Origin of the sequence: Mesorhizobium sp. M4B.F.Ca.ET.203.01.1.1, from assembly GCF_004791025.1 — a bacterium.
Taxonomy (GTDB): domain Bacteria; phylum Pseudomonadota; class Alphaproteobacteria; order Rhizobiales; family Rhizobiaceae; genus Mesorhizobium; species Mesorhizobium abyssinicae.
Map to the genome: position 1 here is coordinate 113,788 of NZ_SRUO01000010.1, position 111,710 is coordinate 225,497.

General features: G+C 64.3%; 113 protein-coding genes and 3 tRNA genes. 62 read left to right on the forward strand and 54 right to left on the reverse strand.

All coding sequences use genetic code 11. From position 1 onward, the window contains the following. Positions 1–154 precede the first annotated feature (154 nt). Positions 155–1,126 (forward strand): glycosyl transferase family 90, encoded by a 972-nt coding sequence (locus EN846_RS21340; protein WP_127393079.1) that lies wholly within the window; start codon positions 155–157, stop codon positions 1,124–1,126. 12 nt (positions 1,127–1,138) lie between these two features. Here the strand turns inward: EN846_RS21340 and EN846_RS21345 are convergent, their stop codons facing one another. Then, entirely contained in the window at positions 1,139–2,182 is a 1,044-nt protein-coding gene (locus tag EN846_RS21345) for an aldo/keto reductase (RefSeq protein ID WP_128346473.1), read from the reverse strand. 200 nt (positions 2,183–2,382) lie between these two features. Here EN846_RS21345 and ppk2 point away from each other — a divergent pair, with 200 nt between their 5' ends. Continuing rightward, positions 2,383–3,303, forward strand: coding sequence for a polyphosphate kinase 2 (gene ppk2 / locus EN846_RS21350; RefSeq protein WP_127284229.1), 921 nt, complete (start codon positions 2,383–2,385; stop codon positions 3,301–3,303). A gap of 217 nt (positions 3,304–3,520) precedes the next feature. Here ppk2 and EN846_RS21355 read toward each other — a convergent pair whose 3' ends face one another. The 3 genes from EN846_RS21355 to EN846_RS21365 form a co-directional block, all read right to left on the reverse strand. Beyond that, positions 3,521–4,168: a dihydrofolate reductase family protein gene (locus EN846_RS21355; RefSeq protein WP_127393788.1), complete on the reverse strand. Its 648-nt coding sequence runs from the start codon at positions 4,166–4,168 to the stop codon at positions 3,521–3,523. Positions 4,169–4,364: 196 nt separating this feature from the next. After that, positions 4,365–5,396 (reverse strand): porphobilinogen synthase, encoded by a 1,032-nt coding sequence (hemB, locus tag EN846_RS21360; protein WP_127393787.1) that lies wholly within the window; start codon positions 5,394–5,396, stop codon positions 4,365–4,367. A gap of 75 nt (positions 5,397–5,471) precedes the next feature. Next, on the reverse strand, positions 5,472–6,293 hold the full coding sequence (locus tag EN846_RS21365) for a DUF2066 domain-containing protein (protein WP_128346474.1): 822 nt from the start codon (positions 6,291–6,293) through the stop codon (positions 5,472–5,474). A gap of 192 nt (positions 6,294–6,485) precedes the next feature. Here EN846_RS21365 and EN846_RS21370 point away from each other — a divergent pair, with 192 nt between their 5' ends. The 19 genes from EN846_RS21370 (at position 6,486) to EN846_RS21465 (ending at position 24,005) form a co-directional block, all read left to right on the forward strand. After that, entirely contained in the window at positions 6,486–7,529 is a 1,044-nt protein-coding gene (locus EN846_RS21370; RefSeq protein WP_128346475.1) for an enoyl-CoA hydratase/isomerase family protein, read from the forward strand. After that, on the forward strand, positions 7,526–7,948 hold the full coding sequence (locus EN846_RS21375; protein ID WP_127285745.1) for a DUF6163 family protein: 423 nt from the start codon (positions 7,526–7,528) through the stop codon (positions 7,946–7,948). The genes EN846_RS21370 and EN846_RS21375 overlap by 4 nt, the downstream gene beginning before the upstream one ends. A 217-nt stretch (positions 7,949–8,165) precedes the next feature. After that, positions 8,166–8,681, forward strand: coding sequence for a winged helix DNA-binding protein (locus tag EN846_RS21380; protein WP_126054949.1), 516 nt, complete (start codon positions 8,166–8,168; stop codon positions 8,679–8,681). 202 nt (positions 8,682–8,883) lie between these two features. Next, a complete protein-coding gene (locus tag EN846_RS21385; RefSeq protein WP_245493405.1) occupies positions 8,884–9,273 on the forward strand; it encodes a hypothetical protein in 390 nt (129 codons plus the stop codon). A 321-nt stretch (positions 9,274–9,594) separates the two neighbouring features. Further along, positions 9,595–10,848: a murein L,D-transpeptidase gene (locus EN846_RS21390; protein ID WP_127309873.1), complete on the forward strand. Its 1,254-nt coding sequence runs from the start codon at positions 9,595–9,597 to the stop codon at positions 10,846–10,848. A gap of 135 nt (positions 10,849–10,983) precedes the next feature. Further along, complete coding sequence (locus tag EN846_RS21395; protein ID WP_127394106.1) at positions 10,984–12,624, forward strand: Na+/H+ antiporter; 1,641 nt, start codon at positions 10,984–10,986, stop codon at positions 12,622–12,624. Positions 12,625–12,797: 173 nt separating this feature from the next. After that, positions 12,798–14,111 carry a serine hydroxymethyltransferase gene (gene glyA / locus EN846_RS21400; RefSeq protein WP_127285742.1) on the forward strand — a complete coding sequence of 438 codons (1,314 nt, stop codon included), beginning with the start codon at positions 12,798–12,800 and terminating at the stop codon, positions 14,109–14,111. 83 nt (positions 14,112–14,194) lie between these two features. Further along, entirely contained in the window at positions 14,195–14,821 is a 627-nt protein-coding gene (locus EN846_RS21405) for a hypothetical protein (protein WP_245509036.1), read from the forward strand. Positions 14,822–14,842: 21 nt separating this feature from the next. Continuing rightward, positions 14,843–15,172: a GlpM family protein gene (locus EN846_RS21410; protein WP_127285741.1), complete on the forward strand. Its 330-nt coding sequence runs from the start codon at positions 14,843–14,845 to the stop codon at positions 15,170–15,172. A gap of 86 nt (positions 15,173–15,258) precedes the next feature. Further along, a complete protein-coding gene (gene nrdR, locus EN846_RS21415) occupies positions 15,259–15,738 on the forward strand; it encodes a transcriptional regulator NrdR (RefSeq protein ID WP_010915593.1) in 480 nt (159 codons plus the stop codon). Between the two features lie 2 nt (positions 15,739–15,740). Then, positions 15,741–16,868: a bifunctional diaminohydroxyphosphoribosylaminopyrimidine deaminase/5-amino-6-(5-phosphoribosylamino)uracil reductase RibD gene (gene ribD / locus EN846_RS21420; RefSeq protein WP_127392531.1), complete on the forward strand. Its 1,128-nt coding sequence runs from the start codon at positions 15,741–15,743 to the stop codon at positions 16,866–16,868. Between the two features lie 49 nt (positions 16,869–16,917). Beyond that, complete coding sequence (locus EN846_RS21425; protein ID WP_127287175.1) at positions 16,918–17,535, forward strand: riboflavin synthase; 618 nt, start codon at positions 16,918–16,920, stop codon at positions 17,533–17,535. Between the two features lie 95 nt (positions 17,536–17,630). Next, entirely contained in the window at positions 17,631–18,125 is a 495-nt protein-coding gene (gene ribH, locus EN846_RS21430) for a 6,7-dimethyl-8-ribityllumazine synthase (protein WP_127287176.1), read from the forward strand. After that, entirely contained in the window at positions 18,122–18,622 is a 501-nt protein-coding gene (gene nusB / locus EN846_RS21435) for a transcription antitermination factor NusB (RefSeq protein WP_127287177.1), read from the forward strand. Before ribH ends, nusB begins: the two co-directional genes overlap by 4 nt. Then, positions 18,619–19,839: an MFS transporter gene (locus EN846_RS21440; RefSeq protein WP_127392532.1), complete on the forward strand. Its 1,221-nt coding sequence runs from the start codon at positions 18,619–18,621 to the stop codon at positions 19,837–19,839. Before nusB ends, EN846_RS21440 begins: the two co-directional genes overlap by 4 nt. A 156-nt stretch (positions 19,840–19,995) precedes the next feature. Then, the gene (locus tag EN846_RS21445; protein ID WP_127284702.1) at positions 19,996–20,907 is read left to right on the forward strand and encodes an ABC transporter substrate-binding protein; all 912 of its coding nucleotides are present in this window, start codon (positions 19,996–19,998) and stop codon (positions 20,905–20,907) included. 250 nt (positions 20,908–21,157) lie between these two features. Then, complete coding sequence (locus EN846_RS21455) at positions 21,158–22,324, forward strand: ABC transporter permease (protein WP_127284703.1); 1,167 nt, start codon at positions 21,158–21,160, stop codon at positions 22,322–22,324. Continuing rightward, the gene (locus EN846_RS21460; RefSeq protein WP_127284704.1) at positions 22,321–23,259 is read left to right on the forward strand and encodes an ABC transporter ATP-binding protein; all 939 of its coding nucleotides are present in this window, start codon (positions 22,321–22,323) and stop codon (positions 23,257–23,259) included. Before EN846_RS21455 ends, EN846_RS21460 begins: the two co-directional genes overlap by 4 nt. Next, positions 23,256–24,005 carry an ABC transporter permease gene (locus EN846_RS21465; RefSeq protein ID WP_128346954.1) on the forward strand — a complete coding sequence of 250 codons (750 nt, stop codon included), beginning with the start codon at positions 23,256–23,258 and terminating at the stop codon, positions 24,003–24,005. Before EN846_RS21460 ends, EN846_RS21465 begins: the two co-directional genes overlap by 4 nt. A 92-nt stretch (positions 24,006–24,097) precedes the next feature. Here EN846_RS21465 and EN846_RS21470 read toward each other — a convergent pair whose 3' ends face one another. After that, complete coding sequence (locus EN846_RS21470; RefSeq protein ID WP_127393491.1) at positions 24,098–24,328, reverse strand: hypothetical protein; 231 nt, start codon at positions 24,326–24,328, stop codon at positions 24,098–24,100. Here EN846_RS21470 and EN846_RS21475 point away from each other — a divergent pair. Next, on the forward strand, positions 24,318–26,459 hold the full coding sequence (locus EN846_RS21475) for a sodium-translocating pyrophosphatase (protein WP_127393490.1): 2,142 nt from the start codon (positions 24,318–24,320) through the stop codon (positions 26,457–26,459). The two genes, EN846_RS21470 and EN846_RS21475, sit on opposite strands and share 11 nt — an antisense overlap. Positions 26,460–26,520: 61 nt before the next feature. Here the strand turns inward: EN846_RS21475 and EN846_RS35230 are convergent, their stop codons facing one another. The 5 genes from EN846_RS35230 to EN846_RS21495 form a co-directional block, all read right to left on the reverse strand. Beyond that, entirely contained in the window at positions 26,521–26,991 is a 471-nt protein-coding gene (locus EN846_RS35230) for a hypothetical protein (protein WP_127393489.1), read from the reverse strand. Further along, positions 26,970–27,743, reverse strand: coding sequence for a DUF4132 domain-containing protein (locus EN846_RS21480; RefSeq protein ID WP_127393488.1), 774 nt, complete (start codon positions 27,741–27,743; stop codon positions 26,970–26,972). Before EN846_RS21480 ends, EN846_RS35230 begins: the two co-directional genes overlap by 22 nt. Next, positions 27,713–29,887 (reverse strand): hypothetical protein, encoded by a 2,175-nt coding sequence (locus EN846_RS21485; protein WP_135898975.1) that lies wholly within the window; start codon positions 29,885–29,887, stop codon positions 27,713–27,715. Before EN846_RS21485 ends, EN846_RS21480 begins: the two co-directional genes overlap by 31 nt. 4 nt (positions 29,888–29,891) lie before the next feature. Continuing rightward, positions 29,892–30,263 (reverse strand): hypothetical protein, encoded by a 372-nt coding sequence (locus tag EN846_RS21490; RefSeq protein WP_127311827.1) that lies wholly within the window; start codon positions 30,261–30,263, stop codon positions 29,892–29,894. Positions 30,264–30,556: 293 nt separating this feature from the next. After that, positions 30,557–31,075, reverse strand: coding sequence for an outer membrane protein assembly factor BamE (locus EN846_RS21495; protein ID WP_127284710.1), 519 nt, complete (start codon positions 31,073–31,075; stop codon positions 30,557–30,559). A 114-nt stretch (positions 31,076–31,189) separates the two neighbouring features. Here EN846_RS21495 and EN846_RS21500 point away from each other — a divergent pair, with 114 nt between their 5' ends. The 7 genes from EN846_RS21500 (at position 31,190) to EN846_RS21530 (ending at position 35,948) form a co-directional block, all read left to right on the forward strand. Further along, complete coding sequence (locus EN846_RS21500) at positions 31,190–31,726, forward strand: ubiquinol-cytochrome C chaperone family protein (protein WP_127311828.1); 537 nt, start codon at positions 31,190–31,192, stop codon at positions 31,724–31,726. A gap of 10 nt (positions 31,727–31,736) precedes the next feature. Then, positions 31,737–32,285, forward strand: coding sequence for a DUF177 domain-containing protein (locus EN846_RS21505; RefSeq protein WP_127392055.1), 549 nt, complete (start codon positions 31,737–31,739; stop codon positions 32,283–32,285). Positions 32,286–32,413: 128 nt separating this feature from the next. Beyond that, on the forward strand, positions 32,414–33,484 hold the full coding sequence (plsX, locus tag EN846_RS21510) for a phosphate acyltransferase PlsX (RefSeq protein WP_127284713.1): 1,071 nt from the start codon (positions 32,414–32,416) through the stop codon (positions 33,482–33,484). Positions 33,485–33,493: 9 nt separating this feature from the next. Further along, complete coding sequence (locus EN846_RS21515; RefSeq protein ID WP_127392053.1) at positions 33,494–34,465, forward strand: beta-ketoacyl-ACP synthase III; 972 nt, start codon at positions 33,494–33,496, stop codon at positions 34,463–34,465. A gap of 102 nt (positions 34,466–34,567) precedes the next feature. Beyond that, entirely contained in the window at positions 34,568–34,891 is a 324-nt protein-coding gene (locus tag EN846_RS21520; RefSeq protein WP_006201891.1) for an integration host factor subunit alpha, read from the forward strand. Positions 34,892–35,022: 131 nt separating this feature from the next. Continuing rightward, the gene (locus EN846_RS21525; protein WP_126054931.1) at positions 35,023–35,565 is read left to right on the forward strand and encodes a MerR family transcriptional regulator; all 543 of its coding nucleotides are present in this window, start codon (positions 35,023–35,025) and stop codon (positions 35,563–35,565) included. Positions 35,566–35,651: 86 nt separating this feature from the next. Next, a complete protein-coding gene (locus EN846_RS21530) occupies positions 35,652–35,948 on the forward strand; it encodes a hypothetical protein (protein ID WP_127311113.1) in 297 nt (98 codons plus the stop codon). A 72-nt stretch (positions 35,949–36,020) separates the two neighbouring features. Here EN846_RS21530 and EN846_RS21535 read toward each other — a convergent pair whose 3' ends face one another. From EN846_RS21535 to EN846_RS21545, 3 genes are all read right to left on the reverse strand, one after another. Further along, a complete protein-coding gene (locus tag EN846_RS21535) occupies positions 36,021–36,296 on the reverse strand; it encodes a hypothetical protein (protein ID WP_127282154.1) in 276 nt (91 codons plus the stop codon). 172 nt (positions 36,297–36,468) lie between these two features. After that, complete coding sequence (locus EN846_RS21540) at positions 36,469–37,473, reverse strand: ATP-grasp fold amidoligase family protein (RefSeq protein ID WP_127392052.1); 1,005 nt, start codon at positions 37,471–37,473, stop codon at positions 36,469–36,471. 154 nt (positions 37,474–37,627) lie between these two features. After that, positions 37,628–37,831, reverse strand: coding sequence for a hypothetical protein (locus tag EN846_RS21545; RefSeq protein ID WP_127282152.1), 204 nt, complete (start codon positions 37,829–37,831; stop codon positions 37,628–37,630). A 367-nt stretch (positions 37,832–38,198) separates the two neighbouring features. Here EN846_RS21545 and EN846_RS21550 point away from each other — a divergent pair, with 367 nt between their 5' ends. Together EN846_RS21550 and EN846_RS21555 are read left to right on the forward strand one after the other, a co-directional pair. After that, positions 38,199–38,462 carry a helix-turn-helix transcriptional regulator gene (locus tag EN846_RS21550; protein ID WP_127282151.1) on the forward strand — a complete coding sequence of 88 codons (264 nt, stop codon included), beginning with the start codon at positions 38,199–38,201 and terminating at the stop codon, positions 38,460–38,462. A gap of 217 nt (positions 38,463–38,679) precedes the next feature. Beyond that, positions 38,680–39,081, forward strand: coding sequence for a hypothetical protein (locus EN846_RS21555; RefSeq protein WP_127392051.1), 402 nt, complete (start codon positions 38,680–38,682; stop codon positions 39,079–39,081). A 90-nt stretch (positions 39,082–39,171) separates the two neighbouring features. Here the strand turns inward: EN846_RS21555 and EN846_RS21560 are convergent. Then, a tRNA-Pro gene (locus EN846_RS21560) sits at positions 39,172–39,248 on the reverse strand. Between the two features lie 219 nt (positions 39,249–39,467). Between EN846_RS21560 and EN846_RS21565 the strand changes: the two genes are divergently transcribed. Next, positions 39,468–42,797 carry an AAA family ATPase gene (locus EN846_RS21565; RefSeq protein ID WP_127392050.1) on the forward strand — a complete coding sequence of 1,110 codons (3,330 nt, stop codon included), beginning with the start codon at positions 39,468–39,470 and terminating at the stop codon, positions 42,795–42,797. Positions 42,798–42,904: 107 nt separating this feature from the next. Here the strand turns inward: EN846_RS21565 and EN846_RS21570 are convergent, their stop codons facing one another. The 4 genes from EN846_RS21570 to EN846_RS21585 all read right to left on the reverse strand — a co-directional run bounded on the left by EN846_RS21570 (position 42,905) and on the right by EN846_RS21585 (position 47,583). Next, positions 42,905–44,104 (reverse strand): O-antigen ligase family protein, encoded by a 1,200-nt coding sequence (locus tag EN846_RS21570; protein WP_127392056.1) that lies wholly within the window; start codon positions 44,102–44,104, stop codon positions 42,905–42,907. 89 nt (positions 44,105–44,193) lie between these two features. Next, positions 44,194–45,729, reverse strand: a complete 1,536-nt coding sequence (locus EN846_RS21575; RefSeq protein ID WP_127282148.1) for an undecaprenyl-phosphate glucose phosphotransferase — start codon at positions 45,727–45,729, stop codon at positions 44,194–44,196. 151 nt (positions 45,730–45,880) lie between these two features. Continuing rightward, a complete protein-coding gene (locus EN846_RS21580) occupies positions 45,881–47,011 on the reverse strand; it encodes a glycosyltransferase family 4 protein (protein ID WP_127282147.1) in 1,131 nt (376 codons plus the stop codon). 8 nt (positions 47,012–47,019) lie between these two features. Next, positions 47,020–47,583 (reverse strand): polysaccharide biosynthesis/export family protein, encoded by a 564-nt coding sequence (locus tag EN846_RS21585; RefSeq protein ID WP_127282146.1) that lies wholly within the window; start codon positions 47,581–47,583, stop codon positions 47,020–47,022. A 262-nt stretch (positions 47,584–47,845) separates the two neighbouring features. Between EN846_RS21585 and EN846_RS21590 the strand changes: the two genes are divergently transcribed. Next, the gene (locus EN846_RS21590; RefSeq protein ID WP_128346371.1) at positions 47,846–50,020 is read left to right on the forward strand and encodes an exopolysaccharide transport family protein; all 2,175 of its coding nucleotides are present in this window, start codon (positions 47,846–47,848) and stop codon (positions 50,018–50,020) included. 63 nt (positions 50,021–50,083) lie between these two features. On the opposite strand, the gene EN846_RS21595 is transcribed toward EN846_RS21590, so the two are convergent. Continuing rightward, positions 50,084–51,310 carry a GNAT family N-acetyltransferase gene (locus tag EN846_RS21595; protein ID WP_127282144.1) on the reverse strand — a complete coding sequence of 409 codons (1,227 nt, stop codon included), beginning with the start codon at positions 51,308–51,310 and terminating at the stop codon, positions 50,084–50,086. A gap of 91 nt (positions 51,311–51,401) precedes the next feature. Here EN846_RS21595 and EN846_RS21600 point away from each other — a divergent pair, with 91 nt between their 5' ends. After that, positions 51,402–52,460 carry a polysaccharide deacetylase family protein gene (locus EN846_RS21600; RefSeq protein ID WP_127392201.1) on the forward strand — a complete coding sequence of 353 codons (1,059 nt, stop codon included), beginning with the start codon at positions 51,402–51,404 and terminating at the stop codon, positions 52,458–52,460. A gap of 166 nt (positions 52,461–52,626) precedes the next feature. Here EN846_RS21600 and EN846_RS21605 read toward each other — a convergent pair whose 3' ends face one another. The 7 genes from EN846_RS21605 to EN846_RS21635 form a co-directional block, all read right to left on the reverse strand. Then, on the reverse strand, positions 52,627–53,025 hold the full coding sequence (locus EN846_RS21605) for a DUF1801 domain-containing protein (protein WP_127392202.1): 399 nt from the start codon (positions 53,023–53,025) through the stop codon (positions 52,627–52,629). Positions 53,026–53,078: 53 nt separating this feature from the next. After that, positions 53,079–53,525 (reverse strand): DUF1801 domain-containing protein, encoded by a 447-nt coding sequence (locus tag EN846_RS21610; RefSeq protein ID WP_127392203.1) that lies wholly within the window; start codon positions 53,523–53,525, stop codon positions 53,079–53,081. A gap of 6 nt (positions 53,526–53,531) precedes the next feature. Continuing rightward, positions 53,532–53,753, reverse strand: a complete 222-nt coding sequence (locus tag EN846_RS21615; protein ID WP_127392204.1) for a hypothetical protein — start codon at positions 53,751–53,753, stop codon at positions 53,532–53,534. 37 nt (positions 53,754–53,790) lie between these two features. Next, positions 53,791–54,183, reverse strand: coding sequence for a VOC family protein (locus EN846_RS21620; protein WP_127392205.1), 393 nt, complete (start codon positions 54,181–54,183; stop codon positions 53,791–53,793). Positions 54,184–54,258: 75 nt separating this feature from the next. Then, positions 54,259–54,669, reverse strand: a complete 411-nt coding sequence (locus EN846_RS21625) for an SRPBCC domain-containing protein (RefSeq protein WP_127392206.1) — start codon at positions 54,667–54,669, stop codon at positions 54,259–54,261. Next, positions 54,666–54,989 (reverse strand): metalloregulator ArsR/SmtB family transcription factor, encoded by a 324-nt coding sequence (locus tag EN846_RS21630; RefSeq protein ID WP_127392207.1) that lies wholly within the window; start codon positions 54,987–54,989, stop codon positions 54,666–54,668. The genes EN846_RS21625 and EN846_RS21630 overlap by 4 nt, the downstream gene beginning before the upstream one ends. Before the next feature lie 268 nt (positions 54,990–55,257). Next, a complete protein-coding gene (locus tag EN846_RS21635) occupies positions 55,258–55,473 on the reverse strand; it encodes a DUF2842 domain-containing protein (RefSeq protein WP_126054916.1) in 216 nt (71 codons plus the stop codon). A 152-nt stretch (positions 55,474–55,625) separates the two neighbouring features. Here EN846_RS21635 and EN846_RS21640 point away from each other — a divergent pair, with 152 nt between their 5' ends. Further along, positions 55,626–56,798: a COX15/CtaA family protein gene (locus EN846_RS21640; protein ID WP_245509026.1), complete on the forward strand. Its 1,173-nt coding sequence runs from the start codon at positions 55,626–55,628 to the stop codon at positions 56,796–56,798. 80 nt (positions 56,799–56,878) lie between these two features. Here EN846_RS21640 and argC read toward each other — a convergent pair whose 3' ends face one another. Together argC and speB are read right to left on the reverse strand one after the other, a co-directional pair. Beyond that, positions 56,879–57,811 (reverse strand): N-acetyl-gamma-glutamyl-phosphate reductase, encoded by a 933-nt coding sequence (gene argC, locus EN846_RS21650; RefSeq protein ID WP_127392208.1) that lies wholly within the window; start codon positions 57,809–57,811, stop codon positions 56,879–56,881. A gap of 29 nt (positions 57,812–57,840) precedes the next feature. Further along, entirely contained in the window at positions 57,841–58,842 is a 1,002-nt protein-coding gene (gene speB, locus EN846_RS21655) for an agmatinase (RefSeq protein ID WP_127282135.1), read from the reverse strand. A gap of 124 nt (positions 58,843–58,966) precedes the next feature. On the opposite strand from speB, the gene EN846_RS21660 reads away from it, so the two are divergent. Beyond that, positions 58,967–60,184: an acyltransferase gene (locus tag EN846_RS21660; RefSeq protein ID WP_127392209.1), complete on the forward strand. Its 1,218-nt coding sequence runs from the start codon at positions 58,967–58,969 to the stop codon at positions 60,182–60,184. Between the two features lie 95 nt (positions 60,185–60,279). Next, positions 60,280–61,338, forward strand: coding sequence for a glycerophosphodiester phosphodiesterase family protein (locus tag EN846_RS21665; RefSeq protein WP_127392210.1), 1,059 nt, complete (start codon positions 60,280–60,282; stop codon positions 61,336–61,338). 51 nt (positions 61,339–61,389) lie between these two features. Here the strand turns inward: EN846_RS21665 and EN846_RS21670 are convergent, their stop codons facing one another. Then, positions 61,390–62,259, reverse strand: coding sequence for an aldo/keto reductase family oxidoreductase (locus tag EN846_RS21670; RefSeq protein WP_128346609.1), 870 nt, complete (start codon positions 62,257–62,259; stop codon positions 61,390–61,392). A gap of 94 nt (positions 62,260–62,353) precedes the next feature. Here EN846_RS21670 and EN846_RS21675 point away from each other — a divergent pair, with 94 nt between their 5' ends. Then, on the forward strand, positions 62,354–63,265 hold the full coding sequence (locus tag EN846_RS21675; RefSeq protein WP_127311851.1) for a LysR family transcriptional regulator: 912 nt from the start codon (positions 62,354–62,356) through the stop codon (positions 63,263–63,265). A gap of 62 nt (positions 63,266–63,327) precedes the next feature. Here the strand turns inward: EN846_RS21675 and rpsI are convergent, their stop codons facing one another. The 3 genes from rpsI to EN846_RS21690 form a co-directional block, all read right to left on the reverse strand. Beyond that, positions 63,328–63,804 (reverse strand): 30S ribosomal protein S9, encoded by a 477-nt coding sequence (gene rpsI / locus EN846_RS21680; protein WP_126054908.1) that lies wholly within the window; start codon positions 63,802–63,804, stop codon positions 63,328–63,330. Next, entirely contained in the window at positions 63,804–64,268 is a 465-nt protein-coding gene (gene rplM / locus EN846_RS21685; protein WP_126054907.1) for a 50S ribosomal protein L13, read from the reverse strand. The genes rpsI and rplM overlap by 1 nt, the downstream gene beginning before the upstream one ends. A gap of 227 nt (positions 64,269–64,495) precedes the next feature. Further along, on the reverse strand, positions 64,496–64,960 hold the full coding sequence (locus EN846_RS21690; protein ID WP_127312045.1) for a PaaI family thioesterase: 465 nt from the start codon (positions 64,958–64,960) through the stop codon (positions 64,496–64,498). Between the two features lie 185 nt (positions 64,961–65,145). On the opposite strand from EN846_RS21690, the gene EN846_RS21695 reads away from it, so the two are divergent. From EN846_RS21695 to EN846_RS21720, 6 genes are all read left to right on the forward strand, one after another. Beyond that, complete coding sequence (locus tag EN846_RS21695) at positions 65,146–65,967, forward strand: enoyl-CoA hydratase (RefSeq protein ID WP_127393936.1); 822 nt, start codon at positions 65,146–65,148, stop codon at positions 65,965–65,967. Positions 65,968–65,992: 25 nt separating this feature from the next. After that, the gene (locus tag EN846_RS21700) at positions 65,993–66,415 is read left to right on the forward strand and encodes a VOC family protein (RefSeq protein ID WP_127393937.1); all 423 of its coding nucleotides are present in this window, start codon (positions 65,993–65,995) and stop codon (positions 66,413–66,415) included. Between the two features lie 8 nt (positions 66,416–66,423). Further along, positions 66,424–67,206: an AAA family ATPase gene (locus EN846_RS21705; protein WP_127393938.1), complete on the forward strand. Its 783-nt coding sequence runs from the start codon at positions 66,424–66,426 to the stop codon at positions 67,204–67,206. Continuing rightward, on the forward strand, positions 67,203–67,724 hold the full coding sequence (locus EN846_RS21710) for a CoA-binding protein (protein WP_127282126.1): 522 nt from the start codon (positions 67,203–67,205) through the stop codon (positions 67,722–67,724). Before EN846_RS21705 ends, EN846_RS21710 begins: the two co-directional genes overlap by 4 nt. A gap of 160 nt (positions 67,725–67,884) precedes the next feature. Continuing rightward, on the forward strand, positions 67,885–69,165 hold the full coding sequence (locus EN846_RS21715) for an O-acetylhomoserine aminocarboxypropyltransferase (protein WP_126054901.1): 1,281 nt from the start codon (positions 67,885–67,887) through the stop codon (positions 69,163–69,165). After that, positions 69,165–69,515, forward strand: coding sequence for a cupin domain-containing protein (locus tag EN846_RS21720; RefSeq protein WP_127310820.1), 351 nt, complete (start codon positions 69,165–69,167; stop codon positions 69,513–69,515). Before EN846_RS21715 ends, EN846_RS21720 begins: the two co-directional genes overlap by 1 nt. Positions 69,516–69,968: 453 nt before the next feature. Here the strand turns inward: EN846_RS21720 and EN846_RS21725 are convergent, their stop codons facing one another. Together EN846_RS21725 and EN846_RS21730 are read right to left on the reverse strand one after the other, a co-directional pair. After that, positions 69,969–70,676, reverse strand: a complete 708-nt coding sequence (locus tag EN846_RS21725) for a transporter substrate-binding domain-containing protein (RefSeq protein ID WP_127310821.1) — start codon at positions 70,674–70,676, stop codon at positions 69,969–69,971. A gap of 25 nt (positions 70,677–70,701) precedes the next feature. Next, complete coding sequence (locus EN846_RS21730) at positions 70,702–71,955, reverse strand: cytochrome P450 (RefSeq protein WP_128346890.1); 1,254 nt, start codon at positions 71,953–71,955, stop codon at positions 70,702–70,704. A 104-nt stretch (positions 71,956–72,059) separates the two neighbouring features. Here EN846_RS21730 and EN846_RS21735 point away from each other — a divergent pair, with 104 nt between their 5' ends. After that, positions 72,060–73,163, forward strand: coding sequence for an FAD-dependent oxidoreductase (locus tag EN846_RS21735; protein WP_135859289.1), 1,104 nt, complete (start codon positions 72,060–72,062; stop codon positions 73,161–73,163). On the opposite strand, the gene EN846_RS21740 is transcribed toward EN846_RS21735, so the two are convergent. After that, on the reverse strand, positions 73,160–73,753 hold the full coding sequence (locus tag EN846_RS21740) for a hypothetical protein (RefSeq protein WP_127393425.1): 594 nt from the start codon (positions 73,751–73,753) through the stop codon (positions 73,160–73,162). The genes EN846_RS21735 and EN846_RS21740 overlap by 4 nt on opposite strands. Before the next feature lie 336 nt (positions 73,754–74,089). Between EN846_RS21740 and EN846_RS21745 the strand changes: the two genes are divergently transcribed. From EN846_RS21745 to EN846_RS21760, 4 genes are all read left to right on the forward strand, one after another. Next, a complete protein-coding gene (locus tag EN846_RS21745) occupies positions 74,090–74,719 on the forward strand; it encodes an ATP-dependent Clp protease proteolytic subunit (protein WP_127282119.1) in 630 nt (209 codons plus the stop codon). A gap of 292 nt (positions 74,720–75,011) precedes the next feature. Continuing rightward, entirely contained in the window at positions 75,012–76,286 is a 1,275-nt protein-coding gene (gene clpX, locus EN846_RS21750; protein ID WP_127393424.1) for an ATP-dependent Clp protease ATP-binding subunit ClpX, read from the forward strand. 275 nt (positions 76,287–76,561) lie between these two features. Then, a complete protein-coding gene (gene lon / locus EN846_RS21755) occupies positions 76,562–78,973 on the forward strand; it encodes an endopeptidase La (protein ID WP_127282117.1) in 2,412 nt (803 codons plus the stop codon). Between the two features lie 196 nt (positions 78,974–79,169). After that, on the forward strand, positions 79,170–79,442 hold the full coding sequence (locus EN846_RS21760) for an HU family DNA-binding protein (RefSeq protein ID WP_006201846.1): 273 nt from the start codon (positions 79,170–79,172) through the stop codon (positions 79,440–79,442). Positions 79,443–79,513: 71 nt separating this feature from the next. Here EN846_RS21760 and EN846_RS21765 read toward each other — a convergent pair whose 3' ends face one another. Further along, on the reverse strand, positions 79,514–80,536 hold the full coding sequence (locus tag EN846_RS21765) for an aldo/keto reductase (protein WP_127394175.1): 1,023 nt from the start codon (positions 80,534–80,536) through the stop codon (positions 79,514–79,516). Positions 80,537–80,724: 188 nt separating this feature from the next. On the opposite strand from EN846_RS21765, the gene EN846_RS21770 reads away from it, so the two are divergent. The 3 genes from EN846_RS21770 (at position 80,725) to EN846_RS21780 (ending at position 82,636) form a co-directional block, all read left to right on the forward strand. Beyond that, positions 80,725–81,291, forward strand: coding sequence for an SIS domain-containing protein (locus tag EN846_RS21770; RefSeq protein ID WP_128346714.1), 567 nt, complete (start codon positions 80,725–80,727; stop codon positions 81,289–81,291). Between the two features lie 5 nt (positions 81,292–81,296). Beyond that, positions 81,297–82,040: a creatininase family protein gene (locus EN846_RS21775; protein ID WP_127393709.1), complete on the forward strand. Its 744-nt coding sequence runs from the start codon at positions 81,297–81,299 to the stop codon at positions 82,038–82,040. A 104-nt stretch (positions 82,041–82,144) separates the two neighbouring features. Next, positions 82,145–82,636: a hypothetical protein gene (locus tag EN846_RS21780; RefSeq protein ID WP_135913954.1), complete on the forward strand. Its 492-nt coding sequence runs from the start codon at positions 82,145–82,147 to the stop codon at positions 82,634–82,636. 4 nt (positions 82,637–82,640) lie between these two features. Here the strand turns inward: EN846_RS21780 and EN846_RS21785 are convergent, their stop codons facing one another. The 3 genes from EN846_RS21785 to EN846_RS21795 form a co-directional block, all read right to left on the reverse strand. Continuing rightward, positions 82,641–83,558, reverse strand: coding sequence for a carbohydrate ABC transporter permease (locus tag EN846_RS21785; protein ID WP_126054889.1), 918 nt, complete (start codon positions 83,556–83,558; stop codon positions 82,641–82,643). A gap of 12 nt (positions 83,559–83,570) precedes the next feature. Then, positions 83,571–84,692: a sugar ABC transporter permease gene (locus EN846_RS21790; protein WP_127282113.1), complete on the reverse strand. Its 1,122-nt coding sequence runs from the start codon at positions 84,690–84,692 to the stop codon at positions 83,571–83,573. 95 nt (positions 84,693–84,787) lie between these two features. Beyond that, entirely contained in the window at positions 84,788–86,452 is a 1,665-nt protein-coding gene (locus EN846_RS21795) for a sugar ABC transporter substrate-binding protein (RefSeq protein ID WP_127282112.1), read from the reverse strand. A gap of 277 nt (positions 86,453–86,729) precedes the next feature. On the opposite strand from EN846_RS21795, the gene ugpC reads away from it, so the two are divergent. From ugpC to EN846_RS21815, 4 genes are all read left to right on the forward strand, one after another. Further along, on the forward strand, positions 86,730–87,788 hold the full coding sequence (ugpC, locus tag EN846_RS21800; RefSeq protein ID WP_127394092.1) for a sn-glycerol-3-phosphate ABC transporter ATP-binding protein UgpC: 1,059 nt from the start codon (positions 86,730–86,732) through the stop codon (positions 87,786–87,788). Between the two features lie 29 nt (positions 87,789–87,817). Next, positions 87,818–88,270: an RbsD/FucU family protein gene (locus EN846_RS21805; protein WP_126054886.1), complete on the forward strand. Its 453-nt coding sequence runs from the start codon at positions 87,818–87,820 to the stop codon at positions 88,268–88,270. Between the two features lie 4 nt (positions 88,271–88,274). Next, the gene (gene rbsK, locus EN846_RS21810) at positions 88,275–89,204 is read left to right on the forward strand and encodes a ribokinase (protein ID WP_127394091.1); all 930 of its coding nucleotides are present in this window, start codon (positions 88,275–88,277) and stop codon (positions 89,202–89,204) included. A 673-nt stretch (positions 89,205–89,877) separates the two neighbouring features. Further along, complete coding sequence (locus EN846_RS21815; RefSeq protein WP_127393502.1) at positions 89,878–90,105, forward strand: hypothetical protein; 228 nt, start codon at positions 89,878–89,880, stop codon at positions 90,103–90,105. A 95-nt stretch (positions 90,106–90,200) separates the two neighbouring features. Here the strand turns inward: EN846_RS21815 and EN846_RS21820 are convergent. Beyond that, a tRNA-Asp gene (locus EN846_RS21820) sits at positions 90,201–90,277 on the reverse strand. 219 nt (positions 90,278–90,496) lie between these two features. Between EN846_RS21820 and EN846_RS21825 the strand changes: the two genes are divergently transcribed. Continuing rightward, positions 90,497–90,572, forward strand: a tRNA-Val gene (locus EN846_RS21825). A gap of 64 nt (positions 90,573–90,636) precedes the next feature. Here the strand turns inward: EN846_RS21825 and EN846_RS21830 are convergent. From EN846_RS21830 to EN846_RS21880, 11 genes are all read right to left on the reverse strand, one after another. After that, entirely contained in the window at positions 90,637–91,407 is a 771-nt protein-coding gene (locus EN846_RS21830; RefSeq protein ID WP_127393501.1) for an SDR family oxidoreductase, read from the reverse strand. Then, a complete protein-coding gene (locus tag EN846_RS21835; protein ID WP_126054882.1) occupies positions 91,404–92,399 on the reverse strand; it encodes an ABC transporter permease in 996 nt (331 codons plus the stop codon). Before EN846_RS21835 ends, EN846_RS21830 begins: the two co-directional genes overlap by 4 nt. Positions 92,400–92,512: 113 nt before the next feature. Next, positions 92,513–93,553: a sugar ABC transporter substrate-binding protein gene (locus tag EN846_RS21840; protein WP_128346711.1), complete on the reverse strand. Its 1,041-nt coding sequence runs from the start codon at positions 93,551–93,553 to the stop codon at positions 92,513–92,515. A 39-nt stretch (positions 93,554–93,592) separates the two neighbouring features. Then, the gene (locus tag EN846_RS21845; protein WP_128346712.1) at positions 93,593–94,357 is read right to left on the reverse strand and encodes an ATP-binding cassette domain-containing protein; all 765 of its coding nucleotides are present in this window, start codon (positions 94,355–94,357) and stop codon (positions 93,593–93,595) included. Continuing rightward, on the reverse strand, positions 94,354–95,517 hold the full coding sequence (locus EN846_RS21850) for an ROK family transcriptional regulator (protein WP_128346713.1): 1,164 nt from the start codon (positions 95,515–95,517) through the stop codon (positions 94,354–94,356). Before EN846_RS21850 ends, EN846_RS21845 begins: the two co-directional genes overlap by 4 nt. Positions 95,518–95,670: 153 nt before the next feature. After that, positions 95,671–96,426, reverse strand: a complete 756-nt coding sequence (locus tag EN846_RS21855; RefSeq protein ID WP_127393844.1) for an ABC transporter permease — start codon at positions 96,424–96,426, stop codon at positions 95,671–95,673. Next, a complete protein-coding gene (locus tag EN846_RS21860) occupies positions 96,423–97,196 on the reverse strand; it encodes an ABC transporter ATP-binding protein (protein WP_127393843.1) in 774 nt (257 codons plus the stop codon). Before EN846_RS21860 ends, EN846_RS21855 begins: the two co-directional genes overlap by 4 nt. Beyond that, the gene (locus EN846_RS21865; protein WP_127393845.1) at positions 97,196–98,224 is read right to left on the reverse strand and encodes an ABC transporter substrate-binding protein; all 1,029 of its coding nucleotides are present in this window, start codon (positions 98,222–98,224) and stop codon (positions 97,196–97,198) included. Before EN846_RS21865 ends, EN846_RS21860 begins: the two co-directional genes overlap by 1 nt. Positions 98,225–98,305: 81 nt before the next feature. Continuing rightward, complete coding sequence (locus tag EN846_RS21870) at positions 98,306–98,743, reverse strand: VOC family protein (RefSeq protein WP_127393842.1); 438 nt, start codon at positions 98,741–98,743, stop codon at positions 98,306–98,308. Between the two features lies 1 nt (position 98,744). After that, positions 98,745–99,488, reverse strand: coding sequence for a FadR/GntR family transcriptional regulator (locus EN846_RS21875; protein ID WP_128276240.1), 744 nt, complete (start codon positions 99,486–99,488; stop codon positions 98,745–98,747). Then, positions 99,485–100,921, reverse strand: coding sequence for an FAD-binding oxidoreductase (locus EN846_RS21880; RefSeq protein WP_210213999.1), 1,437 nt, complete (start codon positions 100,919–100,921; stop codon positions 99,485–99,487). The genes EN846_RS21875 and EN846_RS21880 overlap by 4 nt, the downstream gene beginning before the upstream one ends. A gap of 211 nt (positions 100,922–101,132) precedes the next feature. On the opposite strand from EN846_RS21880, the gene EN846_RS21885 reads away from it, so the two are divergent. From EN846_RS21885 to EN846_RS21895, 3 genes are all read left to right on the forward strand, one after another. Then, positions 101,133–102,311: a M24 family metallopeptidase gene (locus tag EN846_RS21885; RefSeq protein WP_127392448.1), complete on the forward strand. Its 1,179-nt coding sequence runs from the start codon at positions 101,133–101,135 to the stop codon at positions 102,309–102,311. Continuing rightward, positions 102,298–103,527, forward strand: a complete 1,230-nt coding sequence (locus EN846_RS21890) for a M20 family metallopeptidase (protein WP_127392449.1) — start codon at positions 102,298–102,300, stop codon at positions 103,525–103,527. The genes EN846_RS21885 and EN846_RS21890 overlap by 14 nt, the downstream gene beginning before the upstream one ends. Positions 103,528–103,625: 98 nt before the next feature. After that, positions 103,626–104,093 (forward strand): SMI1/KNR4 family protein, encoded by a 468-nt coding sequence (locus EN846_RS21895; protein ID WP_281015750.1) that lies wholly within the window; start codon positions 103,626–103,628, stop codon positions 104,091–104,093. Between the two features lie 95 nt (positions 104,094–104,188). Here EN846_RS21895 and EN846_RS21900 read toward each other — a convergent pair whose 3' ends face one another. Both EN846_RS21900 and EN846_RS21905 read right to left on the reverse strand, forming a co-directional pair. Beyond that, the gene (locus EN846_RS21900; RefSeq protein WP_127392451.1) at positions 104,189–105,466 is read right to left on the reverse strand and encodes a M23 family metallopeptidase; all 1,278 of its coding nucleotides are present in this window, start codon (positions 105,464–105,466) and stop codon (positions 104,189–104,191) included. Positions 105,467–105,607: 141 nt separating this feature from the next. After that, positions 105,608–106,075, reverse strand: coding sequence for a peroxiredoxin (locus EN846_RS21905; RefSeq protein WP_127284397.1), 468 nt, complete (start codon positions 106,073–106,075; stop codon positions 105,608–105,610). Between the two features lie 96 nt (positions 106,076–106,171). Between EN846_RS21905 and EN846_RS21910 the strand changes: the two genes are divergently transcribed. After that, positions 106,172–109,546 carry a DUF3971 domain-containing protein gene (locus tag EN846_RS21910; protein ID WP_127392452.1) on the forward strand — a complete coding sequence of 1,125 codons (3,375 nt, stop codon included), beginning with the start codon at positions 106,172–106,174 and terminating at the stop codon, positions 109,544–109,546. A 9-nt stretch (positions 109,547–109,555) separates the two neighbouring features. Here EN846_RS21910 and tyrS read toward each other — a convergent pair whose 3' ends face one another. Next, entirely contained in the window at positions 109,556–110,809 is a 1,254-nt protein-coding gene (gene tyrS, locus EN846_RS21915; protein WP_127392453.1) for a tyrosine--tRNA ligase, read from the reverse strand. Between the two features lie 396 nt (positions 110,810–111,205). On the opposite strand from tyrS, the gene EN846_RS21920 reads away from it, so the two are divergent. Next, the coding region (locus EN846_RS21920; RefSeq protein ID WP_135898978.1) for a transposase at positions 111,206–111,710 on the forward strand (505 nt) is incomplete at its 3' end.

Sequence of the window (111,710 nt, forward strand, 5' to 3'; positions counted from 1 at the left end):
TCCTGCCTAGGAGCATTGGAGCGCAAACACAACGGCTGAAGCAAGAATAGGCGGACAATGATCCCGCCCTCGGTTCGGGGCTTGCAAGACAGGCGGCACAATGGTGTAGGAGAAATCTGCGCGCCAGCGCCAGGCTGATTGAAACGACGGACCGATGGCCACGCCTCTCCGAACCGCCGCCAAGGTGTTTTACTACGCGCGCAACTTCGCGCGCGACCTCGCTCCGCAGGCGCTGTTCCGTCGCCGGCTGGCGGGATGGCTGGAGCAGACACGGCGGTCGGACGGCTCGGTCCGCGAGCGGGTGAACTACTACAACAGGCTGGAGCGGCCCTTCGCGCCGAGCCCGGCCGCGGTGCCGGTCAGTCGCATGCCGTTTTCTCCGAGCATGTATTATTACGACCTCAAGGAATTTGCCCGCTATTTCGATCCGGCGCTGCTCATCGATCTCGAATTCGGTGATGTCATCGACGTCCCAAAGATGCCGGCGATCGTCAAGGACCGGCCGATCACGGACGGCAACGGCAATGCCGTGCTGATGAAGCTGGACAAGTTCCGCCACTTCCAGCTGCCGGCCGACCGGCAGCCCTTCGCCGACAAGCGTCCGCTCGTGGTCTGGCGCGGCGATCTCAACAACCCGATCCGCACGCGGTTCCTCGATGCCGTGCGCGACTTGCCGATCTGCGATGTCGGGACGCCGAAGAAGGAGGCCAAGGCCGAATACCAAAAACCCTATCTCACCATCGATGAGCAGCGGCGCTACCGCTACATCGTCTCGCTCGAAGGCAACGATGTCGCGACCAACCTCAAATGGATCATGAGCTCGAACTCGCTCTGCCTGATGCCGCCGCCGACCTACGAGACCTGGTTCGCCGAAAGCGAGGTCAGGGCCGATGTCCACTATGTGCCGCTGGCCCCCGACTTCTCCGATCTCGCCGACCGGGTGGCCTATTTCGAAAAGCACCCGGCCGAGGCCGAACGCATCGTCGCCGCCGCCAATGCCTATTGCCAGAAGTTCCGCAACGAGCGGGACGAGCAGGCGATCTCGCTGCTCGTCCTCTACAAATATTTCGTGCTCAGCGGCCAGGTCAAACCGGATCCCGAGGTCTGGCGTTTCATAACCGGCTGACCCTTCCGGCGATCAGACGTCGCTGCGGTCGAGCACCAGGTCGGCAGGCCCGAAGCGGCCCTTGGCCGTCAGCTGCTGGTGCCAATAGGGGTAGAGAACCGGCGGCCGGCTGACGGCGTCGAGCCGCGCCCGCTCATCGAAGGACAGCGTCAGGCTGGCGGCGGCGATGTTGTCCTTGAGCTGCGCCTCGCTGCGGGCGCCGATCACCAGCGACGACACCGCCGGCCGGCCGAGCAGCCAGGCGAGCGCCACCTGCGCGCCGGACACGCCCCTGGCCTTGCCGATGTCGACCAGCACGTCGACGATCCGCCACAGCCGGTCCTCGTCGCGGATCGGCGGTTCCGACCAGCCGCCGATCTGGCGGGCGGCCGGACTGTTGCGGTCGTATTTGCCGCTGAGCAGCCCGCCGGCGAGCGGGCTCCACACCAGCACGCCGAGCCCCTGGTCGACCGAGATCGGCAGCAGTTCGTATTCTGCCTCGCGCGCCTCCAGCGTGTAGTGGATCTGCTGGGTGACGAAGCGCGGCTGGTGGCTGCTGTCGCTGATGGCGAGTGCCTTCATCACCTGCCAGCCGGAATAGTTGGAGCACCCGACGTAGCGGATCTTGCCCTGGCTCACCAGCGTGTCGAGCGCGGCGACCGTTTCCTCGAGCGGCGTCACGCCATCCCATTCGTGCAGGAAGTAGATGTCGATGACGTCGGTCTTCAGCCGCTTCAGGCTCTTCTCGCACTCGCGGATCAGGTGGTGGCGCGACAGGCCCTCGTCATTGGGACCCTTGCCGATGCGCATGCGCGCCTTGGAGGCGATCAGCACATCGTCCTCGCGCTTGCCGCCGAGCGCCTCGCCGATGATCTCTTCCGAAATCCCGTTCGAATAGACGTTGGCGGTGTCGATGAGGTTGATGCCGGCATCGATGCAGAGGTCGATCATCCGGCTTGCTTCCTTGAGGTCGGTCCTGCCGACCGCCGCGAAGGCGCCGGCGCCGCCGAATGTCATGGTGCCGAGCGTCAATGTCGAAACCTTCAGCCCGGAACGGCCGAGTGTACGGTATTCCATTTGAGATCCTCGCAATCGCGTTGAGAGAGGCGCCACGAATGGGCAGCCCGAATAGGACAGCCTATTTGTAGGACAAGTTGCTCGGCTTGTCGCCCCATCGCGGCGACCGGTCGATCACATCTGGAGCAGCGGCATTGCAATAAAACCGTCATTGCCGGCCTTTATTGAAGTCGGCTCAGGATGGCGAACGGAGAAGCACGATGAGCGAACTGAAACCGAATTCCGGAGCCAGGGACTGGCTGGAAGCCGAACTCGCCGACACGCTCGACGAGGACTACGAGCTCGAGATATCGGAGCCGGCGCTGTCGCTCGAGATCGCCAAGATCTACAAGGAGTCGCATCCGCCCTCGATCGAACGCATGCAATATTTCCGAGACTTGCTGCGGCTCCAGTCCGAACTGATCAAGCTGCAGTCCTGGGTGGCCTATCACAAGAAGAAGGTCGTGGTGGTCTTCGAGGGCCGCGACTCCGCCGGCAAGGGCGGCGTCATCAAGCGCATCACGCAGCGGCTCAATCCGCGCATCTGCCGTGTCGTGGCGCTGCCGGCGCCGACCGAGCGCGAGAAATCGCAATGGTATTTCCAGCGCTACGTGCCGCATCTGCCGGCCGGCGGCGAGATCGTGCTGTTCGACCGCTCCTGGTACAACCGCTCCGGCGTCGAGCGGGTGATGGGCTTCGCCGGGCCGGACCAGGTCGAGGAGTTCTTCCACGACGTGCCGGAATTCGAGCGCATGCTGGTGCGCTCCGGCATCACCCTGGTCAAATACTGGTTCTCGATAACCGACGAGGAGCAGCAGATGCGCTTCCTGATGCGCATCCACGATCCGATGAAGCAGTGGAAGCTGTCGCCGATGGACCTGCAGTCGCGCGTGCGCTGGGAGCAGTATACCAAGGCCAAGGAAGAGACCTTCGCCCGCACCAACATTCCCGAGGCGCCATGGTTCATCGTCGAAGGCAACGACAAGAAGCGCGCCCGGCTGAACTGCATCGACCATCTCCTGCAGCAGTTTCCCTATGAGGAGGTGCCGCATGAGGAGATCACGCTACCGGAGCGCGTCTTCAACCCCGAATACGAGCGCCAGGTGCTGCCGCGCGAGCTTTACGTGCCGGAGAAGTATTAGCGTCTTCTCCTTCTCCCCGTTCACGGGGAGAAGGTGCCCGAAGGGCGGATGAGGGGCGGCGCCGACGTCAGCGATTGGGCCCTATTTCGCGGTCATTGGTCGTTTGTCGCTGATCTCCAACCGGCAGCGCTGCCCCTCATTGCCCTGCCGGGCATTTCTCCCCGTATGGTGACGGGGAGAAAGGGCTGTCTCACCGGCTTTCGCCAAACCGCCAAAGTCACGCCCGCTCAATCACCACATGCGTGGCGAGGGGCGTCGCCACCTGCTCGGTGCACTGGTAGCCAAGGCCCGGCATGTCCAGGCCGGCGAAAAGATGCTCCCCCTTGCCGAGCAGCACCGGCGATACCGCCAGGTGCATCTCGTCGATGAGCCGCTCCTGCAGATACTGCCGGACGGTCGAAACGCCGCCGCCGACGCGCACATCCTTGCCGCCAGCCGCCTCCCTGGCCTGTTCCAGCGCCGAATGGATGCCGTCGGTGACGAAATGGAACGTCGTCCCACCTTCCATCTCGATCGGCGCGCGTTTGTGGTGCGTGAGCACGAAAGTCGGCACGTGATAGGGCGGGTTGTCACCCCACCAGCCTTTCCAGCTGTCGTCCGGCCAGTCGCCGCGGATCGGTCCGAACATGTTGCGGCCCAGGATCCAGGCGCCGACATTCTCGAAGCTGCGCGCCGCGAACACGTCGTCCGTGTCGGTGGTGCCGCCGTCCTGGCCCATCACAACCTTGCGAAAAAAGCGGGTGCCGATCATCCATTTGTGGAGGTTCTCGCCGCCGATACCGAGTGGGTTGGCGAGATCCTGGTCAGGGCCGGCCCCGAAGCCGTCGAGCGACAGGGTGAAAGCGTTGACTCGCAGTTTCGACATGACTGCCTCCTCATAACCAGTTGTAATTTGCAAGCGGTTGTTATGTAGCAGACTGATTGCGAATTGCAAGCGGAGTTTTCGGGCGGCCAAAGACGAGCGCGACGCATCGCGCGCCGTTGGGCCGGCAGGCGGAATTGTTCCGTAAGATCGAGCCAATCGCCAGCGGCCGTCCCCCGCAAGCCGATGTTCGGGAAGGCTATCCCTTCAGCATCGCCGCCACTTCCGGCGCGAAATAGGTCAGGATGCCGTCGCAGCCGGCGCGTTTCAGCGCGAGCAGTGATTCCAGCATCGCCTTCTCGCCGTCGATCCAGCCATTGGCGGCGGCCGCCTTGATCATCGAATATTCGCCCGACACCTGGTAGGCAAAGGTCGGCATCTGCAGCTCGTCCTTCAGCCGTCGGATGATGTCGAGATAGGGCAGGCCGGGCTTGACCATCAGCATGTCGGCGCCTTCGGCGAGGTCCTGCTCGGCCTCGCGCAGCGCTTCGTCCGAATTGGCGTGGTCGAGATAGTAGGTCTTCTTGTCGCCTTTGAGCAGGCCGGCCGTGCCCACCGCCTCGCGATACGGGCCGTAGAAGGCGGAGGCGAACTTCGTGGCGTAGGACATGATCGCCACGTCCTGGAAACCATTGGCGTCGAGCGCGTCGCGAATGGCGCCGATGCGGCCGTCCATCATGTCCGACGGCGCGATGATGTCGGCGCCGGCCGCTGCCTGGATGACGGCCGCCGCCGCCACTTGTTCCACGGTCTCGTCATTGACGATGATGCCGTCGCGCAGGATGCCGTCATGGCCATGGCTGGTGAACGGATCGAGCGCGGCGTCGGTGATGATGCCGATCTCCGGCACCGCATGCTTGATGGCGCGGGTGGTGCGGTTGATGATGTTTTCCGGATCGAGGATGTGCGAGCCGGTCTGGTCGCGCAGCGAAAGCTCGACATTGGGAAAAGTGGCTATCGCCGGAATGCCGAGCTTTGCCGCGCGCTCGGCTTCCTTGACGGCGAGATCGAGCGACAGGCGGAACACGCCGGGCATGGCGGCGATCGGCTCGCGCACTTGCTTGCCGTCGACGACGAAGATAGGCCAGATCAGGTCGTCGACCGAAAGCCGGTTTTCCTGCACCAGGCGTCGCGACCAGTCGGCCTTGCGCATGCGCCTCAGCCGCCGGCTGCCGGTGATCTCGTCGACGCTGCGGGCGCCGGCAGGCTTTGCGGGGGTGAATCTGTTCATCGCCAAAACTCTCGTTTGGCCGGGTTTTAACACGGGCACTCACCGCAGACCAATGCGACACGATTGTGCCAGCCCTCAGGGTTGCCCGTTGCCCGACAGGACCTGTGCCGCGCCCCGGATAGCGACACGGAACGCCTCGTCGAAGCTGACGCCGCGCACTTGCCAGCGGTAGGTCTTGCCGTCTTCACCAAGCCGCCAGTCGGCGATCCAGCCCAGGTCCTTGTCGCTCCACACGATGCTGCCGGCGAGCGCGTGATCGGCTCCCGCCTTTTTCGCGAGTTGATCGAGCCCCGCAATGTCGGCTGCGCGCAGCGCCTTCTCGTCCATGCCGGAAACCAGCTCTGCCGGCGGGAAAGTGACGCGCATCAGCATCGGCGCCGTCGCATTGACGAAAGATTCGCGCATCGCCTCGCCGCGCCCGTCGTCGGCCGTCAGCACGAAATGCCGTTCGCCCTGCTCGGCGCTGAGGAGGATGGCGAGGCGCGGCCGCTCGCCGAGCCAAGGCTTGCTGCCGAGCTGCGCCAGCACCTTGTCCAGCACGGCGGGCTTGTAGAGGCAGGTGAGGTCGTGTGGCCGGTCATGCGTGCCTTGCTCGTCATGCACCGGAATCCCCTCCAGCCGGTCGCGGTAGCGGAAGCTGTCGACGAAATCGCCCGCCTTGTCGCGCAGCGCCGCCATCTCCGGCTTTGCCGGCAGGCGCTGATCGCCGGAAACCCTGACCAGCACCCGGTCCAGGCAATCCTTGAAACCGATCTGTCGGTTCACCTCGCCGGTGCCGGTGACGATGGTCTGCGACTGATAGAGGTCGTCGATCGTTGCGGCCATGGCGCCACGCGGCGCCGGCACGGCGGCGAGCAGGCCGATGATTGCAATGCCGAGACGCCAAAGTCCGGACATGGCTCCCCCGAAGTCCGTCAGGCAGCTTGTCGATCCTGCCGTTGCTCCCCGCTTCTCCGCGAGGACTGCCGCTTCGTAGCACCGGCCGCAGGCGGCCGCCAATACGAAGGCGATCTCCTCCTGCCATTGACGGACATGTGCGCCAGCCTTTAGCACTTCAGTCCCGCATGCGCGGGGGAGGATTCTCTTACGATGGATTTTGGCGGAGGCGACGAAATTCGCTTCGAGCGGTTGGGCAGGGCCGGGGTCGTCACGCTGACGCGGCCGCAGGCGCTCAACGCTCTCACCCACGTCATGGTCAAGGCGCTCGGCAAGGCGCTCGACGCCTGGGAGCGGGACGACGGCGTCGATGTGGTGGTCGTCAAGGCCGAGGGCAGGGCATTCTGCGCCGGCGGCGACATCCTGCACGTCTACGAGGCCGGCCGCGCCGGGCAGCCGCCGGTCGAGTTCTTCGCCGACGAATACCGCCTCAACGCCCGCATCAAGCGATTCAAGAAACCCTACGTTGCGCTGATCAACGGCATCGTCATGGGTGGCGGCGTCGGCATCTCCTTCCACGGCTCGCAGCGCGTGCTGACCGAAAATGCCCAGTTCGCCATGCCGGAGGTCGGCATCGGTTTCTTCCCCGATGTCGGCGGCAGCCATCTGCTGCCGGATCTCGGTGGCAGCTTCGGCATGTACCTGGCGCTGACCGGCAACCGCATCCGCCACGGGGACGCGCTCTGGTCGGGACTGGCCACCCACACCATCAAGGCCGAGGACCAGGCCGCCTTCCTCGACCGGCTCTGCGCCACCGGCGATCCGGAATCGGTGCTGCGCGGGTTTTTCATCCCGGCCAGGCGCGAGACCGACCGGCCGGTGCTGGAAGCGATCGCGCGCCATTTCGCCCAACCCTCTTTGTCCGATGTCATCGCCAGCCTCGATCGGGCCGCGCCCTCCGACGAGTTCGCCGCAAAGACCCTGGCGACGATCAGGACGCGCTCGCCGACCAGCCTGCATGTCGCCTGGCGCCAGATCAGCGCCGGGCTGACGCTGTCGATGGACGAGTGCATGAAGATGGAGTTCCGCATCCTCAACCGCATGCTGGCCGGCCACGACTTCTACGAAGGCATCCGCGCCGCCATCATCGACAAGGGCTCGACGCCGCGCTGGCGTCCGGCAGGCCTGGACGACGTCGGCGTCGCCGATGTCGACGCCTATTTCGCGCCGCTCGGCGAGCGGGAGCTCGACCTGTGAGCGAGGTGACCTCCAGGCGCGTCGTGCTGCAGCCCTCGACCACCGAAATCATTTTCGCCTGGTTCCAGCGCGTCATCGCCGGCTACTGCCTGCTGTTCGGCATCCTCTACTGGATCCGGCTGATCGGCTTCTATCCCGGTCCGCTCTGGCGCTTCGACCTGATGCCGGTGCACTGGCAGGTGGCCGCGGTGACGCTCGCCGTCTTCTTTCCCTTCGCCGCCGCTGGCCTGTGGATGCTGGCCTCCTGGGGGCCGGTGATCTGGTTCATCTGCGCCGCGACCGAGATTGTGATGTATGTCGGCTTTCCCGATCTGTTCGGCCACCGCCCGCTGATCATCGCCTCGCATGCCGCGGTGGCGCTGCTCTACATCGCCTTCCGGGTGGTGATCTGGCTGCAGAAGCGCCAGGCCCAGCGCTAGCCCGGAAGCGCGGGCAATTTGCTCCGGAAACGGTGCCTAAATCTTTAGGTTAATTATCCTTGCTGGGGTGACCGTTCGTTAAGCCTCTTTCGAAACCTCTTACCGGTAAGCTCTTGTTAGCCTTGGCGTTTAAGTCGAATTTTATGAGTATTCGATAGTGTCGCGATCAAGGTGAAAGACAAAAAAATCACCGGGCGACAAACGAGAGGCAAAGACAATGATCAATTCGCGTCCGGCGGCGAAGACCGCCACCGTATCCGACGACCGCCGCGAGGCGATCCGTTCGCTTTACATGGAATCGCTGCAGCTGGTGGAGCGCCTGCACCGCCGTCTGCTTGACGTGATCAAGGACGAGTTCGACCGCAACGGCCGTTCCGACATCAACGCTATCCAGGCGCTGCTGCTCTTCAACATCGGCAATTCGGAGCTGACCGCCGGCGAACTGCGCTCGCGTGGCTACTATCTCGGCTCGAATGTCTCCTACAATCTGAAGAAGCTGGTCGACCTCGGCTTCATCAACCACCAGCGCTCGCGCATCGACCGGCGTTCGGTCCGCGTCTCGCTGACGCCGAAGGGCAACGAGGTGGCCGAAGTGGTCGCCGGTCTCTATGAGCGTCATGTCGGCTCGATCGAGCAGGTCGGCGGCATCAACACCGACGAGTTCAAGCAGATGAACCGCGCCCTCCAGCGGCTGGACCGCTTCTGGAACGACACCATCGCCTACCGGATGTAAGCCGCATCCGCGCCGAGGGACCGCGCCGCGGAAGCGCGGGCAGGGGAAACAGTCGGGGACCGGTGTCGAAAGGCGCCGGTCCCTTTTCCTTTTCCCGATGCAAAGGGATATTTCGGAAGCGCCGCGCCCATCGGCAGGGCGTCTACGCTGTTTGCTTTCGCTGCGGCACTGCCTAATGTCGCTTGCTGGCGAGGGAGCGAACATGAACCTGAAAAACCGTTCAAGGATCGCCGCGGTGCTTCTGTTGATTTCGACCGCGGCCTCCGCCGAGGAGTGGTGGAAGGATTCTTTCGCCGCCGAAGGCAGCGCCCCGTGCGACAACAACGATACGATCGTGACATTCACCGACAAGGCGGTCGAGATGTGGGAGGTCGGCTGCTCGCTGGAGAAGGTGCAGAAGATCGGCGGCCTCGACGCGATCATTCTGGACATGACCTGTTCGGACGGTGAGACCACGGAAAAGAGACGCGAGCTGCTGCTCAAGCTGGAGGACAACAAGGTCATGCGTTATCCCCGGCAAGAGGTGTTGCAGCGATGTTCGGAGCTGAAGGCGCAGCCAGGTCCGGATCCGAAGGATAAGACTCCGAACTGAGGTCGGCACGCGACGGCGCAGACCGAGGACGAAGGATGCCTGGATTGTTCAGCGGTGCCGAAAAGCACCGTTCCTTTCTTTTCGTCGCGTCGCCTGGCGCAAATCGCGCGCCAAGGCCAAATTGCCGCCATAATCCCGGTGAAAGCGAGAATACGGGTGATGCTGCGGCCACAGGCCTGCCTTCACCCTGAAGTTGCGTCGCGCCGCGTGTTTCACGCCGAAGCGATGCGGTCATGGTTGGCTAATTGTTAAGATTGCCAATCCTAGAGTGCGGGCGAGATCGCCCGTTGATCAGATGCTTAGAGAATGTCTGGAACGTCCATGAGAACCAGCCGCCGTTTCTTCCTTTCCGGAGCTTCCGCGCTTGCCGCAGCCATGGTTGCCAACAGCGCCAGCGCGCAGGACGTGATCGGGGATATCCTGAAATCATCGGCCCGCGGCAATTGGGACGACCAATTCGACGCCCGCGCCAGCGAGGGCGGCAAGGTGGCCTCGACGCTGCCGATCTTCAGCCTGCAGACCGTCGCCTTCACCGAGCAGGCGGTGGCGCAGTACCAGACCATCGCCGGCCAGGGCGGCTGGGAGCAGGTGCCCGCGACCAAGAAGCTGCAGCTCGGCGTCGATGACCCCGATGTGGTGCCGCTGCGCAAGCGGCTGATGATCTCGGGCGATCTGTCGCAGAGCGCCGGCATCTCCAACTCGTTCGATTCCTACGTCGACGCCGCCGTCAAGCGTTTCCAGCTTCGCCACGGCCTGCCGGCCGACGGCGCCATGGGCAAATACACCTACACGGCGATGAATGTTTCGGCGCAGATCCGGCTTGGCCAGTTGCAGACCAATCTGCAGCGTCTGCGCGAAAAGGCTGGCACGCTCGGCAACCGTTACGTGCTGGTCGACATTCCGGCGGCCCAGATCGAGGCAGTCGAGAACGACCGCGTCGTGCTGCGCCACACCGCGATCGTCGGCAAGATCGACCGCCAGACCCCGATCGTGAATTCCAAGATCAACGAGATCATCGTCAATCCCTACTGGAATGCCCCGGTCTCGATCGTGCGCAAGGATATCATTCCGCTGATGCGCAAGGATCCCAACTACCTCAAGGACAGCCACATCCGCCTGTTCGCGCCGGATGGCAGCGAGGTCGACCCAATGACGGTCGACTGGTCGACGGATGACGCCGAGAAGTACCGCTTCCGCCAGGATCCGGGCGCCGGCAACGCCATGGCCTCGGTCAAGATCAACTTCCCCAGCCCGGATGGCGTCTACATGCACGACACGCCGCAGCAGAGCCTGTTCGGCAAGCTGATGCGCTTCGACTCCTCGGGCTGCGTGCGCGTCCAGAACGTGCGTGACCTCGTCACCTGGATCCTGCGCGACACGCCCGGTTGGGACCGCCAGCATTTCGAGGCGACGATCAAGACCGGCGAAAACACCCCGGTTCAGGTGACCAACCCGGTGCCGGTCCACTTCCTCTATCTTTCGGCATGGTCGACGGGCCCCGGCGTCGTGCAATTCCGCGACGACATCTACGGCCTTGACGGCAACGAAGAGCTGCAGATCACGTCTTCGCTCTAAGCGACTGGAATCTTTATTGAAAAGGCCGCCGATAGGCGGCCTTTTTGCTTTCCGCCTTCCGTCAGCTAGCCTTCGTCACGACTGGACGGCGCGACCTGCTTTGCGCATGGTCGGGCAATATTCGGAATCGCCGCCATGCATGTCGCCGTCTTCATCCTGGTCATGCTCGTGTTCGTCGCGCTTTCGGGCGCCCTGGTCCGGCTCGTGCGCGTTCCGTTGCCGGTGCTACAGATCGCCATAGGCGCGGCCCTTGCCTGGCCGGCGCGCGGCCTGCATGTCGAGATTGACCCGGAGCTGTTCCTCCTGGTGTTCATCCCGCCGCTCCTGTTCGGCGATGCCGTCGCCGCGCCCAAGCGCGAGCTTCTGGCGCTGCGCGGGCCGATCCTCGACCTCGCCATCGGGCTGGTCTTCTTCACCATCGTCGGCTTCGGCTATGCCTTGCACTGGCTGGTGCCGAGCATCCCGCTGGTCGTCGCCTTCGCGCTCGCCGCCGTGCTGTCGCCGACCGATGCGGTCGCCGTGTCCTCGATCGTCGACAGGAACGTGGTTCCGGCGCGGCTGATGCACATACTGGAGGGCGAGTCGCTGCTCAACGACGCGTCCGGCCTCGTCATGTTCCGCTTCGCCGTCGCGGCGGCGCTGACCGGCAGCTTCTCTTTGGCCGCTGCGTCGCTGACGTTCCTCTATGCGGTCGCCGCCGGCATCCTGGCCGGCGTGGTGGCGCTGATCGTCGCCGCCAAGACGCTGCAGTTGCTCAACCGCATCGGTGGCGTGCCGTCCGAGGCGCAGGTACTGGTGATGATCCTGATGCCCTTCATCGCCTATCTCATCGCCGAGCACGTCGAGGCCTCGGGCATCCTGGCAGCGGTCACCGCCGGCCTGCTCACCGGCGGCTCCGGCATCTTCCGCTATCTCGGCGTCTCGGCGCGCATGCAGACCATGTCGCTGTGGACGACGCTGTCCTTCATCTTCAACGGCGCGCTGTTCATCCTGCTTGGCCTGCAGCTTCCCGACATCATCCGCAACGTGCCGCCGGCACTTTCCAGCCGGCATTGGTTGATCGAGCCCGCGGCGACGGTGCTGATCCTGACGGTCTGCCTGATCGGCCTGCGCTTCCTGTGGATCTGGGTCGGTGACATCGCGCAGCGCGTGGGGGCGCGGTTCGGCAAGCACAAGGCCGAGCCGTTCGGGATGCGCGTTCGGCTCGCCGGTTCGGTCGCCGGCGTGCGCGGCGCCATCACGCTGGCCGGCATCCTGTCGCTGCCGCTCACCATGGCCGACGGCTCGCCCTTTCCGTCACGCGACGTCGTCATCTTCCTCGCCGCCGGCGTGATCATCTGTTCGCTGACGATCGCCAGCCTGGCCCTGCCGAAGATCGCGCGCGGGCTGGTCGAGCCCGGCGAGGACCCGGGCGCCGCCGAGGAACGGCGGGCGCGCGTCGGCGCCGCCAACGCGGCGATCGCCAGGATCGAGAGCATCGCCAATGAAGGGGGTGAGGGCGAGGCCGCCGAGGCGAGGCTCGCGGTCGCCGACAGCATCGTCGCCGGCTACCGCCGCCGCATAGCCGCCTCCGACGAGGCCGACGAGGCGCGCGCCGAGGCCCGCGAGGCGGGGCGCCTGGAACTGGAACTCAGGCACGCCGGCATCGAGGCCGAGCGGGGCGCCGTGCGCGCCATGTTCCGCAGCCGCGAGATCAACGACCATACGATGCGGGCGCTGCTTGCCGAGATCACGCTCACCGAAGCCCTGCTGAAAAGCCGGCGGGAGCGGAAATAGACCTCGCGCCGCTGGCGTTGACGCAAACCGGCCAGCAAATTTCGCGGCGCAAACGTGGCGAGGCGAAGACAACTGTGTTAATGGCGCGGCAATGCATGTCGCCCAAGAGTGCGCAGCGGTTTTGGGGCAACGATATGCATGAACAAATTGCCCCGAACCGGAGGATTTCAGGCATGGCAACAGCAGCGGCAGCGTCGAACAAATTCGAATCCTTCTTCGAGACCACGCTGGCCGACGCCGATCCGGAGATTTTCGGCGCCATCCGCAACGAGCTCGGCCGCCAGCGCCATGAGATTGAGCTGATCGCTTCCGAAAACATCGTCTCGCGCGCTGTCCTGGAAGCGCAGGGCTCGATCATGACCAACAAATATGCCGAGGGCTATCCAGGCAAGCGCTACTATGGCGGCTGCCAGTTCGTCGACGTGGCCGAGGAACTGGCCATCGAACGCGCGAAAAAGCTGTTCGGCTGCAACTTCGCCAACGTCCAGCCGAATTCCGGCAGCCAGATGAACCAGGCCGTATTCCTGGCGCTGCTGCAGCCCGGCGACACCTTCATGGGCCTCGACCTCAATTCCGGCGGCCATCTCACCCACGGCTCGCCGGTCAACATGAGCGGCAAGTGGTTCAAGGTCGTCTCCTACGGCGTGCGCAAGGACGACCATCTGCTCGACATGGACGCGATCGAGAAGACCGCGCATGAGACCAAGCCGAAGCTGATCCTGGCCGGCGGCACCGCCTATTCCCGCATCTGGGACTGGAAGCGTTTCCGCGAGATCGCCGATGCGGTGGGCGCCTATCTGATGGTCGACATGGCCCACATCGCCGGCCTCGTCGCCGGCGGCGTGCATCCGTCGCCGTTGCCGCACGCCCATGTCGTGACGACGACCACGCACAAGTCGCTGCGCGGCCCGCGTGGCGGCCTGATCCTTTGCAACGACGAAGACATCGCCAAGAAGATGAATTCGGCCGTCTTCCCGGGCCTGCAGGGCGGTCCGCTGATGCACGTCATCGCCGCCAAGGCGGTGGCGCTGGGCGAGGCGCTGAAGCCGAGCTTCAAGCTCTATGCCGAGAGCGTCGCCGCCAACGCCAAGGCGCTGGCATCGAGCCTGAAGGAGACGGGCCTCGACATCGTCTCCGGCGGCACCGATAACCACCTGATGCTGGTCGATCTGCGCCCCAAGAACGCCACCGGCAAGCGCGCCGAGGCGGCACTCGGCCGCGCCAACATCACCTGCAACAAGAACGGCATCCCCTTCGATCCGGAAAAGCCCTTCGTCACCTCGGGTGTGCGCCTCGGCACGCCGGCCGGCACGACGCGCGGCTTCGGCCAGGCCGAGTTCCGCGAGATCGGCAAGCTGATCGCCGAGGTGCTGGACGGGTTGAAGGTGGCGAACTCCGACGAGGGCAACGCGGCCGTCGAGGCGGCGGTGAAGGCCAAGGTCGTGGCGCTCACCGATCGCTTCCCGCTCTATCCCTATCTCGGTTGACCTGAAGCCTCGCGTCATTCTTATTGGCCACGACGGGAAGCGCCGCTCCGGATGGAGCGGCGATCCGGACAGGAGCCTTGTTGATGATGCGATTTCCATGTCTCGGCGCTCTCGCGGCGCTTCTGGCGGCCTCGCCGTTGACCGGCGCCGCCCAGGCGCAGACCACGACGACGGCGCCCAAGGCAGGGACGGCGCCGGCCGCATCGCCTGCGCCTGCGTCGCCCCCGCCTGCATCTCCCAAGACCGAGACCTTCGGCAGGTGGTCCACCATTATCGATGAAGTCAACACCGGTGAGGATGTGCGCAGAACCTGCGCCGCCTCGACGGCGTTCCTCGACCAGAACGGCACCGGCGGCACGCTGACGCTTGCCATCTCGAACGGCGACGCATTGCCGCCCGACGGCTATCCGAGCCTCGTCATCGCGCTGCGGAACAAGGATCTGCCGGCCGGCGAGAGCATTCCCGCAGTGTTTGGCGACGACAAGGGCAAGGTCAAGGCGACCGTCAGCGCCGATATCGGCGACCAGTGGATGCTGGACAACAAGAAGGACGTCGCGCTTGCCCTGCTGCGGGCCATGCGGCGCGCGGCCGCGATCGATGTCGTCTTCGCCAACAAGCCGGTTGCCAGCATATCGATGGACGGCTTCACCAAGGCCTACCGCAGCCTTGGCGCGTCCTGCGGCTTCCCGACCACCGACGTCGCGCCCTGACAGGCAGCAAGGAGCCGCGCCATGGACATTCTCTGGAAAGGTGTCGTCGGCGGCCTCGTCACGGCGCTGATCGTCTGGGCCTCGAAGCGCGGCAACGTCCTGCCCGGCATCCTGCCGCTGGCGCCGACCTTCGCGGTCATCGCGCTGCTCGCGGTCGGCGCCAAGGGCAACCCGACCGGCTTTCGCGAGGCCTGTCTCGCCGGCTTCAGGACGATCCCCGCCTATCTCGCCTTCCTCGGCGCCTGTTGGCTGTTCATCGAGAGGGTAGACTATCGGCTTGCCGTTCTCGGCGGTATCGCGGTCTGGCTGGCGGCGGCGCTGGCAATCTTCCTCGCGCCTCGCTATCTCTGAGGCACGGAAGGCCGTCCGTGCTTTGCCATCGCGGCAAAAACCTCTAAGCCTTCCGCTCACCAAGAATCGCCAACCGAAGGCTCTCCATGCGCTGTCCCTACTGCCAGTCCGAAGATACGCAGGTGAAGGATTCGCGCCCTGCCGAGGATGGCGCGGCGATCCGCAGGCGGCGCGTATGCCCCGATTGCGGCGGCCGTTTCACCACCTTCGAGCGCGTCCAGCTCCGCGACCTCGTCGTGGTCAAGAAATCCGGCCGCAAGGTGCCGTTCGACCGCGACAAGCTCTTGCGCTCGGTCGAGATCGCGGTGCGCAAGCGCAATGTCGATCCCGAGCGCATCGACCGCGCGGTCACCGGCATCGTGCGCCAGCTTGAAAGCTCCGGCGAGACCGAAGTGGCCTCGGGCGAGGTCGGCCGGCTGGTCATGGAGGCGCTGAAGTCGCTCGACGACGTCGCCTATGTCCGCTTCGCCTCGGTCTATCGCAATTTCCGCGAGGCCAAGGATTTCCATGAGCTGCTCGGCGAGCTGAAGGGCGACGAAGACAAGAGCGAAGAGGACGCAGGTTGAGCATGGCAGGGCCGCGACCAAGCCCGGCCGGGCAGGAAGCTCTCGATCGCCGTTTCATGGCGGCGGCGCTGCGGCTGTCGCGAAAAAACGCCGGACGCACCTCGACCAACCCGTCCGTCGGCACGATCATCGTCCGCGACGATGGCGCCGGGCCGATGATCGTCGGCACCGGCGTCACCGCGGTCGGTGGCCGGCCGCATGCCGAGACCGAAGCGCTGACCGAGGCGGGCGAACTCGCGCGCGGCGCCACCGCCTATGTGACGCTGGAGCCATGCGCCCACCACGGCCGCACGCCGCCTTGCGCCAACGCGCTGGTCAATGCCGGCATTGCGCGTGTCGTCGGCGCGGCCAGCGACCCCGATCCGCGCGTTTCCGGCCAAGGCTACGCCATCCTGCGTTCCGCGGGCATCGAGGTTGTCGAAAGAGTGCTCGCCGACGAGGCTTTGGAGCAGATGGCCGGTTACATGATTCGATCACTCAGGAAACGGCCGGAAATTATTCTGAAACTTGCGCTTTCCAGCGACGGAAAGATCGGCGTCGAGGGCGAGGGGCAGGTCGCGATCACCGGCGATATCGCGCGCCGCGAAGTCTATCTGATGCGCGCCGAAGCCGACGGCATCCTGATCGGCATCGGCACCGCGCTTGAGGACGATCCGGCGCTGACCGTACGGCTGCCCGGCCTGGAGAACCGCTCGCCGGCGCGCATCGTGCTCGACCGCCAGATCCGACTGCCGGACACCTCCAAGCTGGTCTCCGGCGTCGACCGCGTGCCGCTCTACCTCGCCGCCTGCCTCGAGGCCGATCCGCAGCGGCGGGCCACGCTTGAGCGCGCGGGCGTGCACTTCATCGGAACGGAAACGTATGGAGGTGAGGTGGCCTTGCCTGAGCTGCTCGAGGATCTGGCGGCGCTCGGCATGGCGAGCGTCCTGGTCGAGGGGGGCGCCAGGGTGGCCAAGGCTTTCCTCGACGAAGACCTGGTCGATCGCATCGTGCTGTTCGGCGGGCCGGACGCGATCGGCGAAGAAGGCATTGCATCGCCCATCGACGCCGACCATATCCCGGCAGGTTTCCGCAAGTTGCGCGAGATGCGCTTCGGCGAGGACAGCTACGCCGAGTGGGTAAGACCATGACCCAAGAAATGGGAACCGGTTTGGTCAACCTGAAAGACAGAGACATCTGATGTTCACGGGAATTGTTACCGATGTCGGCACCGTCGCTGCCGTGACGCCGCTCAGGGAAGGGGTCGGACTGCGCATCGACACCGCCTATGACCCGGAAGGCATCGCCATCGGCGCCTCGATCTCCTGCGCCGGCGTCTGCCTGACGGTGACGGCGTTGCCGGAAGGCGGCTCCAACGCCCGCTGGTTCGAGGTCGAGGCCTGGGAAGAGGCGCTCAGGCTGACCACAGCGATGGGCTGGAAGTCCGGCACTAGGATCAATCTGGAACGGGCGCTGAAGATCGGCGACGAGCTCGGCGGCCACATCGTGTCCGGTCATGTCGACGGCACGGCCGAGATTGTCGAGCGCAAGGACGAGGGCGACGCCGTGCGCTTCACGCTCGAAGCGCCGCGCGAGCTCGCGAAATTCATCGCGCCAAAGGGCTCGGTCGCGCTCGACGGCACTTCGCTCACCGTCAACAAGGTCGAGGGCACCCGCTTCGACGTGCTGCTGATCCACCATTCGCTGACCGTCACCACCTGGGGCGAACGCCAGGTCGGCGACCGCGTGAACCTCGAGATCGACACCATGGCTCGCTACGCCGCGCGCCTGGCGGAGGCGGCGAAAGAAGGGCTTTGAGCCACCCCGGCAAATTAGACCGGGCCTGAGCATCGGACAAAGCTTGCGAATGCTGCCGCTTCGGCCTAAGTCACCGGCGACCCCCGGAGACATCTATGGCTGGCATATCCCAACACGGCAAAGCGTTCATCCGTCCGAAGGACAAGGCGCACCTTCTCATCGTCGAGGCGCGCTTCCATGACGACCTTGCCGACGCGCTGCTCGAAGGCGCAACGAGTGCGCTGGACGAGGCAGGCGCGACCTATGACGTCGTCACCGTCCCCGGCTCGCTGGAAATCCCGGCAGTGATCACCTTCGCGCTCGACGGCGCCGCCGAAGGCGGCACCGCCTATGACGGTTTCGTGGCGCTGGGCACCATCGTGCGCGGCGACACCTACCATTTCGACATCGTCGCCAATGAATCGAGCCGCGCGCTGATGGACCTCTCCGTGCAGGAAGCGGTCTGCATCGGCAATGGCATCCTGACCACCGAGAACGACGCCCAGGCCTGGACGCGCGCCAGACGTTCGGAAGGCGACAAGGGCGGCTTTGCCGCGCGCGCGGCTCTGACCATGATCGCCCTCAAACAGCAGCTGGGAGCGCGATCGTGAGCGAGCCCGCGTCGCCCGGCCAGCCCACGGCCCGCCACGCCAACAAGCGCGGCGCCGCCCGGCTCGCCGCCGTGCAGGCGCTCTACCAGATGGACGTTGCCGGCAGTGGCGTGATCGAGATCACGGCCGAGTACGAAGCGTTCCGGCTCGGCAAGGAAGTCGACGGCGCGCTCTATCGCGAGGCCGATGCGCAATGGTTCCGCGCCATCCTCACCGGTGTCGTCGAGAACCAGAAGACCATCGATCCGGTCATCCGCCAGGCGCTGACCGACGACTGGCCGCTGTCGCGGCTGGATTCGACGCTGCGCGCCATCCTGCGCGCCGGCGTCTACGAGCTGATGAAGCGCGACGACGTTCCGGTGGCGGTGATCGTCTCGGAATATGTCGACATCGCCAAGGCCTTCTACGAGGAAGACGAACCGAAGCTCACCAACGCCGTGCTCGACCGCGTGTCGCGCCGGGTGCGCGGCGAAGGCCGCGGCAAGGACGCTTCGTGACGGCCGCGGCCGTCGTTGCCGAGGCCGGTAAGGAAGCGCGCCGCACGGCGCTGCTGCTTGCCGCCGCGCAGGCGATCATCGGCTCGGCCGCACCCATCGCCATCTCGCTTGGCGCGCTTGCGGGACAATACCTGCTTGGGCCCGACAAATCGCTGGCGACGGCGCCGGTCACCGGCTTCAACATCGGCGTGGCGCTGGGCGCGCTGCCGGCCGCCGCCATCATCCGCCAGCTCGGCCAGCGCGGCGGCTTCATGACCGGCACCGTCGTCACCGCGCTCGGCGGGCTTGTCGCGACGCTGGCGCTGTTCAACCCGAGTTTCTGGCTGTTCGCCTTCGGCCTGCTGGTGATCGGGGTGGGCGGCGCTTTCGTCCAGCAGTTCCGCTTCGCTGCCGCCGACAACGCGCCGCCCGAATTCAAGGCGCGCGCCATCTCTTTCGTGCTGGCGGGCGGCATCGTCACCGCCATTCTCGGGCCGCAGATCGTCATCTTCACACGCGAATCCTTCGCACCGGTGATGTTCGCCGGCTCGTTCGCCTCCATCCTGGTACTGTCGGCCGTCGGCGCGGTCATCCTGTCGTTTCTGCGCATCGCGCCCAAGGCGGTCGGCGGCGCCGCGGTCGAGGACAGCGACGCCAGGCCGCTATCCGAGATCGTCACCCAGCCGCGTTTCGTCGCGGCGCTGTTCTGCGTCGTCGGCAGCTATGCGCTGATGAGCTTCGTCATGACCGGCGCGCCGCTCGCCATGGTCGGCTGCGGCCTGTCGACGGATGATGCCACGCTTGGCATTTCCTGGCATGTGATGGCGATGTTCGGGCCGAGTTTCTTCACCGGCTCGCTGATCCACCGCTTCGGCGCCGAGCGCATCGTCGCCGCCGGCCTCGTGTTGCTGATCGGCTGCGCCGCGGTCGCTTTGTCAGGCCTGGCGCTGTGGCAGTTCTGGACGGCGCTGATCCTGCTCGGCCTCGGCTGGAATTTCGGCTTCATCGGCGCAACCTCGATGGTCGCCGCCAGCTACCGCCCGTCGGAAAAGAGCAAGGTGCAGGGCTTCCATGATTTCGTCCTGTTCGGCTCCGTCGCCTTCGCCTCGCTGATGTCCGGCGCGGTCTACAACGCCTGGGGCTGGGCGATGCTCAACTGGCTGGTGTTCCCGGTCTGCGCGCTCTGCTTCGTTGCGCTCGGAGCGTTGAAGGTGACGAGCTTGCGCGCAGCCAACTGACACCACCCTGTCCTGTACCGGCGCTGCCACGTTGGGCCAGCCCGTATAAAATTATTGCGTGTATCCCTGTTGTTATGAAACCGTGTGCCCCGACGGGGCGTTGAAGCCATGCTCATATGCGGCAACCGAATCCGGTTCACAGCAAGGGATTTCACCATGTTTTCAATCAAGCTTCTGGCTGGCGCCGCGCTTGCGCTCGGCATCACCGCTGCCTCGGCAAACGCTCAGGTCGTCGTGTCGTCGAAGATCGACACCGAGGGTGGCGTGCTCGGCAACATCATCCAGCTCGTGCTGAACGCCAACAACATCAAGACCACCGACCGTATCCAGCTCGGCGGCACGCCGGTGGTGCGCAAGGCGATCACCGCCGGCGAGATCGACATCTATCCGGAATATACCGGCAATGCCGCTTTCTTCTTCGAGAAGGCCGACGATCCGGTCTGGAAGGATGCCGCCAAGGCCTATGAGGCGGCCAAGAAGCTCGACTACGACGCCAACAAGATCGTCTGGCTGTCGCCATCGCCGGCCAACAACACCTGGGCGATCGCGCTGCGCAAGGAGGTCGCCGACGAGAACAAGCTGGCGACGCTCACCGACTTCGGCAAGTACGTGGCGGGCGGCGGCAAGGTCGTGCTTGCGGCCTCGGCCGAATTCGTCAATTCGGCGGCCGCCTTGCCGGCCTTCCAGACCACCTACGGCTTTGCGCTGAAGCCCGACCAGTTGATCACGCTCTCCGGCGGCGACACCGCGGCGACCATCGCGGCTGCCGCGAACCAGACCAACGGCGCCAATGCCGCCATGGTCTACGGCACCGACGGCGGCATCGCGCCTTCCGGCCTCGTCGTCCTCGACGACGACAAGGGTGTGCAGCCGGTCTACCAGCCGGCGCCGATCATCCGCGAGGCGGTGCTGAAGGAGCATCCCGAGATCGAGACGCTGCTGAAGCCGGTGTTCGCCAAGCTCGACCTCGTCACGCTGCAGGAACTCAACGGCCGCGTGCAGGTCGGCGGCGAGCCGGTCAAGGGCGTCGCCGAGGACTTTCTGAAGAAGAACGGGTTTTTGAAGTAGTCGCGATCGCGTCGAGGAAACGTACGCCGGTGCGAGGCGCCCCCCTCTGTCCTGCCGGACATCTCCCCCACAAGGGGGGAGATTGGCAGCTTCATCGCCGTCGCTTCTCTTGCCACGCTGGGGATTGGCGAAAGCCCGCGCGACATCTGATCTCCCCCCAAGTGGGGGAGATGTCCGGTAGCACAGAGGGGGCCGCGAAGGAACGAGGCCTTCCTATTTCTGCCTCTCCGAATTGCTGCGCGAGCAGCCGATGACCCTCCGTTTCGACAAGCTCGGCGTGGTCATCGCCGCGATCGCGGCCTATGCGGCGTTGCTTGCCCCCTTCGCCACCTTCCGTGCCAACCGCATCGTGCCCGGCCAGGCGCGCTCCATTCTGGAAGCGCTGCCGTCTGCCACCGGGCCGCTGCTGCTGGCGATCGTCATCGCCGGCGCGCTGATCGCGCTGCTGAAGACGCCGCTGCTGCTCCGGCTTGCCGCCGGCGTCGTGGCGCTTGCAGCGCTTGCCATCCTCATCGGCACGGCCGGCAGTTTCCTCACCCCGGCAGGCAACACCTTTGCCCGCGTCTCGCCGGCCTCCGGCTTCTGGCTGCTGATCTTTGCCTTCACGCTGCTGCTCGCCGATGTACTGACCAGGCTCGATCTGTCGCCCTGGGCGCGCGTCGGTGTGCTCATCGCCGCCGCGCTGGCGATCGGCCTGCTTCTGGTGTCGAGGCAATGGGATAGCCTGTCGATCCTCAAGGAATACGCCAACCGCGCCGACAGTTTCTGGGCCGAAGGCGCCAAGCACATCACGCTGGCGCTGGGCTCGCTGGCGGCGGCGGTGGTGGTCGGCCTGCCGCTCGGCATCCTGTGCCACCGCGTCGAGAGGCTGCGGGCCGGCGTGCTCAACGTGCTCAATATCATCCAGACCATTCCCTCGATCGCGCTGTTCGGCCTGCTGATCGCGCCGCTCGGCTGGGTCGCGACCCATGTGCCCGGCGCCGGCGCTTTGGGCATCCGCGGCATCGGCACCGCGCCAGCCTTCGTCGCGCTGTTCCTCTATTCGCTGCTGCCGGTGGTGGCCAACACCGTGGTCGGCCTCGCCGGCGTGCCGCGCGCCGCCAACGACGCCGCCCGCGGCATGGGCATGACCGACCGCCAGCGGCTGTTCGACGTCGAATTCCCACTCGCCTTCCCGGTGATCCTGACCGGCATCCGCATCGTTCTGGTGCAGAACATCGGCCTTGCCACCATCGCCGCGCTGATCGGCGGCGGCGGCTTTGGCGTGTTCGTCTTCCAGGGCGTCGGTCAGACCGCGATGGATCTGGTGCTGCTCGGCGCGGTGCCGACCGTGGCGCTGGCCTTCGCCGCCGCCATCATCCTCGACGCCATCATCGAAATGACCTCCATCAGACGACATGAGGCAAGCCCGGCATGATCGAGATCGAAGGTATCACCAAGCGCTATGGCGAAACCACAGTGGTCGACGATGTGTCGATGGCGATCGAGCCGCGCACTGTTTGCGTCATCGTCGGCACGTCCGGCTCCGGCAAGACGACATTGCTCAGGATGATCAACCGGCTGGTCGAGCCGACCGCGGGCGTCATCAAGCTCGACGGCGCCGACAACCGCTCGCTGCCGGGTTACGAGCTGCGCCGCAGCATCGGCTACGCCATCCAGGGCCATGGCCTGTTTCCGCATCGCACGGTGGCGCAAAACATCGCCACGGTGCCGCTGCTGCTCGGCTGGGACAGGGACCGCATCAAGCGCCGTGTCGACGAGCTGATGACGCTCTACCAGCTCGATCCGCAGGCCTATGGGCCGCGTTACCCGCACGAGCTCTCCGGCGGCCAGCAGCAGCGCGTCGGCGTTGCGCGCGCGCTGGCCGCCGAGCCGAACGTGCTTTTGATGGACGAGCCGTTCGGCGCGCTTGACCCGATCATCCGCAACAAGGCGCAGGAGGACCTGCTGGCCATCCAGAAGCGCTTCGGCACCACCATCATCCTCGTCACCCACGACATGGAGGAAGCCGTGCATCTGGGCGACAAGATCGCCGTCATGGATGCCGGCAAGCTGGTGCAATACGCAAAACCCGCCGAGATCCTGGCGAAGCCGGCCAGCGCCTTCGTCGAGACGCTTGTCGGCGCCAGCGAGAAACCGTTCCGGCTGCTGTCGCTTGGCCGCGTCGGCGATGCCGTCGAGAAGGGGACCGCCGAGGGCGAAGCGATCCCGGCCGAGGCCAGCCAGCGCGATGCGCTGGCCGAGCTGCTTTGGTCGGGTCGCCCGGCGCTGCCGGTGAAGGATGGCGACGGCAAGCCGCTTGGCCGGGTCACCGTCGATGGGCTGGTCAGGCGCGCCGCGAGGCCTGCATGAAAGCTTGGCTGCCATCGCTGCTCCGGCTTCTCCTGGTGGTGCTGCTTGTCGCCTTCGTCACCAACCCAGCCTTGTTCGAGCCGCTGCTCAAGCCGCTGACCGAGAACGGCGCGCCGGCGATCTACAACCAGGGCAGCTTGCTGACGCTGACGCTGCTGCATCTGAGGACCGTGCTGATCGCCACGGTCGCCGCAACCATCGTTGCGGTCGCGCTTGCCATTCTGGTCACCAGGCCGGCCGGAGCGGAGTTCCTGCCGCTGTCGCGCAGCCTGGTCAACATCGGCCAGACCTTTCCGCCTGTCGCCGTGCTGGCACTTGCCGTGCCGGCCGTCGGCTTCGGCGAGAAGCCGACGCTGATTGCGCTCTTCCTCTATGGCCTGCTGCCGATCTTCGAGAACGCGCTGACGGCTCTCACCACCCTGCCGGGCAATGTCATGGAAGCGGCGCGCGGCGCCGGCATGACCGCCTGGCAGAGGCTGGTCAAGGTCGAGCTGCCGCTCAGCGCGCCGGTCATCCTCGGCGGCATCCGGCTTTCGGTGGTCATCAGCCTTGCCACCGCCACCATTGGTTCAACGGTTGCGGCCAAGACGCTTGGCGAGGTGATCATCGCCGGCCTGCTGTCGAACAATCTCGCCTTCGTGCTGCAGGGCGGCCTGATCGTCGCTGCACTTGCCGTGCTGATCTATGACGGCCTGTCGGCCATCGAGCGCTACACGGCGCGTCGGATGGGGCAGGGGGCGGTTTAGCGACAAATGTCGGGACCGATCGGGGCGGGACCGACACTGAAAGACCTGTCGAGAGGCGACGCCGGATCCGTGCGGCGACTGATTACCCAGCGTCATTTCAATCGATCTAAAAGGACGGTCACGCCGGCAGGTTTGCGATCACCTTCGCCTTTTGGGCGAAAGCCGGGCAAAAACCGAACAATATCTTGACGTTCCCAGCCCTGTTTCGCATACAGCCCAGCCAAGGGGTGGATTCCGCCTGGCGGCGTGCATCCCCGTTCCAACGGCCCAGGGAGGGGTTCTTTTGGGCCATCAATCGAGGAAAATTCGGCAATGACCATCATTTACGCCGTCATCGCCTGCGGCCTGCTTTCAGTCCTTTACGCTATTTGGGCGACCCGTTCGGTCCTTGCGTCCGATCAGGGCAATCAGCGCATGCAGGAAATCTCCGCAGCCATCCGCGAGGGCGCCCAGGCCTACCTGGCGCGCCAATACACCACCATCGCCGTCGTCGGCATCGTCGTGCTCCTGCTTGCCTGGTGGCTGCTGTCGATCACCTCGGCCATCGGCTTCCTGATCGGCGCCGTGCTCTCGGGCGCCGCCGGCTTCATCGGCATGCACGTTTCCGTGCGCGCCAATGTGCGCACCGCGCAGGCCGCCTCCAACAGCCTTGCCGCCGGCCTCGACATCGCCTTCAAGTCGGGCGCCATTACCGGCATGCTGGTGGCGGGTCTGGCACTGCTCGGCGTCTCGATCTACTACTTCATCCTGACCGGACCGATGGGCCTCCAGCCGAATGACCGCATCGTCATCGACGCGCTGGTCTCGCTCGGCTTCGGCGCCTCGCTGATCTCGATCTTCGCCCGTCTCGGCGGCGGCATCTTCACCAAGGGCGCCGACGTCGGCGGCGATCTCGTCGGCAAGGTCGAAGCCGGCATTCCCGAGGACGATCCGCGCAACCCCGCCACCATCGCCGACAATGTCGGCGACAATGTCGGCGACTGCGCCGGCATGGCGGCCGACCTGTTCGAGACCTACGCCGTCACCGTCGTCGCCACCATGGTTCTCGCTGCTATCTTCTTCGGCGGCACTGCCATTTTGGCCGACACCATGCTCTATCCGCTGGCCATCTGCGGCGCCTGCATCCTGACCTCCATCGTCGGCACCTTCTTCGTCAAGCTCGGCTCCAACGGTTCGATCATGGGCGCGCTTTACAAGGGCCTGATCGTCACCGGCCTGCTGTCGATCGTCGGCCTTGGCGCCGCCACGTCGCTCACCATCGGCTGGGGTGATATCGGCACCGTCGCCGGCATCGCCATCACCGGCAAAAACCTGTTCATCTGCGGCTTGATCGGCCTACTGGTGACCGGCCTGATCGTGGTGATCACCGAGTACTACACCGGCACCAACAAGCGCCCGGTCAACTCCATCGCCCAGGCGTCGGTGACCGGCCACGGCACCAACGTCATCCAGGGCCTTGCTGTCTCGCTGGAATCGACGGCGCTGCCGGCGATCGTCATCGTCGGCGGCATCATCGCCACCTACCAGCTCGGCGGCCTGTTCGGCACGGCGATCGCGGTCACCACCATGCTCGGCCTTGCCGGCATGATCGTCGCGCTCGACGCCTTCGGCCCGGTCACCGACAATGCCGGCGGCATCGCCGAAATGGCCGGCCTGCCCAAGGAAGTGCGCCACTCGACCGACGCGCTCGACGCGGTCGGCAACACCACCAAGGCGGTGACCAAGGGCTATGCCATCGGCTCGGCCGGTCTCGGCGCGCTGGTGCTGTTCGCCGCCTATTCGAACGACCTGAAGTTCTTTGCCGCCAATGGCGACAAGTTCCCCTACTTCCAGGGCATGGGCGACGTCTCCTTCGACCTCTCCAACCCCTACGTCGTCGCCGGCCTGATCTTCGGCGGCCTGATCCCGTATCTGTTCGGCGGTATCGCCATGACTGCCGTCGGTCGCGCTGCCGGCTCGATCGTCGAGGAGGTGCGCAAGCAGTTCCGCGAGGACAAGGGCATCATGGCCGGCACCTCGAAGCCCAACTACGCCCGCGCCGTCGACCTTCTGACCAGGGCGGCGATCCGCGAGATGATCATCCCGTCGCTGCTGCCGGTGCTGGCGCCGCTGGTGGTCTATTTCGGCGTGCTTCTGATCTCGGGCTCGAAGGCCTCGGCCTTTGCGGCACTCGGCGCCTCGCTGCTCGGCGTCATCGTCAACGGTCTGTTCGTCGCCATCTCGATGACCTCGGGCGGCGGCGCCTGGGACAACGCCAAAAAATCGTTCGAGGACGGCTTCACCGACAAGGACGGCGTCAAGCACCTGAAGGGTTCGGAGGCGCACAAGGCCTCGGTCACCGGGGACACCGTCGGCGATCCCTACAAGGACACCGCCGGCCCGGCCGTCAATCCGGCGATCAAGATCACCAACATCGTCGCCCTGCTGCTCTTGGCCGTGCTCGCGCACGGCTGAGGCTCGAGGCTGGAAGTCAGAAAAACCCGCGGGAGCGATCCCGCGGGTTTTCTTTTTGCCGTCACCCGATCTGCGTGAGGATCGAGCCGTCGGTTATCTTGTCGTCATTTGCGAGCATCATTGCCTTGGACAGGATGACCGACAGGATGTCGTCGCCCTCGAACGGCACGTAGGCTGGCCTTGGCCCGGTCGCCTCGTTTGACGGCACGATGCAGAGATAGCGGTCGTTGGGCGCCATTCTGATGTGCCCGGACGCGAAGTTGATCTTGTAGGTCTTGCGCTTGCCGTCGACGATCAGGAACTCGTCTGTAACCGTGCACTGGTTGGCAATGGCGAGGCCGGGCAGGATGGTGGCGATGAAATCGCGGCGACCCTTTGCCAGGCCGCTGGCCTGTCCCGCCGAATAGCGCTCGCGGTAATCGAGGAATTCAGGCCGCTCCGACAGCGGGTGGCGGGCATCGCCGCCGCGATCCTGCCAGTGGCGGTCGTTGCCGATCGAGGTGCGGCCTATCACGCTGTCGATGTCGTACATCGCCTCGCAGAACGCGCGGGGAGGCACTGCATCGACGGACAGGGGCACCTCGTTCGGCAGCCCGGTCTTGGGATCGAGCGCGAAGAAGGCGACACGGTCCGTGGCGATGAAGGCGTAGAGGGCGGCGCCGCGCTCCGCCGCCTCGATGTCCTGCACGCGCGTGCCAATGCCGGCGACCCAGAACTCGGCGCGACGCCGTGATGCGGCAGGATGAGCCGAACGCGTTCATGCTCGGCATTGTTGCCGTGCATGCTGCGGTTGTACGCCGTCCAGCCGCGCTTCTTCAGGATGGCCATGACCGGAGCCTGCTCCAGTATGTGCGCGGCGAAGCGGTTCGAATAGCTCTGCGTGGCAAGTTCGGCGTCGGTGACGACATAGACCGGCCGCCAGGCCTGGATAAAGGGCTGCTGGATCGTCTGCCTGGCAAGCCTCTCGCGCCAGGCGGCGACGGTCGTGGCCGGGCTGTCCAGCGGATGCCAAAGGTGGACCGTCCAGTCCGGTCCTGGAACCGGGCAGCGAACGCCGGCATGATCGACAAGCCCGCCGTCGCGCGGCATGGCGACGAACGCCTCGCTCTTGGGACCCACAAAACGCCAGATCAGGCGCTCGGAAAGCGTGCGCAGCAGGCCATTGCCGATCAGCCGATCCTGCCAGCCCTGGTAATTCCAGTGGCGGCCGTCGCGCCAGGCGCTCTCGATGCGGCGCCGCGCTTCCGGCAGGATCAGCGCGATGTCCTTCGCCGCATTTTCCAACTGCCCGCCATTTCGCTACCGCCGGGTGCCGCCTTGAAATCCTTGGCGATGCCGCGGCTCGACTTGCCCTTGGCGTCGATGCTGCGCAACTCGGCCTTGGCCGACGAGACAACGCGCAACTCGACGCGAACGCCGCCCAGTTCCTCGACACGAAGCCCGCCATCGCCGATGCCGTACTCGGCCATGGCGATTTCCTGCATGTCGTCGCCCGACAGGCCGAGCTTGCTGCCCGCCGCTTCCAGCGCCTTGTCGATCGACTTGATCACCACTTTGTCGTCGATCCTGCGGCGAAGGCGGCCGAGCGCATAGGCGGCGTCCGCGGTGCCCAACTGGCCGAGCGACCAGACGCAGGCCGCCCCTGTCTTTTGCGAACGCACGGTGCGTCCGTAATGCCCTGTCTTGATCAGCGTCGCGCCTGCCAGCGATTCCAGCAGCGGCAGCGCCTTGTCGGCCGGCAGGCGGGACAAGGCCAGGGCAATGCCGCGTGCGACCGCGACATTGTCGGGCGACAGTTCGCCGTGCAGTCGGCCGAGATCAAATTGCCAGGGTACATAGTCCCCGGCCGCGCGCTGGAACAGCAGGCCCGGTATCGCGCAGATCGCCTTCAGCGCGGACTGCCGCACCGCCGCCGCATAGCCCGCCGACTCCCGTTCCGGCAGCGGTGTCGGAAACACCGATGCATTCTGCGGGCTGAACACCAGGCTGTAGGCTTCGAGGCCGATATAGACGTCGCGGTCGATCTCCGGCAGCGCCGGTTCGCAGAGCGGTTTGAGCCACTGCCTGAAACCGTCGGCCACCGTGTCGTGCCCAAGGGCTGCGATCTTGCGTTCGCAATCCTTCAGCCAGGTCGTGCCGGGCGCGCCATCGCCGGCGGCAACCAGATGGTTGAGCAGGCTGCCGTCAGGATCCCCGCCGCCGAATTCGAACGCCTCGACCTGCGTGCCGGCCCTCGTGAAGTCCTGCGGCCAACCCCGATCGAAGGTCGGCCCCATGGTACGCAGCATCGCCATTTGCGCGGCGGTCGCGAGCTGTCGCCATTCGGGTTTTTCCTGGCTCAGCATGCGGCTGAGATGGTTGTTGTAGTCCTTGTGAAAACCTTCCTCGCCCTTGGTGTCGCGAGCCCACCAGCCGAACCTGAAGGCGGCACTGCCATCGCCGGAGCCAAAACGGGCGGCGAACGCCTGTCGGTCGGTCAGCCAGTTGTGCACCGTCCTGTCGCCGGCGTAGGCGCGGATGTCCTCGAACAGCGGTGCCAGTTCCGTCAGCACGTCGTCCCAAAATTCCGCCTTGTCGGACGGCGGCGGCGTGTAGCGCAGGTGCGGAAGTTTTCCCGGCGGATTGGCCCGCATGCGCGCAAAGAAACTGTCCTGCTGGCCGGCCCCGGCAAGCGCCTTCAGCGAAACGATCAGCGGTGGATCGGTCTTTTCCGGACCAGTCCGGTTTTTGTAGTACTGCGTATCGCAAACCAGCGCGATGAGCCTGGCGGCGTTGGCCCGGTCCTCGGGGCCAGGAACCAGTCCGTGTTTCACCGCGCGCTCGATCTCGCGAACGATGCCGAGCTTGGGCAACCCGCTCGACCAGCCGATCGTGCCTTTGAGGTGGAGGCCGGCCTGGTCGTTGGCGAGCAGCCTGAGCGCGGTGGCGGTTCTCGGCGCGTTCGCCTGGAAGCCGCTGCGCAGAAGATCGCGACTCAAGGTTTCGCAAAAGCGCGCGAATCTGGGTGGGATGCTGCCCTCGCGGCTGCGCACATAGATGGCCACCGCCGGACCCCAGCCGAACCGCGCTCGCAGCATGTCGATAGTGTCGAACAACTCGCCGCGCTGTTCCGCCGACAAAGCGCGCAGGCGGCTGGTGATATCCTTGCGGGCTTCCTCCGAGTTCGCGGTGTCGTAGGCGCGGACGAGGGAGATGAGCTCCGCTGTCATCGGACGCGAGACGCCGGCGGATGAGGCCAGCTCGATATCCCGCGCCAGCGCCTCCGCCTGGCTCCGCTCCCTGTCGGCATGGGCGCGATGGAGGCGCTCGACCATCCTGTTTATGTCGGCGACCGGCGCCGGCTCAGTCGGACGCGCGGCGCCGCCTACGGCCTTGCCGAACGCCGCGGCCGCTGCCCTGAGACCCGAAAACAACCGTCCATTGCTCATCCGCTCAGCCTCCCTTGAGCCGCAAAAGCTTGATGAAGACGACGTCCGTGCGCGCTGAAATGACGGCCACGTCGTCCAGCGCCATCATTTGCTTGCCACCGACGACCACCATGAAGGCGTTGCGCGAAAAGGCCTCGATCGCTGCCGCCACAGCCTGGTCCGGGTTGGTCTTCTTGAGCGGTCCGGTGTTTGGCGCATAGAGCAGGGTCTCGATCGCCGCGTCGTTGCGCGAGGCGTGCAACCTGTCATGCTCCAGCAGCACGCGTTCGGTGATGATCTGCCGGAGCGTGCACGGGACGCCGTCCTTCCAGTCCAGGACGAAGCTCTGGACCGGCTTGCGGGCGCCGATCTGGTCGTACATGACGATGCGGCTCATCTGACCCTCCGATCCGGCTGATCTTGTGGATCAAAAATTATAGGCAGATGAAACCCAAGCGCCATTGCGTTTTGTGGTGGATAAACGGCTAACGCAGAAGTTGCGCCCGCCACAGGATCAATAAAGGATCATCGGGACACTGGACGGCTTCGGTTTTGCTCTTCGAGCGAAGCTGGCCTCGCTGAGCCGGAACGGCCGGTCAGTACCAAGCAAAGACCCGCCGGAGCGATCCGGCGGGTCCCTGGCTGCCTGATTCTGTGTTGCCCGCGTGCGAAAAGCGAGCCGGCCGTCGGTTACATGCCGTTGCCGCCGCCTGGCAGGCCGGGCGCCAGCTTGCTGGCGCCGTTGATGATCTGGCTGAGGAAGTTCTGGTCCTTGCCGCCGGTCGGCGTGGTGCGCGAGATGAAGTCGAAGACCTTGCCGTCCTTCAGCCCGTAGTTGGCGATCTGGGTGACGCGGCCGTCGGCGCCGAAATAGACCGCCAGCACTTTCTGATCGACCAGATGCGGCTTGTCGAAGGCGACATAGCGCTTGCGCGTCTGCGAGATGTAGTAGAAGGCCTCGTTGTCGAAGGTCGCCGTCGTCGACGGAGTGCCCAGCGCCAGCAGCACCTGTTCGCGGCTCGATCCCACCGGCACCGAGTCGATGGCCTGCTGGTCGATGACGTAGCCCTGGGTCAGCGTCTCGCCGGGGCTGAGATCGCCGATCATCTTGGACGAATTGCAGGCTGAAAGGGCGGCCGCCGCCACCAGCAGCGATGCCATGCCGGCCGGCCTGGCCAGGAAATGCAACTTGAAATTCAGCGCGCGCAACAACAACTCCATTAGCCGACCGCAACTTGCGCTGGGCGGCAAAACCGGTAAACCAGCTTGCCTGCCGATGCAACAAGGCCAATTCAACAAACGGTCCCCGGGAGACCACCCTCAATGTTCCAGCGCTTTTTTGGCCGCGAACGCCATGCCAACCGCGCTATCACCGAGGCGCTTTACGCACAAATCGTGGCGGCGGCGCGGCAAGCCGTTTTTTATTCCGACTGGAATGTGCCGGACACGCCGCTTGGTCGTTTCGAGATGCTGTCGCTGCACATGTTCCTGTTCCAGCACCGGCTGCGCGGCGAGAGCGGCGCCGCGACCGAGGTCGCCCAGGTGCTCATCGACGAGTTCTTCCTGGATGTCGAACATTCGCTGCGGGAACTGGGCATCAGCGACGTCGGCGTGCCGAAGCGCATGAAGAAGCTGGCCAAGATGTTCTATGGCCGCACGGCCGCTTACGACGATGCGCTCGAGCGCGACGACAGGGAAGCGCTGGCCGCCGCGCTTACCCGCAATGTCGTGCCCGACGCGGGTGAGTGGCCGCAGGCGCCGCTGCTGGCCGCCTATGTCGCGGATGCCGCCCGGCATCTTGCGGCCCAGCCGGCCGAATCGATCGCATCCGGCACGCTGACGTTTCCGGCGGCCGGCTGAGGAGGCGAAGATGAAACATATCGACCCGCAAAGCCAGGTTTCCTTCATCGCCAATGTCGCCCGCCTGCCGCAAAAAGGCCTGCCGGTGACGATCGAGGCCGACGAAAGGCAGCGCGCGGCGCTCGCCGTCGAGCACGAGCTGCTCTCGGTCGAACGCTATCGCGCCGAGCTTCTGGTGGCGCCGTGGAAGCGCAATGGCGTCAAAGTCAGCGGTCGCGTCGAGGCCGACATCACCCAGGCCTGCATCGTCACCCTGGATCCCGTGGAGGCGCATATAGACGAGCCGGTCGAGGCGCTGTTCCTGCCCGAGCAGTCCAAGCTCGGGCGGCAGGGTTTCGAAGGCGGCGGCGAGATCGTGCTGGATGCCGACGGACCCGACAGCCCGGAGACCTTTTCCGGCGACACGATCGATGTCGGCGCGCTCGCCGAGCAGTTCTTCGGGCTGGCTATCGACCCCTATCCGCGCAAGGCCGGCGTGTCGCTGGAGGTCTCCGGCGACGGCGAGGCCGAGGAAAGCGAATTCCAGCAAAAGCTGCGTTCGCTGCTTGGAAAATCCTGAAAGCGGACCCGATATTAGAAAAGCCGGTTGTGCGGCAGCGCAAAAACGCTATTTTCGCCGAACCTTCGCGAGCCCCCGAACCTGACCAGCTCAAGCCGCCGGCAGGCAAACCGTGAGATGAATACCGCGTGATCAGGATTTCCATCGATGCCATGGGCGGCGATCACGGACCAGGCGTGGTCATCCCGGCGCTCATGACGGTCGCCATCCGTCGTCCCGACATCCGCTTCATCATTTATGGCCGCGAGGATGCGGTGCGCCCCGAGCTGGCCAAATTCCCCAAGCTCGCCGAGGTGAGCGAGTTCGTGCATTGCGAGATCGCGGTCCGCATGGACGACAAGCCGAGCCAGGCGCTGCGCCATGGCCGCTGGAAGTCATCGATGTGGAAGGCGGTCGAGGCGGTGAAGTCCGGCACCGCCCAGGCCTGCATCTCGGCCGGCAACACCGGCGCGCTGATGGCGATGTCGAAATTCTGCCTGCGCACCATGGCCACCATCGACCGTCCGGCGATCGCCGCGATCTGGCCGACGACGCGCGGCGAAAGCGTGGTGCTGGATGTCGGCGCCACCATTGGCGCGGATGCGCACCAGCTCATCGATTTCGCCATTCTGGGTACTGGCATGGCGCGCTCGATCTTCGGCATCGACCGTCCGAGCGTCGGTCTGCTCAATGTCGGCGTCGAGGAGATCAAGGGCCAGGAAGAGGTCAAGGAGGCCGGGCGCATGCTGCGCGAGGCCAACATGGCATCGATGAACTATCGCGGCTTCGTCGAAGGCGACGATATCGGCAAGGGCACGGTCGACGTCGTCGTCACCGAAGGCTTCGCCGGCAACATTGCGCTCAAGACCGCGGAAGGGACCGCCAGGCAGATCGGCGGCTATCTGCGCGCCGCCATGAGCCGTACGCTGATGGCCAGGATCGGCTATGTCTTCGCCAAGGGCGCCTTCGACCGGCTGCGCGAGAAGATGGATGTCGGCCGCTCCAATGGCGGTGTCTTCCTCGGCCTCAACGGCATTGTCGTGAAGAGCCATGGCGGCGCCGATTCGGACGGCTTCGCGGCGGCAATCGAGCTTGGCTACGACATGGTGCGCAACAATCTACTTGACCGCATCGAGGCCGATCTCGATCTGTTCCATGCGCGCAATCCGCATGCCCAGGCAAACAGGAAATCCGACGTCGTCGTCGACGCAAAGGAATAGGAAAGAGCTTTGATCAGATCAGTCGTGCGCGGCTCCGGCGCCGCGCTGCCCCGCCGCATCATGAAGAATGCCGATTTCGAAGGCATGGTCGAGACCTCCGACGAGTGGATCGTCCAGCGCACCGGCATCCGCCAGCGCCATGTCGCGGCCGATGACGAGACCACCGCCTCGCTCGGCGAGGCGGCCGCGCGCGCGGCACTCCACAGCGCCGGCCTGACGCCCGCCGACATCGACCTGATCGTGCTGGCGACCTCGACGCCCAACAACACCTTTCCGGCGACCGCGGTCGAGATCCAGAACCGGCTCGGCATGCATCACGGCTTTGCCTTCGACATGCAGGCGGTCTGCTCAGGCTTCGTCTACGCGGTGGCGACCGCCGACCTCTACATTCGCGGCGGCTTGGCCAAGCGGGTGCTCGTCATCGGCTCCGAGACCTTCTCGCGCATCCTCGACTGGAACGACCGCTCGACCTGCGTCCTGTTCGGCGACGGCGCCGGCGCGCTGGTGCTGGAAGCCGGCGAGGGGACCGGCACCATCGCCGACCGCGGCGTGCTGGCGGCGAGCTTGCGCTCCGACGGCGTCCACAAGGAGAAGCTGTTCGTCGATGGCGGGCCTTCGACCACCGGCACCGTCGGCCATCTCAGGATGGAGGGCCGCGAGGTGTTCAAGCATGCGGTCGGCATGATCACCGACGTCATCGAGGCGACGTTCTCGCAGGCCGGCATCACCGCCGACGATCTCGACTGGTTCGTGCCGCATCAGGCCAATAAACGGATTATTGACGCTTCCGCCAAGAAGCTCGGGATCGCCGAGCAAAAAGTGGTGGTTACGGTCGATTTGCACGGTAACACGTCGGCTGCGTCCGTGCCGCTGGCGCTGTCAGTGGCCGTCGCCGACGGCCGCATCAAGAAGGGTGATCTGGTGCTGCTCGAGGCGATGGGCGGGGGCTTCACCTGGGGCGCGGTTTTGGTCCGCTGGTAAGTGCCGAACGGAAGGGTTCGGTCCTTGACCTTGACGGATCAATTACTTAGGCTCTGCCGTTGCTTGTACCGATTTATGTTTTTGAGCTGATGGGACGGTCGCATGGGGGGAAAGACACTTACGCGCGCCGACCTTGCCGAAGCCGTTTACCGCAAGGTTGGCTTGTCGAGAACTGAATCGGCCGAGCTCGTTGAAGCGGTGCTGGATGAGATTTGCGAAGCCATCGTGCGCGGCGAGACGGTCAAGCTCTCATCCTTCGCGACTTTCCATGTCCGCTCCAAGAACGAGCGCATCGGCCGCAATCCCAAGACCGGCGAGGAAGTGCCGATCCTGCCGCGACGGGTGATGACCTTCAAGTCGTCGAACGTGCTGAAGAGCCGCATCTTGCGCTCGCACCAGAACAGCAAGGCCAAGGGCGGCAAGTAGCCGCCGCAAATGCCCGGTTGATAATGTCCGCGCGTTTTGACGTCGGGCTTGAATATTGTTCCATAAACCGCTGAAATAAGGCTCGATTCGGCAGCAATTGGCCCGATCGCCGTCCAGCGGAGGATTCACCCATGGACAAGAGCCCCGATGCTTTCCGCACCATCAGCGAGGTCGCGGAGGATCTCGATCTGCCGCAGCACGTGCTGCGCTTCTGGGAAACCCGTTTCAACCAGATCAAGCCGATGAAGCGCGGTGGCGGCCGCCGCTATTACCGGCCGCAGGACGTCGAACTGATCAAAGGCATTCGCCATATGCTCTACGACCAGGGCTACACCATCAAGGGCGTGCAAAAGTTGTTGCGCGAGAACGGCAACCATTTCCTGGTTGCCATCGGCAATGGCGACATGGCGGCCGTCGAGGCGATCGCGCAGCGCCGGCAGGCAGAACAGGTGCCGCTGACGCCGGCTGCCCAGCCGCGCGGCGCCGACGACGAGATGCTGGTCGGCCAGCCCAGGGTGAAACCCAGCCGACGCTTCTTCGGCCTCGGCAAGAGCGACGATGAGGGGCCGGTCCAGCCGGACTCCTCGAAACTGTCGCGCGACAACCGCGCCCTGTTGCAGGAAGCGCTGTTCGATCTGCTGGAGTGCAAGCGCCTGCTCGACCAGGTGCGTTAGGCGCCGCTCGCTGACAGTCGGTTGACCGGAACTGCTTGTGCGCCCATGCGTTACGCCTCCTTCTGCACAAGGAAGGAAAACGCATCATGGCAACGCTTTCGACCGTCTCCGATCTCGAAAAGCAGGTCGCAACCCTCTCCAGGGAACTGGCTGCTTTGAGGAAGGCCATCTCGAGGCAAGGTGGCGCCTACTATGAGGACGGTCGCGACGCCGCTTCGGATTACTATTCCCAGCTGGCCGGGCGCCTCGCCGATGCGCTGCCGGTGATCGGCGGCAGGGGCAAAGCGATCGAAAGGACGGCACGCGAGCATCCCGCGACAGCTGCCGCCGTCGGGCTGCTCGTGCTTGGACTGGTTGCCAGCCTGTTCCTCGCGCGGCGTTAGCGCGCCCCCGAAAGGTGAAAGAAAATGGCGGCCGTCGCGCGGACGGCCGCCATTTCCTTGATCGCAGGTCGATCAGTTGGCGAGCTTGAGCCGCTTCGTCGGGTCGACCTTCATGACCTGGCTGCACTTGCCGTAGACGGTGCCGTTCTTGTCGGTGGCGTCGGTATAGGTGCCCTTGCAGTCGATCTCGAGCACCAGACAGGAGCCCGCGCCCTTGCACACCGCGCCGCCGTCGCCGGTGGGGTGCGTGCCGGCGAAGGCCGAGCTCGGGACGGAAACCGAACCGAGGGCCGAGACAGCGATGGCCGCGGCGAGCGAGATGCGCTTGAAGTTGGTGAAGTTGGTCATTTGAGCATTTCCTTCTCTTTGATCGAGGATCGCCGTTGCGGCGTCCTTCTGGTTGGGGAGCGCCTTCGTGGCGTCCATGCAGGCTTGGTGCGGCCCGGAGGGGAAAGGTTCACGCGTCGGTTCAAATTTTTTGCCGAGGCGGAGGCCAGAGCGCGAGCTTGGTGCCGCTTGGTCAGGCCTGGCGAGGGCTCGTCGCCGGCCGGCGATTGCGTACGTCGGCCCGACACCAGGCCTTGAGCGCGCGGGCATAGAGACCTGTAATGCCGCGATGCCGTCTGCGCAGATAGTCCGATCGGTCGAGCCGCCAGTTTCGCTCGATCGTCGCCATGATTTCCGGATTGGTCCACGTGCCGTAGCCGGCGGCGGAGTAGACGGTGAGCTCACCGGGATAGAGACACTGGCCGGTGACAAGGAAGTCGATCCTGATGTGATCGAGATCGCCGGCGATGCGCGGCGCGATCGCCGCCGCCCGGCGCACATAGTCGACAAGACGGTCGCTGACCGGCAGCGCCTGGTCCTCGCGCGGATAGTCGGGGTCGCGCCCGGGCAGCGGCTTGCCATCGCAGTCGAACAGGTGCGAGAGGCGGGCCTGCTTGTCTTCCACCCAGACATGGCAGACCGTGCCGCCGCAGACATGGACTTTGATGTCGGTGGCGATTGCTCCGCCACTCAGCTCGAGCCGCTCCTCGACGAAGACCGCTGGCACGATCGGCCAATACGCCCATTCGCCGTTTCGGCGCCCATAGCGTTTCTTGAGCCAGCCCCTTGCTGTGGCGATGACGGTGGCACGGTCCGGCCGGCCGCCGGAAACGAAGATGTTCATCGCGCAGCCATGGTTTGCCTTGACCACCGCATTGCCTGTCAACAGCCCGGGTGGGATGTCGGCGGGGTCGCGCCCGGACCAGAGCGTTTTGGCTTGAGGCAGTTCAGGGCAGATGCCGCGAACATAATCCTTCGCCGCGAGCTTGTCCGTCAGCGTCACGAACAGCGGATTGCGATCGACGGTTTTCCGCCAGAGCATCAGCTCGTGATAGGTCCTGGGCGCGGCGGGATTGGGCAGATAGCCGAGCTTCATGGCGAAGCGGACGATCAGGGCAGGATGGCGAAGCGTGAGCAGCAGCCGCGCGACAGCCAGGACCAGGCGGTGCATTACCGGCAACCTGGCATTGGCCAACATCAGGCACCCCTTGGGATGCAACCAGGTCTGAGCGCAGCAGCGCGAACTGCCTGTGCCGCGAACGCTGATGGCACGATGCCATCAGAGCAGGGCAGGAAGGCCGGTTACGGGCAACAACCAAAAACCGGCCTTCCTGTCGGATAAGCCGGTTTGCTTAGGCCTTCTTCGCCACCAGCTTCTTGTGGTGGTGATGATGGTGATGATGATGGTGATGCTTGCGATGGTGCTTGCGGTGATGATGGTGACGGTGATGCTTGTGATGCATCGGAGCAGCATCGGCGCTGGTCGCGCCGAGGATCGGCATCGAGACAGCCAGGGCCACAGCCAGCCCGAGAGCGGAGAGGAGGGACTTCTTCATGACATCGTTTCCTTTTGCGCGGGCCGTTTCTGGAGACATCGGACCATATCGATGGCTCGAGCGCCGCGATTGGGGACTATCCTCCTGGATTCTTTCGGCAATTTTTCCCGAGTGTAGAATTTTGTTTCTGGATTGTGTCTCAGGTCTTCCCCGCCCCGGTTCGGCCGGGCGCTGCTCCGGTGTGCCGAGGTGAAAGGCGGCGGCGCCCATTTGGCTGGTTCGATTCCGCGAGATCATTCCGGCGCAGTTTCACGATGGCGTGACGCCCGTTTTGACGCTTGGCAAATCGCCCGCGAGCGGTCATTGTCTCGCTCGTCTCAGGCAACCCCATGATTTGATCAGACGGTTTCAACCCAAGGAGTTGCCAATGCCCGCCACTGCCAGACGCGAAGTTCTGTCCGATTTGATTGCAACACCCGGCTACAGCGCCCTCAAGGCCGCCCGTGAAACCAGGGGATACAGCCTCGAAGAGCTGTCCCTGACATGCGGCCTGTCCACCCACGAGATTGCCGATATTGAAAGCGGCAGGGATGCCGACCCCTCGAAGCTCCGGCGAATCGCCGTCGCGCTCCAGATGCCGGAAGGCGCTTTCATCGACATGCCAGCGTCTGAAAATCGGCCCATGCAATAGTCGAGCTGTGTCGACCCAACGAGCCCGCCACGGTTTGCCTTGGCGGGCTTTTTAGTTCCGTGCAGAGTTCACCCATATCCTTACGCGGCGCGGCCTCGATTCGCTGGTGACTGAGGCGGCAAAGAATTCGGTGCATAACTCAGCCAGGGCCTATTATTAGTCCTTGCTGATGGATCTGTCCCGACGCTAGCGTGCTGCGGGGCTTTCAGAAGGCGATATGCTAGAGCGGATCGTAACTGCCACCACAACCAGTTCGCGCCAATTCAACTTTCTTGTTCCTGACGACGTCATCGACGCCGTCCAGCGATGCATCGACTGCGCTGCTCCCGGACGCATCATTTCGACCTATTCGGTGGTTCAGTCGGTGCGGGACAAGGTCCCGGATTGCGAGCTATCCGATGAGCAGATTGAGCGCTACGCGGTTCTGTGCGCCGTGGACCAGGCGCTGGCGGTGCATTTCGACAGGCGAGGAAGCGCGCGGGATCCTTGTTCGCCGCTGAGCAGGACTCACTGGCGACTCGTGCCGAAGTGGAAGATCAAGCCGCGGCCGCGCCTGGCGCATGTCTTGTTCCACCGGCTTCCGCCCAGGCCCGACCAACGTCGGTCGGCAGCGCCCTGATCGCGACCGGGCGATTCCAGCGGCTTTCGCTCTGAATAGCGAAAAGGCGCCACAGGGCGCCTTCGACAAACCAGGGCTTTCAAGGAAAAATGGTCGGAGTGGCCGGATTCGAACCGACGACCCCTTGACCCCCAGTCAAGTGCGCTACCGGGCTGCGCTACACTCCGGACCGCGCAAAGCCCTATATTCTCAAGGGGTCTGGCGCAAGTGCCTTGTCCGAACAAAATCGAGGGAACTAGAACAAACAAGGTCCCGGTGTGCCTTTCGTGACCAAAAAGCACACCGAAAAGCACACCGGATGTTCTCGGTGTGTTCCCATGCATCTCTTCATTCCCTGGCATCTGAGTTAACATTGCTGAGGGACCCCATTCGTTGGGAGAGCTGGTGTGGACGTTGCCGTCTGGTTGCGAGGCCTCGGGCTCCAGCAATACGAGCAGGCATTTCGCGATAACGCCATCGACGCGGAAGTTCTGCCGGAGCTGACCGATGCCGACCTCGAGAAGCTCGGTATGCTGCTTGGTCATCGCAAGCGATTTCGTAAGGCGGTAGTGAGGCTGGGGATGGCATCAAGCCGTCCCGCCCCGAGCACCGATGACATCGTGGCTCAAAACCGCCAGGACCTAGGCGCGGAGCGTCGACAGCTGACCGTCATGTTCGTGGATCTCGTTGGATCGACGGCGCTCGCGTCGCGTCTGGATCCGGAGGACCTGCGCGAGATCATCGGAGCGTATCACCGCTGTGTCGCCAATACGGTCGCTCACTTTGGCGGCTTTGTCGCCAAGTATATGGGCGACGGGGTCTTGGTTTATTTCGGCTACCCGCAAGCGCACGAGAACGACGCGGAACAGTCTGTGCGCGCTGGTCTTGCTCTCGTCGATGCTGTTAGGCGACTCCAAGAGCCCGAGCCATTGCGGGTTCGTATCGGCGTCGGCACCGGGCAGGTCGTCGTTGGCGATCTGATCTCCGCCGGCGAAGGGCAGGAGCGCGGCGTGGTGGGCGAGACGCCGAACCTCGCTGCCCGCCTGCAGGCTCTCGCCGAACCCGACACGGTCGTGATCGGGCCGCAATCGCGGCAGCTGGTTGGCGATCTTTTCGAATATCACGATCTTGGCTCCGTCGAGGTGAAAGGCTTTCCGGAGCCGATCCACGCCTATCAAGTGACTCGTGAGAGCGCTGTCGAAAGCCGCTTCGAGGCGCTGCACGGGGCAACCCCCACGCCGCTGGTCGGACGTCAGGAGGAGGTCGACCTGCTGGAGCGTCACTGGCATCGCGCCAAAAGTGGCGAAGGTCGCGTGGTACTGCTCTCAGGTGAGCCGGGCATAGGAAAATCGCGCCTCACTGTCACCTTGCAGGAGCGGATCCAGAATGAGCCGCGCACCTACTTGCGCTATTTCTGCTCAGCGCACCACCAAGACAGCGCGCTCCATCCGATCATTGCGCAGCTCGGACGCGCAGCTGGGTTCGAGCGCGACGACATGTCGGGGAAGCTGGATAAGCTTGCGGCCCTGCTTGCCCCGGCCTCGTCGGAGGACGTGGCGCTGCTGGCCGAGCTGCTGTCGTTGCCGACCGAAGGTCGCTTTCCGCCTGTCCAGCTGACACCCCAACGTAAGAAGGAAAAGACCTTCGAGGCGCTGCTTCGGCACCTCCAAGGCTTGGCGCGACAAGGTCCGCTGCTGATGCTCTTCGAGGATGTCCACTGGATCGACCCCAGCTCGCGCGAGCTGCTCGACTTGGTCATCGAGCGAGTGCCGCGCTTGCCAGTGCTGCTTCTCCTCACCTTTCGCCCCGAGTTTCAACCACCGTGGACCGGGCAGGCGCACGTCACGGTTCTTGTCCTCAATCGACTCGACCGTCGTGAAGGTGCTGCGCTGGTCCAGCGGGTCGTAGGCACCGGAGAGCTGCCGAGCGACCTTGTCGCAGAGATCATCGAGCGCACGGATGGGGTGCCGCTGTTCGTCGAGGAGCTGACCAAGGCAGTATTGGAGGGCGGGAACGCCAGGACAGTGCTCTCAAGAGCTGGTGCGACGGTGTTGAACGTTCCCGCCACGCTGCATGCCTCGTTGATGGCGCGGCTCGATCGCCTCGGCTCAGCCGTTAAGGAGGTCGCACAAATTGGCGCGGTTCTCGGTCGGGAGTTCTCCTACGAATTGCTGGCAGCGGTAGCACAGCGAAATGCCGCTGAGCTAAATGGCGCACTGGATCAACTCGTCGGCGCCGGTCTGGTGTTCTGCCGCGGGACTCGTCCACTGGCCACTTACCTCTTCAAGCATGCGCTCGTTCAGGACGCAGCGTATGGCACGCTGCTGCGCGCCAAGCGCCAGGAGCTACATAAGCGGGTCGCAGATATGTTAGAGGAACAGTGGATCGAAATCACCGAAGCGCAACCCGAGCTCCTTGCGCACCACCTTCAGGAAGCGGGGGATTGGGCGAGCTCGGTCGATCACTGGCAAAAGGCGGGAGAGGCCGCTCTGGCCAGAGCGGCAACCCGGGAAGCCGTGTCGCACTTTGCCAGTGCTATTGATTGCAGCAGGAGACTTGGCGACGTCTCCGGCGGCGCCGAACGGGTGACGCGTCTCCATCTTGCGATGGCCAATGCCTTGATGCAGGCAGAAGGGTATCGTTCTGAGCGCCTTGGGAAGACGCTTGAAGACGCACGTCTTGCAGCCGCGAAGACTGCATCGGTCGAATTGCAATGTGACGTTGCGCTTTCACTCGCTCCATTTTTTTATGCCACTGGGCGCAATCACGATTACCTGACCCTGGCCGAAGAGCAGCTCGCAAACTGTGCCGATCTCCTTCCAACGGCCCATCTGAGTGGTCTTTGGGCAACAAAGGGGATCGCTCATTCCAACCGAGGAGAAGAGCCGCTGGCAGCAGAGGCCTTGCGCAAGGCCTTAGATCTGATTGATCGCGTTGACCCAAGTCATCGTATTTCGTTCGCCGGTGCGGATCAACGTGTCTCTGCCCAAGCATATTTCAGCGAATCGCTGATCATATTGGGTTTCTTTGATGCTGCAGTCGAAGAGAAAGAGCGCCTGATGCGCTATTTTGACCAGCTCGACAAGCCTTTCGACCTCGCGTGGCATCTTCTCGTGCAGTGCCAATTGTGCGCGCTACTTGGTCAATACGAGGAACTCCTTGAGAACGCTACGAAGATCGTCGAGATTTGCGAACTGCATGGCTACACGGCGCGTCGAGGCAGCGGCATTAGGTGGCGTGGTCATGCCCGCTCGCATTTAGGCGAACTGGATGCCGGCATCGATGACGTCCGGGAGAGTTTGGTTCTTTGGCGTGGGCACGGCGTCGTATTTCATACCCCTGAGAAAGCATGCGAACTTTGTGGTCTTCTCCTGAGGGCCAGTCGCATCGAAGACGCATCGCAAATGCTTGATGATGTCGATACACTCGTTTTCGACACGGACGAGACAAGCTACCTGGCAGAATGCCTCCGGCTTCGTGGCCAAATCGCCGCGAGCAAAGGTGACCTAGCTGGTGCCGCGCGCCTATTCGAAACAGCGATTGCTACTTCAAAGCGGCAGAAAGCGCGACTTTTTGAACTCCGCGCCATAACGCAACTTGCACCAATTCTCGCGCTACAAGGTCGTGTCCATGAGGCAGAAGTGCGGCTTCGATCTAAAATTGACGCGCTTGAATCCAGATATCCGGTCGTCGACCTCATCGAAGCGAAAAGGGCGCTGGACACGCTACGTCAATGAGCTCTCGTTCAGCCTTGGTTGAAAACTGCTTGGCCCATTGCGCGCACACGTCCGTCCGGGCTGGAGTGTGACGGATGGGTGAGATGACGTTCGCGCTTGTCTCCGGCCTAAGTCTTCTGATGCCGGTATTCGAGCGCGATCGCGCCCCAGATCAGGCCGAGCAGCAGGTAGACATGGCGCCAGTGATCGATGTCGATGAAGGTGCCGAGCCCGATATTGCCGATGAAGGCGACATAGGCGCACAAGAGATAGGGCTGCCAGGGCCGGTCGCGCAGAAGGATGCGGAAGCCGGCCACGATCGTCCACACTGTCAGCGTCAGGAAACAGATGAAGCCAAGCCAGCCGTAGTCCATCAGCATCTTCAGCCAGATGTCGTGCGTGTCCTCGCCAAAGATGGTGCCGAACACCAGCGGGCCGATGCCGAACGGATGCTCCATCGCCATCTGGAAGCCGATCGTGTAGCGGGCGAACCGGCCAAGGCGGGCGGTGTCGTAGCTTTGCTCGAGATGGGCGCGGCTGGAGAACATCTCGGCCACGCCCGGCAGTTGCAGGATGACGACCATGGCGATGACAAGCAGCGCCATGGCGGCGACCGTCATGATGACCACGCGCAGCCGGAACTTGCCGCTGTTGCTCTGCAGGAAGAGTGCGCCGGTCAGCAGCACGGCCGAAACCGCGAACATGCCCCAGGCGCCGCGCGAGAAGGAAAAGAAGATGCCGGCGGTGATGACCAGGAGCGGCGCGGCGACCAGCGGCATGCGCGCGACGGGGCCGGTCAGGAGCAGATAAAGCAGGTAGACGCCGGGCAGCACCAGGAACGGCCCGAACACGTTCGGGTCCTGGAAGGCGCCGGCGGCGCGGTCGTATTTGGTGAAGACCTCCGCTCCCGGGAAGGCGTGGAAATAGCCGGCAATGCCGAGCAGCGCGGTCAGCACCGCCGACACCACATAGGCGGTGAAGATCAGCCGGTAGAGACGAGGCTGCACCGACGTGACCGCGGCATAGAAGATCGCGGTGAAGGCGAGGAACATCGACACGGCAAGATAGAGCGGCGTGTTGGCGAGGTTCGCCATCTGCGTCATCGAGATCATGCCGCCGATGTTCATCACTATCAGCAGCACCAGAAGCGGCACCGCCGCCCGCGAGATCCGCAGGCCGAACAGCGCCCACACCGCGATCAGGCAGACCATGAAGAGGTCGTAAGGCGCCGGTTCGTCGATGACGAAGCCGGAAAGCAGGACGCCGAAGAACACCGCGGCCGATGCAATCAGCGCCGCCAGCTTGGCGTTGACCGCCTGAGGCGGCAACTGGTTGACCGCCTGGGGCGGCAACTTGTTGACCGCCTGGGGCGGCAACTTGTTGACCGCGGCCGCCGGCAGCTCATGGGCCACCGCGCTCAATAGGCGTTTTCCGTGTTGAGCAGCCGCACCGGGGTCAGGAACAGGATCCTGAGATCGAACAGCAGCGACCAGTTCTCGATGTAATAGAGGTCGTATTCGGTGCGCATGCGGATCTTCTCATTGGTGTCCATCTCGCCGCGCCAGCCATTGATCTGCGCCCAGCCGGTGACGCCGGGCTTGACCTTGTGGCGGGCGAAATAGCCGTCGACCACCTCGTTGTAGAGAAGGTTGTGCGACTGGGCGGCGATCGCATGCGGACGCGGACCGATCAGCGACAGCGAGCCGAACAGCGAATTGAAGAACTGCGGCAGCTCGTCGATCGAGGTCTTGCGGATGAAGCGGCCGACGCGGGTGACGCGCGGATCGTTCTTGGTCACCGTCTGCTTGGCGGTCGGGTCCGAGCGGTCGGTGTACATCGAACGGAACTTGTAGACCTCGATGACCTCGTTGTTGAAGCCGTGCCGCTTCTGCTTGAACAGCACCGGCCCCTTGCTGTCGAGCTTGATGGCGATCGCCGTCGCCAGCATGACCGGCGAGAAGACGATGATGCCGATGATCGAGAACAGGATGTCGAAGGCGCGCTTCGCGACCGAATCCCAGTCGTTGATCGGCTTGTCGAATATGTCGAGCATCGGCACCGAGCCGATGTAGGAATAGGCGCGCGGGCGGAATTGCAGCGCGTTCGAATGCGCCGACAGCCGGATGTCGACTGGCAGCACCCACAGCTTCTTCAGCAGCTGCAGCACGCGCGATTCGGCGGTCAGCGGCAGCGACACGATCAGCATGTCGATGCGGGCAATGCGCGCGAAGTCGATCAGCTCGGAAATGTTGCCGAGCTTGGGATAGCCGGCGACGATCGGCGGCGAGCGCTTGTCGCCGCGATCGTCGAAGATGCCGCAGATGCGGATGTCGTTGTAGGGCTGCCTCTCGACCGAGCGGATCAGCATCTCGGCCGACTTACCGCCACCGACGATGACGGCGCGCCGCTCCATGCGTCCGTCGCGGGCCCAGCGCCGGATCAGGTTGGACATCACCAGCCTGAGGCCGAAGATAAGCACGAAGCCGACGACAAACCAGGTGCCGAACAGGAGGCGCGAGTAATCCTCCGAAATCTTCATGATGAAGGCCGTCAGCGCCATCAGCGCGTAAGTGCCGGCCCAGACCAGGAGCACGCGGCCAAAATTGGCGATCGGCCGCATCAGGGCCGAGACCTGGTAGCTGTCGGTGACGTCGAGCAGCACCACCGCCAGGAACGAGGCCGCGGCGATCGTCAGCGGGTACTGCCAGGCGAGATATTTGAAGAAGCCGACATAGTAGACATAGACGCAGAGACCCGACAGGAACAGCAGCGCGAACTCGACCATGCGCAGCACGCCGCTGACCATGATCGGCGACATCGTATCGCGCCGGTATTGCGAGGCGACCTGGCGCGCCACATCGTTGAGGCTGCTCGATGCTTCGCTCGGGGCAGGGCCGTCGAATTTGCGTACCGCGTCCATGGAAAAGCGGTGTGCGGGGTCGATCTCGTTCATTGGATTGTCCGCGGGCTTCGCTCAGCTGAATAGCAAAAGAGAGCTAAGAAACCCTTGAGACAACCGATGGCTTTGAAGCGGTTGCCACCCAGCGTTGAGGAAAAGGGCGCTGATCGGCGTGAAAAATACTTGAGATCAAGCCGACCACGCTCTAGCGCCGAAGCGCGGCAAAATAGGCCTTCTCGATCTCCGCCGCCATGACGTCGGCGCCGAAGCGTGCCTTGAGGTCGGGCGCCCCGGGCATCAGGCGCTGGTAGGCGCCGAGATCGGCTAGCGCGTCGCTCAGCCTGTCGCCGAGCTGGTTCGGGTCGGGCCGGATCAAGGCGCGGGAGGTTTCGCCGAAAATTTCCGGAATGCCGCCGACAGCGGTGGCAATCATCGGCTTGCCGGCGGCCAGCGTCTCCAGCACGATATAGGGCATGGCCTCGGCGCGGGATGGCACGACGATCAGCTCCGCCAGCGTGAAGGCGTCCCTGGCCGGCATCGGCGGCAGGAAGCGGACATGGCCGTCGAGGCCGAGCCGTTTCACCTGTTCGTGGTATCGCGGCAGGTCGTCGCCATCGCCGACCATCACGGCGCTCAAGCGTCGGCCAAGCCTGTTGCCGGCCAGCGCCAGCGCATCGATGAAGATGTCGGGACCCTTGAGGTCGCGCATCATGCCGATATAGAGCAGGTCGGCCGCGTCGGGCACGCTCCCCACCGGTTCGAACTCGACCGCGCGCAGGCCATTGTAGACCAGCGTGTTGGGGATGGGTGGTTCGCCCACCTTCCTGCGCCAGGTGCGGCGCTCGTAGTCGGAGACGAACAGCAGGCAGTCGGTGAAGCGCGCCATGAAGCGCTCCAGCGCGAAGAACAGCTTTCCGGTGGCCGTGGTTTCGTCATAGTGGAGGGAGCCGCCATGCGGCGAATAAAGGCGGGCTACGCGAGACCTGGATACCCGCAACAATGAGCCGAACAGCCGGGCATAGGCGCCACCCTTGGCGCCGTGCCCGTGCAGCACGTCCGGCCGCAATTCCTTGATGATTCGGTAGGTGCGCCAGGCCGAGGCGAGGTCGCCCGGCCCGACATGGCGCTGCATCGGCGTGCGATGGATGCCGAGCGCCAGGCTGTCCGTCATGCCCTCGAACAGCCGTTCCTCGAATTCGCCACCGGTGGTCGAGTCGCAGACAATGCCGACTGAGTGACCCGAAGCGATCTGCGCCTCGGTCAGGTCGCGCACGTGCCGGAATATCCCGCCGACGGGTGAGCGAAAGCAATGGACGATCCGCAATTGGTTCGCCACGTTGGTTGTCAAAACAGCCGTTCGCGGACGTAGACGGTATCGCCGGGCAGCAGCGGATCGGATGTGACCACCCGTCCGGTCATTACCTTGCCGTTGATGTCGCGGGTGATGTCGACGCTTTCCTGGTTGGCGCGCGGCGAGAAGCCGCCGGCGATCGCGATCGCCTTTTGCACCGTCAGGCCCGGCACATAGGAATACTGGCCGGCAGCACCCACTTCACCCATGACGAAGATCGGCCGGTAGCGGTCGATCTCGACCGAGACATCGGGATCGCGCAGATAGCCTTGCCGCAATTTGTCGGCGATTTCCTTCTCGAGCTGCTGGGCGGTGTGGCCGCGCGCCGGCACGGCGCCGACCAGCGGCAAGGACATGTAGCCGGACTGGTCGACACTGTAGGTGTTGGTCAGGCCGTCCTGCTCGAAGACCGTGACGCGGACGCGGTCGCCGGCGCCGAGTCGGTAGGGCTGGTCGAGCACCTCATGAAAGGCCGCCGGCGTCGGCCGGTAGCTTGAGCAGCCGGCGAGCATCGACACGGCAAGCAGAGCACGAAAGAGGGAGGCAGTGCTTTTCATGGCCGGTCACGAACCTTCATCGCTGGCCGCCATATGTTGCGGCAAACCCCAGGGAACGGAATCCGTTATCGTCCTGTTAGGGTTAATGGCCGGTAAAGGTTTGCCGTCCGCGGCGGCGGCGGTCGTCAAAAAGCGTAGCTATTCTACTGTCTTTGCTGAATGTTCTTCAGTCGTCTCTAATAGGGGTTCGTACTGATCTTAACGGCTGAGTTACCATAGTTGTTTACGGTCCATCCTAGACTCAAAGTTCGGAGCAGGATGCATGTCCGTTCAGTCCGCGGCCGCAGACGTCGATGTCGATCTCAGGCAGCTCTTCGCCAGTCTGGCGAGGAACTGGCTGCGCATCCTGGTCGTTGCGCTCGCCGTCACCGGTCTGGCCTTCGCTTTCGCCTGGCTCGCCACGCCGCACTATAAGGCTGAGACGAAGCTGCTGATCGAAACCCGCGAATCGGTCTTCACCCGGCCTGACGGCACCAGCAACGACAGCGAGAAGCCGATTCTCGATGAGCAGGGCGTGGCCAGCCAGGTCGAGGTCATCGCCTCGACAGACATCCTCAAGCAGGTGGCCGCCAAGCTCAACCTGTCGCGGCTGCCCGAGTTCGACGAGGCGGCCAAGATGTCGGCGCTCAGACGGCTGTTGGTCATCGTCGGGCTGAAAAGCGACCCCAACGAAATCCCGCCGGAAGAGCGCGTGCTGAAGAAGATGCGCGAGAAGCTCAACGTGTACAGCGTTGAAAAATCTCGCGTTATCGTCATCGAGTTTTCTTCTGAGGATCCTCGGCTCGCCGCCGACATTCCGAACGCCATCGCCGACACCTACATTTCCGTCCAGGGCAACGCCAAGCTGGAATCGAACGCCGCCGCCACCGACTGGCTGGCGCCTGAGATCGCCGACCTGTCGAAGCGGGTCAAGGATGCCGAGGCCAAGGTCGCCGACTTCCGCGCCCAATCGGATCTGCTGATGGGCGGCAACAATGCGGTGCTGGCCACCCAGCAGCTTTCCGAACTGTCCACCGAACTGTCGCGGGTGCGCGCCAATCGCGCCGCCGCCGAGGCGACCGCCGACAGCGTGCGCAAGGCGCTGCAAAGCGGCGGTTCGCTGGACGCGGTGCCGGAAGTGCTGAACTCCGACCTGATCCAGCGCCTGCGCGAGCGGCAGGTCGAGCTTCGGGCCAACATCGCCGACCTCTCCACCACCTTGCTCGACAATCATCCCCGCATCCGCGCCCTGAAATCGCAGCTTGCCGATCTCGACGGCCAGATTCGCAACGAGGCGCAAAAGATCATGAAGGGCCTGGCGACTCAGGCGCAGACGGCCCAGGCGCGCGAGAACCAGCTCCTCGGCGACGTCAACACGCTGAAGGCCGCATCGGCGCGCGCCGGCGAGCAGCAGGTCGAGCTCGACGCGCTGCAGCGCGACGCCAACGCCCAGCGCCAGCTGCTCGAATCCTACATGACCCGCTATCGCGAGGCGTCCTCGCGCAGCGACCGTAACTATCTGCCGGTCGATGCGCGCATCTTCTCGCGCGCCGTGACGCCGTCGGAGCCGTATTTCCCGAAGATCGTGCCGATCGTCGGCGCCGCCTTCGTCGCCTCGCTGCTTCTGATGGCGATCGCGACGCTTCTTGGGGAATTGTTCTCGGGCCGCGCCATGCGCCCGGCCGCCGGCGCCCGCTTCGGGCGAATCGAGCAGGTCGAGATGCCGGTTGCCCGCGTCGAGCCGGCACTTGTCGATGCCGGGCTGGCCAGGGATCGCCTGGCTGATCGAGAGGTTCAGCCGGAGGCCGCCACCGCAGCGGACGCACTGGACGAAAGCGCCGCGCCGAAACCCTCGGCGCTGGGCGAGATCGACATCGAGAAGGCGGCGGAGAAGCTGATCGCCTCGGGTGCCGCGCGGGCCATATTCGTGTCGCCGGAAGGCGACGAGGCCGCCGCTTCGGCCGTGCTGGTGGCGCGCGAGGTCTCGGACGCCGGCCTGCGCGTGCTGCTGCTCGACCTCACCGCTTCGGGCGCCGCCTCGCGACCAATGCTGGACAGCGCGCTTTTCCCGGGGATCACCGATCTGCTTGCCTCCGAGGCGCAGTTCAGCGACGTCATCCACGCCGATCTCTACTCGGACTGCCACGTGATCCCGGTCGGCACCGCCGATCCTGCCCGCGCCATGCGCGCCGCCGACCGGCTGCCGATCATCATGCAGTCGCTGACCACCGCCTACGACCTTGTCGTGGTCGAATGCGGCCCGGCCGACGCGCAAGGCATCAGCCGGCTGGCGGGCGAGGCGACAGAGGTCTTCCTCTCGATGCTGGAGGCGGACGACGAGGTGACACAGGCCGCGGTCAAGCTGATCGAGAACGGCTATCCCGAGCTTACCTTGGTGACGCCGCTCGGCCACGAGTCGCCGGGAACGCCGGTCCCGGGACGGCGCACGGCGGCATAAGACAGGGATCTGCTCCGGCCGCCCGCCGGCGCAGAGCTCCACGATCCCAGCGCTTCTATATGGCTAGCTGTCGTCCTCGCTCGCAGGGGCCGCCTGTCCGGCGGCCTTGCGGCGCAGCATCTTGGTCAGCTTCCAGATGAGCGGGCTGTTCTTGATGAAGGCCTTTATCCGTGCGCCCTGCCGCATCGCCAGCGCCAGCGCGCGGCCTTTCAGCGTCAACGGCGCCATCACCTCGAAATGCTGCGTCTCGACATCGCACCAGAGCCGCTTATAGGGCTCGTCGCCGACCGAGAAGTCATAGACGGCGAAGCCCGTTTCGCAGGCTTCCTGGATGTTGTCGAAGAACAGGAAGTCGCCGGGGCTGGTGAAGGCGAGATCATCCTCGGCGATCGCCCCGAACTCGCAGATCAGGCGCTTGCCCGACAGGCTCGATCCGGTGACGGCGCGCAACTTGCCGGCGACCTCAAGCCCGTGCAGCACGAAGGATGGTTTTGTTTCGGCCAGCGCTTCGCTGAACAAGGCGCGAAAGAAGGCACGAACTTCCGGCTCGCCGAAGACATTGGCGATGCCCATCTTGCGGAAGCGGACCTCCTTCATTTCGAGGAAGGCATCGAGCAGCCTGTCCACATCCTCGCGCGTGCGCGCCTCGATGCGGCGGAAGACACCGACCGCCTCGAATTTGCGCGTCTGCGAACGGTGCTTCTTGCGCTTGCGCTTGCCGCTGGCGCGCGCCAGCAAGGCGTCGAAGCCGCCGTCGAGATCGACGCCGAGCGATAGATTCGGGCTCGGAAAATGGGGCAGGGCGGCGAGCGGATTGGCGGCGCCGTCAAGGTCGGGCAGCAGCCGCTCCAGCGAGATCAGGTCGATGTCGGGCCGTGCCCTGGCGATGCCCGCCAGCATCGAACGCATCGCCGCGGCGTTGGCCATTGGCAGCCAGCCCGGTGCGACGGCGGCGAAATTGCCGTTGGCATGGCGGCCGCCCATGAAGCGGGCGACGCGGAATGGTCCACGACGAACGACTTCAAGGGCCAGCGCAAGCACCGGCTCGTCTTCCATATGGAGTGCCGCGACGACAATGTCGGGATGAACCGCTCGCGCCCAGTTGCGGATCCAGCCGTCACTTTGCGCCGGCGCAAACAGCGCAGAACCGCAGAATCCCGCATAAGTTGCAAGCGCCGCAGCGTCGCCGACGGTAACCGACAGGCCGGCCTGACCGACCGGCGAGGTGCGTGGCGACGTCTCGCTCGCGGCCAGCCGATTGCCGTCAAATGACGCGCTAGCGTCAACCATACCTCAATCCTTAAGGCGTATTGGTCCCAGTCAGGGGGTACGCGTGGGCGCGTTCCGTGCTTGGATGAGCCTAGGCGCAAAAGGTGAAGGAATGATCGACGGGGGCGAGGCAATCCGGAAACTGGCGCTGAACCTCGCCCGCTACACCGGCCTTGCGCCACTGGCGAAGCCGTTTGTCGGCGGCATCGGCGCCATTCTGATGCTGCACCGGGTCACCGCGACGCCGGAGAAGCCGAACGGCGTCAACCGTCACCTGAACATTGCGCCCGGCTTCCTCGATGCCCTCATCGCCGACATGAAGGCCGAAGGCTACGCCTTCGTTTCGCTGGACGAGGCGATCGAACGCGTCGCGTGCGGCGGCAAGGGCGGCCAGTTCGCCACCATCACCGCCGACGACGCCTATCGCGACAACATGACCGAAGCGTTGCCGGTGCTGGAAAAGCACGGCGCACCCATCACCATCTATGTCGCGCCCGGCCTGATCGACGGCGCCGCCGACCTCTGGTGGGACGTGATCGAGGATATCGTCAACGCGCGCGACCGGCTGACGCTGCCGACCCCCAACGGCTCGGTGACGATCGATTGCTCGACCCGCGGCAAGAAACTCCAGGCCAACGCTCGCCTGCATGGCTGGCTGACGGTGGAGGTGCGCGAGGAAGACCAGCGAGCGACGCTGCGCGAATTTGCGCGCGTGAACGGCATCGATCTGGCGACAAAGCGCCCGAGCACGCTGATGAGCTGGGACGAGATCCGGGCCATGTCCGGGCACGGGCTGGTGACGATCGGCGCTCACACCGTCAACCATCTCAACCTGAAACGGCTTTCGGAGGCCGACGCGCGGCATGAGATCGGCGATGTCCGGCGCATATTGCTGGAAAAGCTCGGCCAGGAGCCGCGCCATCTTGCCTATCCCTATGGCTATGCCAGCGCCGTCGGCTGCCGCGAAGTGGGCTTTGCCCGCGATGCCGGCTACGTCTCGGCGGTGACGACGCGCCATGGCGTGCTGCGCGCCGAGCATGCCGGCTTCCTGCATGCCTTGCCGCGCATCTCGGTCAATGGCCGCTACCAGAGCGTCGCCCATATCCGCACAATGCTGTCGGGCGTGACGACGCCGCTCGCCAATGCCGGCAAAATGGTGGTGACGATCTAGGTCTGTTGATATTCAGGTGAGGCCAGCCTGCAAACGGCGCTTTCCTGCGCTTCCTGTGCTCACGTACTCTAAGTACGCTCCGCTCCGGTTCTCGGAAATCACCGTTTTCGACTCGGCCTGACCTGAATCTCAACAGACCTTGGCTGCCGCCGGTCGATCCTGCGGATTATTTCCTGGCCTTGGACTTGTTCAGGCTCACAGCCGCGCGAACCAGCGCCTTCAGAGCCTCGGCGTTTATCGCATCGCCCTCGTGGAAATCGATGGCGCGCCTGGTGTTGCCCTCCAAGCTGGAGTTGAAGAGACCGGAGGGATCCTCCAAGGAAGCCCCCTTGGCGAAGGTCAGCTTGACCACGGCCTTGTAGGTCTCGCCCGTGCAGATCATGCCGGCGTCCTCCCAAACGGGAACGCCTCTCCATTTCCACTCCTCGACGACGTCGGGATCGGCCTCCTTGATCAGGCCGCGGAGCTGGCTGAGCATCCAGCCCCTCCAGTCGCCCAACTCCTCGATCCTGGCGTCTATCAGCTGCGAAGGAGACTTGCTTTCCGGCGATGCGCTATTGTTCATGGTTGGCTGTCACTCCCTTCGTGTTGTTGTTGCGCCACGTAGCCGTCGTCCGGTCACATCCGTTCGCCGGGCAATCGGCTGGCCTGCTTCACCCATTCGGCGACCTGGGCTTCATCGACCTGATCGTCCTCGCGAATGTCGAGGTAGCGCGTTTCCTTGGTCCTGGACTCGCCTGGAGGCAGCGGGCTGAGCGACGTGCCGCGGAAGAAGGCGACCTTGACGTATTTCGCGAAGCAATGAACGCCGAGGAACCAACCTTGGCCCTCGACCCCGTAAAGCGGCGAGTTCCATTTGACCGCCTTCTCGACGCCGGGGACGGCGCGCGCGATGAGCGCATCGAGACGGCGGCCGACATCGCGCTTCCACCCCGGCATGGCGGCAATATAGGCCTGCACCGGGGCGTCGCCATAGCCCTTGGCGATCTGCGGGTTGCCGCCTGAAAGCAGGACCGGCTCTGTGCCGGCCCGCTTGGCGTTCGATTGTCCACGCGTCTTCGCCATCCGTCCCTATCCGCCCACGCGCTGCTCGCTACGCGACTTGCCGGTGTAGGGCAGCACGAACATATAGAGGCCGGAAAACAGCAGCAGGAAGAGCGGCAAGAGCGGCGAGTATACCACCCAGGCGGGCGGCTCCCCCAATGCCATGGCGACGAAGTTGGCGATGACGGTCACCGTAAAGACGATCGACAGCCAACGGTGAATTTGCCGAATCCACTGGCTAAAGTTCAATACGACCTCCTCTGAGAAATGAGCGGAAAAGCCCGCGCTACCAGCGCGCCAGCTGGGTGATCTGGACCAGGTTGCCGCAGCTGTCGTTCACTTGCGCAATGGTCGAGCCGGTGACCGTGGTCGGCGCCATGGCGAAGGCGGCGCCTCGTGCCTTGAGGCGCTCGTGGTCGCTCTCGATATCGTCGGTGAAGAACATGACGGCGGGCTGGCCCTGCTTGAACATGGCCTGCTGGTAGGACTTGGCCGCGGGATTGTCGTTCAGCGCCAGCTGCAGCTCGGTGCCCTCCGGCTCGTCGGACGAGGCGACGGTCAGCCAGCGAAACGGCCCGTTGCTGAAATCGGCCTTCTTGGTGAAGCCGAGAACGTCGGTGTAGAAGGCGAGGGCCTTTTCCTGGTCGTCCACATACACTTTGGTCAGCTTGATCTTCATTCTGTTTCCTCCATTGGCATCGTGCGCGGCATAGCGCGTGGTGAACGTGGGCTTGACTTGAACTGCCGGTAGACTTCAGTCCATCCGCGCCAGCACCTGCTCCAGGGCTGCAAGGTACCTCGGCCAGCCGACGGTGGCGCCCCGGTAGTAGGGTTGCTGATCCGGCCGGAAGCCGGTCTGCTCCATGCGTAAATGGGTTCCCGTGCTCGTGGGGGTGAGCGTCCAGGTGACGACGCTCTCGAGATCCTTGGTGTCCCAACTGTAGGACAGCGTCTTGTTGGGCTCGACCGTTTGGACCTGGCAGTCGACGCCGCCCCAGTCCGCGCTGACACTGAAACGATGGTCCACGACCGGCTTGAAGTTGTTCTTCATCAGCCACTCCTCGATCAGATGCGGTTGCGTCAGCGCGCGCCAGATCTTTTCCGGCGGATAAGGTATCTCCCGCTCGACGACGACGGAGCGGGTTTCGGTTGCAGTATTGATCATTGGTCCATTCTTTTGAGCAGATCCTCGAGGTCGTCGAACCGGCTCTCCCAGAAGCCGGCCATCTGGCGTGTCCAATCCATCAGGGGAGCAAGCGCGCCTAGCTGCGCGCTATAGTGGGTCTGCCGTCCCTCATGGCGGTCGCGCACCAGCCCTGCCTGCCTCAGGACGCCGAGATGCTTCGACACGGCTGGCTGCGACACCCCGGACTGGGCCGTAAGGGCGCCCACGGTCTGCTCTCCCTTTTGGCACAGTCGTTCGAAGATGGCGCGCCGGGTCGGATCGGCAAGTGTCCTGAACAGCGCGTCGTGGGCATTCGTCATGGGATCGATAACCCGGTGGCTATTGATTGACGTATAACCATTGAGATATGTGTGCGTCAAGCGGGAAGGTGGAGCGGCGCGATGATCCTGGTCCTGGGAGTCGCAAGGAACGCTGGACTTCATGCGCCGGTGCCGGCGCCGCGGTCAACTTCATGTCACCGTCGCGGATGGCCGGCCCGGAGCATCAACACTTGTGGAAGTAGCGAGATGTGTTCGGCGCGCGCAATCACATCACATTCCCGTTTGCGCCCTTTGCAGGCGCCGGACTTCAGCCTTTGGGCCGCGGTTCGATGATCAGCCACTTGATGATGCCCATCGCCGGCAGCACCCACAGCAGGCCGCTCAACAGGAAGAACAGGAGATGCACCAGCGGACTCGATTCCGACAGTTGGGCAACCGCCACGATCGACGCCACCAGCGCGTAGATGACGACCAGCGCAACCAGCAGCACGGTTCCGATCAGCTTTTTGAGGCGAATGGGCATGTCGCGATCTCTTTGACGGCTATCGCTTAGGCCGATCGCAGGGTGCACGCAACCTGTCATTGGCGGCGCGACGGCGTGCCGCGCTGCCCGGCCTTGCCACCGGGGCTGCCTTGGTCCACCAATCCCGCGACCTCAATTGCCGGAACACAACCATGGCCGCCATCACTGCTGCCGCACCCTATGCCGCCCGCGATCGCGACCTGCGCAACCGGGCGCAGGTGCGCGGCTGGCTATATTTCGTGCTTCTCGTGCTGTTCGCCTTGGTGCTGGTCGGCGGCGCCACCAGGCTTACCGAATCCGGCTTGTCGATCACCGAATGGCAGCCGATCCACGGTGTCATCCCGCCGCTCAACGACGCCGAGTGGCAGGAGGAGTTCCAGCGCTACCAGCAGATCCCGCAATATGCCGAGCTCAATAAGGGCATGAGCATCGAGGCGTTCAAGTCGATCTTCTGGTGGGAGTGGGTACACCGCATCCTGGCGCGCAGCGTCGGCCTCGTCTTTGCCCTGCCGCTGCTGTTCTTCTGGGCGACGCGCCGTATTGAGCGCGGCCTTGGGCCGAAGCTCGTCGGCATCCTGCTGCTCGGCGGCCTGCAGGGCGCCATCGGCTGGTGGATGGTCGCGTCCGGCCTGGTCGACCGCGTCTCGGTCAGCCAATACCGGTTGGCCACGCATCTCACGCTGGCGGCGCTGATCTTCACCGCGACTATGGTAGTGGCGCGGGGGCTGGCGCCGCATTCCGAGCCCGCCGCCGATCGCTCGACGCAGCGGCTTGCTGGCGTCATCGTGCTGCTGGCGCTGGTGCAGATCTATCTCGGCGGGTTGGTCGCCGGGTTGGACGCCGGTTTGAGCTACAACACCTGGCCGCTGATGGACGGCAGGCTCGTTCCAGGCGATCTGCTTCTGCTCGAGCCCGCCTGGCGCAACTTCTTCGAGAACCCGAAGACGGTGCAGTTCGTCCACCGCATCGGCGCCTACACGGTCTTTGCGGTCGCGCTCTGGCACATGATCGCGACGCGCCGGCGTCTGCCGGGAACCACCCATGCGCGCCGCGCCACGCTGCTGTTCCTGATTGTCCTGGTGCAGGCCTCGATCGGCATCGGCACGCTGTTGATGCAGGTGCCGCTGCACATGGCGCTGACCCATCAGGGTTTCGCGCTGATCCTGCTCGGATTTGCCGCCGCGCACTGGCGCGGCACCAAGGGTGCCTATCCGCTACCGACGAGACCGCCGATGAAGCGCAGGTACGTGCTCCTTGTCGGTGTAGGCGTCTCGTTGGTTGCGGCTGGGATACGTCTATCCCTACCGCCGGTGTGGTTTCCGTAAGGGATGCGGCTGGAGAAGGTTTCGGCAATGAGTTCGGGCGCGCTGACTTTCCAGCGCTTCGGAAATTCCGGCATGCCTGCTTACGGGGTGAGGCCGAGCATCAGGTCCATGTTCTGCACGGCGGCGCCCGACGCGCCCTTGCCGAGATTGTCGTAGACGGCGACCAGCAGCGCCTGCGCCCGCTCGTCATTGGCAAAGACGTAGACCTTCATCTTGTTGGTGCCGTTGTAGATTTCCGGATCGACCTCGGGGATGCGCTCCAGATGCGTGTAGGGCGCGACCTCGACCACGCCACCCTCGATCGCAGTGAAATGATCGGCCAGCGCGGCGTGCATCTCGGCGCCCGTCGGCACGCGCTCGAGGCCGCCGAGTTGCAGCGGCACCACGGTGATCATGCCTTGCGCGAAATTGCCGACCGCCGGTTGCATGATCGGGTCGTGCGAAAGCTTGGCATAGGTCCTGAGCTCCGGCACGTGCTTGTGCTGCAGGGTCAGCCCGTAGGGCAGGAATTCGGGCGCGTCCTCGCCCTTGCCGACATAGTCCTCGATCATCGGCCGGCCGCCGCCTGAATAGCCGGAAATGCCGTTGACGGTGATCGGGAAATCTGCGGGCAGCAATCCGGCCGACACCAGCGGCCTGAGCGTCGCGATCGGCCCCTGCGGCCAGCAGCCGGGATTGGCGACGCGCTTCGCGTTGGCGATCTTCCTCGCCTGGTCCTTGTCCATTTCGGCGAAACCATATTCCCAGCCGGCGGCAACGCGATGCGCGGTCGAGGCGTCGATCACCCGGGTGGTGTCATTCTCGATCAGCGACACACTTTCCTTGGCGGCGGCGTCCGGCAGGCACAGGATCGCGACATCGGCGGCATTAAGGAACTCGGCCCGCGCCGCAGTTTCCTTGCGGCGCTCGGTGGGGATCGAGATGATCTCCAGGTCGCCCCGCTCGGCCAGCAGCGCCCTGATCTGCAGGCCGGTGGTGCCGTGTTCGCCGTCGATGAAGATTTTCGGTTTCATTGCCTTGAAAAGTCCCTGCGATTTCAGCGCTATATGCCCTGAGCGTGATTGACTGCAACAGTATTGCCGTTGTTTAGGTCCTCGAGCCGGGCTTTCCGCTCGGCGACCAGGCCCAGATAATGCATCGCCACCATGGAGCCCGCGATCGCCGTTATATCGGCATGATCGTAAGCGGGCGCAACCTCGACCACGTCGGCGCCGACAATGTCGATCTGGCCGAGTTGGCGCAGTGTCGACAGGATCTTCGCCGAGGACGGGCCGCCGGCGACCGGCGTGCCCGTGCCCGGTGCGAAGGCCGGGTCGAGGCAGTCGATGTCGAAGGTGAGATAGGTCTTCCTGCCGCCGGTACGGTCGACGATAGCATAGGCGATGTCGGACGCTCGCATCTCCTCGACCTCGTGACCGTAGAGGATCTTGATGCCGAACGTATCGGGGGCGTGCGTGCGGATGCCGATCTGGATCGAGCGATCGGGATCGATGATGCCTTCTTTCACGGCGCGTCCGACGAAGGAGCCGTGGTCGATGCGTTTGCCGTCGTCCGGCCAGGTGTCCTGATGGGCGTCGAACTGCACCATCGCCAGCGGTCCGTGGATGGCGGCATGCGCCTTGAGCAGCGGCCAGGTGACGAAATGGTCGCCGCCGAGCGACAACAGGAAGGCGCCTGATTTCAGGATCTTGGCCGCCTCGCGCTCGATCGTGCCGGGTGTCTTCTGATGGTTGCCGCTGTCGAGCAGGCAGTCGCCGTAGTCGACAACAGCGAGGTGCTCGAACAGGTCGCGCGAGAACGGGTACTGCGGGTCGTTGTCGAGGATCGCCGAGGCGCGGCGGATCGCCTGCGGCCCGAAGCGTGCGCCCGGCCGGTTGGTGACGGCGGCATCGAAGGGAATGCCCCACACCACCGCGTCCGCGCCCCTCACGTCCTTCGTGTATCTGCGCCGCATGAACGACAGCGCGCCGGCATAGGTCGGCTCGAAGGACGCGCCCGTCTTGGAGCGGGCGGTGAAGGCATGGTCGATGTTCTGGTTCGCCATTACGGGTCCTCGGTTTTCAGCGGGTTGCCACAACTACAGAACCGGCACGCAACATGCCAGTCACAGAGTGGGGAAACGGGAATGGCGCTCGGCGAGTGCCACGACAACACAGGATTGTATCATCATGACGCAGACCGCCTTTCTCAACCCCGCGCATATGCCGGCGGCGACCCGGACCGGCACCGTGGCGAGCGAGCGTTTCCTGGCGCTCGATTCCTGGCGTGGCATCTGCGCGCTGCTGGTGGCACTGTTCCATTTCCCGACCGACTCGACGATCTCGCAAAGCGCCTTTGTCGGCGGCTCCTACCTGTTCGTCGATTTCTTCTTCGTGTTGTCCGGCTTCGTCATCGCCAGTTCCTACGGCAACCGGCTCAGCGAGCCGGTCGAGCTTGCCCGCTTCGCACCTGTCCGCTTCGGCCGTATCTACCCGCTGCATCTCGTGATGCTCGCCGCCTTCGCCGCCTTCGAGGAATTGCGGCTCATGCTGCCGCAATTGCACGGCACGGGTGCCGAGCCGTTCACCGGCGGCTTCGACCTGAACAGCCTCGTCGCCAATCTCTTCCTGCTGCAAGGCATGGGCGTCGAGGATCATCTGAGCTGGAACGCGCCGAGCTGGAGCATCTCGGCCGAATTCTTCGCCTATCTGCTGTTTGCCGCCGTTGTCTTCACGGCAGGCCGGCGCAGCTGGATCTGGCTTGTGGCCGCTGCCGTCACCGCGCCGCTTTTCCTGCTTGCCTTCTCTCACACGCATATGGACGTGTCCTTCGACTTCGGCTTCATCCGCTGCCTCTACGGCTTCTCGCTCGGCGCGCTGCTGGCATGGTTTCAGCACGATTCCATTGCAGAGGCGCGACAGGCGCTTGCCGGTGACGGCAGGGCGCGGATCGCCTGGACGGCGGCCGAGATGGTGATGATCGCGGTGATCGGTGTTTTTGTCGCGCTGGCCGGAGACAACGATGCCGGCATCGCCGCTCCCCTGGTGTTTGCGCTGGCGCTCTACCTCTTTGCGCATGAGGGCGGCTGGATCAGCGCCTTCCTGCGCACCCGGCCGATGCCGATGCTGGGCGCGCTCTCCTATTCCATCTACATGGTCCACATCTTCGTGCAGGCGCGCATGATCAATGTCGGCGGGCTGGTGGAGCGCAAGTTCGGGCTTCACCTGCTTGGCGACATCGTGCTGCGCGGCGACCATGCGACCGGCTTCGGCGCCGATCTGCCATGGCTCGGCTTTGCCGCTATTCTCACCATGCTCGTCGCCACCATCGCCGTCTCCTGGTTCACCTGGCGCTTCGTCGAAATGCCGGCCCTGGCCTGGTTCCGGCGGCTCGCCAAGCGGATCTGAGAAGCCAATCCGTTCAAGCCCATAGCCGGCTTCGTTCACCGCCCTGTCATGCGCATCGCTTAACCGGACTGCGATCCGGAACGGAGCGATTCTTGATGCGTACCATCTGGCAAGGCCTTCTGCTTTCCGCGGCGCTCGCGGTCTCGATCGGCCATGCCTTGGCCGGCGAAACGCGCGCCAGGCAGATCCTCGACCGCTTCGAGCATGCCAACCAGTGGCGCGACCATGTGATGGTGGCGGCGCACCGCGCCGGCGGCATGCAGGCCGGCAAGACGCCTTACCCCGAGAATTCGCTCGCCGCGGTCGAGGCCTCGATCGCGCTCGGTGCCGAGATCGTCGAGGTCGACATCAGGCGCTCCAAGGACGGCGAGTTCGTCGTCATGCATGACAGCTGGCTCGACCGCACCACCAACTGCAAGGGCGAGGTGGTCGACCATACTGTCGCCGAACTGAAGAGATGCAGGCTTGTCCTGGAGGGCACCGGCGCCATCACCAGCGAGCCGGTCTCGACGCTGCGCGAAATGCTGATGGCGACCAGGGACCGGATCCTGATCAACCTCGACAACAAGCTCGACGTTCATGCTCTGCCCGGCATGATCGCGGTTGCCCGCGATCTCGGCATGGCCGATCAGGTCATCGTCAAGGAGAACCTCTGGAACCAGCAGCGGATCGACACCGTCAAGGCGGCGATCGACGCTATCGGCGGCGGCTTCCAGTTCATGCCGATCATCGCCGACGATGCCGTGCGCGACGCCGCCTTCGCCGAGAAGGTTGGCCGCGTCTTTTCCCCGGGTGCGATCGAGCTGATCAACTGGCGGGCCGGCGCCGAGACGTTGACGGAGACGGGCGGACCGCTGTTCACCAACCGCATGCGGGCGTCTGCCGTGCGCGGCGGCTGGCACCTCTGGGCCGACACCTACGCCATCGTCAACAAGCCGGGCGGCTACCTGTCGGGCGGCCGCGGCGACGAGCTGGCGGTCGCCGCAAGCCTTCCCGCCGAGACCTGGGGCTTCTGGGCCGAACGCGGCGCCACCATCATCCAGACCGACGAGCCGAAGGCGGCGATCGGCTGGCTCGCCGCCAATGGTTTTCGCGTGCCTTATGCAGATGAGGCGCGGCCGGCCGAGCCGGCGCATACGGCGAGTATTAATTAGGCGTCGGCGCCGACGCAGCTAATCTCCCCCACGAGGGGGGAGATTAGCCAATCACGCGGCTTTCGCCACGCCATCCAACTCGTCCAGCACCTCCGCCGAAAGCTCCAGCTCCGCCGCCGCAAGATTCTCCCGCAGATGCCCGACCGACGACGTGCCGGGGATCAGCAGAATGTTCGGCGAGCGTCGCAGCAGCCAGGCGAGCGCCACCTGCATCGACGTCGCGCCGAGCCGTTCCGCCACCCGCGACAAAGTCGAAGACTGCAGCGGGCTGAAGCCGCCGAGCGGGAAGAATGGCACATAGGCGGTGCCTTCCCGCGCCAGTTGGTCGATCAGCGCGTCGTCGTCGCGGTGCGCCAGATTGTACTGGTTCTGCACGCAGACGATCTTGCAGATCCGGAGGCCTTCCTCGATCTGCGCGGGAGTGACGTTGCTCAGGCCGATATGGCGCACCAGTCCCTTGCGCTGCAACTCGGCAAGCGCTGTCAACTGCGCTTCGATCGAGCCCTCAGTCGGCCCCATCCCGAACATTATGCGCAGATTGACGACGTCCAGCACCTCAAGTCCGAGATTCCTGAGGTTGTCATGCACGGCCTGCTCAAGTTCGGTAGGCGAATTGGCCGGCAGCCAGGACGCATCGCTGCCGCGCCGCGCGCCGATCTTGGTGACGAGGACGAGGTCCTTGGGGTAAGGCGACAGCGCCTCGCGAATAATCTGGTTGGTGACGTGCGGGCCGTAATAGTCGCAGGTGTCGATATGGTCCACGCCCGATGACACCGCCTCGCGCAGCACCGCCAGTGCGGCATCGCGATCCCTGGGCGGACCAAACACATGCGGGCCGGCAAGCTGCATGGCGCCGTAGCCAAGGCGTTTCACGGTGTGGCTTCCGAGGGTGAATGTGCCGGACTTTTGGATGCTGGACATGCTGTTTCTCCTTGCTGTCGACGAGGCAGATAGGCGCTGTCGGCTGTTTCGATAATCGCTTATAATCCGGACAGGTTGTACGGGATGACGAACAATGGCGACGGATCTCAACGATCTCCAGGCGTTTATGGCGGTGGCGCGCGCAGGCGGTTTTCGCGAAGGAGCCCGCGCGACGGCGGGCAGTGCCTCCGCGCTCAGCGAAGCGATCCGCCGTCTGGAAACCCAGCTCGGTGTGAGGCTCTTCAACCGCACCACGCGCAGCGTCGCTTTGACCGAGGCTGGTGCCAGCCTGCTGGCGCGGCTCGGCCCCGCATTGGGCGAGGTAGAAGCTGCGCTCGATGTGGTGAACGGCTTTCGCGACCGGCCCGCCGGAACGTTGCGTCTCAACGTGCCGATAAGCGCCTCGCGGCTGGTGCTGCCCAAAATCGTTCCGGGATTTCTCGCGGCCTATCCCGCCATTCGCCTGGAGGTGATCGCCGAGGAGAACTTCATCGATCTGCTGGTGGCCGGCTGCGACGCCGGAATCCGCTATGACGAGCGGCTGGAGCAGGACATGATCGCGGTGCCGATCGGACCCCGAGCGCAGCGCTTCACGACCTCCGCTGCGCCGTCCTACCTTGACCGGCACGGCCGGCCGCAGCACCCGCGCGACCTGCTTGGCCATGCCTGTGTGCGCGGCCGCTTCCCGAGCGGGGTCATGACGCCCTGGGAGTTCGAGCGGGACGGCGAGGTGGTGCGGGTCGATCCCACGGGGCCATTGGTCGTCAGCATCGGTGGAGGCGTCGATCTCGCTGTCGATGCGGCGATCGCTGGTGTCGGCATTCTCTGGCTGTTTGAGGACTGGGTGCGCCCGCATTTCGAGAGCGGCGCGCTGGAACCTGTGCTGGAGCCGTGGTGGCAGAGCTTCCCGGGACCCTTCCTGTACTATCCCGGCCGACGGCTGGTGCCCGCGCCGCTGCGCGCATTCATCGACTACATAAAGACGCCGGCCGGCCGCGGTCCCTGAGCATCCCAAAAACAAAAAGGCCGCCCGGAGGCGGCCTTTCGATTGTCCAAATTTCGTAGCGCTTAGCGCTTCGAGAACTGGAAGGAGCGGCGGGCCTTCGCCTTGCCGTACTTCTTGCGCTCGACGACGCGGCTGTCGCGGGTCAGGAAGCCGCCCTTCTTGAGCACGGCGCGCAGCGCCGGCTCGTAGTAGGTCAGCGCCTTGGAGATGCCGTGACGAACGGCGCCGGCCTGGCCGGACAGGCCGCCGCCGATGACGGTGGCGACGATGTCGTATTGGCCGGCCCGGTTGGCGGCGATGATCGGCTGGTTGAGGATCATCTGCAGCACCGGACGCGCGAAGTAGCTCGCGAATTCCTTGTCGTTGACGACGATCTTGCCGGAGCCCGGCTTCACCCAGACGCGCGCGATGGCGTTCTTGCGCTTGCCGGTGGCATAGGCGCGGCCCGACTTGTCGAGCTTCTGGACGTGGACGGGAGCGGCCGGCTGCGCGACGGCAGCGGCAGTCCCGAGTTCTGCGAGCGAGGAAAGCTCAGCCATTACGAAGCCCTCTTGTTCTTGGAGTTCAGCTTGGCCACGTCGAGCGTGACGGGCTGCTGGGCGACATGCGGATGTTCAGCGCCTGCATAGACGCGGAGATTCTTCATTTGGCGACGGCCAAGCGGGCCGCGCGGGATCATGCGCTCGACGGCCTTCTCGACGACGCGCTCGGGGAAACGGCCCTCGAGCAGCTGGCGCGCGGTGCGCTCCTTGATGCCGCCGGGATGGCCGGTGTGCCAGTAGTAGACCTTGTCGGTGTACTTCTTGCCGGTGAACACCACCTTGTCGGCATTGATGACGATGACGTTGTCGCCGTCGTCGACATGCGGGGTGAAGGTGGGCTTGTGCTTGCCGCGCAGATGGTTGGCGATGACAGTGGCGAGGCGGCCGACGACGAGACCTTCGGCGTCGATCAGCACCCACTTCTTCACCACATCCGCAGGCTTCTGCGAAAAGGTAGCCATGGTTCTTGCTCTCGATTGGACCTTCCCTACCCGCGAAGGACAGGGAAAGGCGTTTCTTGTTGCTTGAATTGGCTGGGGTGTTCGCCCGTCGCCAATAACAAAGCGGCGGCCGTTGCGGGCCGCTGCTTCGCGAGGGCTTATAGGCGAGGGCAATCAGCGCGTCAAGGCGACCGAAATCTCTCTTTGCGTGGAAAACATAGCAAAAACAATGAATTGAGTAAAAGGTATTATTTTACCACATCATTCGGACGTTTCGGCGGGATCGAATAGGTGCCCGTGGCATGCGCCACCGTGTGTCCGTCCGGCCCGGCGACGATGTCGATGTCGAACACCATCAGGCTTTTTCCCAGCTTCAGGATGCGGCAATGGCCGTCGATCGGACCGGCCTTGGCCTTGCGCACGAAGTTGATGTTGAGGTTGGTGGTGACCGACAGCGCATCCGGCCCGGCATGCGATAGCACGCAGACATAGCCGCCGATGTCGGCCAACGTGAACAGGGAAGGACCGGACACCGTGCCGCCCGGACGCAGATGCCGCTCGTCGGCATTGAGCCGCACGATGCAGCCGCCGGGAAACACCTCCAGCGCCTGATAGAAGGAAAACTGGTCGTTGAGCTGCGGATAGACGCTTTCCATCAACCGATTGACGTCAGCCGCGGTCAACACCGGCTTCAGATTGCTTTGAGCGGGCATCGGCGATTTCCTATGTGCGGGACGGGCAGGGCACCCAAGGCGAGGGCGCCTGGACCAAATGTTGCGGCCGAGAAAACACGGCTAGCGGCTTTTCTTCAATCGGCAGCGTGCTAGTTCTTTTGTTCCATGGTCTGTGAAGTGCGCCACAGCAGGCCGAGAAGGATTGGGCGGAGAGGTTTGAAAACATGGCTGAAGTCGTCGCCATCAAGCCGGCAATCGCCGAGGGGCCTGTTGTCGCCAGCCTGGACAAAGGCACTCTTCGCCTGACGCTCGCCAGCCCGCCGGCCAATGCCTTGTCGCTGGCGGTGATGGCGGCGCTGATGGCCGAACTCGATCGCGCGAAATCCGACAAATCCGTGCGCGTCATCATCCTCGCGGCGTCCGGTAAGGTGTTCTGCGCCGGCCACGATCTCAAGGAACTGAGCGCCCATCGCAGCGATGCCGATCGCGGCCGGGCCTTCTTCGAGAAGACCTTTGCCGCTTGCGCCGAGTTGATGCAGGCGATCGTGCGCCACCCCAGGCCGGTCATCGCCGAGGTCGACGGCCTCGCCACCGCCGCCGGGCTGCAATTGGTCGCGAGCTGCGATCTTGCGATTGCCTCGCACGAGGCGACCTTCTGCACACCGGGCGTCAACATCGGCCTGTTCTGCTCGACGCCGATGGTGGCGCTGTCGCGCAATGTCTCGCGCAAGCAGGCCATGGAAATGCTACTGACTGGCGAGACGATCGACGCGGCCACCGCCAAAGAATTCGGCCTCATCAACCGCATCGTGCCGCGCGAATACCTGAATCAGGTTGTCAGTAAATACGCGCAAACCATTGCTTCGAAATCATCTTTGGTGGTCAAGACCGGCAAGGAGGCGTTCTACGCTCAGGCCGAGATGGGACTGGCCGACGCCTATGTGTACACCGGCCGGGTGATGGTCGAGAACATGTTGGCGCGCGACGCGGAGGAAGGCATCGGAGCTTTCGTCGGCAAGCGCAAGCCGGAATGGAAGGACGAGTAGGGCGCCCGGAAAGAGGAAGGTCCGAATGGAACCGCGTATCTCCATCATCACCGTCGCCACCGACGATCTCGATCGCGCGACGCGCTTCTACGAGGGCATGGGACTGACCCGCCATCCGGGGATCACCGAGGGCGTCGCCTTCTTCCAGATGGGTGGAGCCATTCTCGGCCTGTTCCCGCGCGAAAGCGCCGAGGAGGATTCCGGCGTCAGCTTTGCAAAAGCGCCGTCGGCCGTCTATCTCGCCTACAACACCCGCTCCGACGCCGAAGTCGACCAAGTCCTCGCCATGGCCGAGAAGGCCGGCGGCAAGATCGTCAAGCCGGCCGGCCGCGCCTTCTGGGGCGGCTGGTACGGCTATTTCGCCGATGCCGACGGCCATGTCTGGGAAGTCGCGCACAATCCGGCCTTTCCGATCGCGGAAGACGGCTCGATCTCGCTGCCGGGCTGACGCTGCCCGTGGCGCCTCGCAAGCAACTGACGCGCCTGAAGGCGCCTTATCTCAAGCGCATCCTGCTCGAGCCAGCGGGCGTCGAGGACTGGGAACAATATCCCTGGAACCTGCCGATCTTCGCCAGCCGCGCGTTCGAGTTCGAATTCACCACGCCGATCACCATTATCGTCGGCGAGAACGGCACCGGCAAATCGACGCTGCTCGAAGCCATCGGCGCGCTTGCCGGTTACGACGAGGCCGGCGGCGGCAAGGGCTACAGGCCGGTCGACCATTCCATCGCCATCGACAAAAGCGGCACCGCGCTTGCCCAGACGCTCCGTGCCCATTGGCTGCCGAAGGTCACCGCCGGCTGGTTCTTCCGAGCAGAATCCTTCTATTCGGTGGCGCGCTACCTTGATCGGGCGGCACTCGAAGACCCGTTCAAACCGCCGCCGCCCGATTTCCTCTCGTGGTCGCACGGCGAAGGTTTCATCCGCTTCTTCGAGGAGCGCTGTCGTCGGCAAGGCATCTACATCCTGGACGAGCCGGAAAGCGCGCTGTCGCCGACACGCCAGATCGAACTGCTCAAGCTGCTGAGGCGAATGGACCTGTCCGGCACCGCGCAGGTGATCATGGCGACGCACTCGCCGCTGCTGATGGCCTGTCCCGGCGCGCGCCTGTTCCGCATCAGCCGCTTCGGGCTCGACCTGGTCGATTTTCGCGACACCGACCACTTTCGCATGATGCGCGATTTCTGCGGCGATCCGGATGGTTTTCTCGCCGAAGCGCTGTATGAGGACGAGGCATGAACCACGACAGCTACGACAACACCTATATCGCCGGCATCCTCAACTCGGTGAAGACCGTCGCCATGGTCGGCGCGTCGCCCAACGACGTTCGGCCGAGCTTTTTCGTGCTGAAGTACCTGCTGGCCAAGGGGTTCTCGGTGTTTCCGATCAATCCTGGTCATGCCGGCAAGGAGATTCTAGGCCGTACCGTCTACGCAAGCCTCGCCGACGTGCCGCAGCCGGTCGACATGGTCGACATCTTTCGTGGCTCAGTCGCGGTGCCGGGTATCCTCGATCAGATTCTGCGGCTCGATCCCTTGCCGAAAGTGGTCTGGATGCAGCTTGGCGTGCGCAATGACGAGGCGGCCGCCCGCGCCGAGGCTGCCGGCATGAAGGTGGTGATGAACCGCTGCCCGAAGATCGAATACGGCAAGCTGTCCGGCGAGATCGGCTGGACCGGCGTCAATTCCGGCGTGCTGTCGTCGAAGAAGCCGCTGATGCGGCAGGGCTTCCAGAGCTTCGGCGTAAGGCAAAAATAGCCCGGCTGCCGCGGCGCAAAATTATTCCGGGAAGAATTGGATTTTCTCGGGCGCTCGTCGCAGATCGCACGCCGAAAGGTATTTTCTTCTTTGCATTCCGGGGTGGCCTTCGCCAAGAATGCCCCACGATTTCTTGCGCAGGTTCCTGAGGGAGTTTTCGATGACGCGTACGCCCGGTTTCAACACGCTTGCCATTCACGCCGGCGCCAAGCCCGATCCGGCGACGGGCGCCCGGGCGACCCCGATCTACCAGACCACCTCCTATGTTTTCGATGACGCCGACCATGCCGCCTCGCTGTTCGGCTTGAAGGCCTTCGGCAACATCTACACCCGCATCATGAACCCCACCCAGGCCGTGCTCGAGGAGCGCGTCGCGGCGCTCGAGGGCGGCACCGCGGCGCTGGCGGTCGCGTCCGGCCACGCCGCGCAGATACTGGTGTTTCACAATCTGATGCAGCCGGGCGACAATTTCGTCGCCGCGACAAGGCTTTACGGCGGCTCGATCAACCAGTTCGGCCACGCCTTCAAGAATTATGGCTGGGAGGTTCGCTGGGCTGACACCAACGATGTCTCGACCTTCGAAAGCCAGATCGACGACAGGACCAAGGCGATCTTCATCGAGAGCCTTGCCAATCCGGGCGGCATCTTCGTCGACATCGAGAAGATCGGCGACATCGCCCGCAAGCACGGCCTGCCGCTGATCGTCGACAACACGCTGGCCTCGCCCTACCTGGTGCGGCCGATCGAGCACGGCGCCGACATCGTCGTCCATTCGCTGACCAAGTTCATCGGCGGCCACGGCAATTCGATCGGCGGCGCCATCGTCGACGGCGGCACCTTCGACTGGTCGAAGTCGGGCAAATACCCGATGCTGTCGGAACCGCGCCCCGAATATGGCGGCATCGTGCTGCACGAGACCTTCGGCAATTTCGCCTTTGCGATTGCCGCGCGCGTCCTCGGTCTGCGCGACATCGGCCCGGCGATCTCGCCCTTCAACGCCTTCCTGATCCTGACCGGACTGGAAACGCTGCCGCTCAGGATGCAGCGCCATTGCGACAACGCGGCGAGCGTCGCCGGCTGGCTATCGAACCATCCCAAGGTCGCGTGGGTGAGCTATCCCAGCCTGCCCGGCGACAAGAACAACGCCCTGCAGAAGAAGTATTCGCCGCAGGGCGCCGGCGCGGTGTTCACCTTCGGTCTCAAGGGCGGCTACGCCGCGGGCGTCAAATTCGTCGAGGCGCTGGAGCTGTTCTCGCATCTTGCCAATGTCGGCGATACCAAGTCGCTGGTCATCCACCCGGCCTCGACCACGCATCGCCAGCTTTCCGACGAGCAGAAGATCAAGGCCGGCGCCGGGCCGGACACGGTCCGCCTTTCGGTCGGCATCGAGGACGTCAACGATATCGTCGCCGACCTCGAACAGGCGCTGGACAAGGTCTGATGGCGGCGCCGAACTTTCTCTCCGTCGATGTCGCAAGCGCCGAGCCGGAGGCCGGCGCGCCTGCTCCGGACCGGCTGATTTCGGGCGATCCGAAGTTCCGCACCTGGAATGTCGAGGAGCGGGACGGCGGCCTTTATGCCGGCATCTGGGAATCGACGCCCGGCAAGTGGCGCATCGTCTATGACGAGTGGGAGTTTTGCCACATCCTGTCCGGCGTCTCGGTGATCTCCGAGGACGGCGGCGAGGCGCGCACCGTCAAAGCCGGCGACAGTTTCGTGCTGCGGCCGGGCTTCAAGGGCAGCTGGGAAGTGCTTGAAACGACGCGCAAGGAGTATGTAATCAAGCTTTAATGATCTCCAAGAACAGTAGCAGGGAGAACTAGCGCCTATTGGGGATTACCATGCACTCAGGTATCGATATATACAAAATAGTGATCGTCATTGCCTGCGTGCTCGCGAACGTGTGGCTTTTAAATTTTTGTATATATGTTGTATTGCCGGCCGTTAGGGCAGGAATCTACCCGGCGCGTGGTAGGGTTTACTTGCGAGAAATGCACCCAAAGAGATTTTGGCTGGCGGTAGTATTCTTTCCGGCAGCGACCATCGTCATGTTGGCCTCCACGATCCTGTTCGTTCTTAGCATCTCTGGGAACATGTAAGGCGCCAAGTGGAATTCTGTAGGCTGCGCCTACCTGGCCAATTCGCCGGGAATTCGCGCAGGTCCTCTGAGATCCAGGGTGCAACCGGAATGCCTGAAACGACCCTTAAGGACTATGTGATCAAGCTCTGACCCCTCCAGCCGGATCAGAGCAGGCGGTCGACATCGCCCTCGGAAAATCCGTACTCGCGCATCATCTGCCGGTGCCAGGAGCCGCCGAGCAACTCGTCCAGGCAGGTATCGATGCGCTGGCGCAGGGGCGCATTGCCTTTGGCGAGCGCGAAGGCGCCGGCCGCCGGCCGCTTTTCCTCGGCCGGAACATCGATGACGGCGAGCGGCGCGTCAGGCCGTCCGGCCAGGTAGCCGCGATGCGCCATGGCGACGCTGGCATAGGCATGCACCACGCCGGCAGCGACGGCCTCGGCTGCTTCGGCCTGGGTGCCGAAGATCCTGATCCGCTCGGCCGGAACGCCGTTGCGCAGCGCCGTCTGGTGCTGGATCTGGCCCGATACAACGCCAAGGATGGCCGACGGATCGCGGCCGAGTGCCCGGTAGCCACCCAGTCCAAGCGGGTTGCCCTCGGCGACCAGCAGTCCGTCCGGCAGCATCCAGATCGGCCGGGTGAAATCGACCCGCTTCTTGCGCTCGTCCGAGATGAACAGCCCCGTGGTCATGTCCCAACGGTTCGCGGCCAATCCGGGCAGCAATCCCGCGAACTCTGCCTCGATGGCCGAAAACCCGTCCAGCCCCAATGTCTCGCAAACCTTCTCGGCGAGCACGGCGTCGCAGCCGCGCAAGGCGCCCGATGCGTCGGTGAAGCAGAAGGGCGGTTCCTGCAGGAAGGCGAATCTCATTGTCCCGATATCCGTTCGTCGCCTGTCAGAAGGCCACCGCGAGCCGTTCCAGCCCATGGAAATGATAGCTGTCGCGGAAGCGCGGCTCTTCGGCGAGGTGGAGCTTTGGCCGCCGATCGAACAGCGTCTTCAGCGAGACCTGCAGTTCGAGCCTGGCCAGCGGCGCCCCGATGCAGAAATGGATGCCGGCGCCGAAGGAGACGTTCTTCTGGTCGGCGCGGCCTGGATTGAAGGCCTGCGGCGCGGCGAAGGCTAAGGGGTCGCGGTTGGCCATGCCGAGCAGCAGCGCGATCTTGTCGCCGCGCTTGAGCACGATGTCGGGCTGGACCTCGATTTCCTCATAGGCATAGCGCAGGAACATATGCAGCGGCGCGTCGAAGCGCAGGCATTCCTCGACCGTGGCCGCGGTCGCCTCCGGCGTGGTGAAGAAACGGCTGGGGTCGCCGCCCTGCGCCAGGATCGAGCGCACCGCGTTGCCGGTCTGGTGCACGGTCGCTTCGTGGCCGGCATTGAGCAGCAGAATGGCTGATGACACCAGCTCGTCCTCGGACAGTCTCTGGCCATCTTCTTGCGCTGCGATCAGCAGCGACAGCAGGTCGTCGCCCGGCTGCTTGCGCCGCTCGGTGACGTAGCCGCGCAGGAAATCGGAAAAGTCGCGCGCGGCGCGGTTCGCGGTCTCCTCGGTCTCGCGCGTGCGGCCATGCATGTACATGGCGACGATCTGGTGCGACCAGTCGAGCAGCTGCGGCGCCATCGCCACCGGCACGCCGAGCATTTCGGCGATGATGGTGATCGGCAGCGGCGAGGCGAAGGCGGGCAAGAGGTCGACGCCGTTGGGCTCGAAGCGGTCGATCAGCTCGTTGGCCAGCGCTTCGACGCGCGGCCGCAGCCGTTCGACCTGGCGCGAGACGAATGCGCGGTTGACCAGGGTCCGCAGCCTGGTGTGCACCGGCGGCTCCAGTTCCAGCATCGAATTGGCCTCGATGCCGTCGAAGGCGGCGAGATGCGAACGGTCCTGGCCGACGCCGCGGCTGTCGGGTATGCCGGCCGGGTTCTGGCGGCCGAAGCGGCGGTCGCGCAGCAGCCGGTTGACGTCGTCGAAGCCGCCAAAGCACCAGAAGCCGTAGTCCTCCCAGAAGAAGGCGTTCGCGGCGCCATGCAGGAAGGCATAGGCCTCGTACGGGTTCAGGAAGAAGGCCGGCTCGTGCGCGTCGAGCCGCAGGCGACGGCCGGCGGGATCGAAGGCAAGGTAGGCGGGTGGCGGCATCAAATCGGTCATGCTGGATCATTAGCGCGCCTTGCCAGCCCGGTGCCAGACCGTATCTTGGCGCCCGGCAACCCAATGAATTGAGCCAGCGAGATGGCTGCGGAAGGACGGTTTCGATGAATGTGATCGTGGTCGGCGCCGGCATTGCCGGGCTTTCGACGGCGTGGTCGCTGGTCAAGGCCGGGCACAGCGTTTCCATCGTCGAGCAGGGGCCGATTCCCAATCCGCTGGCCGCGTCGGGCGACCATCACCGCATCATCCGTCGCGCCTACCGCGCCGGCACCGGCTATGGCAGGCTGATCACGGAGGCGTATGACGCCTGGGACGAGATGTGGGCCGATCTCGGCGAGAACCATCTCGATGCCAGGGGTTTCCTCTGCATCTCGCGCGAGCCCGGCGACGAGGCCGAGGAATACCGCGAAGGCCTGGAGGAGGGGAACTTTCCCTTCGAGTTGCTCGACCCCGCCGCCGCGGTCGAGCGCTGGCCGTTCCTGGAGCCGGACTCATTCCGCTACGCCTATTTTTCGACCGAGGGTGGCGCTCTGCATTGCCGCAGGATCGCCTCCGGCCTCGCTGCATGGCTGCGCGCCAACGGCGCAAATGTCTACGAACACAGCAAGGTGGTCGAGGTCGATGCCGAGGCCGGTCGGATCACGCTCGCCGGCGGCGAGACGATGCAGGCCGACCGCATCGTAGTCGCTGCCGGCGCGTGGGTGCTGAAGCTGCTCCCGGAGCTCGGCGGTGAATTGAAGACCTATCGCACCGCGCTTGCCTATGTCGAACCGCCAGCCGATCTTAGGGTGGCCTGGGAAACGGCGCCCGTCATCCTCGACGTCGGCGGCGTCACCGACGGCTACATGATCCCGCTGACGCGCGGCGCCGGCATGAAATTCGGTTCGGGCCTGCACAAGGTGCCGACCAGCGACGCCGATTGGAACCGGGCGCCGGTGCCGGGCGAGGGTGAGGTGATCCGCAACCTGTTCTCGCCGCCGATCGCCCGCATCGCTGAATACAGGGTGACCGAGGTCGTCACCTGCGCCTACACCTTCACCGCCGACGAGAAGTTCCTGGCGCACGAAAGGGGCAAATGCCTGGTCGTCTCGGCCTGCTCCGGTCATGGCTACAAGTTCGGCGCGGCGGTCGGCAGGCGTGTCGCCAAAGCCGTTGGCGACGGTGATGTCGGCGGCCTCAAGAAGTGGCTGCGGGCAGAGGTGGCCTAATCCCGGCAATGGCGCTCGATATGCACGCGCCGCCAGTGCGTGGAGCCTTCCCTGACCAGCATCCGGCGCGCCACCTTCTGGTACGAGGGCGCAATCTCGGTGATGCGCCGCCGTTCCGGCCGCACCAGCACCTCCCGGGCGACGCTTTCATATTCCGCCGGGAGCACCACGCGCCTGAGACGCTCGGGCTCGACCACCGCAGTTTCGGCGACCCGCGCATAGCGGGCCTTGCGCCACACTTTGCACAGCACCTTGCGGCCGTGGATGATGCGCCATTCCCAGGCATAGCCGCCGTCGTCCACCTTGACCGTGTGGTAGACGGTGCGGGTGACGGCCGGCACCACCTCGTAAGTGACGCGGGCTGGCGCGATCTGCTCGACGCTCGCGCGCGTGCCGTAGATCGGCGCATCGTAGTCGACGAACTGGCCGCCGGGGCTGACCATCACGTCCTCGTAGACGGTATCGTAGAGCGCCGGCCTGCGGATCGGCTCGTAGCATTCGAGCGCGCGGCCGCCGGCGGCCGTTTCCGATATCGTGGCAAGGATGGCGAGGCCCGCCACGGCCAGGGATGCAGGGCTTTTGCGGATCATGACATTCCCCCATGGAAAAGAACGCCAGTTCAACGCGGAAGTTGTACCGGAAGCTCCGTTCCCCAAAAAGCGGTTTTGCAGCTTTTCGTTAAGGGGCGCGGTTAAGAAAGTGCTACCGTTTCAAAGCGCCCCGGGAGACACTGGGTCGAAAGACGCTTCGCCCGCGCCTTTCGTCGGTTGGTAGCGCTTGATTCGGCTTAACCAGATGGCTAGGAGGGGCGGCCTTGCGTTAGGGTGAGCCGGCATCCTATTTACATCCTAACGATCCAGAACCGATTCTGCCCGATTGCTCATACTCCCCGGCGCCGGAATCCCATCTTCAAAAAGGGATAGTCCATGAAGAACCCCGTCGAAACCTACATGAACCTCGTTCCGATGGTGGTCGAACAGACCAATCGCGGCGAGCGGGCCTACGACATTTTCTCGCGCCTGCTGAAAGAGCGCATCATCTTCATCACCGGTCCGGTCGAGGACGGCATGGCGACGCTGGTTTGTGCACAGCTTTTGTTCCTCGAGGCCGAGAACCCGAAGAAGGAAATCAACCTCTACATCAATTCGCCGGGCGGCGTCGTCACGTCGGGAATGGCGATCTACGACACCATGCAGTTCATCAAGCCGGCGGTGTCGACGCTCTGCATCGGCCAGGCCGCCTCGATGGGCTCGTTGCTGCTTTGCGCCGGCCACAAGGACATGCGCTTCGCCACGCCGAACGCCCGCATCATGGTCCACCAGCCGTCCGGCGGCTTCCAGGGTCAGGCCTCGGACATCGAACGTCATGCGCAGGACATCATCAAGCTGAAGCGCCGCCTCAACGAGGTCTACGTCAAGCACACCGGCAAGAGCTATGACGAGATCGAAAAGACGCTCGACCGCGACCATTTCATGACCGCCGACGAGGCCAAGGACTTTGGTCTGATCGACAAGGTCATTTCGTCCCGCGAGGCCGCCGAAGTCGTCGCCGCCTAGGCGCCGATTGGCAGCGGGTGGCGGGAAAACGCGCTTTTGGCGCGGCTTGCGGCATTTCGGCCACAATTGGCTGTTCCCTCGACGGGTGGGATTGCCTACGTTAAGGCTATGTTGATTTTCGACGGCTTAGCTTTGTGTGGGGTTGCTGCGAATCGTTGCCGCGTCTTCTGATTTGTGTTTCGTACGGAATACGCTGTGTGAGCTGGGACACTGGCGGTGGCGCATTCTCGCGGTAGATTGATAAGACGCCTTGGCCAGACCATCGGCGGGCGGGCGGTGAAAGGACAGGAAAATGCCTGCGAACAATACCGGCGGCGGTGATTCAAAGAACACCCTCTACTGCTCGTTTTGCGGCAAAAGCCAGCACGAGGTGCGCAAGCTGATTGCCGGCCCGACGGTCTTCATCTGCGATGAATGCGTCGAGCTCTGCATGGACATCATCCGCGAGGAGAACAAGACCTCGATGGTGAAGTCGCGCGAGGGCGTGCCGACCCCGCAGGAGATCCTCAAGGTCCTCGACGACTATGTCATCGGCCAGCCCTACGCCAAGCGCGTGCTGTCGGTGGCCGTCCACAACCACTACAAGCGCCTCGCGCACGCCGGCAAGAACAACGACGTCGAACTGGCCAAGTCGAACATCCTGCTCATCGGCCCGACCGGTTGCGGCAAGACGCTGCTGGCGCAGACGCTGGCCCGCATCATCGACGTGCCCTTCACCATGGCCGATGCCACGACGTTGACCGAGGCCGGTTATGTCGGCGAGGACGTCGAGAACATCATCCTCAAGCTGTTGCAGTCGGCCGACTACAATGTCGAGCGCGCCCAGCGCGGCATCGTCTACATCGACGAGATCGACAAGATTTCGCGCAAGTCCGACAACCCCTCGATCACCCGCGACGTGTCGGGCGAGGGCGTGCAGCAGGCGCTCCTGAAGATCATGGAAGGCACGGTCGCCTCGGTGCCGCCGCAGGGCGGCAGGAAGCACCCGCAGCAGGAGTTCCTGCAGGTCGACACCGCCAACATCCTGTTCATCTGCGGCGGCGCCTTCGCCGGGCTGGACAAGATCATCTCGGATCGCGGCCGCAAGACCTCGATCGGCTTCGGCGCCACGGTCGCTTCGCCCGAGGATCGCCGCACCGGTGACATCTTCCGCCAGGTCGAGCCCGAGGATCTGCTGAAGTTCGGCCTGATCCCCGAATTCGTCGGCCGTCTGCCGGTGCTGGCGACGTTGGAAGACCTCGACGAGCCGGCGCTGATCCAGATCCTGACCGAGCCGAAGAACGCGCTGGTCAAGCAGTACCAGCGGCTGTTCGAGATGGAGAATGTCGATCTGACCTTCCACGAGAACGCGCTGTCGGCGATCGCCAAGCGCGCCATCGAGCGCAAGACCGGCGCGCGCGGCCTGCGTTCGATCATGGAAGCAATCCTGCTCGACACCATGTTCGAACTGCCGGCGCTGGAAGGCGTGCGCGAGGTGGTGATTTCGGAAGAGGTGGTCTCCGGCAACGCCCGGCCGCTCTACATCTATTCCGAGCAGAAGGAAAAGAAGGGCAACGTCAGCGCCTGACATGGCACCTGGCCCATAGTTTTTGTGGAACGGCGCCCGACGGGCGCCGTTTTGCTGTGAAACGGTGTGCCGCCTGACCGATGGAGTAGGATGAACGGACCGTGTTTGCCCTTGATCTTTGCCGCTTACACATCCAACTAACAGCAGAAGGCCGAGGTGCCGAATTCTGTGCTGTAAAACTCCCGTCACAAACGGTGGTAGGCGGAACGATCCTCGGTCGTTAATATGAGATTCGCGGTTGGCCGACTGGCGGCCGCGACATGAAAGGTTGGACAATGGCCAAAACATCCAGGGCTCCCGGCGACGGCGTCTTCGCGGTCCTCCCGCTGCGCGACATCGTTGTGTTTCCGCACATGATCGTTCCGCTCTTTGTCGGGCGCGAAAAGTCGATCAAGGCGCTGGAAGAGGTGATGGGTCAGGAAAAGCAGATCCTGCTTGCGACCCAGATGAACGCAGCCGACGACGATCCCGAGCCCGATGCCATCTTCGATATCGGCACGCTCGCCAACGTGCTGCAATTGCTGAAGCTTCCCGACGGCACCGTGAAGGTGCTGGTCGAAGGCGCCTCGCGCGCCAAGATCGTCTCGTTCACCGACCGTCCCGATTTCCACGAGGCCCGTGCTTCGGCGCTGGTCGAGCCGGAGGAGGAAGAGGTCGAGATCGAGGCTCTGGCCCGCTCGGTCGTCACCGACTTCGAGAATTACGTCAAGCTGAACAAGAAGATCTCGCCCGAAGTGGTGGGTGCCGCCAGCCAGATCGACGACTATTCCAAGCTCGCCGACACGGTTGCCTCGCACCTTGCCATCAAGATCCCCGAGAAGCAGGAGATGCTGGCCACGCTTTCCGTCAAGGAACGGCTGGAAAAGGCGATGGGCTTCATGGAAGCCGAGATCTCCGTGCTCCAGGTGGAGAAGCGCATCCGCTCGCGCGTCAAGCGCCAGATGGAGAAGACGCAGCGCGAGTACTACCTCAACGAGCAGATGAAGGCGATCCAGAAGGAGCTCGGCGAAGGCGAGGACGGTCGCGACGAGGCCGCCGAGATCGAGGCGCGCATCAAGAAGACCAAGCTCTCCAAGGAGGCCCGCGAGAAGGCGGAAGCCGAGTTGAAGAAGCTCAGGACGATGTCGCCGATGTCGGCTGAATCGACCGTCGTGCGCAACTATCTGGACTGGATCCTGTCGATCCCGTGGGGCAAGAACTCCAAGGTCAGGCACGACCTGGCCTTTGCCCAGAACGTGCTCGACACCGACCATTTCGGCCTCGACAAGGTCAAGGACCGCATCGTCGAGTATCTCGCCGTGCAGAGCCGCCAGAAGAAGATCAAGGGGCCGATCCTGTGCCTCGTCGGTCCTCCCGGCGTCGGCAAGACCTCGCTCGGCAAGTCGATCGCCAAGGCGACCGGCCGCGAGTTCATCCGCATGGCGCTTGGCGGCGTGCGCGACGAGGCCGAGATCCGCGGCCACCGGCGCACCTATATCGGCTCGATGCCCGGCAAGGTCATCCAGTCGATGAAGAAGGCCAAGAAGTCCAACCCGCTCTTCCTGCTCGACGAGATCGACAAGATGGGCCAGGACTTCCGTGGCGACCCGTCATCGGCCCTGCTCGAGGTGCTCGATCCCGAGCAGAACTCGACGTTCATGGATCATTACCTCGAGGTCGAATACGACCTGTCGAGCGTGATGTTCGTGACGACGGCGAACACGCTGAACATCCCTGCGCCGTTGATGGACCGCATGGAGATCATCCGTATCGCCGGCTACACCGAGGACGAGAAGATCGAGATCGCCAAGCGGCACCTGATGCCGAAGGTGATCCGCGATCACGCGCTGCAGCCGAAGGAGTTCTCCGTTGGCGAGGACGCGATCCGCGGCATCATCCAGACCTACACCCGCGAGGCGGGCGTGCGCAGCCTGGAGCGCGAGCTGATGAAGCTCGGGCGCAAGGCGGTGACCGAGATCCTGAAGACGAAGAAGAAGTCGGTCACCATCACCGCCGACAATCTCGCCGACTATCTCGGTGTGCCGCGCTACCGCTTCGGCCAGGTCGAGGCTGACGATCAGGTCGGTGTCGTCACCGGGCTTGCCTGGACGGAAGTCGGCGGCGAACTGCTGACGGTCGAAGGCGTCATGATGCCCGGCAAGGGCCGCATGACGGTGACCGGCAACCTGCGCGACGTGATGAAGGAATCGATCTCGGCGGCGGCCTCCTATGTCCGCTCGCGCGCTCTCGATTTCGGCATCGAGCCGCCGCTGTTCGACAAGCGTGACATCCACGTCCACGTGCCGGAGGGGGCAACCCCGAAGGACGGCCCGTCGGCCGGCGTGGCAATGGCGACCGCCATCATCTCGGTGCTGACCGGTATTCCGATCAAGGCCGATGTGGCGATGACCGGCGAAATCACGCTGCGCGGCAGGGTGCTGCCGATCGGCGGTCTCAAGGAGAAGCTGCTGGCCGCGCTGCGCGGCGGCATCAAGAAGGTGCTGATCCCGGAAGACAACGCCAAGGACCTGGCGGAGATCCCGGACAACGTGAAGAACGGCATGGAGATCATTCCGGTCTCGCGGGTCGGCGAAGTGCTGCGTCACGCGCTGGTGCGGATGCCGGAGGCGATCGAGTGGGTCGAGCCGGTCAACGCCCCGGCCGCGGCCGACAGCGGCGACGATGCCGGAAAGTCGCTTGCGCATTAGATTTGGCTAAAGTTGCAGCGCACAAAACGAAAGCCGGGCCTCGCGCCCGGCTTTTTAATGTGAAAAACCCCGGAATTCCGGGCTTTTTTCGGATTTTTTCCGCTTTTTCGACTTGGTTGCAGGAACGCTTCTTTCTAAAGTCCGTTTCCTGCCGGATGAGTCGAAAGTTCCGGTTTTCTCATGGAAGGGAATTTTGATGAACAAGAACGAACTGGTGTCCGCTGTCGCCGATGCCGCGAGCATTTCGAAGGGTGACGCGCAGTCAGCCGTCGATGCGGTGTTTTCCGTGATCACTGGCGAACTGAAGAAGGGCGGCGATGTCCGGCTTGTCGGCTTCGGAAATTTCACCGTGTCAAAACGCGCTGCTTCGACCGGCCGCAACCCGCAGACCGGCGCCGAGGTGAAGATTCCGGCGCGCACCGTGCCGAAATTCTCGGCCGGCAAGGGCCTCAAGGACGCGGTCAACTAAGACCTTTTTCTTTAAAGATCAGAAAAGCCGGGCTTGCCCGGCTTTTCTTTTGCCACCGCCAGCACGGCAGATCAGCCCGTCGGCGCGTCCGCGCGCAGCAGCCCTTCCTGCTTCAGATCGCTCCAGAGAGCTTCGGGCAGCTTGACGTCGAGCAACGCGCGGTTGCTTTCGACCTCGCCCGGCCGCTGGCCGCCGGGGATCACCGACACGACAGACGGATGCTGCAGCGGGAACTGCAACGCCGCCTCGATGAGGCGCACGCCGTGGCGCTTGCAAACCGCCTCGATGCGCGCCACTCGATCGAGCACGTCCTTCGGCGCCTCCGAATAGTTGTAGAAGGCTCCCGGCTTCGGCCCCGTGGCCAGGATGCCGGAATTGTAGGGGCCGCCGAGCACGATGCCGATGCCGCGCTTCTGGCAGAGCGGCAGGAAGGACTGCAAAGCCTCCTGCTCCAGCAGCGTGTAGCGTCCTGCCAGCAGGAAAAGGTCGAAATCGCCGCGCTCGGCCAATGTCTGGCACACCTGCCATTCATTGATGCCGCCGCCTAAGGCCCTGATCGCGCCCTGGTCGCGCAGCGAAAGCAGACCATAATAGCCGGAGGTCATGAACTCCTCGATGCGCCGGTCGGAGGCCTCCTTGCTGCCGTGGGTGAAGATGTCGACGTCGTGGACGAACAGGATGTCGATGCGGTCGACGCCGAGGCGCTCCAGCGAAGCCTCGAAGGATCGCATGACGCCGTCATAGCTGTAGTCGTAGACCTCCCGGCGCGACGGCGTGTCGAAGAACTTGCCGATGCCGGTGCGCTCAGCCGGCGGACAGGCGCGCATCAGGCGCCCGACCTTGCTCGACAGCACATAATCGTCGCGCTTCTTGCCGCGCAGGAACGGGTTGAGCCGGGTTTCCGAGAGGCCGAGACCGTAAAGCGGCGCTGTGTCGAAGTAGCGGCAGCCGGTGTTCCAGGCCGCTTCCAGCGTGGCATGGGCGTCCTCGTCGGAGACGGCGCGATAGAGGTTGCCGAGCGGCGCCGTGCCGAAGCCGAGTTCGGTGAAGTCGATGCCGCCATTGCCGATGCGGTCGAAATGCCGTGTCTTCATGTCGTGGAGTTTTCCTGGGGCTGATTTGTCTGACATGACACTATCACGCCCGTGGTACAGCAAAAGCGCCGACGGCCGTTGGACAGGCATTTTCGCGGTGATAGCATGAACAAAAACAAGCCTTTCCCGGGAAGGCGTGACCAGAAGCTTCCACCTTTTCAACCCCTGGGCAAACTGGTGAAGCCATCATGACCAAGGCCGGTACGGATCTGTTCGCGAGCGCGCTGGAGGAACTCGGCGGCGTGCTGGCCAAGGTGGACGGGGCCGGCATCGACGCCGCCTGCGAAGTGCTCGTCGGGGCCGGCAGGATCGCCGTCTATGGCTGCGGCCGCGAGGCGCTGCAGGTCAAGGGTTTCGCCATGCGGCTTTACCATCTCGGCCTGCCGGTGTCGGTGGTCGGCGACATGACCACGCCGCCGCTGGGCAAGGGCGACGTCTTCCTGGTCAGTTCCGGGCCGGGCGAGACCACGACGGTGCTGACCCTGATACGGGTTGCGCGGGATGCGGGCGCAAAGGTCCTGCTCGTCACCGCCGAAAGCGGAAGCAGCGCGGCCAGGCTCGCCGATTTCACCTTGCTGATCCCGGCGCAGACCATGGCCAGCGACCAGGGCGCGGCAAAGACCTCCGTCTTGCCGATGGGCTCGCTGTTCGAGGGCGCGCTGTTCCTGCTGTTCGAAGTGATGGTGCTGAAGCTCAAGGCCCTGACCGGCGCCTCGCCGGAGGCGATGCGCGCCCGCCACACCAATATGGAGTAGGGGCGATGCGTTACGAATTGATGCTGCCGCACCAGATCCGCAAGGCGATCGCCGAAAACTGGCCGGTCGTCCTGCCGCTGGGCGTGCTCGAGTATCATGGCGAGCACATGGCCGTCGGCATGGACACGCTGGCCGTCGTCAAGACACTGGAATTGTTCGAGAAGGAGGCCGACATCGTTATTCTGCCAGCCTTCTACTATGGCGCCGCGAGCTATGCGGTGGCGCCGCCGGAAGGCGGCGGCTCGGTGCAGGTCGGCGGCAATCAGCTGGCGCCGTTCGCCGAGGGGCTGTTCTTCAGCCTGCTGCGCATCGGCTTTCGCAACATCCACGCCATCATCCACCACCAGACCGAGAATTTCACCGCCGGCATGCCGACCGACCTCGCTTTCAAGGCCGCCGGCCGACAGGCGATCTTCCGCTTCCTGGAAAAGCAGCGCGGCGAGGGCTGGTGGGGTTCCGAAACAATGGCCGACTACTATGCAGGCCATGCCAAGGGCGAGAACTTCTTCAATTGGGTTCAGGTGCATCCGCTGATGTCGGCCGCCATGAACGGCCAGTACCCGTTCGACCATGCCGGCATCGGCGAAACCTCGCTGATGCTGGCGCTGTGCCCCGAAGCGGTCGACGCCGGCCGCTTCGCCGATAATACAAGCTGGTACACGGCGAGCGCGTCGGAAGCTTCGGCAGAGCTGGGCAGGAAGGGCGTCGCCATGATCCTTGAGCATCTGCGTGCCCTCCTGTCGGCCTGACGCGGCGAGCAGCGTCTGGCCACGCCCGACAGAAACGCGCCTTCCGGATCGTTACGCCTATTTTCATCATCCGCCGCCATGATCGCCGGGCTAAGGGGGCCGGAATGGACGAGATCGGCAGCGATGGACGGTTGCGGCACGACGTTCCGATGCACGTCGCCAAGCGCCTGTTCCTTGGCCTTGCCGGTCTGTTTTGCATCATCGTCCCTACTTGGGAGCTCTATCGCGGCGTCTGGCCACCGAACTTTGCCAGCCCCTTTTTCCTGTTCATCATCCTCGGCGCCTATGCGGTCGGCATCCCGCTTGCGCTCGCCGCGCTCTTCAGTCCAGCGGTGCGCTGGATCGTCAGCTCCGGTCGCATCGATATCGTGACGCGCAATCCGTTCTTCCTGCGCCGCTATCGTCTCGGCCCTGACGACATTGCCGATTTCGGTCTGCGCACGATCGAATGGGACAGCGGCGGCCCGACCTTCTCGGTGGTCCTGACGACGCTGAAGGGCGAGCGTTTTGAGACGCGCGATTTCGGCGCCGCCGCAACCGCCGAGATGTTTCGCGACCGGATAAGCTCCGCCTTCCTGGGGCAACCAGCGGGCTGAAGCGCTACTTCACCGCGCCGGCCGTCATGCCCATGATCAGGTAGCGTTCCAGAAGGATGCCGATGACGGCAAGCGGCGTGATGGCGGCGGTGGCGAGTGCGGCCATCGACCACCAGTTGATGCCTTGCGACCCGGTTTGGCTCGCCACCATGACGGGAATGGTCTTGGCGTCGGTCGAGGTCAAAAGCGCGGCGAAGAAATACTCGTTCCAGCACAGCACCATCGCCAGGATGAAGGCGGCGACCATGCCGGGCAGCGCGATCGGCATGACGATGCGGAAGAAAGCTCCCCAGATCGACAGCCCGTCGACGAGCGCTGCTTCCTCGAGCTCGACCGGGATCGAGTTGAACTGGTCGCGCATAATCCAGATGACGATCGGCAGCACCATCAGCGTGTAGAGCAGGATCAGCCCGACGCGCGTGTCGAGCAGGCCGACCTCGCGGTAGAGCACCAGGAAGGGCAGCGCCAGCACCACCGGCGGCAGGATCAGCTGTGACAGGAAGAAGAAGGATATGTCCTCGTTCTTGAACCAGGCGAAGTGGTAGCGGTAGCGGGTCAGGCCGTAGGCGGCGAGGCTGCCGATGATGATGGCGAGGCCGGACGCGCCGACCGAGGCGATGACCGAATTCATGAAGCGCTTGAAGAACTCGTCGCGCACGGTCGAGGTCTGCGTGATCGAGTCCGGCGACAGGCCGAGCGAGCGCCAGCCCTTCCAGTCAGGCTGGAAGTCGACGAAGGGGATCAGATGGCCCTGGGTGACGTCGACCGCCGATTTGAATGACGTCGTGATCGTCCAGTAGATCGGGAACAGGCAGATAAAGGACCAGAACACCAGCGCGCCATAGATGAAGACGCGGCTGGTCAGGAAGCTCGCCGGCGAGCTGATTTCGGAGACGGAATAGTCGGTGGTCTGGACGCTCATGTTGCCGGCCGCTCAGTTGACGTTGCGCACGAAACGGCTGGCGAATTTCAGCAGCCAGGTCACGAACACGATGATGATGACGAGATAGGCCATGGCCAGCATCGTGCCGTAGCCGACATTCGAGCGGTCGCGGTACTCGCGGTAGATGAAGCTCGACACCGAATCCGTGGCGCCGCCGGGGCCGCCCGACGTCACGGTGATGATGATGTCGGCCAGCTTCAGCTTGAAGATGATGCGCAGGATCACCGCCGTCACCGACACCGGCAGCATCAGCGGGAAGGTGACCTGCCAGAACGTCTGCCAGGTGGTGGCGCCGTCGACGCGGGCCGCCTCCAGCACCTCGCGCGACATCGCCTGCAGGCCGGCAAGCAGCATGATCATCATGAACGGGATGAAGGTCCAGGCGTCCAGCACCATGATCGAGATGCGCGCGGTGATCGGATTGGAGAAGAAGGCTGGATTGTCCCAGCCGAGATGTCGCGCCAGCGTCGCGGCCGGACCGAAGCGATACTCCATCAGCGACTTGCCGATCATCCATGACACCGCGACCGGCGACAGCATCAAGGGCATCAGGAAGACGACCCGGAAGAATTTGCGCGCGCGGATCTGCGCGTTGAGGAGCAGCGCCAGGCCGAAGGCGATGATGTATTCGACGAACACCGCGAGCACGTAGAGCACCATGTTGAACAGCGCGTTGCGGTAGTATGGGTCGGCCAGCATCTGCCAGAAATTGTCGAGCCCGTTGAATTTGCGGCCGGAGAAGGAGCTAAGGTTCCAGTCCGTCAGCGCGATGTAGAAGCCGAACAACGTCGGGAACACCACCATGGCGATGGTGAACAATAGCGCGGGAAGCAGGAAAAGCGCGCGCTGACCGTCCTCGCCGCGCGTCAGCACCTGACCGACGCCCAGCGCCACGCCCCACAGCACATAGGCATAGACGATCGGCCGCCAGGTATCGAAGCCGAGCGTGGTGACTTCCGTCTTGTAGAGGATCTGCAGCGCGATGACGGCGAGCAGGCCGAGCGTCGCCGCGGCCATCAAGGCGAAACCGAGCCGCTTGCGGCCGGGTGGGATCAGATCGGCTGGAACGCCGTTTGCCGGCCATGCATTGGTGGGCAAGGTCTGGTCAGCCACGCGTCCCGTCCGTCGATACAAAGCGACCGGCTGGCCGGTCAAAACGGGGTCCGGCGGCTACGCGTCGCCGGACCCCGGTTCATCATGCGATCAGGCTACACGCCGAGCGAGGCTTTGTAGAGCTTGATCTGGTTTTCACGGCCGATCTGGTCGGTGAGCTTCTCCCAGGCGGCGGCGATGGCATCGGCGCCTTCCTGCGCCTTCATCTTGCCGGCGAAGGTGTTGGCCAGGATGTCCTCGGCGGCGCTGTAGTACTGGAAGATGCCGGGGATGCGTGGCTCGATCGCCGCGTTCGGATGGTTGTAGCTGTCACCCTCGGACTTGAGGTAGGAGCTGATGAACGCCTCGTCGTAGCCCGCCGCCACCCATTCCGGAATGTTGAAATGGCTGTTGCGGTACGGCTGGAAGCCCGACGGATAGGCCGCGCACCAGAGCGACAGGTCCTTGCCGCCGAGATGGGCCGCCGCCGACCAGGCCGCCTTCTGTTTCTTCTCGTCGCTGTCGACGCGGGCCATGACATAGACGCCCCAGCCGAGATAGGCGCAGTTCGGCGAGTAGTTCGGCCCGCTGGCAAGCTTGTCCCACTGGCCGGTCTTCGAATTGTAGACGTCGTCCGAGCCGGGCAGGATCGAGAAGCCGGTGACGTCGCCGATGACCGACGAGTCGTTCGTCTTGACGTTGGAGCCGATGTCGCCCCACCACGGGATCATCGAGCCGGTGCCAGCCAGGAACTGCTGGAAGCCGGTGGTGTTCGGATCGGCGTTGATCTGGTCTGGCGGCTCCGAGGGCAGGGCGTCGATGACGTCCTGGATCGCCCGCACCCACGCCGGATTGTTGATGCGCGGCTTCATCGTGTCGGCATCGAACAGCCAGGCCTTGTCGTCGGGATGCTTGGCATAGGCGCTGGCGCGGCTGCCGAGGAAGTAGAAGCCGAAGCCGCCCCAGGGCTTGGGCGCGTCGAGATAGCCATAGACGTCCTGGCCCTTGAACTGCTTGCCCTTGAGGAACTTGGTGACGGCCTGCACTTCCTGCCAGGTCTTCGGCACGCCCCATTCTGTCGTCGCGCCGCTTTCCTTCCACGCCTTGGCGAGATCGGCATCGGCGAACACGTCGGTGCGGTAGTTGAAGTTGTGCGCGTCGCCGTCGATGGTGACGCGGTACTGCTTGCCGTTCCAGGTGCCGACCGGCGGCTTCAGGTAGTTGACCAGGTCGTCGAAATCGATCTGCTTCTTGACCCAGTCGGGCATTTCGGAGGTGAGGCCCTTGCCGCAGACATCGCCTTCGAAGGGCGCGCCCATCTCGATGATGTCGAAGTCGACGGTGCCGGTGGCGATCGATTGCTGCAGGCGGGCGTTGTAGTCGGCCTGCGCCAGGTCGATCCAGCTGATCTTGGCACCCGTATAGGCCTCCCACGGCTTCAGGAAGCCGCGGAACAGAACATTGTGCAGGTTCTGGTTGTTGAGGCCCATGAAGGTGAGCTCGACGCCAGCGAACTCGCCTTCCTTGACGTTGGCCTTGGTGGCTTCGAGGCAGAGCTCGCCGACCTTCTGGAAATCGGCATCGGTCGGCTGACCCTTGCCGACGCCGGGGATCTGCAGGATCTTCGCGCGCAGATCGTCGGCCGCGGCGGCCGGCCGGGTCAGCGCGCCGAGGCCGGCGCCTGAAGCCGCGGCGATCGCGGCCATGCTGGCCGCGCCCTTGAGAATGTCACGCCGGGTGGCACCCGCGCGGACCAGTTTTTCGTAAAGACCGACTCTCATCTACATTCCTCCCAGAACAAAAGCCGTGAATTTGACGTGCCAACCTATCGGACGCCGAAACGTCTGCGTTTCTCCTATACCATATGGGGACGTGGGACCCCACCCTGCGTCGCGTGGAGATCCGATTTCCGGCAAAGCACCGATCATCGGATTTTGCGCTCGCCACTATTCGCGTAATCGATTACCTTGTCAACAGGAATGGCTTTTTATCTATAATATACTGACTTGCCCTTGCCGTTGGCAATGGCTAGCTTCACCGAAAACGATAGGGGAGATGATGGCTCAAGTCGCGATCACCAATGTGGCCAAGGCGTTCGGACCCGTCAAGGTCCTGCACGATGTCAGCGTCGATATCGCCGACGGCCAGTTCGTCGTGCTGGTCGGTCCTTCCGGCTGTGGCAAGTCCACGCTCTTGCGGATGGTGGCCGGGCTGGAAACCGTCTCCGGCGGCACGATCGCGATCGGCGAGCGCGTCGTCAACAATCTGCCGCCAGCGAAGCGCGACATCGCCATGGTGTTCCAGAACTACGCGCTCTACCCGCACAAGACGGTGGAGCAGAACATGGCCTTCGCGCTGAAGCTGCGCAAGACCGATCCGGCGATCGTCGCCGAGCGGGTCAAGCGCGCCGCCGACATCCTCGACCTCGCGCCCTATCTCAAGCGCTATCCGCGCCAGCTCTCCGGCGGCCAGCGCCAGCGCGTCGCCATGGGCCGCGCCATCGTGCGCAACCCGCAGGTGTTCCTGTTCGACGAGCCGCTGTCCAATCTCGACGCCAAGCTGCGCGTCCAGATGCGCACCGAGATCAAGGAACTGCATCAGCGGCTGAAGACAACGACCATCTACGTCACACACGACCAGATCGAGGCCATGACCATGGCCGACAAGATCGTGGTGATGCGCGACGGCCGAATCGAGCAGGTCGGCGCGCCGCTGGAGCTGTTCGACCGTCCGGCCAACCTCTTCGTCGCCGGCTTTATCGGCTCGCCGGCGATGAACCTTCTGAAGGGCGTCGTGCGCAAGGGCGACAAGCCGGTCGTCGACATATCCGGCACAGCGTTTCCGCTTGCCCCCGGCAGCACCGCCAGGGACGGGCAGAACGTCGTCTACGGCGTACGGCCCGAGCATCTCGAAATCCATCCCGACGGCGTCGCCGCCAGGATTTCCGTGGTCGAGCCGACCGGCTCCGAGACCCTGGTCTTCGTGCGCTTCGGCGAAAGCGAGATGGTGGCGCTGTTCCGCGAGCGCCACGACTTCAAGCCGGGCGACACGCTGCATCTTCGGCCACGTCTCGACCAGCTTCACCTTTTCGACGCAGAGACCGGCAACCGGCTCTGATCTCCAACAGATTTTTTGCGAGGACTGCCATGCTCAAAGGGATCAATCCGCTGCTCAATGCCGACGTGCTCCAGGCACTGCGGGCGATGGGCCACGGCGACGACCTGATCATCTGCGACACCAATTTCCCGGCCGATTCGGTCGCCCGCCAGACGGAGCTCGGCTATCTGCTGCGCATCGACGCGCCGGCGGCGGAGGTGGTGAAGGCGGTGCTGTCGCTCTATCCGCTGGACAGCTTTGTCGACGACGCGGCCGCCCGCATGGAGATCGTCGGCAATCCTGACGAGATCCCGCCGGTGCAGAAGGAGGTGCAGAAGGAGATCGACAAGGCCGAGGGCAAGGCCTGGCCGATGATCTCGATCGAGCGCTACGCCTTCTACGAGCGCGCCAAGAAGGCCTATTGCGTCATCCAGACAGGCGAGCGCCGCTTCTATGGCTGCTTCGCCTTCCGCAAGGGCGTCATTCCGCCGGATGCGGAGTAGGGCGATGGCCGCCGGCAAGCCTGTCGTCATCCTGGGTGTCTTCGTCGCCGACACCGCCTACCGCGCAGACCGCCAGCCGCGCATGGGCGAGACCATCCTCGGCAACTCGTTCAAGCTGGGCCCAGGCGGCAAGGGTTCTAACCAGGCGGTCGCCGCCGGCAAGCTGGGCGCCGACACCACCTTCCTGACCCGGCTCGGCGTCGATGCCTTCGCCGACATGGCCAGGCACACCTGGCAAGCGGCCGGCGTCAAGGCGGCGGTCATCGACACCCCGGACAGCTACACCGGCGCTGCCTATATCTTCGTCGAGGAGACGACCGGAAACAACGCCATCATCGTCAGTCCGGGCGCGGCGATGCTGATCTCGCCCGCCGACATCGATGCCCATGCCGGCCTCATCCGCTCGGCCGGCGTCTTCGTCACCCAGCTCGAGCAGCCGATCGAGGCTGCGCTGAGGGCGCTCGAGATCGCGCGCGGGGCAGGGGTGACGACGATCCTCAACCCGGCCCCGGCCGCCAGGCTGCCCGACCGCATCTATACGCTTTGCGACTATGTCACGCCCAACGAGACCGAGGCCGAGGAACTGACCGGCATCAAGGTGTCGTCCATCGACGACGCCCGCCGCGCCGCCGACAGCCTGCTCGAGAAAGGTGTCGGCGCGGTCATCGTCACGCTTGGCGAGAAGGGCGCGCTGCTCCACACAAAGGATCGTTCCGACCATGTAGGCGCCGTCAATGCCGGGCCGGTTGTGGAAACGACGGGCGCCGGCGATGCCTTCAATGGCGGCCTCGCGGGGGCCCTGGCGAAAGGCGTCGAGCCGCTGCAGGCGGTAAAGTTCGCCTGCGCCGTCGCCGGCATTTCGGTGACTCGCCCCGGCACTGCGCCGTCCATGCCGACGCTGCAGGAGGTCGAGGCGCTGCTGGCGCGGACTTGAGGTCGACAGCGGCTCTTGCTTGCCTCACCAGTCGGGATTGTCGTCGAGCCAATACGCTTCAAGGCACCGAATTGACGCGGGAGGCCGAGCCGGCGTTTGGCGTCAAATGCCATCTCCGAAAGGGGCCGCTGTGAGTTGCGCCCTTCCGCGCCTGGCACGATGGTGTACCCATCGGCGATCAACTGCAGCTTCATCTCCTCGAAGTGCCTTTTGAAGCCGTTCTCGATTCGGCTTTGCGGATAGCGTCGTCCATACAGGTATTCATGGCTCAGAATGCCGGAATACATCTGGGCGCTGAGCGTTCTCAGGGCGGTTTCGGAAATCTGTTTGTCGGTGTCCTTGGACCAGCACCGACCTGCCGACGCCACCAGCATCGCGGCCAGAAAACCTGCCAAAACCCTCTTCACCTTGGTCCCTTCCGGCCAAGGTGACATATTAGCCACAGGTAATGTTTATCGGCAATGCGGTCTTGCGCCTTTGCCCCGAGTGTCCCGTAATGGGTCATCATTTCTGGCATCGCAATTGCACTGTCAGCAATGCCCGGGGTCGTTAATTACCCCGGCAGCCGGGGGGCAAATTCGGGGGGCCCCGCCGCTCCAGAAATGGAGCGGCGGGCTCTTTAGCAACTGAGTTTGAAAGCCGCCTGAATCGCCAAGACGAGAGTGCTGCAGCCATGTATTTTCCTCAGTTTCTAGTGGGCATGCTCGCAACGTCGTTCATCACGGCAATCTGGGCCGAAATAGAAACCGGCTCGGTCTGGAAGGCGCTCGGCTGGGCCATTCTTGCGCTGGTCATTCTTCAGGTTGGATATATCGGTCTGGTTGTCGGCCTGATCTACAAACGTGGATCGAAAGGCACCGAGGCGGGCCGGATGTCGGCAAATTACACGCCGCCGGCCTGAATGGCGAAAACCGGCGTGCCGCCGCAGCGGGCACAAGCCGGTTCCTGAAAGTTGAAGCTTTTCTGCAGAGTCAGGGCCTAGGCCCTTGAAAGAAATGGCGCGAGTGACGGGGCTCGAACCCGCGACCTCCGGCGTGACAGGCCGGCACTCTAACCGACTGAGCTACACCCGCGCACTTGACGACCACGTGTCAGCCGTGTTCGTCGTTGGGCCGCTGGATAAGGGGTTCGCCACCGGGTGTCAAGCGCGGCAAAGCACCTTATCAGCAAACTGGAGAAGGTTTTTTGACAACCGCCTCTTTACGCTGGAAAACCGCCACGCGGCCAACGCGGCGCCTGTTCATTTGGCCTTGCGAAGCCTGCCCTAACTGCTTAAAGGTCCGGCCCGGAGCGGGCGATTAGCTCAGTTGGTAGAGCGCTTCGTTTACACCGAAGATGTCGGCGGTTCGAGCCCGTCATCGCCCACCATCCCAGCCATCTTGAAGCAGTCACCCTGAAGCGAATCTCGCCGTTCGCCGACGCCCGTCAACAATCATGGCGGCAGCAGCCGAAAATCCTTGCCCTCGGGCAGCAGCTGGCCGCCGTCGACGACGATGGTCGTGCCGGTGATGTAGCTGGCGTCGTCGGAGGCCAAGAACAGGAAGGCATTGGCGACGTCGCGCGGGCTGCCCAGCCGTCCGAGCGGGATGGAGTCCTGCATGTTCTGGATATAGGCCGCACCGCGATGCAGCTCGATCGCCTCGGTGAGGATGTTGCCGGGCTCGACGCCGTTGACGGTGATGCCGTAGCCGGCGAATTCGAGCGCGGCGGCACGGATCAGCCCGTTGATTCCGGCCTTGGTCGCCGAATAATGGCCGTGGCCGGGGCTGGTCACATGCGGCCCTGTGATCGACGAGGTGAACAGCATGCGGCCATGCCGCTGCGCCTTCATCGGCACCAGTGCGGCGCGCGTTGCATTGAAGGAGCCGCGCAGGTTGACCGCCATCACCCTGTCCCAGTCCTCCGGGCTGGTGTTCTCGATCAACTGCCAGGGATAAATGCCGGCATTCTGGACCAGGATGTCGAGTCGGCCATACTGCTCGAGCGCCAGCGCCACGGCGGCCTCGGCCTCGGCCATTTGCGAGATGTCGGTGCGGATGAAGCCGGCGCCGAACTCGCTCGCGGTGGCTTGCCCGGCCCCGGCCTCGGTGTCGGCCAGGACGAGCTTCGCTCCCTCTTCGGCGAAGCGCTGCGCGATGCCCTTGCCGATGCCGCGCGCGCTGCCGACGATCAGCGCGACCCTATCCTGCAGCCGGCCGGTCATGCCAGCCTCTGCCGGATGGTCTGCTTGAAGGCGTCGAGCAGCACCGCCGCCAGCACCAGCAGGCCGTGGATCACCTGGGTGAAATTGGCCGGCAGGCCCATCAGGTTGATCGCCGTGTTGATGGCCGAGAGCAAGAGCACGCCGGCATAGACCCCGGGCAGGGTGCCGACGCCGCCCTTCAGGCTGACGCCGCCGATGACGACGGCGGCGAAGGCGTTGAACAAAAGCCCGACGCCGAGATTGGCGGTGGCGCCGGAGGTGCGGATGGCCAGCAGCCAGCCGGCGAGACCGGCGATGGCGCCGGCAAGCACGAAGGCGATGATCAAATTGCGATTGACGCGGATGCCGGCGCGGAAGGTCGCCGTCTCGTTGCCGCCGATCATCACCAGATGCCGGCCGAACGGCGTCTTGGCCATGATCAGCGAGAAGACGACGAAACAGGCGATGGCGATCCAGGCGGTGAGCGGCAGGCCGATCAGCCGCTGGATGCCGAACCAGCGGATCGCCGGCGCCAGGTCCTGCGCCGAGCGGCCGCCGGAAACGACGAGCACCAGGCCGCGCACCCAGATGTAGGAGGCCAGCGTGATGATGAAGGCGCTCATCTTCAGCCTGACGATCAGGAAGCCGTTGAAGACGCCGATGATGCCGCCGACGAGGACGGCGAGCAGCAGCGAAACCGGAACCATCAGCCATTGCGGGTGCAGTTGCACGCCGAGGCCGATGCCCGACGAGCAGAACAGGATGCCGACCGCCATGGCGCTGAGCGCGGCGACCGATTCGACCGACAGGTCCATGTGGCCGGCGATGATGACCAGCGCCAGGCCGATCGACATCACGCCCAGCACGCTGGAGGCCTCGATGATGTTGGCGAAGATGCCGAGCTGGAAGTAGTTCGGAATGAGCAGGGAAAACACCACCAGCACGAAGACCAGCATGAACCAGACGAGATTGTCGAGAATGAGCTCGAGAGCATGGCGGGTGCGGGGGTTCATGAGCTGATCCGGTTGGCGCGCGTGTTTGACAATGTTGCGGCTTCGCGCGTTTCGACGCGCGCGGCGCTTTTGAGGGGCGCTCCGGGCCGGGTAGCCCGGAGCGGTCCTCGTGGTTACTCGACCGGTTTTACGGTTTCGGTCGGCGGCTTCTGGTTGCCCCAGAAGGCCGGATTGTCGACGTTCTCCTTGGTGATGGCGGCGCCGGGGATCTTGATGTTCGGGCCCCAGGCTTCCTTGGTCACCGTCGACTTCAGGCCAAGCACCTCATATTCGCCGGGCTTGATCTCTTCCTTCTTGACGATCTTGTCCATGAACATGGCGATAGCCGCGGCCTGGGCGTAGAGCGGCTGTTCGACTTCGACGTTGAGCCAGCCCTTGCGGATCAGGTCGAGACCGACCGGCGCGCCGTTCGAGCTCATCATCATGACGTCGCCTGGCTTCTTGCCTGCGGCCTCGAGCGAGGCGACGCCGGCGACCGAGAGATGCGCGGCATGGCTGAAGATCAGGTCGATGTCGGGATTGGCGAGCATCTGGTCGGCGACGATGGTGCCGGCGTTGCTGGCTTCCCACTGCATGGCCGGAAGCGAGATGATCTTGACGTCCGGGAACGCCTTCATCTTCTCCTCGAAGCCCTTCTGGATGTCGAGCGTGTAGGGATCGCCGGGATCGCCGAGCACCTGCAGGATCTTGCCCTTCACCGCCCCGTTCTTCGCTTTCAGGAGCTTCTCGGCCTGGTCGGCGGCGACGTAGCCGATCTCGACCGTGCCGGCGACCGAGGTGAAGTCGGACGGGGTGGAGGTGATCTGACGGTCGAATTCGACCACCGGGATGCCGGCGGCGCGGGCCGCTTCGACGGACGGCTTCAGCGCGTTGAAATCGACCGCCGCAAGCACGATCGCAGCGGGCTTCAGCGCGATGACGTCGTTCATCTGCGATTGCTGGGCGTCGGTCTTGTTGTCGGCGTTCAGCGATTTGAAGTCGTAGCCGACCTGCTTGAGGAACAGTTCCAGCGCGGTCACCGAACCGGTCTGGAACTCATCGAGCAATGTCGGCACCAGATAATAGACGGTGCCCGTGGACTGGGCGAATGCCGGCGTGAGCGTGGCAATGGCCAGTGCCAGGAAACCGAAGACGGAAAGAAGTACTCTCTTCATGTCGTTCGCTCCTCTTGCGCCGGACCCCTCATTTGTCCCTCAGCTCGCCGGTCCGGCACCGGCCAGCGTCTCTCCGGTGATCATGTTGATCACCGCGTCGGGACTTGTCTTGTTGCGTGCGACATCGCCCGCCACGACGCCTTGCCGGATCACCACGATCCGGTCGGCGACCTGGAAGGCCTGCTGCATGATATGGGTGATGATGACGACGCCGATGCCCTGGTTCGCCACCTGGCGGATCATGTCGAGGCCGCGTCGCGTCTGCTCGACGCCAAGCGCCGCGAACGGCTCGTCGAGCAGCACCAGCTTGCCGCCCCAGTGCACGAAGCGGTTGAGCTCGATCGCTTGCCGCTGTCCGCCCGAGAGGTGCTCGACATTGGTGCGCAACGACGGGATGCGGGTGCCGGCATTGGCGAGCGCCTTGGCGACCACGTCTTCCATGGCGCGCTCGTCGAGCACGGGGACGCCGAGCACTTTGCGGGTGATCTCGCGGCCCATGAAGAAATTCGCCACCACGTCGACATTGGTGCACAGCGACAGGTCCTGGTAGACGGTCTCGATACCGGCCGCCTTGGCCTCGGCAGGCGATCTGGCGAGGAACTCCTTGCCCTCGAACAGCATGCGGCCGGAGGTCGGCTCCAGCCCGCCGGCGATGATCTTGACCAGCGTCGACTTGCCGGCGCCGTTGTCGCCCAGCAGCGCCACGACCTCGCCGCGTCCGATCGAAAAGCTGATGCCCTTCAGCGCCTGGATGGCGCCATAGTTCTTGGTGACGTTGTCGAGGACCAGCAGGGGTTCGCTCATGCCGCGATGTCTCCGCCTTTCAGGAGGTCGCCGCCGCGCTGCCGCTTGGCGGTGAAGATCTGGCCGAAGCGCGGCGAGAGCACCCCGGAAACGGCAAGTGCCGCCGCGCCGCGCAGCACCGCATGCTGGCCGCCGCGGGCGACGACGATGCGCGGCGTGACGCGGTCCTTGCGGGCCGAGACCGAATTGGGCAGCTCTGCGGCTCCCGCCAGGCGTTCGAGCAGCGCCGGCGGCGCCAGCCCGCCGAGGACCACCGTCTCGGGGTCGAACAGGTTCTCGATGATGGTGATGGCATTGCGGAAAACCGGGCCGACCTCGGCCACCCAGGCGTCGTCGCTGCCGTGCCAGCGTCCGCGCGCCTCGAGCGAGAGGTAGCGCTCCAGGCAGCCCCGGTTGCCGCATGGGCAAGGTTCGCCGCCGAACACGACCGGGATGTGGCCGATCTCGCCGGCGTTGCCCCAGGCGCCGCGCAGCACGCTGCCATCATGCACCATGGCGCCGCCGAGGCCGACGCCGAAATAGAGGTAGTAGTAGTCGGAATATCCGGTGCCGAGGCCGTAGAGGCGCTCGCCCATGGCCGCGGCCGCCATGTCGGTCTCGAAGAAGGCCGGCAAACCCGTGGCCGTCGTCAGCCGCTCGCGCAGCGCCACGTCCTTCCAGCCGGTCATGGTCGTCGGGCCGATGAAGCTCATGGACTCGACGCCGAACGGGCCGGGCAGCGCCATGCCGACGCCGAGCACCCGTCCGCCCGCCCGCCGTCCGGCCAGGTCGCGGACCATGGCGCCGATCTGGTCGAACGCGTGGTCGGGCGTCACGTTGGGCGCTTCGCTGTGCATGCTTTCGATGACGTCGCCGCTGAGGTTGATCAGCGCGGCGTCGATGCCGAGCGGGGTGAGGTGGATGCCGACGGCATAGCCGCCTTCGGGATTGATCCTGAGCGTCGCCGGTGGCAGGCCGCGGCCTTTCGGCTCTTCGCGCAGCGACAGGATGTAGCCTTGTTCCTCCAGTTCGCGCACGATGGTCGACACGGTCTGCACGGTGAGACCGACGCCCCTGGCGATGTCGCCGCGCGCGATCGGCCCGTTGAGGCGGATGGACTCCAGCACGATGCGTCGGTTGTAGGGCCGGCCGAACTCCTGATTTGTCCCCCGCAATGCCATGCCTTGCGCTCCCGAAGAGAGTAGAGCTTCGCACCGAAGATTTATTCAGTCAAATGGAATTCAAAAATATTTTAGTGTTGTGGACGGCTCCTGCCGGCGACGACTGCGAGGGTCCGCGCCGGCGCCATCAGCAGAGCGAAATTAAAAGCAATTTCAGTATTTTATGATGCGAAGCTCAATCGCCACAACCAGGATGAACAGGGCGATCGACAACGACGACGACAGCACGATCGCCGCATAGAGCCGATCGGACTGGTAGTTGAAGCTCGCCTGGATGATCAGCGCGCCGAGCCCTTTGTCCGAGCCGATCCATTCGCCGACGATGGCGCCGATGACGGCGGTGGCGGAGGCAATCCTGAGCGAGGAGAACAGCATCGGCAGCGCGCGCGGCAGGCGCAGGCTCCAGAAAATCTCCGAGCGCGTCGCCGATAGAACCCTGAACAGCTCGTGCTCGCTGCTGCTGGCCGAATCGAGTCCGCGGATCATGTTGACCAGCGTCGGGAAGAAGCAGATCACCGCGGCTATGACGATCTTCGGCGTCATGCCGAGCCCGAAGATCAGGATGATGATCGGCGACAGCGCCAGGATCGGGATGGTGTTGAAGAACAGCACGATCGGGAAGTAAGCGGCCTGCAGCACGCGGCTGTGCACGAACAGCACGGCGAGCATCACGGCGGCGAGGTTGCCGATGACGAAGCCGGCCAGCGCCTCGATCAGCGTCGGCCAGAGATTGCCGAGCAGCAATGCAAAGCTCTTCTGGAAGACGCCGAATATCGCCGTCGGCGTCGGCACGATATAGGCCGGCACGCCGAGCCACGGCAGCAGGAACTGCCAGGTGAACAGGATGGAGGCCGCGCCAAGGACGGGCAGCGCGATCGCCAGCGCCGGCGGCAAGGGTGCCTGTCTCATGACGCGCGCTCCAGCGCCGCGCGCAGTTCCGCCATGGCAGCGATGACAGCCGGATCTTCGCGCGAGCAGCGGTTGCCGTCCTGCTTGAACGGCCGCATGTCGAGATCCTTGATCAGCCGTCCCGGATTGGCGGCAAGCACGATGACCCGCTCGCCGAGATAGGCGGCTTCGGCGATCGAATGGGTGACGAAGAGGATGGTCGTGCCGGTGCGCCGCCACAGCGCCAGCAATTCGTCGTTGAGGCGGTCGCGCGTGATTTCGTCCAGCGCGCCGAAGGGCTCGTCCATCAACAGCAGCCTGGGTTCGCCGAGCAGTGCGCGGGCGATCGCCACGCGCTGGCGCTGGCCACCCGATAATTGGTGCGGCAGGCGCTCGCCGAAGCCGGCAAGCCCCATCAGTTCCAGCAATTCCTCGCTGCGGTCCTCGATCTTGCGCGTCAGGCTGCCTTGCCCGACTGCAAGCGGCAAACGCACATTGTCGCGCACCGTGCGCCAGGGCAGCAGCGTCGAATCCTGGAAGACGAAGCCGACATCGCGACGCGAGCGCACCGCATGCGGCGTGTCGCCAAGCACGCTGATCGTGCCACCGAGCGGGTCGAGCAGGTCGGCGACCACGCGCAGCAGGGTCGACTTGCCGCATCCCGATGGCCCGAGGATCGACAGGAAGGAGCCGGCCGCGACCGCGAGGTCGAGGCCGGCGAGCACTTTCACCGCCGTCTGCCGGCCGCCATAGCCGACATCCAGTCGGTTTGCCTCGATCGCGTTCGCCATCAGGCGGCGGGCGCGTCGAGCTTGGGCCGGTCGGCGGCCGACAGTTCGAGGATCTTGGCGGTGTAGACATCCGCGGCTTGCGGCCGGCCGTTCGGGTACTGGCCGACCTTGTCGAGCAGCGCCAGCTGCTCCTCGATGGAGGCAGGCTCGAACGTGCCCCAGCCGTCCTTGGCGGTGGCGCCGTCGAAGGAAAGCTTGAGAACGAGGTTGATCGTCTTTTCCTCCCAGCCGAGATCCATCTCCGGATAGGCGGCGACCATCTTCTTCACCGCGTCCTGCGGGTTGGCATGCACCCAGCCCCAACCCTTGGCGACGGCGCCGATGAACTTCGCCAGCGTGTCTGCATTCTCCTCGATCGCCTTGTCGGTGGCGAAATAGACATCGGCGTAGGAACTAAGCCCGAGATCGCGCACGAGGAGGTCGATGCGGTCGTCGCCGACGACGCTCAGCGCCTGCGTGTTGGTGATCCAGCCGCCGATGGCGTCGACATCGCCGCGCACCAGCGGCGCCTTGTCGAAGCCGACATTGACGATGGTGACTTCCGACGGATCGATGCCGTTCTTGGCCAGGATCTCGTCGATGACGAACCGCGCCGTCGGCTGGATGCCGATCTTCTTGCCTTTGAGGTCGGCGACGCCGCGGATCGGCTTCGCCGGCTTCGAGGTGAAGGCATAGGGTCCGGTGCGGAAGCCGCAGGCGATGATCTTCACCGGCACACCGCTGGCGCGCGCCGCGTAGAGCTGCGGCGTTTCCGAGAACTGGCCGAGCTGGGCGGCGCCAGAGACCACCGGCGGCACGGTCGCCGCATTTGGCCCGCCGGGGCTGAACTCGACTTCCAGTCCGGCGTCCTTGAAATAGCCGTTGGCGACGGCCGCGATATCGCCGATCTGGCCGTTGGACATCAGCCAGTCATACTGGATGACGACCTTGCCGGCCGCTTTGGCGCCTGGCGTCAGCACCAACTGCATGCCGGCGGACGCGGCGGCAACGGCGGCGATGCCGGATTTCACGAAGCTGCGGCGGTTCATGTCGAAATGCTTGTTCCCACTCATTTTTCGCTCCTGTTGCAAGAGGTTTCTTCATTGCGCGCCGCTCCCACGGCGCGACGTCTACGGCTGTTCGTCGTGGTAGTCGCCGGGGCCGCCGTCGAGCCAGGCGTATAATTCCCAAAGCGTGTCGTCGGGATCGGTGAAGTAGGCGCAGCGCGCGTTCCAGACATAGTCTTCCGGCGGACCATAGAAGGGCACGCCCTTGGCGCTCAGCTCGCCATGCAGCCGGTCGATCTCGCCGGGGCTGTCGAGCCGCACCGCCACGCAGACCTTGTGCGCCTGGCGCGGCGATCTCAGCTTGGACACGCCGGTATGCCGGTTGATGTGGTCGATCTCCCAGGCGGCAAGCGTCACGCCCTCGCCATGGAAGTCGGCAAAACCCTCGGCGCGGCGGCGCAGCCGGAAGCCGAGCTTCTCGACATAGAACGCCACCGTGCGCTCGATGTCCTCGACGAGCAGGCAGACATCCGAAATTGCGTTTGTGTCCCCGATCGGCATTTTACTTTCCCTTGCCGGACTGTTTGCGCCGCGCTGCCGGCAGCTTGACGCCGACGCGCTCCGCCGCGCCGATGATGTGGGCGCGCATCGCTGCCTCGGCTGCGCTGGGATCGCCGGCGACCAGCGCCTCGTAGATGCGCACATGTTCGCCGACATTGACCTCGACCAGATCGTGCAGCGGGTTGGTCAGGCGGGCGTAGTGGATCGAGCGGCGGATCTGTTCGCAGACGAAGGAGATGAAGGTGTGGATGTAGCTGTTGCCGGTGGCGCGCGCGATCTCGCGGTGGAACAGAAGGTCCGCATCGATGCTGCCTTCCTCCCAGCGCTCCTCGCCGCTCATGCGGTCGAGCGCTGCCTTGATGGCGTCGAGGTGCTCCTGTCCGCGCCGCTCGGCGGCAAGTGCCGCGGATTCGGCCTCGAGGATGCAGCGCAGCTCGAACAGCCGCTCCATGTTCTCGCTGTCCTTCAGCGCCTCGCCGTCGATGCGGATCGAGGCGCGCTGCTCCGGCGCCAGCACGAAGGCGCCGACGCCTTGCCGGGCCTCGATCATGCCGTCGGCGCGAAGCTGGGCGATCGCCTCGCGCACCACGTTGCGGCTGACGCCGAACTTTTCCGAAAGCTCCTGTTCCGTCGGCAGCCGTGTGCCCGGATTGAGCTCGCCCGATTCGATCTCGCGGCTGAGGAAGGCAGCGACGCGGTGCGGCAGCGTTTCGACGGTGCCGATGGCGGCCAGTCTTTGCTTCATGGAACGGTCTCCGTTGGCGGCAGCAAGCAGCCGGGGTTCATCAGGCCCTCAGGGTCGAGCGCCTGTTTCAGCGCGGTGACCAGCCGGCGATGGGCGGGCGCCAGCCCGGCCCAGAAGGCGCGATGGCGGCTGCGGCCGATGCCGTGCTCGGCGCTGATCGAGCCGCCAAGCGAATTGGCGATGCGGTAGAGTCCGGCGGTGATGTCGGCGCCCCGGTTGCGCGCCTCGACCACCGTCAGGCCTTCCGGCGGCAGGACGTTGAAATGAATGTTGCCGTCGCCGGCATGGCCGTAGGCCTGCGGCAGCCAGCCGGGATGCTCCAGCGCCACGAAGTGGCGCGCCTGGTCGACGAGCGCAGGAATGTCCGAGATCCGCACCGAAAGGTCGGTGCGCACATGGTAGCCGCGCTTTGCCTGGCCCTCGACCAGCCCCTCGCGGATCGCCCAGAATGCCTTGGCGTGGCCATCGCTGTCGGCAAGCAGGGCTTCTGCGACCAGGCCGCTCTCCATGGCGCCGGCGAGGAAATCGACCAGCAAGGCACGCAGGTCGACAGCGGCACTGGCGGAAAGCTCCATCAGCACATGAACCGGAGCCTCGACCGGCGATGCGAGATCGGCGTCGACCAGGCGCGCGAGATCGATGCATTCCTGGCCGATGATCTCGAAGGCCGAGATCAGGTCGGCGGTGGCCCGGCGCGCTTGCCGGAACAGCGCGACGGCCGCTTCGAAGGAGGCAAGGCCGAGATAGGCGGTCTCGATGCGGGCCGGCCTCGGAAACAGTTTCAGCTCGACGCCGGTGATGATGCCGAGCGTGCCCTCCGAGCCGATGAAAAGCTGCTTCAGGTCATAGCCGCGATTGTCCTTGCGCAGGCCGCAGAAGCCGTCCCACAGTTCGCCGTCGGGCAGCACCACTTCAAGGCCGAGGATGAGGTCACGCGCCATGCCGTAACGCAAGACGTTGACGCCGCCGGCATTGCTCGCCGCATTGCCGCCGATCTGGCAGCTACCCTGGGCGCCGAGCGCCAACGGAAACAGGCAGTCATGCGCCTCGCTGACGTCTTTGATCGCCTGCAGGACGCAGCCGGCATCGGCCTGCAGCACGAAATTGTCGGCGTCGACGAGGCGGATGCGGTTCAGCCGCTCCAGGCTGATCACCACAGCGCCGCGCGCCTCGATGTCGATCGCGCCTGCCACCAGTCCGGTGTTGCCGCCTTGCGGGATGATGCCGAGTCCAAGCGCGCCGCAGAGCCGAACCACGGCCTGGACCTCGGCGACCGATGCCGGCTTCAGCACGGCAAGCGCGGCGCCCCGATGATCGCCCGACCAATCGCCGAGATATTTCGCCATGTCGGAGCCGGAGATGGCGACGCCGCTCTGCCCGACAGCGCTCTGCATGGCGCTGAGGATTTCCGGCGAAAGGCGGTGAACGGTCATGGAGTGACGATGTCAGGATATCGGGTGATACATATCATCCTACAACTTAACTCGAGTCAACGGCCTTCCCAGAGCGGCCGGAAATTACCGGGCATATCGGTCCAGGCCCTGTCCACGCGCCGGCTTGGCCGATTGCCGCTAGGTCAAAACCATTTCAAGGGTAGGCGGCGGCACGCCCGCGACAGTTGATCCAGCAAGGCATGGGGAAAAGATGATCGAACTGCCGTTCAAGCGCGACGAATACCAGCAGCGGCTTCGCAAGATCCGCGCCGAGATGGCAAGGCGAGGTATTGAGGTCCTGATCGTCAATGACGTTGCCAACCAGCACTACATAACCGGCTATGACGGCTGGTCGTTCTACACGCCGCAAATGGTGCTGGTTCCGATCGAGGAGGTCGAGCCGGTCTGGATCGGCCGCGCCATGGATGCCGCCGGCGGCCTGCTCACCGCCTGGATGAAGCCCGAGAACGTTGTCGGCTTCCCGGAGGACCATGTCCAGCGCGCCGATCGGCATCCCATGGACTGGATAGCAGGCTGGATCGTCGCCAAGGGCTGGGGCAATCGTCACATCGGCATCGAGCTCGAAGCCTATTACTTCTCGCCGAAAGCCCATGCCCGGCTCGTCGCCGGACTGCCCAATGCCAGATGGCATGACGCCGATCTTCTGGTGAACTGGATTCGCGCGGTCAAATCGGCGCCCGAGATCGATTACTTGCGCAAGGCATCGAGACTGGCCGAGGCAGCTGTCGCGCGGGCCTACGAGGTCATCGCGCCAGGTGTTCGCGAATGCGACGCGATCGCCTCCATCCAGGCGGCACAGATCGCCAGCAGCCCGGACTTCTGCGGCGACATCACCGCCCTTCCTCCAACCATCCTCGGCGGCGAGAATGCCTCCGCTCCGCACATCATGTGGAGCGACAGGCGGTTCGGCGAAAACGAGACGATCGCGCTCGAACTCGCCGGGGTCTGCCGTCGCTATGCCGCCGGGCTCGCAAGAACCCTGCAGCTTGGCAGGACGCCGACAAATGTTTCGGACACGGCAAAGGCGGTGATCGAAGGCATGGACGCGGTGCTCGAGGCGGCGAGGCCCGAAACGACCGCCGAAGCGGTGGAAGCCGCCTGGCGCAACGTCATTCAACGCTACGGACTGAAGAAGGAATCGCGCATCGGCTATTCCATCGGTGTCGCCTATCCGCCGGACTGGGGCGAACACACGATCAGCCTGAGGCCCGGCGACAAGACGGTGCTTCAACCCGGCAACGTCGTTCATTCCATTCTCGGCATGTGGATGGAGGGTTGGGGCATCGAGGTGAGCGAGACCATCCTGATCACCGAGACCGGCAACGAGACCCTGACCAGGTTCCCGCGAGAAATCCATGTCAAACCCTGAGGATAGCGCGATTGCCGCCCCGATCAGCATCGACGGCGGAATTCTCGACCGGATGATCGAGGTTCGCCGGCATTTGCATCGCCATCCGGAGCTTTCGAACCGCGAAGCGGCAACGCAAAGTTATTTGCGGGAGATGCTCGCCGGGCAGGGGATCGAGAATATCCGCGACGTCGCCGGCTATGGTCTTGCCGTCGATATTGTCGGTACCGGCCGGCCGTCGAACCGCAAAATCGCCATTCGTGCCGATATCGATGCCTTGCCGATCGAGGAGGAGTCCGGCGTCGACTTCGCGTCGCTCAATCCCGGCGTAATGCATGCCTGCGGTCACGATGCCCATGCCGCGATGGGGTTTGCGGTGGCCGCCCATCTGCATCGAACGCGCGACAGTTTCGGCGGCACCGTCCGCCTGATCTTCCAGCCGGCCGAGGAGGACGAGCCGTCGGGTGGCAAACGAGTGGTGGCGGAAGGGCATCTCGACGACATCGATGCCGCGCTCTGCGTCCACGTCGATCCTTATACGCCGTCGGGCAAGGTCGCCGTCGGTTCTGGTCCCTACACGCTGGCCTGCGACACGTTCGATGTCCTGGTTACCGGATCGGCCGCGCATGCGGCAAAACCCTATGAAGGCATCGATGCGTTGACTGTCGCCTGCTCCATGGTGGGCGAACTGCAGAAGATCGTCTCGCGCGAGACCAATCCTTACGATCCGCTGGTCATTTCGGTGACCGCCATCAATGGCGGCAATGCTTACAATGTCACGGCCGGCAAAGTCGCTTTGAAGGGCACCATCCGCAGCGGCAATGACGCTACTCGCGAGCGCGCCTGGCGCCGGGTTCGCGAGGTGCTGGAGGGCGTCGCGGCCAGCCACGGCGCAAGGGTGAAGGTCGACATCCATCGGGGCGAGCCCGGAGTCGTCAACGATGCCGAGATGGCCGAACTGATCCTTGCCGGCGCCAAGGCCAGCATCGGCGCGGAGAATGCGCTCAACATGCCTGGGTGGAGCATTGCCGACGATTTTGCCTATTACAGCGTGAGAATTCCGTCGGTCTATTTCCGGCTCGACATCCGCAACGAAGACGTCGGATCGGTCTTTCCGCTCCACCAAGCCAAGTTCCGCGTTGACGAGGCAGCCTTGAAAAACGGCGCTCTCACCTTGGTTTCGGCAGCGACGGTGTTTCTGTCGGGGCAGCGGGAAAATCCCGGCGCAAACCGCTAGCTGAATTCATAACTGGGCTCACCGAAATGGTTTGGGAAGCGGGCGTTGCCATGCGTCCCCAAGCTGTTAAGTCTACTTCGCGTTGGAAAATAGCGAGCATGTCACTTTCGCGATTTGTTGAGAAGTGGACTACCCCTAGCTATCCCCCTGCGTCAGTCTTAGAGGGGGATTTGAGTGCCGCTGAGCAGCAGCTAGGCGTCCGCTTTCCCGAAGACTATCGACAAGCAGTACTCGACGTGGGATTGCCTCGGCCGACAATCGCGCTTTTGAACGCGATCGTCGTGCGTGGGCTGGATCTGCATGATCTCAGCAACTTCTATTCTCCGAAGGAGATAGTAGAGGAAACGCTTGGCTGGCGCGAGATCGGGATGCCTGATCGGCTTATCGCTATCGCCAGCGACGGGTCCGGAAACAAGTTCTGCTTCAATGCGGACCAGCTTGGCGTTGACAGCGCCGACAGGCGGGGAATTTGGTTCTTCGATCACGATTTTGGAACCGTCGATCAGGTTGCGCCAAGTTTCCATGCCTGGATTGACGCCTTTTGCGACGTCGAGCCATGCCACTAGAAAGCGAGCTGAGATCCCAACCGGTCTGTTGCCATGGTTCAACTCGCGTCAAATGTGGCTGTGGCTGCGCGCCTATGAGTCTACGGCCTAGCTAGCTAAAGGTACTGCGCGACCTTCTTGCCGACGGTCAGGAAGCGCAGCGGGTCGACCGCATCGCCATTGTGGCGCACTTCGTAGTGGAGATGCGGGCCGGTCGAACGGCCGCTGCTGCCGGTCTTGCCGATAATATCGCCGGCCGCGAGCTTCTGGCCGACCGTCACGTCGATCTCGCTCAAGTGCCCGTAGCGCGTGGCGAAGCCATTGCCGTGGTCGACCTCGACCATGCGGCCATAGCCGCCGTTCCAGCCCGCCTTGGTGACGACGCCGGGCGCTGTGACCTTGGCGGGCATGCCCATTGGCGCCCTGAAATCCATGCCCGAATGCAAGGCCGCGGTGCCGAGGATCGGGTCGGTGCGCACGCCGAACGGGCTGGTGACCGAATGACCGGGGGCGGGGTTGGCGAGCGGCAGCCGCCGCGCTTCCTTCTTCAAATGGTCGAGCGCATCCAGCGCCTCGTCCAGTTCCTTGACCTTGCTGTCGAACATCGTCGATGCGTTGAGCGGGATCAGCGGGCCGCCGACATCGCTGTCCTTGCCGAAATCGCTGTCGACCGGCAGGCCGGCGGCCGCGAGCGCCTGGGTGATGGCGTCGGCGTTCTTGTAGGCATTGTCGGCGAGCGTGGTGACGCGGGTGAGCTGCTCGCTCTCGATTGCCTTGAGCGACTGGTTGATCGACACGAACAGCCTGTCGGCGCGGTCGGCGGCCGAATCGCTGGGCAGCGGATCGGAGCGTGTCGACCACAATGAGAACGGTCTTGTGTCGCCGGCACCGAGGCTGGCGATCGAATAGGCTGACTGGGCGCCGATCACCTCGGCGCGCTCATCCGGCTTGGCCGCCGCGGCGCCATCGGCGGCGGACGCGGCCCCGACTTCGCTTTCAGCGCGCTCCAGGATCGGGCCAAGGCGGCCGTGACGCTGGCTGAGCTGGGTCTGGCGCTCCAGAAGCTCGCTCACCTTGGTTTCCATCAGCTGCTGGTCGAGGAGCTGGCGGCTGGTGATGCGGTCGACCTGGGCGCGAAGCGCCGATATGCGGTCCTCGTAGGCCTGCTGCATGCGCGCCTGCCGGGCCGTCGTCGCTCCGATCAGGTCGTCGCGCAGCACCAGGTAGGAGGTGGCGAGCAGGTAGCCGATGACGACAGCCGCCAGCGCCGAGCCGAGAAAGGCGGCAAGCCAGGGGCGGATGGTGAAATGCCTGATTTCATTGCCCCGGGCGATGATGACCGTATGGGGCTCCTTGCGTTTACCGAAGACCGCAGACTGACCGGTTGGGTTCACGGGACCAAGCTTTCGTTGTGACGCCACGAAGAGCCTGATTACACATTATTAGGGTTAATAAAGCTTTGCCGGGCCGAATGCGCCGGTAACCAATGCTCGCAGAGCGGGTATCGGGTTGCGGCGAAGACCGTCGAGCATGCCTCAGAGCGCGCGCACCGCCTCCAGCACCTCTTCGGCGTGACCCTTGACGCGGACCTGCCGCCAGATTCTGGCGATGCGCCCGTCCTCGCCGATCAGGAAAGTCGCGCGCTCGACGCCCATATATTTGCGACCATACATCGTCTTCTCGACCCACAGACGGTAGGCCTCGATCACCTTGCGCTCCTCATCGGCCACCAGATCGACGGTAAGGTCATATTTCTGCTTGAATTTGTCGTGCTTCTTGGTGCTGTCGGGGGACAGCCCTATGACCACGGCGCCGGCCTTCTCGAAGTCCGGCTTCAATTGCGAAAAGCTGATCGCCTCATTGGTGCAGCTCGTGGTGTCGTCCTGCGGATAGAAGTAAAGTACAACAGGCTTTCCCAGCAATGCGGCGAGGCTGAGCGACCCGCCACCGTCGCGCGGAAGATCGAATTGCGGCGCAAGATCGCCCACGTCGAGATCGGCCATGTCGGTGCCCTTGTTTGAGGTTACGCGCGAAGCCGCATCGATATAGTGTCAGACGGGGATTCGTCCACGATCGAGTTCGCTACAACGGAAGATTGCGTGGATCAGGAAGAAACGCAGCACGAGAAGATCAGGTTCAGGCGTGACGAGATCACCGACCTGGCGGCTTTCCCCTCCGCTTGCAAAGTGCCGCCGCTTGGGCGCGCCAGGATCGGTCGTGGCTTTCGCATCCTTGCCCGCGTGGTCGCCGGGTTCAGCGCTCTGGTGTTGCTGGCCGCTGCCGCGGTCTATGTGCTCGGCACGTCGGGCATCGGCACCGAGCGGCTTCGCGCCGAGGCGGAAACGGCCATCGAGAAACTGGCCGGCTTCGATGTCGATGTCGCCGTCGGCCCGGCGCGGCTGACGCTCGACGGGTCGAGCTTCATTGCCTTGCAGGTGAGCGACGTCAGCCTGAAGACCGCCGGCGGCAAGCCGATCGCCGACGCCGGCCGTGTCCGCTTCGGCATCCGGCTGATCCCGCTGCTCTCGGGCGAGGTGCGCCTGACCAGCGCCCGGATTTCCGATGCGCATTTCATGCTGGCGGCGATGCCATCCACTGGCGGCGACTGGACGGCGTCGCTTCGCAACGCGGATGGCCTGGTTGATCCGGACAAGGTGGTTGCCGCGGTCTTCGCCAATGTCAACCACGCCCTCGATGCCGTGCGCGAGGATTCGATTCGCCAGGTCGATCTGCGCAATGTCGAGTTCGTTCTGTCGGACACCAGTCCGGTCAAGCGGGTCACCGTGGCCAATGCCACTGTCCTGCAGACCGGCCCAGGCAGCATGCAGGCCTCCTACGACGCCGATGTCGATGGTCGCGCGCTCACCATCGCCGCCTCCGCCGCCCGCGATACTGCAACCGGGCGGGTCACGGCGCTGGACGCCAACGTCAGTCTCGCCGCCGACGCTGGAGCAGGGACCGGTGGCAAATTGGGCGCCGTCACCTTGAAATTGACGGGGGTGGAAGGAGCAGCGGAGACGAAGTCGCGTCTGACGGCCTCGCTGTCGCTGGCAGGCTCCGTGCTCGATCTCGGCTCGCGCGGGCAGCTGCCCGCCGACGTCGACGCCAATGCCACCCTTGTCGCCGGCGCCAACAAGATCGATGTCACCCGCCTTCTGCTCAAGACCGGCCGCTCGACCTTCGACTTCGCCGGCTCGATCGGACCAAAGCCGGCAACCGCTGGCGAGCAGCCAGCCTATCGCTACGACCTGACCAGCGACGGCTCGAAGCTCTCTCCGTCGGAGTCGCCCGAGCCGGCACTCGATTTCGTGGCCCGCATCGCCGGGGTCTATCAGCCGAAGAGCAACAAGCTCATCGCCGAGAAGATCGGCGTCCGCTCGGGATCTTCCAGCGAGGTGCTGGGCACGGCCTCGGTCACCTTCATCGACAATGGCCCGCCGGGCATATCTCTCTCTCTCAACATCCACGACATGCCGGTCTCGCATGTCAAGCAATTGTGGCCCTGGTTCTCCGCCCGCAACGCCCGCCTGTGGGTGCTGAGCAATCTGTTCGGCGGTCGCGTAGTCGACGCCACCCTGCAGTTCCAGGTCGTGCCGGGGCGGCTCGGCAACGGCGTCCCGCTGTCCGCCGACGAGGTGTTCGGCCGCTTCCAGGTCGAGGGTTCGCGCTTCGACACGGCCGGCCGCATCCCGCCGATCCGTGACGCGGTGGGCGTCGTTTCCTTCCGCGGCAACGATGTCGACATCGCGCTGTCGTCGGGCAGCGTCTACATGACCAGCGGCCGCACCGTGGCGGCCAGCAACGGCACGCTGACGGTCAAGCAGGCCAACCACTCGCCGGTGATCGGCGCGCTCGACATCGACGTCGCCGGCGAGGCGCCGGCGATCGCCGAGCTCGCCTCCTACGAGCCGATCAACGCCATGCGCCATGTCGGCCTGTCGCCGGAGGATCTCACCGGCACGGTCACAGGCCACGTCAAGGCCGATATTCCGCTGACGTCTGGCGTCGACACTTCGAAGCTCAACTGGCTGGTAACACTGGACTATAAGGACCTGTCGCTCGCCAAGCCGTTCGAGGACCAGACCGTGACGGAGGCCGACGGCTCGATCACCGTCGAGCCGAAACAGGCGGTGATCTCGGCCAAGGCGCGGCTGAACGGCATTCCGGCCGAGCTCGACATCGTCGAGCCGCTTGCCGATGACGGGCCACCGCCCAGTCGCAAGGTCGAGCTCGTGCTCGACGACAAGACGCGCGCCACCGCCATGCCCGGCCTGTCGCCGCTGCTTTCGGGGACCATCAAGGTGGCGATCGACAAGAGCGACGGCGACGAACAGAACGTCTCGGCTGATCTCACCAGCGCCAGGCTCGATATCCCCTGGGCTGGCTGGAGCAAGGGCGCGGGCGTCCCCGCCAAGGTCACATTTGCAATGACCAAGTCCGGCGGCACCACGACGCTCTCCGATTTCGACCTCGACGGAAAGAGTTTCTCCATCGACGGCGACGTCACGCTGGTCAATGGCGCCTTGTCTTCGGCCCGCTTCAGCAAGGTCGCCCTGAACAGGGGCGACGACGTCGCGGTGACGGTGAAGCGGTCGGGCAAGGGCTATGCCGTCGATGTCAGCGGCGAGGCGCTCGATGCACGCTCGCTGATCAAGCAGTTCACCTCCGATGTCGACACCGCCACCAAGACCACCGGCACCGACGCGATTTCCGTCGACGCCGATGTCGGTTCGCTGACCGGTTTCCATGACGAGGTGCTGTCCAACCTCAAGCTGAACTACAGCGCCGCGGGTTCCCGGGTGAACGGCCTCGAGGTCAGCGCGACGGCGAGCTCCGGCGCGGCCATTACCATCCGCAACACGACCGCCGACGGCAGGCGGGCGCTCAGCATGAAGTCGGCCGACGCCGGCGCCATACTACGCTTCCTCAATGTCTACGAGCATATGGAGGGTGGCTCGATCACGCTGTCGATGGCGGGCGCCAGCGACGGGCCGATGAAGGGTCAGGTCGATGCCACCAACTTCTTCGTCGTCAACGAGCCGAAGCTCGCCTCGATCGTGTCGACCACGCCGGCCGGCGACACGCGCAGCCTGAACCAGGCGGTCAAGGCCGATATCGATACGTCCAGGGTCAAGTTCGAGCGCGGCTACGCCGAGATCGACAAGGGGGCCGGCTATCTGAAACTGGCGAACGGGGTGCTGCGCGGCGAGCGCATCGGCACCACTTTCCAAGGCACGCTCTACGACCAGAACAACAATATGGACATGACCGGCACCTTCATGCCGGTCTATGGGCTGAACCGCATCTTCGGCGAACTGCCGCTGTTCGGCCCGCTGCTCGGAAACGGCCGGGATCGCGGCCTGATCGGCGTCACTTTCCGGCTGAGAGGCAATGCCAACAAGCCGAGCCTCGACATCAACCCGCTTTCGGTAATCGCTCCCGGAATATTCAGGTCGATCTTCGAATACCGCTGAGGCGGCCCGTCACACCGGCCGGGCCAGGACGTGTTTTTTCTTGCCAACTGAGAGCTTTACGACGTTTTCCGGACTCAAATCCTGAAGCGTCACAGTCCGGCGGTCGTCCGCGACCAACTGGTCGTTGAGGCGCACGGCGCCGCCCTGGACATGACGCCGCGCCTCGCCATTGGAGGCGGCGAGCCCGGCGGTGACCAGCAGCGACAGGATGCCGATGCCGGCTTCGAGCGCGGCCTGGCCGACTTCGACGCTGGGCAGTGTGTCGGCGAGCGCGCCTTCCTCGAAGGTCTTGCGCGCGGTTTCGCTCGCCGTTTCCGCCGCCTCGCGGCCATGCAGCATGGCGGTGATCTCGGTGGCGAGGATCTTCTTCGCCTCGTTGATCTCCGCGCCGCCGAGCTTTTCGAGCCGCGCGACCTCGTCGAGCGGCAGCGTCGTATAGAGTTTCAGGAAGCGGCCGACATCTGCGTCCTCGGTGTTGCGCCAATACTGCCAGAACTCGTAAGGCGACAGCATGTCGCCGTCGAGCCAGACCGCGCCCGACGCAGACTTGCCCATCTTGGCGCCCGACGAGGTGGTGAGCAGCGGCGTGGTCAGCGCGTAAAGCTGCGCGTTCTCCATGCGATGGCCGAGGTCGATGCCGTTGACGATGTTGCCCCACTGGTCCGAGCCGCCCATCTGCAGGCGGCAGCCGAGACGCTTGTAGAGTTCGACGAAGTCGTATGCCTGCAGGATCATGTAGTTGAATTCGAGGAACGACAGCGACTGCTCGCGGTCGAGGCGCAGCTTCACGGAATCGAAAGCGAGCATGCGATTGACCGAGAAATGCCGGCCGACGTCGCGCAGGAAGTTGACGTAGTTGATCTCCATCAACCAGTCGGCATTGTTGATCATGACCGCGTCGCCGGCGCCGCTTCCAAATTTGAGGTAGGGCGCGAAGTTGCGGCGGATGCCGGCCAGATTGTCCTCGATGTCCTGCGGCGTCAAAAGCTTGCGCGCCTCGTCCTTGAACGAGGGATCGCCGATCATCGAGGTGCCGCCGCCCATCAGCGCGATCGGCCGGTGGCCGGTCTGCTGCAGCCAGTGCAGCATCATGATCTGGATCAGCGATCCGGCATGCAGGCTCTTCGCCGTCGCGTCGAAGCCGATATAGGCGCTCACCGTCTCCCTGGCGAAAAGCTGGTCGAGGCCGGCATCATCCGAGGTCTGGTGGATGAAGCCGCGCTCGCTCATCGTGCGCAGGAAGTCGGACTTGAAGGCGGACATTTTTGCTTTCCCGGAGATCGCCCGGCCGCCAGGCCGAGCGTGACATGAAGGCGCGCGTTTAGCATCAGTGGGCGATCAGCAAAAGTGGTTTCCGGTTTTGCGACTGTTAGCCTCCCACTCCCGCGCCGCGTGCGAGAGATTGGCAGGGCAGGTCGAATTTGCCTCCATCGCCCGTCCACCGAGCGCTGGCGCCGCCCCTCACCTGCCTGCCGGCATCCTTGTAACTTGTCCCTTGCCGACTCTGCTATTGCAGCAGGTGCGGTGGCGGACGAGAGACCGGAGCATCTTTGGGCCTTGAAGCCCGTGGGAGAGCGAGGGTCTTCGTCCGCCGTTCCATCGACCCCGAACAGTCGCCTGGGCCGCAAGCGAAGCCCGATTAGGCAAGGATGGGATAGGATGGAAATCGTTGTTGGCATCGACGTTTCGAAGGATCGGCTGGATGTGCATGTTTTGCCGTCCGGTGAAGCGTTTTCGGTTGGTAACGACCATGCCGGGATGGAGGATCTGGCTCGACGTCTTGCAGCCTTTTCTCCGACGGCAATCGGATTGGAGGCTACGGGAGGCTACGAGCAGCTGGCGGTCGCCACTTTGGCGAGCGCCGGCCTTTCGGTTGTCGTGGTCAATCCAGCGCAGGTCCGGGCCTTTGCCAACGCGCTCGGCAAGCGGGCCAAGACCGATCCGATCGATGCTGCCGTCATCGCAGCCTTCATAGCTGCGACCAAGCCGGAACTGCGGCCGCTGCGCGATGCCGAGACCAGGACGTTGGCCGATCTCGTCACGCGCCGGCGTCAGATCGTGCAGATGATCGTGGCCGAAGAGAACCGCGCCCGCACGGTCAACGCAAGACAGGCGCAAAAGAGCATCAAGCGCCTGCTCGCCGCGCTCAGGCGTGAGTTGGAAA

Excerpts from the sequence above, each read along its gene's own strand:
- EN846_RS21340 (WP_127393079.1), top strand. The coding sequence starts at position 155 with ATGGCCACGCCTCTCCGAACCGCCGCCAAGGTGTTTTACTACGCGCGC.
- EN846_RS21345 (WP_128346473.1), bottom strand. The coding sequence starts at position 2,182 with ATGGAATACCGTACACTCGGCCGTTCCGGGCTGAAGGTTTCGACATTG.
- ppk2 (WP_127284229.1), top strand. The coding sequence starts at position 2,383 with ATGAGCGAACTGAAACCGAATTCCGGAGCCAGGGACTGGCTGGAAGCC.
- EN846_RS21355 (WP_127393788.1), bottom strand. The coding sequence starts at position 4,168 with ATGTCGAAACTGCGAGTCAACGCTTTCACCCTGTCGCTCGACGGCTTC.
- hemB (WP_127393787.1), bottom strand. The coding sequence starts at position 5,396 with ATGAACAGATTCACCCCCGCAAAGCCTGCCGGCGCCCGCAGCGTCGAC.
- EN846_RS21365 (WP_128346474.1), bottom strand. The coding sequence starts at position 6,293 with ATGTCCGGACTTTGGCGTCTCGGCATTGCAATCATCGGCCTGCTCGCC.
- EN846_RS21370 (WP_128346475.1), top strand. The coding sequence starts at position 6,486 with ATGGATTTTGGCGGAGGCGACGAAATTCGCTTCGAGCGGTTGGGCAGG.
- EN846_RS21380 (WP_126054949.1), top strand. The coding sequence starts at position 8,166 with ATGATCAATTCGCGTCCGGCGGCGAAGACCGCCACCGTATCCGACGAC.
- EN846_RS21385 (WP_245493405.1), top strand. The coding sequence starts at position 8,884 with ATGAACCTGAAAAACCGTTCAAGGATCGCCGCGGTGCTTCTGTTGATT.
- EN846_RS21390 (WP_127309873.1), top strand. The coding sequence starts at position 9,595 with ATGAGAACCAGCCGCCGTTTCTTCCTTTCCGGAGCTTCCGCGCTTGCC.
- EN846_RS21395 (WP_127394106.1), top strand. The coding sequence starts at position 10,984 with ATGCATGTCGCCGTCTTCATCCTGGTCATGCTCGTGTTCGTCGCGCTT.
- glyA (WP_127285742.1), top strand. The coding sequence starts at position 12,798 with ATGGCAACAGCAGCGGCAGCGTCGAACAAATTCGAATCCTTCTTCGAG.
- EN846_RS21405 (WP_245509036.1), top strand. The coding sequence starts at position 14,195 with ATGATGCGATTTCCATGTCTCGGCGCTCTCGCGGCGCTTCTGGCGGCC.
- EN846_RS21410 (WP_127285741.1), top strand. The coding sequence starts at position 14,843 with ATGGACATTCTCTGGAAAGGTGTCGTCGGCGGCCTCGTCACGGCGCTG.
- nrdR (WP_010915593.1), top strand. The coding sequence starts at position 15,259 with ATGCGCTGTCCCTACTGCCAGTCCGAAGATACGCAGGTGAAGGATTCG.
- ribD (WP_127392531.1), top strand. The coding sequence starts at position 15,741 with ATGGCAGGGCCGCGACCAAGCCCGGCCGGGCAGGAAGCTCTCGATCGC.
- EN846_RS21425 (WP_127287175.1), top strand. The coding sequence starts at position 16,918 with ATGTTCACGGGAATTGTTACCGATGTCGGCACCGTCGCTGCCGTGACG.
- ribH (WP_127287176.1), top strand. The coding sequence starts at position 17,631 with ATGGCTGGCATATCCCAACACGGCAAAGCGTTCATCCGTCCGAAGGAC.
- EN846_RS21445 (WP_127284702.1), top strand. The coding sequence starts at position 19,996 with ATGTTTTCAATCAAGCTTCTGGCTGGCGCCGCGCTTGCGCTCGGCATC.
- EN846_RS21455 (WP_127284703.1), top strand. The coding sequence starts at position 21,158 with ATGACCCTCCGTTTCGACAAGCTCGGCGTGGTCATCGCCGCGATCGCG.
- EN846_RS21460 (WP_127284704.1), top strand. The coding sequence starts at position 22,321 with ATGATCGAGATCGAAGGTATCACCAAGCGCTATGGCGAAACCACAGTG.
- EN846_RS21465 (WP_128346954.1), top strand. The coding sequence starts at position 23,256 with ATGAAAGCTTGGCTGCCATCGCTGCTCCGGCTTCTCCTGGTGGTGCTG.
- EN846_RS21475 (WP_127393490.1), top strand. The coding sequence starts at position 24,318 with ATGACCATCATTTACGCCGTCATCGCCTGCGGCCTGCTTTCAGTCCTT.
- EN846_RS21470 (WP_127393491.1), bottom strand. The coding sequence starts at position 24,328 with ATGATGGTCATTGCCGAATTTTCCTCGATTGATGGCCCAAAAGAACCC.
- EN846_RS35230 (WP_127393489.1), bottom strand. The coding sequence starts at position 26,991 with ATGTACGACATCGACAGCGTGATAGGCCGCACCTCGATCGGCAACGAC.
- EN846_RS21485 (WP_135898975.1), bottom strand. The coding sequence starts at position 29,887 with ATGAGCAATGGACGGTTGTTTTCGGGTCTCAGGGCAGCGGCCGCGGCG.
- EN846_RS21490 (WP_127311827.1), bottom strand. The coding sequence starts at position 30,263 with ATGAGCCGCATCGTCATGTACGACCAGATCGGCGCCCGCAAGCCGGTC.
- EN846_RS21500 (WP_127311828.1), top strand. The coding sequence starts at position 31,190 with ATGTTCCAGCGCTTTTTTGGCCGCGAACGCCATGCCAACCGCGCTATC.
- EN846_RS21505 (WP_127392055.1), top strand. The coding sequence starts at position 31,737 with ATGAAACATATCGACCCGCAAAGCCAGGTTTCCTTCATCGCCAATGTC.
- EN846_RS21520 (WP_006201891.1), top strand. The coding sequence starts at position 34,568 with ATGGGGGGAAAGACACTTACGCGCGCCGACCTTGCCGAAGCCGTTTAC.
- EN846_RS21525 (WP_126054931.1), top strand. The coding sequence starts at position 35,023 with ATGGACAAGAGCCCCGATGCTTTCCGCACCATCAGCGAGGTCGCGGAG.
- EN846_RS21530 (WP_127311113.1), top strand. The coding sequence starts at position 35,652 with ATGGCAACGCTTTCGACCGTCTCCGATCTCGAAAAGCAGGTCGCAACC.
- EN846_RS21535 (WP_127282154.1), bottom strand. The coding sequence starts at position 36,296 with ATGACCAACTTCACCAACTTCAAGCGCATCTCGCTCGCCGCGGCCATC.
- EN846_RS21540 (WP_127392052.1), bottom strand. The coding sequence starts at position 37,473 with ATGTTGGCCAATGCCAGGTTGCCGGTAATGCACCGCCTGGTCCTGGCT.
- EN846_RS21545 (WP_127282152.1), bottom strand. The coding sequence starts at position 37,831 with ATGAAGAAGTCCCTCCTCTCCGCTCTCGGGCTGGCTGTGGCCCTGGCT.
- EN846_RS21550 (WP_127282151.1), top strand. The coding sequence starts at position 38,199 with ATGCCCGCCACTGCCAGACGCGAAGTTCTGTCCGATTTGATTGCAACA.
- EN846_RS21555 (WP_127392051.1), top strand. The coding sequence starts at position 38,680 with ATGCTAGAGCGGATCGTAACTGCCACCACAACCAGTTCGCGCCAATTC.
- EN846_RS21575 (WP_127282148.1), bottom strand. The coding sequence starts at position 45,729 with ATGAACGAGATCGACCCCGCACACCGCTTTTCCATGGACGCGGTACGC.
- EN846_RS21585 (WP_127282146.1), bottom strand. The coding sequence starts at position 47,583 with ATGAAAAGCACTGCCTCCCTCTTTCGTGCTCTGCTTGCCGTGTCGATG.
- EN846_RS21590 (WP_128346371.1), top strand. The coding sequence starts at position 47,846 with ATGTCCGTTCAGTCCGCGGCCGCAGACGTCGATGTCGATCTCAGGCAG.
- EN846_RS21595 (WP_127282144.1), bottom strand. The coding sequence starts at position 51,310 with ATGGTTGACGCTAGCGCGTCATTTGACGGCAATCGGCTGGCCGCGAGC.
- EN846_RS21600 (WP_127392201.1), top strand. The coding sequence starts at position 51,402 with ATGATCGACGGGGGCGAGGCAATCCGGAAACTGGCGCTGAACCTCGCC.
- EN846_RS21605 (WP_127392202.1), bottom strand. The coding sequence starts at position 53,025 with ATGAACAATAGCGCATCGCCGGAAAGCAAGTCTCCTTCGCAGCTGATA.
- EN846_RS21610 (WP_127392203.1), bottom strand. The coding sequence starts at position 53,525 with ATGGCGAAGACGCGTGGACAATCGAACGCCAAGCGGGCCGGCACAGAG.
- EN846_RS21620 (WP_127392205.1), bottom strand. The coding sequence starts at position 54,183 with ATGAAGATCAAGCTGACCAAAGTGTATGTGGACGACCAGGAAAAGGCC.
- EN846_RS21625 (WP_127392206.1), bottom strand. The coding sequence starts at position 54,669 with ATGATCAATACTGCAACCGAAACCCGCTCCGTCGTCGTCGAGCGGGAG.
- EN846_RS21630 (WP_127392207.1), bottom strand. The coding sequence starts at position 54,989 with ATGACGAATGCCCACGACGCGCTGTTCAGGACACTTGCCGATCCGACC.
- EN846_RS21635 (WP_126054916.1), bottom strand. The coding sequence starts at position 55,473 with ATGCCCATTCGCCTCAAAAAGCTGATCGGAACCGTGCTGCTGGTTGCG.
- EN846_RS21640 (WP_245509026.1), top strand. The coding sequence starts at position 55,626 with ATGGCCGCCATCACTGCTGCCGCACCCTATGCCGCCCGCGATCGCGAC.
- argC (WP_127392208.1), bottom strand. The coding sequence starts at position 57,811 with ATGAAACCGAAAATCTTCATCGACGGCGAACACGGCACCACCGGCCTG.
- speB (WP_127282135.1), bottom strand. The coding sequence starts at position 58,842 with ATGGCGAACCAGAACATCGACCATGCCTTCACCGCCCGCTCCAAGACG.
- EN846_RS21660 (WP_127392209.1), top strand. The coding sequence starts at position 58,967 with ATGACGCAGACCGCCTTTCTCAACCCCGCGCATATGCCGGCGGCGACC.
- EN846_RS21665 (WP_127392210.1), top strand. The coding sequence starts at position 60,280 with ATGCGTACCATCTGGCAAGGCCTTCTGCTTTCCGCGGCGCTCGCGGTC.
- EN846_RS21670 (WP_128346609.1), bottom strand. The coding sequence starts at position 62,259 with ATGTCCAGCATCCAAAAGTCCGGCACATTCACCCTCGGAAGCCACACC.
- EN846_RS21675 (WP_127311851.1), top strand. The coding sequence starts at position 62,354 with ATGGCGACGGATCTCAACGATCTCCAGGCGTTTATGGCGGTGGCGCGC.
- rpsI (WP_126054908.1), bottom strand. The coding sequence starts at position 63,804 with ATGGCTGAGCTTTCCTCGCTCGCAGAACTCGGGACTGCCGCTGCCGTC.
- rplM (WP_126054907.1), bottom strand. The coding sequence starts at position 64,268 with ATGGCTACCTTTTCGCAGAAGCCTGCGGATGTGGTGAAGAAGTGGGTG.
- EN846_RS21690 (WP_127312045.1), bottom strand. The coding sequence starts at position 64,960 with ATGCCCGCTCAAAGCAATCTGAAGCCGGTGTTGACCGCGGCTGACGTC.
- EN846_RS21695 (WP_127393936.1), top strand. The coding sequence starts at position 65,146 with ATGGCTGAAGTCGTCGCCATCAAGCCGGCAATCGCCGAGGGGCCTGTT.
- EN846_RS21700 (WP_127393937.1), top strand. The coding sequence starts at position 65,993 with ATGGAACCGCGTATCTCCATCATCACCGTCGCCACCGACGATCTCGAT.
- EN846_RS21710 (WP_127282126.1), top strand. The coding sequence starts at position 67,203 with ATGAACCACGACAGCTACGACAACACCTATATCGCCGGCATCCTCAAC.
- EN846_RS21715 (WP_126054901.1), top strand. The coding sequence starts at position 67,885 with ATGACGCGTACGCCCGGTTTCAACACGCTTGCCATTCACGCCGGCGCC.
- EN846_RS21720 (WP_127310820.1), top strand. The coding sequence starts at position 69,165 with ATGGCGGCGCCGAACTTTCTCTCCGTCGATGTCGCAAGCGCCGAGCCG.
- EN846_RS21725 (WP_127310821.1), bottom strand. The coding sequence starts at position 70,676 with ATGAGATTCGCCTTCCTGCAGGAACCGCCCTTCTGCTTCACCGACGCA.
- EN846_RS21730 (WP_128346890.1), bottom strand. The coding sequence starts at position 71,955 with ATGACCGATTTGATGCCGCCACCCGCCTACCTTGCCTTCGATCCCGCC.
- EN846_RS21735 (WP_135859289.1), top strand. The coding sequence starts at position 72,060 with ATGAATGTGATCGTGGTCGGCGCCGGCATTGCCGGGCTTTCGACGGCG.
- EN846_RS21740 (WP_127393425.1), bottom strand. The coding sequence starts at position 73,753 with ATGATCCGCAAAAGCCCTGCATCCCTGGCCGTGGCGGGCCTCGCCATC.
- EN846_RS21745 (WP_127282119.1), top strand. The coding sequence starts at position 74,090 with ATGAAGAACCCCGTCGAAACCTACATGAACCTCGTTCCGATGGTGGTC.
- clpX (WP_127393424.1), top strand. The coding sequence starts at position 75,012 with ATGCCTGCGAACAATACCGGCGGCGGTGATTCAAAGAACACCCTCTAC.
- lon (WP_127282117.1), top strand. The coding sequence starts at position 76,562 with ATGGCCAAAACATCCAGGGCTCCCGGCGACGGCGTCTTCGCGGTCCTC.
- EN846_RS21760 (WP_006201846.1), top strand. The coding sequence starts at position 79,170 with ATGAACAAGAACGAACTGGTGTCCGCTGTCGCCGATGCCGCGAGCATT.
- EN846_RS21765 (WP_127394175.1), bottom strand. The coding sequence starts at position 80,536 with ATGAAGACACGGCATTTCGACCGCATCGGCAATGGCGGCATCGACTTC.
- EN846_RS21770 (WP_128346714.1), top strand. The coding sequence starts at position 80,725 with ATGACCAAGGCCGGTACGGATCTGTTCGCGAGCGCGCTGGAGGAACTC.
- EN846_RS21775 (WP_127393709.1), top strand. The coding sequence starts at position 81,297 with ATGCGTTACGAATTGATGCTGCCGCACCAGATCCGCAAGGCGATCGCC.
- EN846_RS21780 (WP_135913954.1), top strand. The coding sequence starts at position 82,145 with ATGGACGAGATCGGCAGCGATGGACGGTTGCGGCACGACGTTCCGATG.
- EN846_RS21785 (WP_126054889.1), bottom strand. The coding sequence starts at position 83,558 with ATGAGCGTCCAGACCACCGACTATTCCGTCTCCGAAATCAGCTCGCCG.
- EN846_RS21795 (WP_127282112.1), bottom strand. The coding sequence starts at position 86,452 with ATGAGAGTCGGTCTTTACGAAAAACTGGTCCGCGCGGGTGCCACCCGG.
- ugpC (WP_127394092.1), top strand. The coding sequence starts at position 86,730 with ATGGCTCAAGTCGCGATCACCAATGTGGCCAAGGCGTTCGGACCCGTC.
- EN846_RS21805 (WP_126054886.1), top strand. The coding sequence starts at position 87,818 with ATGCTCAAAGGGATCAATCCGCTGCTCAATGCCGACGTGCTCCAGGCA.
- rbsK (WP_127394091.1), top strand. The coding sequence starts at position 88,275 with ATGGCCGCCGGCAAGCCTGTCGTCATCCTGGGTGTCTTCGTCGCCGAC.
- EN846_RS21815 (WP_127393502.1), top strand. The coding sequence starts at position 89,878 with ATGTATTTTCCTCAGTTTCTAGTGGGCATGCTCGCAACGTCGTTCATC.
- EN846_RS21830 (WP_127393501.1), bottom strand. The coding sequence starts at position 91,407 with ATGACCGGCCGGCTGCAGGATAGGGTCGCGCTGATCGTCGGCAGCGCG.
- EN846_RS21835 (WP_126054882.1), bottom strand. The coding sequence starts at position 92,399 with ATGAACCCCCGCACCCGCCATGCTCTCGAGCTCATTCTCGACAATCTC.
- EN846_RS21840 (WP_128346711.1), bottom strand. The coding sequence starts at position 93,553 with ATGAAGAGAGTACTTCTTTCCGTCTTCGGTTTCCTGGCACTGGCCATT.
- EN846_RS21845 (WP_128346712.1), bottom strand. The coding sequence starts at position 94,357 with ATGAGCGAACCCCTGCTGGTCCTCGACAACGTCACCAAGAACTATGGC.
- EN846_RS21850 (WP_128346713.1), bottom strand. The coding sequence starts at position 95,517 with ATGGCATTGCGGGGGACAAATCAGGAGTTCGGCCGGCCCTACAACCGA.
- EN846_RS21855 (WP_127393844.1), bottom strand. The coding sequence starts at position 96,426 with ATGAGACAGGCACCCTTGCCGCCGGCGCTGGCGATCGCGCTGCCCGTC.
- EN846_RS21860 (WP_127393843.1), bottom strand. The coding sequence starts at position 97,196 with ATGGCGAACGCGATCGAGGCAAACCGACTGGATGTCGGCTATGGCGGC.
- EN846_RS21865 (WP_127393845.1), bottom strand. The coding sequence starts at position 98,224 with ATGAACCGCCGCAGCTTCGTGAAATCCGGCATCGCCGCCGTTGCCGCC.
- EN846_RS21870 (WP_127393842.1), bottom strand. The coding sequence starts at position 98,743 with ATGCCGATCGGGGACACAAACGCAATTTCGGATGTCTGCCTGCTCGTC.
- EN846_RS21875 (WP_128276240.1), bottom strand. The coding sequence starts at position 99,488 with ATGAAGCAAAGACTGGCCGCCATCGGCACCGTCGAAACGCTGCCGCAC.
- EN846_RS21880 (WP_210213999.1), bottom strand. The coding sequence starts at position 100,921 with ATGACCGTTCACCGCCTTTCGCCGGAAATCCTCAGCGCCATGCAGAGC.
- EN846_RS21885 (WP_127392448.1), top strand. The coding sequence starts at position 101,133 with ATGATCGAACTGCCGTTCAAGCGCGACGAATACCAGCAGCGGCTTCGC.
- EN846_RS21890 (WP_127392449.1), top strand. The coding sequence starts at position 102,298 with ATGTCAAACCCTGAGGATAGCGCGATTGCCGCCCCGATCAGCATCGAC.
- EN846_RS21895 (WP_281015750.1), top strand. The coding sequence starts at position 103,626 with ATGTCACTTTCGCGATTTGTTGAGAAGTGGACTACCCCTAGCTATCCC.
- EN846_RS21905 (WP_127284397.1), bottom strand. The coding sequence starts at position 106,075 with ATGGCCGATCTCGACGTGGGCGATCTTGCGCCGCAATTCGATCTTCCG.
- tyrS (WP_127392453.1), bottom strand. The coding sequence starts at position 110,809 with ATGTCCGCCTTCAAGTCCGACTTCCTGCGCACGATGAGCGAGCGCGGC.